This window comes from Candidatus Purcelliella pentastirinorum, from assembly GCF_003391335.1.
GTDB classification, from domain to species: domain Bacteria; phylum Pseudomonadota; class Gammaproteobacteria; order Enterobacterales; family Enterobacteriaceae; genus Purcelliella; species Purcelliella pentastirinorum.
The window spans coordinates 287,891-403,233 of record NZ_CP028374.1; the positions used below are offsets into that span (position 1 = coordinate 287,891).

104 protein-coding genes, 8 tRNA genes, 2 rRNA genes and 2 pseudogenes (2 of these 116 running past the window's edge) are annotated in these 115,343 nt (G+C 22.4%); 73 read left to right on the top strand and 43 right to left on the bottom strand.

The genetic code is table 11. The features are described 5' to 3' along the window. The 7 genes from atpA to C9I82_RS01430 all read right to left on the bottom strand — a co-directional run. Positions 1-485 carry the beginning of a F0F1 ATP synthase subunit alpha gene (gene atpA, locus C9I82_RS01400; RefSeq protein ID WP_115956073.1) on the bottom strand. The gene continues 1,054 nt to the left of window position 1, outside the view, so the window shows 485 of its 1,539 coding nt (coding positions 1-485); it begins with the start codon at positions 483-485; the stop codon falls past the left edge of the window. A 9-nt stretch (positions 486-494) separates the two neighbouring features. Continuing rightward, the gene (locus tag C9I82_RS01405; protein ID WP_162859729.1) at positions 495-1,025 is read right to left on the bottom strand and encodes a F0F1 ATP synthase subunit delta; all 531 of its coding nucleotides are present in this window, start codon (positions 1,023-1,025) and stop codon (positions 495-497) included. Then, positions 1,018-1,509, bottom strand: coding sequence for a F0F1 ATP synthase subunit B (gene atpF, locus C9I82_RS01410; protein ID WP_115956075.1), 492 nt, complete (start codon positions 1,507-1,509; stop codon positions 1,018-1,020). Before atpF ends, C9I82_RS01405 begins: the two co-directional genes overlap by 8 nt. A gap of 38 nt (positions 1,510-1,547) precedes the next feature. After that, positions 1,548-1,784: a F0F1 ATP synthase subunit C gene (gene atpE, locus C9I82_RS01415; protein WP_115956076.1), complete on the bottom strand. Its 237-nt coding sequence runs from the start codon at positions 1,782-1,784 to the stop codon at positions 1,548-1,550. A 36-nt stretch (positions 1,785-1,820) separates the two neighbouring features. Further along, positions 1,821-2,642, bottom strand: a complete 822-nt coding sequence (atpB, locus tag C9I82_RS01420) for a F0F1 ATP synthase subunit A (RefSeq protein ID WP_115956249.1) — start codon at positions 2,640-2,642, stop codon at positions 1,821-1,823. 162 nt (positions 2,643-2,804) lie between these two features. Further along, on the bottom strand, positions 2,805-4,667 hold the full coding sequence (mnmG, locus tag C9I82_RS01425) for a tRNA uridine-5-carboxymethylaminomethyl(34) synthesis enzyme MnmG (protein WP_115956077.1): 1,863 nt from the start codon (positions 4,665-4,667) through the stop codon (positions 2,805-2,807). A gap of 387 nt (positions 4,668-5,054) precedes the next feature. After that, positions 5,055-5,128: transfer RNA gene (locus C9I82_RS01430), tRNA-Pro, on the bottom strand. Positions 5,129-5,780: 652 nt separating this feature from the next. Here C9I82_RS01430 and C9I82_RS01435 point away from each other — a divergent pair. Further along, positions 5,781-6,383 carry a phosphatase PAP2 family protein gene (locus tag C9I82_RS01435; RefSeq protein ID WP_115956078.1) on the top strand — a complete coding sequence of 201 codons (603 nt, stop codon included), beginning with the start codon at positions 5,781-5,783 and terminating at the stop codon, positions 6,381-6,383. A 41-nt stretch (positions 6,384-6,424) separates the two neighbouring features. Beyond that, the gene (locus tag C9I82_RS01440; protein WP_115956079.1) at positions 6,425-7,321 is read left to right on the top strand and encodes an SPFH domain-containing protein; all 897 of its coding nucleotides are present in this window, start codon (positions 6,425-6,427) and stop codon (positions 7,319-7,321) included. Positions 7,322-7,405: 84 nt separating this feature from the next. Here the strand turns inward: C9I82_RS01440 and infA are convergent, their stop codons facing one another. Continuing rightward, entirely contained in the window at positions 7,406-7,624 is a 219-nt protein-coding gene (gene infA, locus C9I82_RS01445; protein WP_115956080.1) for a translation initiation factor IF-1, read from the bottom strand. 52 nt (positions 7,625-7,676) lie between these two features. Beyond that, positions 7,677-8,945 carry a serine--tRNA ligase gene (gene serS / locus C9I82_RS01450; protein ID WP_115956081.1) on the bottom strand — a complete coding sequence of 423 codons (1,269 nt, stop codon included), beginning with the start codon at positions 8,943-8,945 and terminating at the stop codon, positions 7,677-7,679. Positions 8,946-9,294: 349 nt separating this feature from the next. On the opposite strand from serS, the gene trxB reads away from it, so the two are divergent. The 4 genes from trxB (at position 9,295) to C9I82_RS01470 (ending at position 14,650) form a co-directional block, all read left to right on the top strand. Next, positions 9,295-10,239, top strand: coding sequence for a thioredoxin-disulfide reductase (gene trxB, locus C9I82_RS01455; protein WP_115956082.1), 945 nt, complete (start codon positions 9,295-9,297; stop codon positions 10,237-10,239). 1,195 nt (positions 10,240-11,434) lie between these two features. After that, positions 11,435-12,109: a (d)CMP kinase gene (cmk, locus tag C9I82_RS01460; RefSeq protein WP_115956083.1), complete on the top strand. Its 675-nt coding sequence runs from the start codon at positions 11,435-11,437 to the stop codon at positions 12,107-12,109. A gap of 140 nt (positions 12,110-12,249) precedes the next feature. After that, entirely contained in the window at positions 12,250-13,914 is a 1,665-nt protein-coding gene (gene rpsA, locus C9I82_RS01465) for a 30S ribosomal protein S1 (protein ID WP_115956084.1), read from the top strand. Positions 13,915-14,020: 106 nt separating this feature from the next. After that, positions 14,021-14,650: an MBL fold metallo-hydrolase gene (locus tag C9I82_RS01470; protein ID WP_115956250.1), complete on the top strand. Its 630-nt coding sequence runs from the start codon at positions 14,021-14,023 to the stop codon at positions 14,648-14,650. Between the two features lie 55 nt (positions 14,651-14,705). Here C9I82_RS01470 and rplY read toward each other — a convergent pair whose 3' ends face one another. Next, positions 14,706-14,993, bottom strand: a complete 288-nt coding sequence (gene rplY / locus C9I82_RS01475) for a 50S ribosomal protein L25 (protein WP_115956085.1) — start codon at positions 14,991-14,993, stop codon at positions 14,706-14,708. Positions 14,994-15,288: 295 nt separating this feature from the next. Here rplY and mutH point away from each other — a divergent pair, with 295 nt between their 5' ends. Together mutH and C9I82_RS01485 are read left to right on the top strand one after the other, a co-directional pair. Then, entirely contained in the window at positions 15,289-15,948 is a 660-nt protein-coding gene (gene mutH, locus C9I82_RS01480; protein ID WP_115956086.1) for a DNA mismatch repair endonuclease MutH, read from the top strand. Positions 15,949-15,990: 42 nt separating this feature from the next. Beyond that, the gene (locus tag C9I82_RS01485) at positions 15,991-16,713 is read left to right on the top strand and encodes a TerC family protein (RefSeq protein WP_115956087.1); all 723 of its coding nucleotides are present in this window, start codon (positions 15,991-15,993) and stop codon (positions 16,711-16,713) included. A 15-nt stretch (positions 16,714-16,728) separates the two neighbouring features. Here C9I82_RS01485 and thyA read toward each other — a convergent pair whose 3' ends face one another. Both thyA and lgt read right to left on the bottom strand, forming a co-directional pair. Then, a complete protein-coding gene (thyA, locus tag C9I82_RS01490; protein ID WP_115956088.1) occupies positions 16,729-17,523 on the bottom strand; it encodes a thymidylate synthase in 795 nt (264 codons plus the stop codon). Positions 17,524-17,529: 6 nt separating this feature from the next. Further along, positions 17,530-18,378, bottom strand: a complete 849-nt coding sequence (gene lgt / locus C9I82_RS01495; RefSeq protein WP_115956089.1) for a prolipoprotein diacylglyceryl transferase — start codon at positions 18,376-18,378, stop codon at positions 17,530-17,532. A 263-nt stretch (positions 18,379-18,641) separates the two neighbouring features. Here lgt and accD point away from each other — a divergent pair, with 263 nt between their 5' ends. The 7 genes from accD to fabB all read left to right on the top strand — a co-directional run bounded on the left by accD (position 18,642) and on the right by fabB (position 27,389). After that, the gene (accD, locus tag C9I82_RS01500) at positions 18,642-19,508 is read left to right on the top strand and encodes an acetyl-CoA carboxylase, carboxyltransferase subunit beta (RefSeq protein WP_115956251.1); all 867 of its coding nucleotides are present in this window, start codon (positions 18,642-18,644) and stop codon (positions 19,506-19,508) included. 96 nt (positions 19,509-19,604) lie between these two features. Beyond that, positions 19,605-20,138 carry a CvpA family protein gene (locus tag C9I82_RS01505; RefSeq protein ID WP_115956090.1) on the top strand — a complete coding sequence of 178 codons (534 nt, stop codon included), beginning with the start codon at positions 19,605-19,607 and terminating at the stop codon, positions 20,136-20,138. A gap of 848 nt (positions 20,139-20,986) precedes the next feature. Next, the gene (locus tag C9I82_RS01510; protein WP_162859730.1) at positions 20,987-21,556 is read left to right on the top strand and encodes a NifU family protein; all 570 of its coding nucleotides are present in this window, start codon (positions 20,987-20,989) and stop codon (positions 21,554-21,556) included. Positions 21,557-21,674: 118 nt separating this feature from the next. Then, a complete protein-coding gene (gene glpD, locus C9I82_RS01515) occupies positions 21,675-23,165 on the top strand; it encodes a glycerol-3-phosphate dehydrogenase (RefSeq protein WP_115956092.1) in 1,491 nt (496 codons plus the stop codon). A gap of 317 nt (positions 23,166-23,482) precedes the next feature. Then, a complete protein-coding gene (folD, locus tag C9I82_RS01520) occupies positions 23,483-24,343 on the top strand; it encodes a bifunctional methylenetetrahydrofolate dehydrogenase/methenyltetrahydrofolate cyclohydrolase FolD (protein ID WP_115956093.1) in 861 nt (286 codons plus the stop codon). A 153-nt stretch (positions 24,344-24,496) separates the two neighbouring features. Further along, positions 24,497-25,873, top strand: coding sequence for a cysteine--tRNA ligase (gene cysS / locus C9I82_RS01525; protein WP_115956094.1), 1,377 nt, complete (start codon positions 24,497-24,499; stop codon positions 25,871-25,873). A 298-nt stretch (positions 25,874-26,171) separates the two neighbouring features. Next, positions 26,172-27,389, top strand: a complete 1,218-nt coding sequence (gene fabB, locus C9I82_RS01530; RefSeq protein WP_115956095.1) for a beta-ketoacyl-ACP synthase I — start codon at positions 26,172-26,174, stop codon at positions 27,387-27,389. A gap of 1,113 nt (positions 27,390-28,502) precedes the next feature. On the opposite strand, the gene bioB is transcribed toward fabB, so the two are convergent. Then, positions 28,503-29,501 carry a biotin synthase BioB gene (gene bioB / locus C9I82_RS01535; protein ID WP_115956096.1) on the bottom strand — a complete coding sequence of 333 codons (999 nt, stop codon included), beginning with the start codon at positions 29,499-29,501 and terminating at the stop codon, positions 28,503-28,505. A gap of 730 nt (positions 29,502-30,231) precedes the next feature. Between bioB and C9I82_RS01540 the strand changes: the two genes are divergently transcribed. Further along, the gene (locus tag C9I82_RS01540; protein WP_115956097.1) at positions 30,232-30,447 is read left to right on the top strand and encodes an aminotransferase class III-fold pyridoxal phosphate-dependent enzyme; all 216 of its coding nucleotides are present in this window, start codon (positions 30,232-30,234) and stop codon (positions 30,445-30,447) included. A 376-nt stretch (positions 30,448-30,823) separates the two neighbouring features. Here the strand turns inward: C9I82_RS01540 and pgl are convergent, their stop codons facing one another. Both pgl and rsmD read right to left on the bottom strand, forming a co-directional pair. After that, complete coding sequence (pgl, locus tag C9I82_RS01545; protein ID WP_115956098.1) at positions 30,824-31,831, bottom strand: 6-phosphogluconolactonase; 1,008 nt, start codon at positions 31,829-31,831, stop codon at positions 30,824-30,826. Positions 31,832-31,864: 33 nt separating this feature from the next. Next, complete coding sequence (gene rsmD / locus C9I82_RS01550) at positions 31,865-32,425, bottom strand: 16S rRNA (guanine(966)-N(2))-methyltransferase RsmD (protein ID WP_115956099.1); 561 nt, start codon at positions 32,423-32,425, stop codon at positions 31,865-31,867. 152 nt (positions 32,426-32,577) lie between these two features. On the opposite strand from rsmD, the gene rpoH reads away from it, so the two are divergent. From rpoH to C9I82_RS01575, 5 genes are all read left to right on the top strand, one after another. Further along, the gene (gene rpoH / locus C9I82_RS01555) at positions 32,578-33,435 is read left to right on the top strand and encodes an RNA polymerase sigma factor RpoH (RefSeq protein WP_115956100.1); all 858 of its coding nucleotides are present in this window, start codon (positions 32,578-32,580) and stop codon (positions 33,433-33,435) included. A gap of 194 nt (positions 33,436-33,629) precedes the next feature. After that, complete coding sequence (gene fabA / locus C9I82_RS01560; protein WP_115956101.1) at positions 33,630-34,148, top strand: bifunctional 3-hydroxydecanoyl-ACP dehydratase/trans-2-decenoyl-ACP isomerase; 519 nt, start codon at positions 33,630-33,632, stop codon at positions 34,146-34,148. A gap of 195 nt (positions 34,149-34,343) precedes the next feature. After that, positions 34,344-34,874: a hypoxanthine phosphoribosyltransferase gene (gene hpt, locus C9I82_RS01565; protein ID WP_115956102.1), complete on the top strand. Its 531-nt coding sequence runs from the start codon at positions 34,344-34,346 to the stop codon at positions 34,872-34,874. 103 nt (positions 34,875-34,977) lie between these two features. Beyond that, positions 34,978-35,904 carry an ABC transporter ATP-binding protein gene (locus tag C9I82_RS01570; RefSeq protein ID WP_115956103.1) on the top strand — a complete coding sequence of 309 codons (927 nt, stop codon included), beginning with the start codon at positions 34,978-34,980 and terminating at the stop codon, positions 35,902-35,904. Next, positions 35,901-36,671, top strand: a complete 771-nt coding sequence (locus tag C9I82_RS01575; protein WP_115956104.1) for an ABC transporter permease — start codon at positions 35,901-35,903, stop codon at positions 36,669-36,671. The genes C9I82_RS01570 and C9I82_RS01575 overlap by 4 nt, the downstream gene beginning before the upstream one ends. 35 nt (positions 36,672-36,706) lie before the next feature. On the opposite strand, the gene dcd is transcribed toward C9I82_RS01575, so the two are convergent. The 3 genes from dcd to hemC are packed head-to-tail and all read right to left on the bottom strand — an operon-like array spanning position 36,707 to position 38,983. Beyond that, positions 36,707-37,264 (bottom strand): dCTP deaminase, encoded by a 558-nt coding sequence (gene dcd / locus C9I82_RS01580; RefSeq protein ID WP_115956105.1) that lies wholly within the window; start codon positions 37,262-37,264, stop codon positions 36,707-36,709. 29 nt (positions 37,265-37,293) lie between these two features. Continuing rightward, the gene (locus tag C9I82_RS01585) at positions 37,294-38,052 is read right to left on the bottom strand and encodes a uroporphyrinogen-III synthase (protein WP_115956106.1); all 759 of its coding nucleotides are present in this window, start codon (positions 38,050-38,052) and stop codon (positions 37,294-37,296) included. Then, positions 38,015-38,983, bottom strand: coding sequence for a hydroxymethylbilane synthase (gene hemC, locus C9I82_RS01590; RefSeq protein WP_115956107.1), 969 nt, complete (start codon positions 38,981-38,983; stop codon positions 38,015-38,017). Before hemC ends, C9I82_RS01585 begins: the two co-directional genes overlap by 38 nt. Before the next feature lie 397 nt (positions 38,984-39,380). Here hemC and corA point away from each other — a divergent pair, with 397 nt between their 5' ends. Continuing rightward, positions 39,381-40,340, top strand: a complete 960-nt coding sequence (corA, locus tag C9I82_RS01595; RefSeq protein WP_115956108.1) for a magnesium/cobalt transporter CorA — start codon at positions 39,381-39,383, stop codon at positions 40,338-40,340. A 45-nt stretch (positions 40,341-40,385) separates the two neighbouring features. Beyond that, positions 40,386-40,458, top strand: a tRNA-Ile gene (locus C9I82_RS01600). A gap of 12 nt (positions 40,459-40,470) precedes the next feature. On the opposite strand, the gene C9I82_RS01605 is transcribed toward C9I82_RS01600, so the two are convergent. Beyond that, positions 40,471-41,901, bottom strand: a complete 1,431-nt coding sequence (locus C9I82_RS01605; RefSeq protein ID WP_115956109.1) for an amino acid permease — start codon at positions 41,899-41,901, stop codon at positions 40,471-40,473. Positions 41,902-41,976: 75 nt separating this feature from the next. On the opposite strand from C9I82_RS01605, the gene ndk reads away from it, so the two are divergent. From ndk to guaA, 8 genes are all read left to right on the top strand, one after another. After that, on the top strand, positions 41,977-42,411 hold the full coding sequence (ndk, locus tag C9I82_RS01610) for a nucleoside-diphosphate kinase (RefSeq protein WP_115956110.1): 435 nt from the start codon (positions 41,977-41,979) through the stop codon (positions 42,409-42,411). Positions 42,412-42,436: 25 nt separating this feature from the next. Further along, a complete protein-coding gene (gene rlmN, locus C9I82_RS01615; protein ID WP_115956111.1) occupies positions 42,437-43,495 on the top strand; it encodes a 23S rRNA (adenine(2503)-C(2))-methyltransferase RlmN in 1,059 nt (352 codons plus the stop codon). A 926-nt stretch (positions 43,496-44,421) separates the two neighbouring features. Then, positions 44,422-45,711 (top strand): histidine--tRNA ligase, encoded by a 1,290-nt coding sequence (hisS, locus tag C9I82_RS01620; protein ID WP_115956112.1) that lies wholly within the window; start codon positions 44,422-44,424, stop codon positions 45,709-45,711. A gap of 39 nt (positions 45,712-45,750) precedes the next feature. Beyond that, the gene (locus C9I82_RS01625) at positions 45,751-46,317 is read left to right on the top strand and encodes a YfgM family protein (RefSeq protein ID WP_115956113.1); all 567 of its coding nucleotides are present in this window, start codon (positions 45,751-45,753) and stop codon (positions 46,315-46,317) included. A 17-nt stretch (positions 46,318-46,334) separates the two neighbouring features. Continuing rightward, a complete protein-coding gene (locus tag C9I82_RS01630; RefSeq protein WP_115956114.1) occupies positions 46,335-47,465 on the top strand; it encodes an outer membrane protein assembly factor BamB family protein in 1,131 nt (376 codons plus the stop codon). A gap of 25 nt (positions 47,466-47,490) precedes the next feature. Continuing rightward, on the top strand, positions 47,491-48,885 hold the full coding sequence (der, locus tag C9I82_RS01635; protein ID WP_115956115.1) for a ribosome biogenesis GTPase Der: 1,395 nt from the start codon (positions 47,491-47,493) through the stop codon (positions 48,883-48,885). Positions 48,886-48,968: 83 nt separating this feature from the next. Next, positions 48,969-50,438 carry an IMP dehydrogenase gene (gene guaB / locus C9I82_RS01640; protein WP_115956116.1) on the top strand — a complete coding sequence of 490 codons (1,470 nt, stop codon included), beginning with the start codon at positions 48,969-48,971 and terminating at the stop codon, positions 50,436-50,438. Positions 50,439-50,469: 31 nt separating this feature from the next. Continuing rightward, the gene (gene guaA / locus C9I82_RS01645; RefSeq protein WP_115956117.1) at positions 50,470-52,053 is read left to right on the top strand and encodes a glutamine-hydrolyzing GMP synthase; all 1,584 of its coding nucleotides are present in this window, start codon (positions 50,470-50,472) and stop codon (positions 52,051-52,053) included. 5 nt (positions 52,054-52,058) lie between these two features. On the opposite strand, the gene glpK is transcribed toward guaA, so the two are convergent. The 4 genes from glpK to hslV form a co-directional block, all read right to left on the bottom strand. Then, positions 52,059-53,564, bottom strand: a complete 1,506-nt coding sequence (glpK, locus tag C9I82_RS01650; RefSeq protein WP_115956118.1) for a glycerol kinase GlpK — start codon at positions 53,562-53,564, stop codon at positions 52,059-52,061. A 53-nt stretch (positions 53,565-53,617) separates the two neighbouring features. Further along, a complete protein-coding gene (locus C9I82_RS01655) occupies positions 53,618-54,406 on the bottom strand; it encodes an MIP/aquaporin family protein (protein ID WP_115956119.1) in 789 nt (262 codons plus the stop codon). A 185-nt stretch (positions 54,407-54,591) separates the two neighbouring features. Then, a complete protein-coding gene (gene hslU, locus C9I82_RS01660; RefSeq protein WP_115956120.1) occupies positions 54,592-55,926 on the bottom strand; it encodes an HslU--HslV peptidase ATPase subunit in 1,335 nt (444 codons plus the stop codon). Between the two features lie 33 nt (positions 55,927-55,959). Further along, complete coding sequence (gene hslV, locus C9I82_RS01665) at positions 55,960-56,484, bottom strand: ATP-dependent protease subunit HslV (protein WP_115956121.1); 525 nt, start codon at positions 56,482-56,484, stop codon at positions 55,960-55,962. Positions 56,485-56,766: 282 nt separating this feature from the next. On the opposite strand from hslV, the gene rpmE reads away from it, so the two are divergent. Beyond that, on the top strand, positions 56,767-56,976 hold the full coding sequence (rpmE, locus tag C9I82_RS01670; protein WP_115956122.1) for a 50S ribosomal protein L31: 210 nt from the start codon (positions 56,767-56,769) through the stop codon (positions 56,974-56,976). An 8-nt stretch (positions 56,977-56,984) separates the two neighbouring features. On the opposite strand, the gene bamD is transcribed toward rpmE, so the two are convergent. Next, on the bottom strand, positions 56,985-57,734 hold the full coding sequence (gene bamD / locus C9I82_RS01675; protein ID WP_115956123.1) for an outer membrane protein assembly factor BamD: 750 nt from the start codon (positions 57,732-57,734) through the stop codon (positions 56,985-56,987). Between the two features lie 27 nt (positions 57,735-57,761). Between bamD and C9I82_RS01680 the strand changes: the two genes are divergently transcribed. Next, a complete protein-coding gene (locus C9I82_RS01680) occupies positions 57,762-58,724 on the top strand; it encodes an RluA family pseudouridine synthase (protein WP_115956124.1) in 963 nt (320 codons plus the stop codon). Positions 58,725-58,752: 28 nt separating this feature from the next. Here the strand turns inward: C9I82_RS01680 and C9I82_RS01685 are convergent, their stop codons facing one another. Continuing rightward, entirely contained in the window at positions 58,753-59,961 is a 1,209-nt protein-coding gene (locus C9I82_RS01685; RefSeq protein WP_115956125.1) for a cupin domain-containing protein, read from the bottom strand. A gap of 160 nt (positions 59,962-60,121) precedes the next feature. Between C9I82_RS01685 and murI the strand changes: the two genes are divergently transcribed. The 18 genes from murI to C9I82_RS01780 all read left to right on the top strand — a co-directional run bounded on the left by murI (position 60,122) and on the right by C9I82_RS01780 (position 81,017). Continuing rightward, on the top strand, positions 60,122-60,925 hold the full coding sequence (gene murI, locus C9I82_RS01690) for a glutamate racemase (protein ID WP_115956126.1): 804 nt from the start codon (positions 60,122-60,124) through the stop codon (positions 60,923-60,925). Between the two features lie 203 nt (positions 60,926-61,128). Further along, a 16S ribosomal RNA gene (locus C9I82_RS01695) occupies positions 61,129-62,689 on the top strand. A 76-nt stretch (positions 62,690-62,765) separates the two neighbouring features. Further along, positions 62,766-62,838 (top strand) — tRNA-Glu (locus tag C9I82_RS01700). A gap of 61 nt (positions 62,839-62,899) precedes the next feature. Beyond that, positions 62,900-65,814, top strand: a 23S ribosomal RNA gene (locus tag C9I82_RS01705). Together the 16S and 23S rRNA genes with 1 tRNA gene alongside form the textbook arrangement of a ribosomal RNA operon. A 44-nt stretch (positions 65,815-65,858) precedes the next feature. After that, entirely contained in the window at positions 65,859-66,872 is a 1,014-nt protein-coding gene (gene murB / locus C9I82_RS01710; RefSeq protein WP_115956252.1) for a UDP-N-acetylmuramate dehydrogenase, read from the top strand. Positions 66,873-66,907: 35 nt separating this feature from the next. Next, positions 66,908-67,669: a biotin--[acetyl-CoA-carboxylase] ligase gene (locus C9I82_RS01715; protein ID WP_162859731.1), complete on the top strand. Its 762-nt coding sequence runs from the start codon at positions 66,908-66,910 to the stop codon at positions 67,667-67,669. A 904-nt stretch (positions 67,670-68,573) separates the two neighbouring features. Next, positions 68,574-68,646 (top strand) — tRNA-Thr (locus tag C9I82_RS01725). 19 nt (positions 68,647-68,665) lie between these two features. After that, a tRNA-Tyr gene (locus C9I82_RS01730) sits at positions 68,666-68,747 on the top strand. Between the two features lie 26 nt (positions 68,748-68,773). Next, positions 68,774-68,845: transfer RNA gene (locus C9I82_RS01735), tRNA-Gly, on the top strand. 138 nt (positions 68,846-68,983) lie between these two features. Further along, positions 68,984-69,367 carry a preprotein translocase subunit SecE gene (gene secE / locus C9I82_RS01740; protein WP_115956129.1) on the top strand — a complete coding sequence of 128 codons (384 nt, stop codon included), beginning with the start codon at positions 68,984-68,986 and terminating at the stop codon, positions 69,365-69,367. 1 nt (position 69,368) lies between these two features. Next, complete coding sequence (gene nusG, locus C9I82_RS01745) at positions 69,369-69,923, top strand: transcription termination/antitermination protein NusG (RefSeq protein ID WP_115956130.1); 555 nt, start codon at positions 69,369-69,371, stop codon at positions 69,921-69,923. 36 nt (positions 69,924-69,959) lie between these two features. Next, a complete protein-coding gene (gene rplK / locus C9I82_RS01750) occupies positions 69,960-70,388 on the top strand; it encodes a 50S ribosomal protein L11 (protein ID WP_115956131.1) in 429 nt (142 codons plus the stop codon). An 8-nt stretch (positions 70,389-70,396) separates the two neighbouring features. After that, positions 70,397-71,095, top strand: coding sequence for a 50S ribosomal protein L1 (rplA, locus tag C9I82_RS01755; RefSeq protein ID WP_115956132.1), 699 nt, complete (start codon positions 70,397-70,399; stop codon positions 71,093-71,095). A gap of 134 nt (positions 71,096-71,229) precedes the next feature. After that, the gene (gene rplJ / locus C9I82_RS01760; protein WP_115956133.1) at positions 71,230-71,733 is read left to right on the top strand and encodes a 50S ribosomal protein L10; all 504 of its coding nucleotides are present in this window, start codon (positions 71,230-71,232) and stop codon (positions 71,731-71,733) included. A gap of 86 nt (positions 71,734-71,819) precedes the next feature. Continuing rightward, positions 71,820-72,194, top strand: coding sequence for a 50S ribosomal protein L7/L12 (rplL, locus tag C9I82_RS01765; protein WP_115956134.1), 375 nt, complete (start codon positions 71,820-71,822; stop codon positions 72,192-72,194). A gap of 107 nt (positions 72,195-72,301) precedes the next feature. Further along, positions 72,302-76,333, top strand: coding sequence for a DNA-directed RNA polymerase subunit beta (gene rpoB, locus C9I82_RS01770; RefSeq protein WP_115956135.1), 4,032 nt, complete (start codon positions 72,302-72,304; stop codon positions 76,331-76,333). A 90-nt stretch (positions 76,334-76,423) separates the two neighbouring features. Continuing rightward, positions 76,424-80,626, top strand: a complete 4,203-nt coding sequence (rpoC, locus tag C9I82_RS01775; RefSeq protein ID WP_408607970.1) for a DNA-directed RNA polymerase subunit beta' — start codon at positions 76,424-76,426, stop codon at positions 80,624-80,626. A 118-nt stretch (positions 80,627-80,744) separates the two neighbouring features. Continuing rightward, positions 80,745-81,017 (top strand): HU family DNA-binding protein, encoded by a 273-nt coding sequence (locus tag C9I82_RS01780; protein ID WP_115956136.1) that lies wholly within the window; start codon positions 80,745-80,747, stop codon positions 81,015-81,017. Positions 81,018-81,070: 53 nt separating this feature from the next. Here the strand turns inward: C9I82_RS01780 and C9I82_RS01785 are convergent. Next, positions 81,071-81,162: transfer RNA gene (locus C9I82_RS01785), tRNA-Ser, on the bottom strand. A 133-nt stretch (positions 81,163-81,295) separates the two neighbouring features. On the opposite strand from C9I82_RS01785, the gene dut reads away from it, so the two are divergent. Next, on the top strand, positions 81,296-81,757 hold the full coding sequence (dut, locus tag C9I82_RS01790) for a dUTP diphosphatase (RefSeq protein ID WP_115956137.1): 462 nt from the start codon (positions 81,296-81,298) through the stop codon (positions 81,755-81,757). On the opposite strand, the gene pyrE is transcribed toward dut, so the two are convergent. Next, positions 81,739-82,428 (bottom strand): orotate phosphoribosyltransferase, encoded by a 690-nt coding sequence (gene pyrE, locus C9I82_RS01795; RefSeq protein ID WP_115956138.1) that lies wholly within the window; start codon positions 82,426-82,428, stop codon positions 81,739-81,741. The two genes, dut and pyrE, sit on opposite strands and share 19 nt — an antisense overlap. Before the next feature lie 185 nt (positions 82,429-82,613). Here pyrE and rpmB point away from each other — a divergent pair, with 185 nt between their 5' ends. The 6 genes from rpmB (at position 82,614) to gap (ending at position 86,629) form a co-directional block, all read left to right on the top strand. After that, positions 82,614-82,850, top strand: a complete 237-nt coding sequence (gene rpmB, locus C9I82_RS01800; RefSeq protein ID WP_115956139.1) for a 50S ribosomal protein L28 — start codon at positions 82,614-82,616, stop codon at positions 82,848-82,850. A 24-nt stretch (positions 82,851-82,874) separates the two neighbouring features. After that, on the top strand, positions 82,875-83,030 hold the full coding sequence (gene rpmG, locus C9I82_RS01805) for a 50S ribosomal protein L33 (protein ID WP_115956140.1): 156 nt from the start codon (positions 82,875-82,877) through the stop codon (positions 83,028-83,030). Positions 83,031-83,054: 24 nt separating this feature from the next. Continuing rightward, a complete protein-coding gene (gene mutM, locus C9I82_RS01810) occupies positions 83,055-83,864 on the top strand; it encodes a bifunctional DNA-formamidopyrimidine glycosylase/DNA-(apurinic or apyrimidinic site) lyase (RefSeq protein ID WP_115956141.1) in 810 nt (269 codons plus the stop codon). Between the two features lie 411 nt (positions 83,865-84,275). Beyond that, on the top strand, positions 84,276-84,692 hold the full coding sequence (locus C9I82_RS01815) for a rhodanese-like domain-containing protein (protein WP_162859732.1): 417 nt from the start codon (positions 84,276-84,278) through the stop codon (positions 84,690-84,692). Positions 84,693-84,735: 43 nt separating this feature from the next. After that, positions 84,736-85,494: a serine O-acetyltransferase gene (gene cysE / locus C9I82_RS01820; RefSeq protein ID WP_115956143.1), complete on the top strand. Its 759-nt coding sequence runs from the start codon at positions 84,736-84,738 to the stop codon at positions 85,492-85,494. 136 nt (positions 85,495-85,630) lie between these two features. Continuing rightward, complete coding sequence (gene gap, locus C9I82_RS01825; RefSeq protein ID WP_115956144.1) at positions 85,631-86,629, top strand: type I glyceraldehyde-3-phosphate dehydrogenase; 999 nt, start codon at positions 85,631-85,633, stop codon at positions 86,627-86,629. 14 nt (positions 86,630-86,643) lie between these two features. On the opposite strand, the gene C9I82_RS01830 is transcribed toward gap, so the two are convergent. Further along, positions 86,644-86,716 (bottom strand) — tRNA-Asn (locus C9I82_RS01830). 107 nt (positions 86,717-86,823) lie between these two features. Between C9I82_RS01830 and C9I82_RS01835 the strand changes: the two genes are divergently transcribed. Continuing rightward, positions 86,824-87,612 (top strand): enoyl-ACP reductase FabI, encoded by a 789-nt coding sequence (locus tag C9I82_RS01835; protein ID WP_115956145.1) that lies wholly within the window; start codon positions 86,824-86,826, stop codon positions 87,610-87,612. 150 nt (positions 87,613-87,762) lie between these two features. On the opposite strand, the gene tatC is transcribed toward C9I82_RS01835, so the two are convergent. From tatC to lepA, 9 genes and pseudogenes are all read right to left on the bottom strand, one after another. After that, positions 87,763-88,503, bottom strand: a complete 741-nt coding sequence (gene tatC, locus C9I82_RS01840) for a twin-arginine translocase subunit TatC (protein WP_115956146.1) — start codon at positions 88,501-88,503, stop codon at positions 87,763-87,765. A gap of 38 nt (positions 88,504-88,541) precedes the next feature. After that, positions 88,542-88,712, bottom strand: a complete 171-nt coding sequence (locus C9I82_RS02360) for a hypothetical protein (protein ID WP_162859733.1) — start codon at positions 88,710-88,712, stop codon at positions 88,542-88,544. Between the two features lie 21 nt (positions 88,713-88,733). Next, positions 88,734-88,889 (bottom strand): annotated as a pseudogene (gene tatA, locus C9I82_RS01845) (twin-arginine translocase TatA/TatE family subunit); the annotation flags it as partial. 131 nt (positions 88,890-89,020) lie between these two features. Next, positions 89,021-90,346 (bottom strand): CDP-diacylglycerol--serine O-phosphatidyltransferase, encoded by a 1,326-nt coding sequence (pssA, locus tag C9I82_RS01850; protein WP_115956148.1) that lies wholly within the window; start codon positions 90,344-90,346, stop codon positions 89,021-89,023. Positions 90,347-90,403: 57 nt separating this feature from the next. After that, complete coding sequence (acpS, locus tag C9I82_RS01855) at positions 90,404-90,784, bottom strand: holo-ACP synthase (protein WP_115956149.1); 381 nt, start codon at positions 90,782-90,784, stop codon at positions 90,404-90,406. A gap of 320 nt (positions 90,785-91,104) precedes the next feature. After that, complete coding sequence (gene era, locus C9I82_RS01860) at positions 91,105-91,998, bottom strand: GTPase Era (RefSeq protein WP_115956150.1); 894 nt, start codon at positions 91,996-91,998, stop codon at positions 91,105-91,107. Beyond that, entirely contained in the window at positions 91,995-92,675 is a 681-nt protein-coding gene (rnc, locus tag C9I82_RS01865) for a ribonuclease III (RefSeq protein ID WP_115956151.1), read from the bottom strand. The genes era and rnc overlap by 4 nt, the downstream gene beginning before the upstream one ends. An 80-nt stretch (positions 92,676-92,755) precedes the next feature. Then, complete coding sequence (gene lepB / locus C9I82_RS01870) at positions 92,756-93,586, bottom strand: signal peptidase I (protein ID WP_115956152.1); 831 nt, start codon at positions 93,584-93,586, stop codon at positions 92,756-92,758. Between the two features lie 22 nt (positions 93,587-93,608). After that, entirely contained in the window at positions 93,609-95,399 is a 1,791-nt protein-coding gene (lepA, locus tag C9I82_RS01875; RefSeq protein WP_115956153.1) for a translation elongation factor 4, read from the bottom strand. 253 nt (positions 95,400-95,652) lie between these two features. On the opposite strand from lepA, the gene ribA reads away from it, so the two are divergent. Beyond that, positions 95,653-96,237: a GTP cyclohydrolase II gene (ribA, locus tag C9I82_RS01880; RefSeq protein ID WP_115956154.1), complete on the top strand. Its 585-nt coding sequence runs from the start codon at positions 95,653-95,655 to the stop codon at positions 96,235-96,237. A 35-nt stretch (positions 96,238-96,272) separates the two neighbouring features. On the opposite strand, the gene cysB is transcribed toward ribA, so the two are convergent. Continuing rightward, positions 96,273-97,247 carry an HTH-type transcriptional regulator CysB gene (gene cysB, locus C9I82_RS01885; RefSeq protein WP_115956155.1) on the bottom strand — a complete coding sequence of 325 codons (975 nt, stop codon included), beginning with the start codon at positions 97,245-97,247 and terminating at the stop codon, positions 96,273-96,275. A gap of 322 nt (positions 97,248-97,569) precedes the next feature. Between cysB and C9I82_RS01890 the strand changes: the two genes are divergently transcribed. After that, on the top strand, positions 97,570-98,301 hold the full coding sequence (locus C9I82_RS01890) for a YciK family oxidoreductase (RefSeq protein ID WP_115956156.1): 732 nt from the start codon (positions 97,570-97,572) through the stop codon (positions 98,299-98,301). On the opposite strand, the gene C9I82_RS01895 is transcribed toward C9I82_RS01890, so the two are convergent. Next, a complete protein-coding gene (locus tag C9I82_RS01895) occupies positions 98,285-98,926 on the bottom strand; it encodes a transglycosylase SLT domain-containing protein (protein WP_115956157.1) in 642 nt (213 codons plus the stop codon). The genes C9I82_RS01890 and C9I82_RS01895 overlap by 17 nt on opposite strands. Positions 98,927-98,961: 35 nt before the next feature. Then, on the bottom strand, positions 98,962-99,279 hold the full coding sequence (locus C9I82_RS01900) for a DUF496 family protein (protein WP_115956158.1): 318 nt from the start codon (positions 99,277-99,279) through the stop codon (positions 98,962-98,964). 364 nt (positions 99,280-99,643) lie between these two features. Here C9I82_RS01900 and ssb point away from each other — a divergent pair, with 364 nt between their 5' ends. From ssb to pheT, 7 genes and pseudogenes are all read left to right on the top strand, one after another. Further along, positions 99,644-100,096, top strand: a complete 453-nt coding sequence (gene ssb, locus C9I82_RS01905) for a single-stranded DNA-binding protein (protein ID WP_115956159.1) — start codon at positions 99,644-99,646, stop codon at positions 100,094-100,096. Positions 100,097-100,134: 38 nt separating this feature from the next. Next, positions 100,135-101,343 (top strand): annotated as a pseudogene (thrS, locus tag C9I82_RS01910) (threonine--tRNA ligase); the annotation flags it as partial. Between the two features lie 6 nt (positions 101,344-101,349). Continuing rightward, positions 101,350-101,886, top strand: coding sequence for a translation initiation factor IF-3 (infC, locus tag C9I82_RS01915; protein ID WP_115956161.1), 537 nt, complete (start codon positions 101,350-101,352; stop codon positions 101,884-101,886). Positions 101,887-101,934: 48 nt separating this feature from the next. After that, positions 101,935-102,132: a 50S ribosomal protein L35 gene (gene rpmI / locus C9I82_RS01920; RefSeq protein WP_115956162.1), complete on the top strand. Its 198-nt coding sequence runs from the start codon at positions 101,935-101,937 to the stop codon at positions 102,130-102,132. A 29-nt stretch (positions 102,133-102,161) separates the two neighbouring features. After that, on the top strand, positions 102,162-102,506 hold the full coding sequence (gene rplT, locus C9I82_RS01925; RefSeq protein ID WP_115956163.1) for a 50S ribosomal protein L20: 345 nt from the start codon (positions 102,162-102,164) through the stop codon (positions 102,504-102,506). A 49-nt stretch (positions 102,507-102,555) separates the two neighbouring features. Next, a complete protein-coding gene (gene pheS / locus C9I82_RS01930; protein ID WP_115956164.1) occupies positions 102,556-103,545 on the top strand; it encodes a phenylalanine--tRNA ligase subunit alpha in 990 nt (329 codons plus the stop codon). 23 nt (positions 103,546-103,568) lie between these two features. Further along, the gene (pheT, locus tag C9I82_RS01935; RefSeq protein WP_115956165.1) at positions 103,569-105,959 is read left to right on the top strand and encodes a phenylalanine--tRNA ligase subunit beta; all 2,391 of its coding nucleotides are present in this window, start codon (positions 103,569-103,571) and stop codon (positions 105,957-105,959) included. Positions 105,960-105,981: 22 nt separating this feature from the next. Here pheT and metG read toward each other — a convergent pair whose 3' ends face one another. Then, positions 105,982-107,604, bottom strand: coding sequence for a methionine--tRNA ligase (metG, locus tag C9I82_RS01940; RefSeq protein ID WP_115956166.1), 1,623 nt, complete (start codon positions 107,602-107,604; stop codon positions 105,982-105,984). 181 nt (positions 107,605-107,785) lie between these two features. Here metG and sppA point away from each other — a divergent pair, with 181 nt between their 5' ends. Together sppA and pfkA are read left to right on the top strand one after the other, a co-directional pair. Continuing rightward, positions 107,786-109,633, top strand: coding sequence for a signal peptide peptidase SppA (gene sppA / locus C9I82_RS01945; protein WP_115956167.1), 1,848 nt, complete (start codon positions 107,786-107,788; stop codon positions 109,631-109,633). Positions 109,634-109,769: 136 nt separating this feature from the next. Continuing rightward, complete coding sequence (gene pfkA, locus C9I82_RS01950; protein WP_115956168.1) at positions 109,770-110,732, top strand: 6-phosphofructokinase; 963 nt, start codon at positions 109,770-109,772, stop codon at positions 110,730-110,732. Between the two features lie 23 nt (positions 110,733-110,755). On the opposite strand, the gene pth is transcribed toward pfkA, so the two are convergent. Beyond that, positions 110,756-111,325, bottom strand: coding sequence for an aminoacyl-tRNA hydrolase (gene pth, locus C9I82_RS01955; protein ID WP_115956169.1), 570 nt, complete (start codon positions 111,323-111,325; stop codon positions 110,756-110,758). A gap of 52 nt (positions 111,326-111,377) precedes the next feature. Then, positions 111,378-112,328 (bottom strand): ribose-phosphate pyrophosphokinase, encoded by a 951-nt coding sequence (locus C9I82_RS01960; RefSeq protein WP_115956170.1) that lies wholly within the window; start codon positions 112,326-112,328, stop codon positions 111,378-111,380. A 321-nt stretch (positions 112,329-112,649) separates the two neighbouring features. Here C9I82_RS01960 and prfA point away from each other — a divergent pair, with 321 nt between their 5' ends. From prfA to C9I82_RS01975, 3 genes are all read left to right on the top strand, one after another. Further along, positions 112,650-113,717, top strand: coding sequence for a peptide chain release factor 1 (prfA, locus tag C9I82_RS01965; protein ID WP_115956171.1), 1,068 nt, complete (start codon positions 112,650-112,652; stop codon positions 113,715-113,717). Positions 113,718-113,726: 9 nt separating this feature from the next. Then, positions 113,727-114,554 (top strand): peptide chain release factor N(5)-glutamine methyltransferase, encoded by an 828-nt coding sequence (prmC, locus tag C9I82_RS01970; protein ID WP_115956172.1) that lies wholly within the window; start codon positions 113,727-113,729, stop codon positions 114,552-114,554. Between the two features lie 483 nt (positions 114,555-115,037). Beyond that, positions 115,038-115,343, top strand: partial view of a transglutaminase family protein gene (locus C9I82_RS01975; protein WP_115956173.1) — the beginning only. It continues 510 nt past the right edge of the window; only the first 306 of its 816 coding nucleotides appear in the window; the start codon lies at positions 115,038-115,040; its stop codon lies off the right edge, out of view.

Genomic DNA, 115,343 nt, shown 5'->3' on the forward strand with positions numbered 1-115,343 from the left:
CCTTTTCCAATAGGTATCATTGAATCAATAGATTTATAACCAGTATGTAAAGATTCATTTATTTTATAACGATCAAAAATTCCAGGAGCTTGTTTTTCTACAGGTAAATATATATCACTTATAATAGAACCTTTACCATCTATAGCTTCTCCAAAACCATTTAACACTCTTCCTAGAAGATTATTACCAACTGGAACTTCTAAAAGTTTTCCAGTAGATTTAACTTTCATTCCTTCTTTTAAATGTTTATAATCTCCTATAACAACAGCATATACTGAATCAAATTCTAAACTTAAAATCATAGAATATGAATTATCTATTTCAAGAATTTCTCCATACATAACATTATACAAACCATGTATACGAATAATTCCATCATAAATAGATACAATAATACCTTTATCATATTCTTCATTATTAATATTTAAATTTGAAATACGTTTTTTTATTATTTCACTAATTTCTGTAAAATTTAATATCTGCATTTTTATTCTCTAAAGCATACCTTTTTTTAAGATATTTAATTTGTTTAATAAACTTCCATCTAATATTAAATTTTCAATATTTATAATTATTCCGGCAAATATAAACCTGTTAATTTTACAATTTATTTTAATATTACCAGTAATTTTTTTACTAATAATTTTCCTAATATTAAATAATTGAGATTTATTTAATTTATATGCTGATTCTATATTAACTATTATATTATTTTTATATTGATCGTGTAATTTTACAAATTGTTTAAATATATAAGGTATAATTATTAAACCACGATTATATAATACTATTTTAATAAAATTTTTAAAATCAAAACTAATATAATTATCTAATAAATTAATTAAAACATCAAATTGTTCTTTAGTAGAATGATGATTTAAAAAAAAACTATTCATTTTATTATTATTTATTATATTTGTTGTTAACTTTAACATATTATGCCAATATAATGTACATTTGTTTTTTAAAGAATATGAAAAAATTGCATTTGCATATATTTTAGATAAAGTAATATAATTACGCATAAATATCATATTTTTTTAAAGATGAAATAAATTTATTAACAATTTTTTTATTAATATTAGCATCCATAGATTGATTTAAAATTTTTTCTAAACAATATATTACTAATAATACAGTTTCTTTACGTAATTTTTCTTTTGTAATTTCATATTCATTTTCAATTTTTAAATATGATTCTTTAATTATTTTTTTTTGTTCTTTAATTATTTCTAATTTTGTTTCTTCTAAGATGTCTATTTTATCTTTATTTGTTTGATCAAGTATTAGTTTACAAGTTTTTTTAGTTTCATTTATTTCATTTATAGTTTGCATTTTAATTTTAGATAATTCAATTTTAGCTTTATCAACAGACAATATAGCGTTATATATTTTTTTTTCACGTTTATTTATAGAATCAATTATAGGAGGCCATATATATTTCATACAAAAAAAAATAAATAATAAAAAAGAAATTATTTCTCCAAATAATGTTGAATTAATATTCATATAATTTAACCTATTAATATTTTTTTAATAAATATTTGTTATTTAGAAGCTGAAAATATTAAATATAATGATAATCCTACAGAAATCATAGGTATCGCATCTATTAAACCCATAATTATAAAAAATTGATTACGTAATAAAGGAACTAGATCTGGTTGTCTAGCAGATCCTTCAAGAAATTTATTACCTAAAATAGCAATACCAATAGCAGCGCTTATAGAAGCGAATCCTATAATAATTGCTGCAGAAATATAATGTATAGTTAAATTTTCCATATTAATCCTTATTTATAAATTCAGTTTTTATAAAATTTAATTTTTTTTTAAAGACATCGATAAATAAACTATAGTTAGTATCATAAAAATAAAAGATTGCAAAAAAATTATTAAAATGTGAAAAATAGCCCAAGGTACACTTAATATCCATTGTATCCACCATGGAACAAATCCAGAAATTAAAATAAAAATTAATTCACCAGAATATATATTACCTAAAAGCCGCAAACTTAAAGACATTGGAATAGATAACAGAGTAGTAATTTCTAACAACAAATTAATCAATATAAATAAAGGATTATTAAATGGATGTAAAAATAATTGTTTAATAAAAAAAATAAATCCCTGATATTTTATTTTAGAATAAATTATTAATGAAAATACAACAAGAGAAATAGCTAAAGTTACATTAATATCACTTGTAGGAACAGCTCTTAAATAATTTATTTTAAAAAATAATTTAAAAAATAATGGTAATAAATCTACAGGTAACAAATCCATAAAATTCATTAAAAATATCCAACTTAATATAGTTAATGAAAGTGGAGCAATTAATTCTTTTTTACCAATATAAATAGAATTAATATTAGTTTGAATAAATTTAACAATAATTTCAATAATTATTTGTAACTTATTAGGAAATTTATTATTAAAACTATTATTTATAACAAATTTAAAAAATAATATAAATAAAATTCCTAAAAAAAAAGAAAAAAAATAACTATCAATGTTAAATATCCAAAAATTAGATGAATTTACACTAGAAGATATTAATTTAAATGAACGCAAATCAAGTTGAAGATATTTTAAATGATGATTTATATAATCTTGTGAAATTAATTTTTTTTTATCAATCATATTATAATACATTATTTCAATTTATGTAAAAAATATATAAATATTATTTATTTAATCTTAAAAAAATAAAAAAAAAATGCAAGATAATTTTTTCTAAAATGTTCAAATAAAATATATTTTAATGAAATATATTATAAATTATTATTTATATATTTTAAAATTTTAGATAAATTTAAATTTTTTAAGATAAATTAATAAGACAGATATTGCAGCTGGTGTTATACCAGAAATACGGGATGCTTGTCCTATTGAATAAGGTTTATATTTTTTAAATTTAAAAATTATTTCATTTGATAAACCCGGCATTTTATCATATTCAATATTATTAGGAATTAAAATTTTTTCACTATTTAATTGTCGTGCTATTTCTTTTTCCTGTCTAAGAAGATATCCTTTATATTTTATTTGAATTTCAACTTGTTCAGCTGCTTTTATATTATTTATCTTGAAGTTTATTTCTTTTAAATTGCATAATTGGTTAATAGTTATATTTGGTCTTTTTAATAATTTTTCTATAGTAGTGTTTTCTTTTATTTTAATTTTAAGTTGATTTTCAATATTTGAATTAAATGGAATTATTGTATTTTTAAATTTTTGTTTTTCTAATTCTATGTTTTTTAATTTCTTATTAAATTTAATCCATCTTTTTTCATTTATTAGACCAAATTTTTTACCAATATTAGTCAATCTTAAATCAGCATTATCTTCTCTTAAAAGAAGACGATATTCAGCACGAGAAGTAAACATTCTATATGGTTCAGTAATTCCACTTGTACATAAATCATCAACCATAACTCCTATATAAGATTGACTACGTTTAGGAATCCATGGTTTCATTTTTAATATATATAGTGCAGAATTAATTCCAGCTAATATACCTTGAGCAGCTGCTTCTTCATATCCAGTAGTTCCGTTTATCTGACCTGCTAAAAATAATCCTTTTATATTTTTATTTTCTAAATTTGGTTTTAAATCAATTGGATCAAAAAAATCATATTCAATTGCATATCCATCATAAATTATATTTGCTTTTTCCAAACCTTTTATAGAACGAATCATATCTAATTGAATGTTATTTGGTAAACTTGTTGATATCCCATTAGGATAAACAAGATTACTATCAAATCCTTCAAGTTCTAAATATATTTGATGAGATTTTTTATTATAGAATTTAATTACTTTATCTTCTATTGATGGACAATATCTAGGTCCTAAACTGTTAATATTTCCATTATAAATGGAACTTTTGTGTATATTATTTTTTATAATTTCATGTGTTTTTTCATTAGTTTTAGTTATATAACATGGAATTTGTTGGATTTCTTTTTTTTTGTCATTCATAAAGGAAAAAAATGGTATAGGAGAATCACCTTTTTCCATTTTTAATTTATTAAAATCAATTGATTTTTTTTCAATACGTGGTGGAGTACCTGTTTTTAATCTTTTAGTATTAAAGGATAAACTTTTTAAATATTTTGCTAAAAGAATAGATGATTTTTCTCCAAATCTACCTGCATTATAACTATAATTTCCTATATGAATTTTACCGTTTAAAAATGTTCCAGTTGTTATTATTACTGATTTAGAAAAAAATTTTGTATCATTTTCCATTATTATTCCCTTAACGGAATAATTTTTTATAATTAATTTTTTTACAATTCCTTTTATGATAGTTAGTTTTTTTTCTTTATTTAATTTTTTTATTATATTTTTTTTATATATATATCTATCTACTTGTGCTCTTGTTGCTCTTACAGCATAACCTTTGCTGGAATTTAAAGTTTTAAAATTTATTCCAGCATTATCAGTGGTATATCCCATTATACCTCCTAAAGCATCTATTTCTTTTACTAAATGTCCTTTTCCTATACCACCTATAGATGGATTACATGAAAGAGTTCCTATTTTATTTTTATTTATAGTTATTAATAATGTTAAACATTGCATTTTAGATGATGATAATGCAGCTTCTATTCCTGCATGTCCTCCTCCAATTACAATTATATCGAATTTATTTTTAATCATTTTTTATTTTTTTAATTTTAAATATATTTCTAATACTACATACATATTATTAATATATATATTATTATTATTATTATTATTATTATTATTATTATTATTATTATTATTATATATCATTTATTGTTAATAACTTTTGTTTTTGTTTAAGCTATATACTCTTGTTATTCATATTAATTGTTAATAACCTGTTAATAACTTGTTAATAACTTATCAATAATTGTTAATAACTTATCAATTATTGTTAATAACTTGTTAATAACTTATCAATAATTGTTAATAACTTATCAATAATTGTTAATAACTTGTTAATAACTTATCAATAATTGTTTAATAATTGTTAGTAATTTGTTGATAACTATTTTATATATTATGATAATATATTTTTTTTCGGCGAGGGAGGATTTGAACCTCCGACCCACTGGTCCCAAACCAGTTGCGCTACCAAGCTGCGCTACTCACCGTATCAGATTAATTTTATTATATCATATTTTATGATTAAATTTTTTTGTTATAATGTTTGTTTATTATTGTGATATTGTTAAATTTATAATTTTATTTTTGACGTTATATATCATTTTATAATGTATTTATATTTATTTTTTTATATATTTATAATTTATTTTTATATTAGTTCATTAATTGTTTTCCCTAATATGTAAAATTTATTTTTTTTTAAATTTAATATTAAATAAAATTATTTTAATAATTTTATATTTGATTATTACATATAATAGGTTATTATTTTTTTTATAAAATTTTTTTGTTAAAAATAAATTTTTAAGATATAATATATTATTGTTTTTATTTTTTAAAATTTTATAATTAAAATGTTTTTATTTTTAAATTTTATTTAATAATATTTATTTATTAAATTATATTTTTTTTTAGGTTTTTTGATGTAGTTAATATTTTTATTTATTTATGGTATTTTATTAAATTTTTTTATACATATTTAATTAATGTGATTATATAGTTAAAGATGATATTTTAATTATTTGTAATTATTTTGTTACATATTTTAATTTATTAAAAGGTATATTATGTTAGGTACTTTAATATAATTAAGTTTAAATTAATAAAATAGAATGTTTATGAGGTTTTAATTTATATTATATGTTCAGTTTTAATAAGGAAATATTTTTATATATTAATGCTACTCCTAGTTCTTCTTTTTTATTGATAAATTTGTCTATTTTTCTTGCAAAATATATAATATACTCTATACCTATATTTGTAATTTATAATTGGTTTTTTGTTAATGAATTTAATGTTTATTTTAAACATGAATTGGTTTTAAAGTCTATACTTGGGATAATTTATTCTTTATTTTATTCTTTGATTTTTGGTAAGATTTATCCATCTAATAGACCTGTTTTTGAAAATTTTGGGTATTGTTATTTTGTTGAACATGCATTCAATCAATCATATCCTAGTCATCATGGTTCTGTTGCATTTACTTTTTCTTTTATACTTATAAAATTACGGTTGTTTAAATGTGGTATATTATTTTTGTTAATGTCTTTTTTTATTTCTTGGTCTCGTATTTATTTAGGATTACATTGGCCTATTGATATATTAGGTAGTATTTTTATTGGTTTTTTAGTAATTATTTTTTCAGATTTTTTTTGGAAGTTTTATAAAAATTTTTTAATTTCTTTTTCTGTTAAGATTCACAATTTTTTGTTTTTTATATTTTTTAATAAGAATTTTTATTGATTCATTTTTTTTTTATTAAATATTTTAGGATGATATTATTTATGTTTATGTTTATATTTTTTTTATGTTTTTTTATATTAGTTATTTTTTGTTCTATTATTAAGATTACTCCTCAAGGGTTTAAATGGACTGTTGAGAGATTTGGTCGTTATATTAAAATTTTTAATCCTGGTTTAAATTTATTAATACCATTTGTAGATAGGATTGGCAGGAGAATTAATATGATGGAACAAGTATTAGATATACCATCACAGGAAATCATATCTAAGGATAATGCTAATGTTACAATAGATGCTATTTGTTTTATTCAAGTTATTGATGCTGCAAAAGCTGCATATGAGGTTAGTAATTTAGAACGTTCAATAATAAATCTTGCTATGACAAATATTAGAACTGTTTTAGGTTCAATGGAATTAGATGAAATGTTATCTCAAAGAGATAACATTAATACTAGGTTATTACATATAATTGATCAAGCTACAAATCCCTGGGGTGTAAAAATTACTCGTATAGAAATTAGAGATGTTAAACCTCCAGCAGAATTGGTTAAAGCTATGAATACACAAATGAAAGCTGAGAGGACTAAGCGAGCTGATATTTTAGCTGCTGAAGGAATTAGTCAAGCAGCTATTTTAAAGGCGGAAGGTAATAAACAATCTCAGATATTGAAAGCTGAAGGTGAAAAACAAGCTGCATTTTTGCAAGCTGAAGCTCGTGAAAGAGCAGCTTCAGCTGAAGCAACAGCTACTAAAATGGTATCTGAAGCAATCCTAAAGGGTGATTTACAGGCAATTAATTATTTCATCGCTCAAAAATATATAAGTGCCATTAAAAAAATTGGTGAATCTAATAATAGTAAAATAGTTATGATGCCATTAGATACCACAAATGTTTTAGGTTCCATTTATGGTATTAATGAATTAATTAAAAAAAAATGAATAATATATAAAATAAAAGATATTTATTTTTATATTTTTAATATAAGATTTTTTATTATAATTTATTTTAGTTTAATAAAATCTTTATCTATTTCTAAATATTATTCTACCTTTCGATAAATCATATGGTGTTAGTTCCACTATAACTTTGTCGCCTGTTAATATTCTTATATAATTTTTTCTCATTTTACCTGATATATGAGCTGTTATTATATGTTCATTTTCTAATTTTACTTTGAACATAGTATTAGGTAATGTATTAATTACTATACCTTGCATTTCAATGTTTTTTTCTTTTGACATTTTTTTTCCTAATTATATAAATAATTTATTTTTTATTTTGTTTAATTTGTTATTAATCAATAAAATTTATGTAATTCATATAAGGTTTAAGTACGTCAGGTATTTTAATACTTTTATCTTTTTGTTGATAATTTTCCATAATAGCCGCTAGTGTTCTTCCTATAGCTAAACCTGATGCATTTAGTGTATGAACAAATTCTATTTTTTTAAATTTATTTTTGTATCTAGTTTTTATTCTTCTTGCTTGAAAATCTAACATGTTAGAACATGATGAAACTTCGCAATAGGTATTATTACTTGGAAACCAAACTTCTAAATCATAGGTTTTTGTAGCACAGAAACCCATTTCTTTACTACATAATAGTACTTTTCTATATGGTAAAATCAACATTTTTAATATTTTTTCAGCATGTGAAGTTATTTCTTCTAGTGCTGAGTTAGATTTATTTGATTCTACAATTTGTACTAGTTCAACTTTATCAAATTGATGAGTTCTAATTAGTCCTTTATTTTTTTTTCCATATGATCCTGCTTCTAGACGAAAACAAGGTGTATGTGTTGTTAGTTTTATTGGTAGTTTTTTTTTTTCTAAGATAGTTTCTCTATATAAATTTGTTAATGGTACTTCACCTGTTGGTATTAAAGTATATTTTTTTGATATTTTTATTTCATTTATTTTTTTTATGTGAAATAAATCTTTATCGAATTTAGGTAGTTGTCCTGTTCCATATAAACAATTATTATTTGTTAAATATGGTACATATATTTCTTTATATCCATGTTCATTTATATGTAAATTTAACATAAATTGGCTTAATGCTCTATGTAATTTTGCTAGTTTACCTTTTATAATTACAAATCTAGATCCTGATATTTTATTTGCTTTTTTTATATCAAACCAATTATTAAATTCTCCTAATTTTATATGATCTAATATTTTATATTTTATTTTTGGTTTATTCCCCCATTTTGTTATTTCTTTGTTTAATTTTCCTATTGGGATATCATCTGCTGGTAAATTTGGTATTTTTATTAATAATTTTGTTATTTTATTTTTTATTTTATTTAATTTTATTTTATTTAATTTTATTTTTATATTATTTTTTTTAATTTTTTTAATATTAAATATAAATTTTTGATTAATTTTTTTTTTTTTTGATATTATATTATGTTCGTGTTGTAGATTTTCTGTTTCTTTTTGCAATTTTTTTCTTTTTTTTTCTAATGTAATTAATTTATTTACATCAAGTATAAACCCTCTTTTATTTAATTTCTTTTTGAATAATTCTTTATTTTTTTTTAGTTTTTTTAAATCTATCATATTTTTAATTATTTTTATATTTTGTTTGAAATAAATAATTTTATATTTATTATAAATTAATTTATTTCTTTATATTTATATATTTTTTAATTTTTTAATTTTTTATTTATTATTTTTTGTATATGAGGTTATTATATGGATATCTATTTATTGTTCAATAATAATTTTTTAAATTTTTTATTTTTTAATATTTATTTTTTACTGAAATAATATTTTATTTTAATTATAAATTTTAGTAATTTATTTAAAATTAAAAGTTTTATTTTTTAATGTTTTATTTATTTTTTTGATTTTTTGTATTTATTTTTTTATATTTTTATTTAGAGAAATATTTTATAGGATATATCTTATGTCAAAATATAGTAAATTAATAATTTTAGGGTCAGGACCGGCTGGATATACTGCTGCTTTATATTCATCTAGAGCAAATTTAAATCCTATAATTATTACTGGTTTAAATAAAGGTGGTCAATTGACAACAACAAATAATATTGAAAATTGGCCTGGTATAATTAATCCAATATCAGGAACTGATTTAATGAATAATATGCATGATCATGTAAAAAGATTTAATGTTGAAATTATTTATGATCATATAAGTTCAGTTGATTTTTCTTCTAAACCTTTTTTTTTGCAAGGAGATTACCAATCATATATTGCTGATTCTGTTATTGTAGCTACTGGAGCCAATCCTCGTTCTATAGGTATATCATCTGAAAAACGCTTTTTAGGTAAGGGTGTTTCTAGTTGTGCAACATGTGATGGTTTTTTTTATAAAGGAGAAAAAGTTGCTGTGATAGGTGGTGGTAATGTTGCTATAGAAGAGGTTTTATATTTATCAAATATATGTAATCATGTATATTTGATTCATCGTAGAAATTATTTTACTGCTGAAAAGATTTTATTAGATCGTTTAAATATTAAAATAAAAGAAGGTAAAGTTACGGTTTATTTTAATTATATTTTATATGAAATATTAGGTAATGACAATGGTGTTAATGGTATTTTAATCCATTCATCTAAAGAAAATAATAATGATTTAAAATTAGATATTTCTTGTGTATTTATAGCTATTGGATATATTCCTAATACTAAGATTTTTTCAAAACAATTAATTTTAGAAGATGGTTATATTAAGGTTAAATCTGGTTTATATGGTTTTTATACGGAAACTAGTATTAGTGGTGTTTTTGCTGCTGGTGATGTTATAGACAGGGTATATCGACAAGCAGTAACGTCAGCTGCAACTGGTTGTATGGCAGCATTAGATGCTGATAAGTATCTGAATATTTAAAAAGTTTGTTTATTTATATTAATTTTTTTTTATTTTATTATTTTTTAAAATCATTCGAAAATAAAAATAATAAAATATATAATTTTAGTTCTAATTATTCGATTTTACTAAAATAAGTATTATATTAGGTAAGATTAAATTTAGATAATTATAATAGTTTTGATTATTCTATTATATTAATCTTACATAGAAATAAATAATTTTATAATATGGCTAAAAAAAATTTGAATTTAATTTAATATGTTTATTTAATATATTATTTTACTATAAAATATTATTTTTATAATAGTGTTTTAAGTAGTTGTTTTATTGCTATAACTATGAATTTATTTAGTGATATATATTTATTGTTTATAGCAACAGTATTTATAATTCATATTTTGTTTTTTGTTAAGGTAAATACTTTATTTAGTTAAATTAATTAATGTTATATTTAATTTTAATAATATTTAGTTTATTATATTAATATGTGATTTAAAATTAAATAGATAATTTAGTTTTGTTTATTATTATCTTAATTAAAAATATATGCTATATCAATTAATTAATAATTTAATTTTTCAGATAAGTTTATTATATTTTATTATTTTTTTTTATGTACTTTCGAAAAAAAAATGAATATTTATAGTTATAGCTTAATTTATTTTAGTGCATAAAGAAGTTTGAGTATATTAAACTAATTTAGTTATTATACATAGTTATTTAATTAAAGATGTTAATTATTATATTTATTTTATATTCAATTATTATTTGTTACTAAAAAATAATTTTGTATTTAATGTACCTTCAGTTTTTTCTTAGTATATATTTGGATTAGTATTAAAGTGGTTTATTAATTAGAGTGGACATCATAAATATCAGAGATAAATTAAATTAAAGATAATTTATTATATAAAATTAAATGATATATTTACACTTTAATTTAAATTTTCAGGTTTGTATTTTTAAATGATTATAAATTAGTTGTTAATTTTAGATCATCTATATATAATATTATTTTTGATAATTATATAAAGAAATTAGACTAATTTCTTTATAAATTTTAAATAAAAAATTGGTAATTAATTAAATTTATTTAATATTTCATTTTTAAGATTGTTTAATTTATATTATTAATGAATACATTAAGATATTTTTATTTTTTTATTTTATTTTTATAATTATTAAATAATTATAATTTTTAATAGTATTTATAATGATAAATAAATTTGTTCCTGTAATAACAATTGATGGTCCGTCTGCATCTGGTAAAAGCACTATTTGTAAAATTGTTTCAAAAATATTAGGATGGAATATACTTAGTTCAGGATTAATTTATAGGAGTTTTGCTTTTTTTTTAAAAAAGAATAAAATAGAAAAATATATTTATCAAGATTATAATTTGTTGATAAGATATCTAAATATATTTATTTATAAGGATGTATTCTTTTATTTTTTAAAAGATAACAATATATTTAATCAAATTTATACATCTGAAATTGATAATATTGCTTCTAAGCTATCTGTTTATTATTTTGTTCGTAAGTTATTATTGCCTTATCATTATTTTTTTAGAAAGCTTCCAGGTTTAGTAGCTGATGGTCGTGATATGGGTACTATAGTATTTCCAGACGCTAATATAAAAATTTTTATTGATTCTAATATTAATATTCGTGTAAAACGTCGTATGCTACAATTGCAAAAAAATAATATTTATGTTAGTTTTAATAGTTTAAAGTATTTGATGAAAGATCGTGATGATCGTGATTGTAATCGTTTTTATGCTCCTTTGTATTGTTCTAATGATATGTTTATAATAGATTCAACGTTATTATCAATAGAACAAGTGATTGACAATGTAATGCAATATGTGTATAAAAAATTACACTAATGTAGTTTTGGATTTTATTAATTTTTTAGATTATTTGTTAATTCTTGTATTTATGGATAAGTATAAGGTATAAAAATTAATGGTTATTTTATAGGATATAAAATATTGTTATCATTTATGAATTAATAAGATGTATTTGTATGATTGAATCCTTTTCTGAACTTTTTGAAAAATCATTTAAGCAAATAAATATTCGTCCTGGTTCTATTATACAGGGAATTGTTATTTCTATAGAAAAAGATATTGTATTAGTTGATGCTGGATTGAAATCAGAATCTGCTATACCATTAGAACAATTTAAAAATTCTTCTGGTGATGTTAAAATAGAAATAGGAGAAAAAATTGATGTTGTATTGGATGCAATAGAAGATGGTTTTGGAGAAACTATATTATCTAGGGAAAAAGCTAAACGTCATGAAATTTGGTTAATGCTTGAAAAAATTTATAATAATTCTGAAATAGTTACTGGAATAATAAGTGGTAGAGTTAAAGGTGGTTTTACTGTTGAATTAGAAAATATACGTGCATTTTTACCTGGTTCTTTGGTAGATATTCGTCCTATAAGGGATACTACTTATTTAGAAGGTAAAACATTAGAATTTAAAGTAATTAAATTAGATAAGAAACGTAATAATGTAGTTGTTTCAAGAAAGGCTGTTATTGAATCTTTTAATATTATTGAAAGAAATAATTTATTAGAAAGTCTTTATGAAGGTATGGATATTAAAGGTATTGTAAAGAATTTGACTGATTATGGTGCTTTTATTGATTTAGGAGGTGTTGATGGTCTATTACATATTACTGATATGTCTTGGAGAAGAGTTAAACATCCAAGTGAAATAGTTAATATTGGTGATGAATTTATAGTAAAAATATTAAAATTTGATCGTAGTACTTCTAGAGTATCTTTAGGATTAAAACAATTAAGTCAGGATCCATGGATTTCTATATCTGAATTATATCCTGAGAAAACTAGATTGTATGGTAAAGTTACCAATATTACCGATTATGGATGTTTTGTTGAAATTAGAGAAGGTGTTGAAGGTTTAGTACATGTTTCTGAAATGGATTGGACAAATAGGAATTTTCATCCATCTAAACTTGTAAATGTTGGTGATGTTTTAGAAGTTATGGTTTTAAATATAGATCTTAAAAAAAGACGTATATCACTGGGATTAAAACAATGTAAAAATAATCCATGGGAGGCTTTTGCAAAAAAGTATAAAAAAGGTGAGGTAGTTAAAGGTAAAATAAAATCCATTACTGATTTTGGTATTTTTATAGGTTTAGAAAATAATATAGATGGTTTAATTCATTTATCTGATATATCATGGGATACATCAGGAAAGGATGATATTTTAAAATATAAAAAAGGAGAAGAAATTTCTTCAGTTTTATTACAAATAGATATTGAACGTGAACGTATTTCTTTAGGTATTAAACAATTTAAAGAAGACCCTATACATAATTATTTACTTATTAATAAAATAGGTTCTGTAGTACATGGAATTATTTTTTCTAAAAATAATAAAAATGTAATAGTCAATTTATCTCAGGGTGTTAATGGTTTATTGAATAATATTGATCTTTCAAATATAAATATTAATTTATTTGATACATTAAAGATTAATGATGTAATAAAAGTTAAAATTATTAGTTTTGATAAAAAATATCGTTTGATTAATTTATTTATTTTTATTGATGATAAAAAAGATATAGATGGTATTCATAATAAAAAACATGCTGGATCTTCTAATTTTTCAAATGTTATGACTGAAGCTTTTAAAGCTGCAAAAAATGATTAATAGTATTTTTATATTATTTAATTTTTTATTTTTTTATTTAATAATTAAAAATTAATTTAATTATTAAATTGGAATATATTTATTAATTTATTTTAATATGAATTATATGAGATATTCAATATTAACAACTACTGTTTTTTCTACAAATTGTGTTTTAATATGGTGTAGTAAAACTTTAGAAGCTGCTTTATTGGACCCTGGTGCTGAACTAGAAAAGATAAAAAATTTAATTAATAAATGTATGGTTAATATTACTAAGATATTTTTAACTCATGGTCATATAGATCATGTAGGTGTAGCAAAGCTTGCCTCTTCTTATTATTCTATACCTATATATGGTCCTAATATTAGTGATAAATTTTTATTTAATATGTTATCATTACAAAGTAAAATATTTAATTTTAATTTTTGTTCCTCTTTTTTGCCTAATTATTGGTTAAAAGATGGTGATATTATAAATTTAGGTAATATCTCTTTTGATGTATTACATTGTCCAGGACATACTCCAGGTCATATTGTTTTTTTTAATAAAATTAATAAATATTTATTTTCTGGTGATGTTATATTTAAAAATTCGATTGGACGTAGTGATTTTCCTGGAAGTAATTATCATAAATTAATATTTTCAATTAAAAATAAATTATTTTTATTGGGGGATGATGTTGTTTTTATTCCTGGTCATGGTAATTCTTCAACATTAGGTGAAGAAAAACTTAATAATCCTTATTTGAAATAAGTTTTTTTCTTTTTTTTATCTATTTTTGATTTTTAATTATTTTATATGAAATAGATTATTTCGTGTATAAAAAATCAATATGTATGATGTTTTCTTTATATGGGTGTTGTTGTATAGATTGTATACGAACTGTTTCTTCAATATCATTTATTTTTATAATTAATTGTTTTTTGTATATATTATTTTTATTTTTAATATTTTTTATTATATTTTCTTTGATATTAATATTTATATTTTTTTTATTTTTTCCATAAATAACAGCAGGTATTTTTTTTTTATTTCTTAGTTGTTTATTTTTGTTTTTATTTATTTTTTTTCTTATTTTAGCTTTTATAATTAACATAATGAAATTTTTAAAATTTATTAATTTTATTATTATTTATGGTTTATTATATTTTTATATAATAAAATTTTTTTGTAATTTATTAATTTTATGAGATATTTATATGTCTTTTCATATCTGGATATTAATTTAATAGATTATAAACTAATTGAAATTATATCATATTTTAATTTTATAATAAAATAATTATAGATTTTTGTTTATTTATAGATATATTTTTTTTATTATTTCATTTATTGAAATATATTTTATATATTTTATTATAAAATAGTATATTTTTTGTTATAATTTATATATGCATGAGGATGAGTTAATTGATAAATTGAAATCATTAGCTGGATTTACAATTAAAGAAATATTATTTAATAAAAATATATCCTTAGTAACTTCTTTAAAATTTGATAAAGGTTTAGTTGGTAAATTAATAGAATGTTTTTTAGGATTAATTAATAATAATTATGCTAAACAAGATTTTTTTGATATTGGTTTAGAATTAAAAACTATACCAGTAAATAATTTGGGTTTTCCTGTTGAAGATACTTTTGTTTGTTCTGCTAAATTAATTGGTAATTTTGATTATTCTTGGAAATCTAGTTATGTTAAGAATAAAATTTCTCGTGTATTGTGGATTCCCGTGGAAAATTGTAGAAGAATGTCTATTTTAGATAAGCGTATTGGTTTACCAATTATTTGGAGTCCTAATTGTGTTGAAAAAAAATTGCTTAAAATAGATTGGGAAGAAATTATGAATTTTATTATTTTAGGTGAAATAGAAAAATTAGATTCAATTTATGGGAATATCTTATATATTAAATCTAAAGCTAAGAATTCAAATTGTTTAACAAATGCTATTGGTAATGATGGTAAAATTATTATGGTTAATCCTAAAAGTTTTTATTTAAGAAAATCTTTTACAAAACAAATTTTATTTCGTAATTTTAATTATAAAATTTAAATATTTATTTGTAAAATAATTAATTTAAAGGTAATTCATAGGATGGTTTATTGGATTTTTGATTCTAATGCTTTAACAGATTTAGGAACATTAACTATTTTGGAAATTATTCTTAGTTTTGATAATATAATATTTTTATCTTTGTTGATTTCTAAGTTACCTAAAAATCAGCAAGGTAGTGCTAGATTATTAGGATTGATAGGTGGTTTATTTTTACGTATATTATTTTTAATTTCTATTATATGGATTATTAATTTTACAAATTCAATATTTTTTTTAATTAATCATCATTTTTCTATTTATGATTTATTTTTATTTTTTGGTGGATTTTTTTTATTATGGAAATCTTTAATGGAAATCTATGAATTTATCAATAGTAAAAATTTAAAGAATAAAATATGTTTTCCTTCTTTTGGTAATACTGTTTTACAAATTCTATTTTTAGATATTATTTTTAGTTTAGATTCTGTAATTGTAGCTATTGGTATTTCTAACTATTTATCTATTATAATAATATCTATTATTTTTTCAGTTTTTATTATTTTTATTTTTGTAGATACTATTAGTAAATTTATTAATTCTAATTCTTCTATTAAAATGTTATCTTTAGTTTTTGTTTTATTTATAAGTATTTCTTTAATATTAGAAAGTTTTTGTTTTTATATATCTAAGAAATATATTTATTTTTCTATGTTTTTTTCTATTATTGTTGAAATATTAAATATATTAAGATATAAGAGATCTATTAATAAAATTAATAATTAGTTTTATTTTTATTTATTAGATTGCTATCTTTGCATATATTGCTGGGTATGGATTATAATTTTTTATTTTGAAATCTTTATATTTATATTCAAATATCGAAAATGGTTTTCTTATTATTTCTAATTTTGGTAATTTTTTGGGATTTCTTTGTATTTGTAATTTTATTTGATTAATATGATTTAGATATATATGTGTATCACCTCCTATCCATATTAATTTATCAACTATTAAATCAGTCTGTTGTGCAAACATATGTATTAATAAAGCATAGCTTGCAATATTAAAAGGTAATCCTAGAAATACATCACATGATCTTTGATACAATTGGCAAGATAATTTTTTTTTATTTACGTATAATTGAAATAAAATATGACAAGGTTGCAAAGACATTTCTTTAAGTTCACCTACATTCCATGTTGATACTATTAGTCTTCTTGAATCTTTATTTGTTTTTAATTCTTTTATTATATTTTTTATTTGATCAATTTGTTCTCCATTATTGTTTATCCATTTTCTCCATTGCTTGCCGTATATAGGTCCAAGATTACCGTTTTTATCTGCCCAATTATCCCATATATGTATATTTTTTTTATTTAGTTTTTTAACATTTGTATTTCCAGTTAGAAACCATAATAATTCGTATATCACAGAACGAAAATTGCATTTTTTAGTAGTTATTAAAGGAAATCCTTTTTGTAGATTAAATATCATTTTATATCCAAAAATTGAGATTGTACCTACACCGGTACGATCATATTTTAATGATCCTTTATTTAGTATCTTTTTTATTAATTTTAAGTATTGTTCCATTTTTTTTTATTTATTATATTTATACAATATAATTATACCAGATAATAACATAGGTATTGATAATATTTGTCCTAGAGTAAAAGTATTATAGAAAAACCCAATTTGTATATCAGGTTGTCTAAATATTTCAACAATTATTCTAATAAGGCTGTAATTAATTAAAAATATTGCTGATATATTATTATTATTCTTTTTTTTAATACTATTTAATATAATAAATAGTATTATTCCTTCTAATATAAATTCATATATTTGTGATGGATGCCTAGGTAATGCTCCATAAGTATTAAATATTGTTTTCCATTTTGGATATGTTTCAATAAATAATTTATCTTCATCATAAGAATTTGGAAATATAACTGCCCATGGTATGTTATATGTTACTCTACCCCATAGTTCTCCGTTAATAAAATTACCGATTCTTCCTGCGCCTAATCCTATAGGAATTAAAGGTACTATTAAATTTGTTATAGAAAAAAAATTATAATTATTTTTTTTACTAAAATATAAAATATAAATTATTGCTCCTATCATTCCTCCATGAAATGACATTCCTCCTCTCCATATTTCAAATAAAATTAATGGATTTTTAAAAAATATTTTTGCATTATAAATAAATTCATATCCTAATCTTCCTCCAATAATTGTATTTATGAAACCGTAGTATAATAAATTTTCTAAGTTTTTTTTGTTTATTTTATGATAAAATAATATTTTATTATTTTTATTTATAATAATGTGATAGATAAATAAAAAACTTATGTAATACATTAAACCATACCAATATATTTTTATTGGTCCAAGATGTAGTATTATTGGGTTTATATTATCTGTATAAAAATATTTTTGATTCATTTTTTTTTTTTATATTGTTAATATTATATAATTATATATTTTTTTTTAGGTTACTTACTATTAAATATTTATAGATTAATTATTTTTTATTCTATTTAATAAAAATAAAATAATATTTTTTATTTATTAAAATTATATTTTTGGGTTTTAATTATCAATTATTATTTATTGATTTATTTTTTTTTATTTTTTAATTGATTTTTTTTATTTTATATATATGTTTGATTTATATATAAAATTATAATTAAATATATTAAATGTTTATGAGTTGGATTAGAAATATTCTTAAGAAAAAAAATTTAGTTTTATCAAATAAATCTAGTATACCTGAAGGTGTATGGACAAAATGTGCTAATTGTGAACATGTTTTATATGTTGCTGAATTACAAAGTAATTTAAGAGTATGTCCATATTGTGATTATCATATGAAAATAAGAGCAAGAGAGAGATTAAAAAATTTTTTGGATAATGATAGTTTTATTGAAATTGGTGATCATTTTTCTCCTAAGGATATATTACGTTTTCGTGATAGTAAAAGATATAGAGATCGTTTAATAGAAGCCAAAAAAAGTACTGGTGAAAAAGATGCTTTAATATCTGTTAAAGGTGTGCTTTGTGGTATTCCTGTTATATCTGTTGCTGGTGAATTTTCTTTTATGGGTGGTTCAATGGGATGTGTTGTTGGTAATCGTTTTCTTTATGCTGTACAGTATGCTATAAAATTATCTTGTCCCTTAATTTCTTTTTCTTCTAGCGGTGGAGCTAGAATGCAGGAAGCATTATTTTCTTTAATGCAAATGGCAAAGATTAGTGCTGTTTTAGGAAAGATGAAGAAAAGTAAACTTCCATATATTTCTGTTCTTACTGATCCTACTATGGGTGGGGTGTCTGCTAGTTTTGCTATGCTGGGTGATATTATTGTTGCGGAACCTAAAGCTTTAATTGGTTTTGCTGGGCCTAGGGTTATTGAGCAAACTTTAGGTAGTAAATTACCCAAGGGTTTTCAGCGTAGTGAATTTTTGATAGATAAGGGTGCCATAGATATGATTATTCGTCGTCAAGATATGAGATGTAAATTATCTAATTTATTAGCTAAAATTATGCATTTACCTAAGCCTATAAATTTATAGAGTAATTTCTTTATTTGTTTTAATTAAGTATTTTTTATATTTATATTTATTATATAAATTTAATTTTATTATTTATTAAGATAAGGATAATGATTTATGAATTTAATTGATTATTTTATATTTGTTATAATTTTATTATCTGCTTTTTTTAGTTTAATGAAAGGTTTTACAAATGAAATATTATCAATTTTTACTTATATTTTAGCTTTTTTTATTGTAAAGATGTATTATAAATTTATTGGTTCTTTGTTTATTGGTATAAAAGAAGAATTTTTTAGAAATATTATTTCAATTTTATTAATTTCAATTTTTATATTTATTTGTGGTTCTTTATTCAATTATTTTATATATTTTATTATAAAAAAAATTCATTTAGTAAAAATTGATAAAAAATTAGGTCTTATTTTTGGTATAATAAAGGGTATTTTAATTGTTACTGTAGGTATATATTTTATTAATACGTTTACTGAATTATTTAAATATTCATTATGGAAAAATTCTAAAATTATTCCTTTTTTTAAATGTATTATAAAATGGTTTTCTAATTATTTACATTATATTTCTTTTTTTAAAAAAATTATATTTGGTTATTTTATTTATGATATGTTATTTCTTGTGTTTTTTTTATAGATTTTTTAAATTTGATAATTTGTTTACAAGTTAGTTTATATTGTTAAATAAAAAGTGTATTTGCAGTATTAAGTATAATTATTGATATATTATTTAAATATAATTTATTTAATTTATGTGTAGATTTTTTTAAAATTATATTATTTTTTTTCTATATATATTTGTACTGTAATTTTAATTAATTCATGTTTTATATTTGTATTTTTTATACTTTTTGGTTTTAATTAAAGTATTCTTTTTATAAAAATATTATTTGTTTTTATTTTTTTATTTAAAAGTAATGAATTATGTAAAATATTTATCATTTTTTAATATTTTTTTTTAGATTAATTTTAAATAATTATAATGTTTTTAATTTGATTACAGACTATTTTTTTTTTTTTTTAGTAAAACATGGTGATATTGATGTTAAAATTAATTATTATAGAATTTTATAAATAAATTTTATTAGCTATAATTCTATCATAGATCATTCTACTATAATGGTGTTATTAGGTATACATAGAGATAATGTTATATATTATTTTTTCTATTTCATTTATATTTTTTAATTTTATATTTTTATCATGATTTGGTAAATCTATTAGATATAGTTTAAAATATTTTTTTAATTTTGATATTATTTTTTCATATTTTATAATTTGTTTTTCAATTATGTATTAATATTAAATTGGTATTATTTTTTTCAATTGTTTTAAAGTACAATGTTTCCATTTTTTTAAAATTATATTTTAATTATTAATATTAAGATATATTTTATAAAAATATTTATATTTGTATTTTATATCAAATATCATGATGATATGATGTTTTTACTGATGTTTATTTTAAATTTATATGGGTTTTATATGATTGATATTACTGGTTCCGCATTAAATCATTTTATAGAATTATTATCTATGCAAACGAAATATAATTATATTAGAATATTTATTTCTAATATAAACACTTTAGATGCTGAATGTTCTATTATTTTTTGTGATGCTAAGGGTTTAAAGAAAGATGATATTTTATTTACTTTTTCTAAATTATTGGTATATATTGATTATGCAAGCATACCTTATTTAAAAGATGCAAAAATAGATTTAGAAGTAAATGATATTGATTCTAAATTAATTATATATGCTCCATTTATTAAAGGTTTATTTGATGATTTATCATTAAAAGATAAGGTTAAATATTTTTTGATAAATAAAATAGTACCTCAACTTATTTTACATGGTGGTAATATAAAATTAGTTAGAATTACTAAGGATAAATATGTAGTTGTTAAATTTACTGGTGGTTGTAATGGTTGTTCTATGGTTAATTATACGTTAAAGGATAATATTGAATCAAAATTGTTAAAATATGTTCCTGAATTACGTGGTGTTTTGGACATTACAGATCATATAAGACATAAACGTTCTTTTTATTAATAATTAGAATTGATTATATTTTTTTATATAAAAAAAATAATTAATTTGTTATTATAAATTTTGATAGAATTTATTAAACTAAATAAAAATCTTTATTTTATGTATATTAAGGTATTTTGTGAAAACAAAAGATTTGATAGTTGTTGGTGGTGGAATAAATGGTGCTGGAATTGCTGCTGATGCTGCAGGTAGAGGGTTATCTGTTTTATTATTAGAAAAATTTGATTTAGCTTATGCTACTTCATCTGCCAGTTCTAAATTAATTCATGGTGGATTGAGATACCTTGAATATTATGAGTTTAGACTTGTTAGAGAAGCATTGGCTGAAAGGGAAGTTTTGTTAAAAATGGCTCCTCATATTATTTTTCCAATAAAATTTTTTTTACCTTATTTACCTAATTTTCGTTCTGCTTGGTTGATTCGTTTGGGTTTATTTATATACGATAGGTTAAGTAAGAGAAATAATTTACCTTCTAGTTCAAGTTTACGGTGTGATCCTAAATTAGGATTTATTTCTAAAATATATCGTGGTTTTGAGTATTTTGATTGTTGGGTTGATGATTCACGTTTAGTTGTTTTAAATGCTTTGGAGGTATTGAAACATGGTGGTGAAGTTTTAACAGGAGTTGAGGTAATAAAAGCTCGTCGTATATCAGGAATTTGGAAGGTTAAAGTTAAAGATAGTAATACAGGTGAAATTAATCATTATTATTGCAAAGGATTAGTCAATGCTACTGGCCCTTGGGTAAAGCAATGTTTTAATGATGTATTAAATTTAAAATCTCCTTATAATGTTCGTTTGATTAAGGGTAGTCATATAGTTATACCAATATTATCTAATCAAAAGCAAGCTTATATTTTACAAAATGATGACAATAGAATTGTATTTGTTATTCCTTGGTTAAATAAATTTTCTATAATTGGTACTACTGATGTAGAATATAAAGATGATCCTATTGGTGTAACTATTAATGATGATGAGATAAATTATTTATTAAATGTATATAATAAATATTTTTGTAAAACTTTAAAAAAAACTGATATAGTTTGGACTTATTCAGGGGTTAGACCATTATGGGGTAATAAAACATCTTCTCCTCAGTCTGTTACTCGTGATTATTTAATTGATGTACAGGATGATAATGGAACTGCTCCGTTATTATCTATTTTTGGTGGTAAATTGACTACATATCGTAAATTAGCAGAATTTTCTTTAAATAAATTATCTAAATATTATATAAATATGAAGCCATCTTGGACTAAAAATTGTATACTTTCTGGTGGTGATATAGGGGATTCAATCGAAGATTATTCTAATAAATTATGTATTATGTATCCATTTTTAACAAAAGATATTTCTTATCATTATTCTAGAACATATGGTACTTCTAGTAATGATATTTTAAAAGGTGTTAATAGTTTAGATGATTTAGGAGAACATTTTGGTAATGTTTTATATCAAGTTGAGTTAGATTACTTAATTAAATATGAATGGGCAAAAAAATTAGATGATGTAATTTGGAGACGTACAAAATTAGGTATATTTCTTAATGAAAAAGAAAAATTACTTATATCAAAATATTTAAGTAAATCTTTAAATGTTAAGTAAATATTTTTAATGGTTTTATTGAATATTTTATTTAATTTTTAGTAATTATTATTTTTTGATTTAAAATTTTTACATGTATTTTAAGGATTTAATGTTTTTTTTATTAAGATATTATTTATAAGATTTTTTTAATTTTAAGTTTTTTATTTTATTAAGTTTAATTTGATTAGTTATTTTTTTTAAATTATATATAATATTCTTTTTTTATATTTTATCCATTTAATTTTAACTAAATATATTATTTATATAATAGAAATTGTATTAAGTATTATTTTTTTTAAAAATTGTTTTTTACTAATATTGAAAGTATAATTTATATGATAGCAAAGATTATTAATTGTAAATTTATAGCTGATGATATTTTATCAAAGGTTATAAAAAAATTATCTTTTTATCAGGAAAATAAAATACGTTCTCCTCGTCTTGATGTAATTTTAGTTGGCGATGATATAGCTTCTAATTTATATGTAAAGAATAAATATTTGGTTTGTAAAGATATTGGTATTATTTGTAATATTCATAAATTTTCTAATTTTGTTAGTGAAAAAGAGTTATTATTTTTAATAGATAAGTTAAATAATAATATTAATGTAGATGGAATATTAATTCAATTACCTCTTCCTAAAATTATTAATACTGTTAAAATTTTAGAAAATATATCTATTTTTAAAGATGTTGATGGATTGAATCCTTATAATATTGGTTGTTTATATTTTAATAAATCAAAATTACGACCTTGTGCATCTAGTGGTGTTATTAGTATCATTAAATATTTAAATATTAATACATACGGTTTAAATGTTGTTATTGTAGGAGCTTCTGATATTGTTGGCAAACCTATAGGTATAGAATTATTATTAATTGGTTGTACTGTTACTATTACGAATCGTTATACCAATAATTTGCGTTTTTATTTAAAGAATGCAGATTTATTGATTGTTGCTATAGGAAAATCTTGTTTTATTCATGGTAGTTGGATTAAATCAGGAGCAATTGTTATTGATGTAGGTATTAATTTATTAGATAATGGTAAGATAGTAGGTGATGTTGATTTTATCTCTGCTTTATATAGAGCATCTCATATTACTCCTGTCCCAGGAGGTGTAGGCGTGATAACTGTTGCTACAGTAATGAAAAATACTTTAATAGCTAGTAAGTATAATTTAATAAATATGTGATTATTAATCTATTTTTTTATTTTATATCACATATAATTTGATTTTTTTAAATTTTAAAAAAAATACATATTTAATGTATAATTAATATGAATTTTACAATTTATTTATTATATAGGTTAATATTGTTTAATTAAGATAGTGATTTTATTGTTTATGTTAAAAATATATAATACATTAAGTAAAAAAAAAGAGAAATTTAAAGCCATTTGTAATGGTAATATAAATTTATATGTGTGTGGATCAACAGTATATGACTTATGTCATGTAGGTCATGCTCGTACTTTTGTATTTTTTGATATTATGGTTAGATATTTACGATTTATTGGTTATAATGTTAAATATGTTCGTAATATTACTGATATCGATAATAAAATTTTAAATAAAGCTAAGGAAAATGAAGAATCAGTATTTTCTTTGACTAATCGTATGATTTTAGAAATGAGTTATGATTTTTGTAATCTTAATATTTTATCTCCAGATTTGGAACCTAGAGTAACTGATAATATTAAATGTATAATTGATTTAATTATTATATTATTAAAGAAAAAATATGCTTATTTAGCTAAAAATGGTGATGTATTATTTTCTATAGATTCTTATTCTAGATATGGTTATTTATCTGGTCAAAATTTAAAATTGTTGAAAAATAGAATTAGATATAATTATTCAAAAAATAATTTTTCTGATTTTGTTTTATGGAAGAGAGTTGATTATGGTGAATGTATATGGAATTCCCCTTGGGGATTTGGTCGTCCAGGATGGCATATTGAATGTTCTGCAATTAGTCAAAAATATTTAGGTGTTCATTATGATATACATGGTGGAGGTAGTGATTTAATTTTTCCTCATCATGAAAATGAAATTGCACAATCGATTTGTGCATATAATAATGGTTATGTTAATTATTGGATGCATACAGGATTAGTTATTTTTGATAAAAAAAAAATTTCAAAATCTAATGGAAATTTTTTTAATTTGAAGTATATATTATCTAAATATAGTGTTGATTGTTTAAGATATTTTTTAATATCTTCTCATTATAGAAATATATTATATTATAATGATGATAATATATATAATGCTAAAAATTCTTTGAAAAAAATATATAATGCTTTATATGGTACTAATTATTTAGTGTCTACTTTTTCTGAAGATGATTTTAAAATTAGATTTTGTCAAGCAATGAATGATGATTTTAATATACCTAAAGTAATTTCTATATTATTTGAATTAGTTGATGAGATAAATATTTTTAAGAAAAAAAATAATTTTTTAATAGCTAATAAGTTATCAAGTCGTTTGATTGAATTATTTTCTATATTAGGTATTCGTTTTTTAAAATTAAATAAAAAAATAAATTTTAAAAATAATGATAAAAAATATAATTTAATTAAAAAATTAATTTTAAAGCGTGATAATGCTCGTAGATCTTGTAATTGGTCTATCGCTGATAAAATTAGAAATAAATTGTATTCTTTAGGTGTTGTTGTAGAAGATAGTTTACATCGTAGTATTTGGAAAATAAAATAAATATTTATATATATATTTAATAATTTTAATTTATAATTATTTTGAAGGATATTAATAAAATTAATTTATTTATGATATAAATAAATTTTAAATAAAAAAGTAAATATTATATATTTTATATATATAATAGTATATTATTTCTTATATAGATAATTTATTTTATTAATTTGATAAAATAACAATTTTAATAATATTTATAGTTTTCGTTAAATATCTATTTTATTTGAGGTGAAAGGTTTATATTTATGAGCACGTTGCTTTTTAAAAAAATTATTTTATATATAATGAGGTATTTTAAATGAAACGTGTGGTAATAACAGGTATAGGTATAGTTTCAAGTATTGGTAATAATAAAAATGATGTTTTATATTCATTAACAAATAGTTGTTCAGGAATTATTTATTCTCAAGTAATGAAAGATGTTGGTTTACGTAGTAATGTTTGGGGTTACATAGATTTAGATATTAAGGGATTAATTGAACGTAAAATATTAAGATTTATGAGTGATGCATCTATCTATGCATATTTATCTATGAAACAAGCTATATCTGATTCTTGTTTATCTGCTAATATGTATCAAAATAATCCTAGAGTTGGTATTATAGTAGGATCTGGTGGTGGATCTCCTAAGTCTCAAGTTTATAGTGCTGATGCTGTTCGTAGTCCTAGAGGTATAAAATCTTTAGGACCATATATGGTGACTAAAGCTATGGCATCCGGTGTTTCTGCTTGTCTGGCTACTCCTTTTAAAATATATGGTTTAAATTTTTCTATTAGTTCTGCTTGTGCAACTTCAGCACATTGTATTGGAAATGCTTATGAACAAATACAAAATGATAAGCAGGATATTATTTTTGCAGGTGGTGCAGAGGAATTGAGTTGGGAACTTGCTTGTGAATTTGATGCTATGGGAGCATTATCTACTAAATATAATCATAATCCTAGTATAGCTTCTAGAACATATGATAAAAATAGAGATGGTTTTGTTATCTCTGGTGGTGCTGGTATTGTAGTCATAGAAGAATTGCAACATGCTTTAAGTCGTGATTCTCATATATATGCTGAAATTATTGGTTATGGGGCTACATCTGATGGTTATGATATGGTAGTTCCATCAGGTGATGGTGCTGTTCGTTGCATGAATATGGCTATGAAAGATTTAGATGTTGGTGTTGATTATATAAATACTCATGGTACATCTACTATTATTGGTGATACTAAAGAATTATATTCTATTCGTACTGTTTTTGGTAAAAATATTCCTCCAATATCTTCTACAAAGTCTATGACTGGTCATTCATTAGGTGCTTCTGGCGTTCACGAAATTATTTATTCTATTTTAATGTTGGAAAATAATTTTATTGCTCCTAGTATTAATATTAAAAATATGGAAGATTTAGCTAAAGATATTGATGTTGTTTTAGAAACAAGACGTGTATTTTTAAATACAATTATGTCAAATAGTTTTGGTTTTGGTGGAACTAATGCTGTATTAGTTTTGAAAAAATATTATTGAAGTTTTATTTTTATATGGATAGTTTTAATTTTATTTCATTTATTTCTATTTTATTATGTATATAGAGTAACCTAGTAGTGATTTTTTATCATATTTTTCAGTGTATTAATATAATTTTTATTAAATTTATTTTTTATAAATATATTTTTATTATTTTTATTATATAAATAATTCGTTTCTATTTTTTTATAGATCTTGTTGCATTCATTATTTTTAGAAATATTAATGTTATTTTTTTGCTATATAATTTATTATTTTTTTTATTTTTTTTATTTTTATCTTTTTTTATATATTTTAACAATATTTTAAGGTATTTATTTTTGTTGTTTATATAGTTGTATTGTAAATAAAATTTTTAGAAAATTATTTTAAATATTCTCCTATATCTTTATTATTTAATACAGCAGTGTCATTGATATTAAAAGCCTTTATTGAATGTCATAGTTAATTTTCAGATTTTATATTATTTTCTCAACATGTATCTCTTTATTATAATTTATTAATTTCAATTACATGTATTTTATCAATCATAAGTAATATATTGTTTTTGTTAGTTTATGATAAAATTTTAATTTTGGAATAACATTATCTATATTAAATGTATCTTTTGTTATTGTTAATATTTTATTTTTTTAACTTGATGATAAAATTTTTTTAAGTTTTTTATTTTGTTATATTAAATATGCAAAGTTTTACTTTACTATTGATTGTTGTATTTATAATAGAAGTATTTATAATTTATCAGCGATTATTAAATCTTTTTTTTGTATAAGCGACATAATTACAGTTTATCTTGTTGCGTATCCTGAGGCGAATAATATAATTTTTTTATAATTTAACTATTTAGTTGTTTTTTTTAAATAATTTATTTTTTATGCTATGTTTATTAATATAATGAGATTATCTTTATCTAATTATATTTATTTCAACACCCTATCTTCATTTTTAAATGATTTTTTTCATGATTTAATACTAAATAATTTTTATTAGAAAAATTTATATATTTTTTTTCATAATTTGTATAAATCTTGAGTTGATATTTTATTTAGTAATATATGTGTGTAGATTTTTTTTATTATTTTATTTATTATTTTTATATATAAGTTCATAAATTTATAATGCAGCATTGTAATAAAGAGTTTTTGTTTTTTTTTCTATTTTTTTTATTTTTTGTTTTTTATATTTATTTATTCCTAATTTATTAAATAATTTATTATCTTTTTTTTGAGAATTGTTTTTTGTTGTTAGTAATTTACAACCATAAAATATTGAATTGGCACCTGCCATAAAACACATGGCTTGTGTTTGTTCGTTCATTTTTTCTCTTCCAGCAGATAATCTTACATATGATTTTTGCATCATTATTCTTGTTACTGCTATCATACGTATAAAATCAAATGGGTCTATTATTTTATTTTTTTCTAAGGGTGTTCCTTTAATATTTACCAGCATATTTATAGGTATGCTTGTTGGTTGTTTTTTAAGATTTGCTAATTGTATTAATAAATTAGCTCTATCTTCTATTGATTCTCCTAGCCCAATAATACCTCCTGAACATATTTTTATTCCAGCATTACTTATATTATTAATAGTATCTATTCGATCTTGATATTTTCTAGTGGTTATAATTTTTTTATAAAATTTTGGTGATGTGTCTAAATTATGGTTATAAAAATCTAATCCTGCTTTTGCTAATTTTTTAGCTTGTTTGTTGTTTACTCCTCCTAGTGTCATACAAGTTTCTATACCTATTTTTTTTATTTTTTTTATTATATTTTCTAAGTATGGAATATCTCTGTCATTAATATTACTCCATGCTGCCCCCATGCAAAAACGTTGTGATCCTGCTTTTTTTGCTTTTTTTGCTGCAATTAAAATTTTTTTTGTATCAATTAATTTATTTATTTTTGTATTTGTTTTATATCTTGAGCTTTGTGAACAATATTTACAGTCTTCCGGACATAATCCTGTTTTTATTGATAAGAGCATACTAATCTGTATTATATTAGGATCAAAATGTTTTCTATGTATTTTCTGAGCTTTATACATTAAATCTAAAAATGATTTATTAAATAATTTTTTAACTTTATCTATAGTCCATATATTGTGCATTATTATTCCTGTTTTGTTATATTATTAATAATATTTTATTTATAAAATAAAACTTTTTATTCTTTTTTGCAATATTAATTATAAAATAATTTTATTTAAATTTTGATAAAAAGTATATTTGTCATCTGTATACTTCAATGTTTACTACTTTACTTGTTATTTGATTGATTATGCATATGATATATATATAAAATTATATAAAGGTAATAAATTAATTTATGTAATTTTTTCTTGGTGAGGTTTTATTTATATATATAATAATAAATTTATTAATGATATTTTAAAATATTAGATAGATAAAATTACTTATTTTATGTTCAGTGGTATTAAATATATTTTTTTAATTAAATTTTGTGAAAAGTTATTAGAGTTTTTACTTTGTTAATTAGAATATATATTTTATCTGATATTGTTTTATTTAGCTTTAGGTTGTATTAAAGATGTTTTTATAATATTAGATCAAATTTTAGGTTAAGAACAATATAATTTTATTAGTATAAGACGATTTTATCATGTAGATACGATTTCTGTTATGTTTATTTCGTATTTAAGTAATTATATGTATAAAATTTATTTAAATTTTTTGTTTATTCAATTATTTATTAATAAGTTGAATGTGGATTTTATGATAAATAGAAAGAAAAATATTTTGATAGGATTGATATTTTTTTAAGTACGTATCATAATTTATTCAATAATATTAGAACTTATTATTTAGGCTATAGGTAGTATGAATTTTTATCATCCTAAATATTTGTACAAATTAAAATTATTATGTAATAAATATGAAATATTTTTGATTTATAATAAAATTTATACTGGTTTTAGTCGTACTAATAAATTTTTTGTTTTTGAATATTTTAATATTGTTTTTTTATGTATTGGAAAGGTTATTATTGCTGATATTATGATTTTAGCGGTTACAATTAATAGCAGCTATAATTGATAAGGTAAGTTATTTTATGCATGGATTATATCAATTATTTAGCATGTTTATTTGTTGTAGTTATTATATATAAATAATTGGAAATTGTAGTTTTTAACATTTATATTTGGATAAAAATAGGTTTATTTTCTTTAATTAACCATTATAATTCTAATATATTAGGTGTTCGTATGGAGTTTTAGAATTAGAATATAAAATAAATTTATTTCATGTACAAAAATTATTTTTAAAAAATGGTGTTTGGATAAGATTATTTGACAGAATAATATATCTTGTTCACCTAATATAATTAGTGAGTAATTTATAATAAAATTGTTTAATTCTATATATTTTATATTAAATAAATTTGACATATTTATTTATGATTAAAGTATAATTATTTTTTTATTAAATTTGTTATTATCCACATAGGATTATTGCCTGTATTATAGCAATTTATATAACTTAATCTGCCATTTTCTTTTTTTAAAATTTTATAAATGGTTAATGAATTACTTTTTTGTCCAACTGAAATTAGATATTTTCCATAATAATCAATGTTAAATGCTCTAGGACAGGTTTCTGTTTTAAAGTGTCCAGTTATTGATATTTTATTACCTTCTTTATTTATTTTAAATGATGTTATAATATTTAATGCTCTGTCAGAAGTATATAGATATTTATTGTTTGGTGTTATATGAATATCTGCACCCCATCTTTTTTTATTGTATTTATATGGCATAGTATCTATAGTTTGTATTATTTTTATTTTTTTTTTGTTTTTATTTTTAAGATTTAAAATATTTATTGTACTATCTAATTCATTTATACAATAAGCATATTCATTTTTATTATGAAAAGTCATGTGTCTAGGTCCTGATTTTTTTTTTGTTTTTATTTTTATTTGTTTATGATGTACTAATTTTTTATTTTTATTTAATTCATATATATATATGCAATCTTCTTTTAATGTTGGAATTAAAAATATATTTTTTTTTAGGTATAAATTTGTTGAATGACAACCATGTAATTTATTTATAGTTTGTTTATATTTTTTAGGTATTCCATATTTAGATATTTTATAGATATCAATACAATTATAATTATATGACGTTACAAATAACAAATTATTAATATAGTCTATTTCTAAATGGTTAGATGTTATTAATAATGGTGTTTGTTCTATTTCTTCTAATTTTCCATCTTTTTGAATTTTGTATGTTATAATTTTATTTTTAGATCTTACGCCTGCATATAATATTAATTTATTTTTATTAATTATTATCGGTTGTACGTACCCATTTGTGTATATATTTTGTATTTCATGTAATTTTCCTTCATTATCCAGTGTTAATATTATTATTTTTTTACTGTCATAATTAGATATATATATATTTTGTTTCATATATGTTTTTTTTAAGATTTAATTTATTTTTTTTTATTTTATTTTATATATGCTATAGGTTATATTTTTTGTGTATTTTGTCTTATATATTTCCCAATTTTTAGGAAGTTTAATATTTTTGTCTTTATTATTTTTTTCTATATAGATTAAAGATTTATTTTTCAGACATTTATTAATTTTTATTATTTTTACTATTTGTGTTATTAAGTTTGTTTTAAAGGGTGGATCTATAAATATTAAATTATATTTTTTTTTAGTTTTTTTTATCCATTTTAATGCATTTGTATTTATTATTTTTGTATTTAATATTTTTAATTTTTTAATATTCTTTTTTAATATTTTTATGATATATTTATTTTTTTCTAAAAATGTGACTGAAGATGCGTTTCTTGATAAAGCTTCTAGACCAAGTGACCCGCTCCCAGCAAAACAATCTAAACAGGATGATTTATAGATATATGGTTCAATCCAATTAAATAAAGTTTCTTTTATAATATCTTTTGTAGGTTTTAATTTTTTTATATTAGGTATTATTATTTTTTTACCTTTCCATTTACCACTTATTATACGTATTATTTTTATGTTTTTTTTCATTTTTTAGTTTTATTATTATTTTACGATTATTATATTTATATAGTAATATAATATCATTATTATTTAATTATTTATTTTTTTATTAAAAATATAAATTTTATTATTTTTGAATGTTTATATCAGCAAAATTTTATTTTATATGCGAGGTTTTAATGAATAGTGAATTACAAATTTCTTTTATTTCTCCTTTAGGAAATTTAGAGTCCTATATTAAAGCAGCTAATTCTTGGCCGATATTATCTGCAGGTAAAGAACAAGTATTAGCTAAAAAATTATATAATCATTGTGATTTAAATTCTGCAAAAATATTAATTTTATCACATTTACGATTTGTAATTCATATAGCGCGTAATTATTCTGGTTATGGTTTACAGCAAGCTGATTTAATTCAAGAAGGAAATATAGGATTAATGAAAGCCGTTAAAAGATTTAATCCTAATATTGGTGTACGTTTAGTGTCTTTTGCTGTACATTGGATTAAAGCTGAAATTCATGAATATGTTTTAAGGAATTGGCGTATTGTTAAGGTAGCTACCACTAAAGCACAACGTAAATTATTTTTTAATTTACGTAAGACTAAAAAAAGAATGGGTTGGTTTAATCAAGAAGAATTAAATAGAGTTGCTGAAGAATTAGGTGTAAGTAGAAAAGATGTTCGTGAGATGGAATCTAGGATGTCCGCACAAGATATTACGTTTGATATACCTATTGATGATGAGTTGATTAATAATAAGTCTTTAGCTCCTGTGTATTATTTAAGAGATAAAACATCTAATTTTGCTGATTATTTTGAAAAAAAAGATTGGGAAAATAGTACTACTAATAAATTAAACCATGCTATGAAAGTCTTGGATGATCGTAGTAAACATATTATTTTTTCTAGATGGTTGAATGATAACAAAAAGATTACATTACAAGAATTAGCTAATTTTTATGGTTTATCAGCTGAACGAGTTAGACAGCTTGAAAGGAGTGCGATGAAAAAATTACGTGCTGAAATTGAATCTTAATATTTTAATAGATATTTATTTTAGATTTTTGTTTTATATATTAAAATATACTTGTATTATATAAGTTATATTAATATATCATTGTTTTTTATTAATTTTTTTATTTTTATATATTAAGTAAATTTTGTTTTTATTAATAATATATTTAATTTTAATTTTTTTATTTTATTATTTATGGAATATTTAGATATTACATGTTTGATAGGCGTAGTTTTTATAATAAAGATGATTTAATTTCTTCCGGGTATGGTAGATTATTTGGATCTGATGGTCCATCTTTACCAATTGGTAAAATGTTAATGGTAGATCGTATTATCAAAATAAATAATAATGGTGGTTGTTATAAAAAAGGTTATGTAGAAGCTGAATTAGATATTTTTTCTAATTTATGGTTTTTTAATTATCATTTTGTTAATGATCCGGTTATGCCTGGTTGTTTAGGTTTAGATGCTATGTGGCAGTTAGTTGGTTTTTATTTAGGTTGGTTGGGATATAAAGGGAAAGGAAGAGCTTTAGGAGTTGGTGAAGTTAAATTCACTGGTCAAATTTTACCTAATACTAAAAAAGTTACATATTGTGTTCATTTTAGACGTATTATTAATAGAAGATTAGTTTTAGGAATTGCAAATGGTAAAGTTATTGTAGATGATAGAGTGATTTATATGGCATCAGATTTAAAAGTTGGTTTATTTAAAGATATTTTATTTTTTTAGTTTTATTTATAAGTTTTTTTTATTTTTATGTTATTTTAAGTATTAAAATTATTTTAAATAGATTATATATAAAATATATTTATTATAGTTTTATTTTTTTAAAATATTTTATAAAGTTAAGATTTTATTTTAATTTAAATAAATAGTAATTTCTTATAATAATATAAAGGATTATTAATTTTGCATTATTATTCTATGAAATACTATATTGAAAAGTTGATTTCTTCAAATGATATAAATTCAAAGGTTAATTATTTAGGTAAACGAATTACGCAAGATTATTATAATATAAGTAAAAAATTTATATTGATTGGTTTATTGAGAGGATCTTTTATTTTTGTATCTGATTTATGTAGAGTAATTAATATTCCTCATGAAGTAGATTTTATGACTGTATCAAGTTATGGTAGTAATATGTTTTCTTCTAGAGATGTTAAGATTATTAAAGATTTAGATGGAAATATTTATGATAAAGATGTATTAATTATTGAAGATATAATAGATTCTGGTTATACCATAAGTAAAGTTTATGAAATGTTATTATTACGTAAACCTAATTCATTATCTATTTGCACTTTATTAGATAAACCATCATGTAGAGAAGTCAATATATTTATTAAATATATTGGATTCACTATATCTAATGAATTTGTTATTGGTTATGGTATTGATTATAATCAAAATTATAGACATTTATCTTATATAGGAAAGGTTGTTGTTAATTAAAAATATTTTATTTATTATTTATAAATTTTTAAATTAATATTATAAATTTGGTTGATTTTAAAATTAATTTTATTTTATTTTTTTTTATTTAGGGTTTTTATTTATGAAGTATGCACTTGAATTAATAAATATTAGTAAAATATATTGTAATAAAATTTATGCTCTTAAAGATATATCTTTAAATGTAAAAATAGGTGATTTTTATGCGTTATTGGGTCCTAATGGTGCTGGTAAATCTACAGCTATTGGTATTGTTACTTCTTTAGTTAATAAAACTACTGGTAAAATATTTGTTTTTGGTCATGATTTAGAAGTTGATACTGTTAATGCAAAGCGTCATTTAGGGTTAGTACCTCAGGAATTTAATTTTAATCCATTTGAAACAGTTTTACAAATAGTAGTTAATCAAGCTGGTTATTACGGTGTTTGTAAATATGAAGCTCGTATTCGTGCTAAGAAGTATTTAGGTGAATTAAATTTATGGAATAGGAGAAATGAAGTAGCACGTATGTTATCTGGAGGTATGAAAAGGCGTTTAATGTTAGCTAGAACTTTAATGCATAATCCTAAATTATTAATTTTAGATGAACCTACAGCAGGTGTTGATATTGAATTACGTAGATTTATTTGGAAATATTTAAAAAATTTAAATTCTAATGGTGTAACTATAATTTTAACAACTCATTATTTAGAAGAAGCCGAAAATTTGTGTAAAAATATTGGTATATTTAATCGTGGTTTATTAATAGAAAATAGTTCAATGAAATTATTATTATCTAAATTAAAATATCAAACTTTTATATTTGATATTTTAATACAAAATAGAAATATAAATTTAAAAGGATTTAAGTATAAATTAATTGATCAATGTACATTGGAAGTTGAAGTTATGCGTAGTCAAGGTTTAAATTCTGTTTTTGATCAATTAAATTTACAAGGTATTCAAGTATTTAGTATGCGTAATAAATTTAATAGGTTGGAAGAATTATTTGTTAAACTTATTAAAAATAATAAAGGAGAAAATTTATGACCCAATTATATTGGGTGGCTTTAAAAAGTATATGGAGTAAGGAAATTAATAGATTTTCTAGAATATGGATTCAAACTATAATTCCTCCAGTTATTACCATGACTTTATATTTTATTATTTTTGGTAATCTAATTGGTGATCATATTGGAACTATGGATGGTTTTTGTTATATTAAATTTATTATGCCAGGTTTAATTATGATGTCGGTTATTACTAATTCTTATTCTAATGTTGCTTCATCATTTTTTAGTGCTAAATTTCAAAGGAATATTGAAGAATTATTAGTTGCTCCTGTTCCATCACATATAATAATTTTAGGATATGTTGGTGGTGGTGTCGCTAGAGGAATATGTGTTGGTTTTTTGGTTAATATGATTTTATTATTTTTTATTCCATTTAAAATGTATTCTTTTTTTATTATATTTTTAATAATTTTTTTAACTGCTTTTTTATTTTCATTAGCTGGTTTATTAAATGCAGTTTTTGCAAAGACATTTGATGATATTAGTTTAATACCTACTTTTGTTTTAACCCCATTGACTTATCTTGGTGGTGTATTTTATTCACTTAATTTATTACCTTCTTTTTGGAAAACTATTTCTAAATTTAATCCTATTGTATATATGATTAGTGGTTTTCGTTTTGGTTTTTTAGGAGTTCAGGATATTCCTATTATTTTTACTTTATTAGTATTATTTTTTTTTATTTTTCTATTTTATTTTTTTGTATGGATTTTGATTGAGAAAGGAATAGGATTAAGAAATTAATTTTATATTTTTTTAAAATTTTGTATTTTAATTATTTATGTGTTTTTTTGATTTTTATATTTTGAATTTTTTCTTGTGTTATATGATTTTTTTACATAGCCTGATAATGTTTCAAAACATAATGCTCCTATAATCATTCCAGGATATAATATTAATGGTAATTTATTAAAATTGTAAAATTCTAGTACAATATTGCCACACCATCCTGGATCTATACGATTTGCTGTTATGTGTATCATTAAACCTATTCTAGCCAATGATGAACGTCCATATAATGTTCCAATTAAATTATTTGGTAAATTAACATATTCTTTTGTAATTCCTAGTGCCATTTCCTTAGGGTATAAATAAAATTTTTTATTGTTAGAAATGTTTATTTCTTTGCTAATAATTTTGTTTATTTTATTATTTTTATTCATTTCATATTTTTTTAAATCAATATATCCATTATTATTTTTATTGAATATGCGAAATTTATTACCTAAATGTATATCTATACTAACTTCTTTAATATTATTATTTTTAGGTTTTGGTTTTATAAGTATTTTACCATCTTTGATCCATTTTTTTATATCTTTATCGTATAGTTTCATTTATCATTTTCCTGTTTATATAAAAAATATTATTTTATTATAATTATTTTTTTTAATATTTTTATTAACGAATTATTATTTGCTTTGTCTGATATATAAATTTTTTTCCAACCTAATTTATATGCTATTTTTGCCAATCTTTTACTTATTACTATAATTTTACAATTTAATAGCCATTTAATGCGATCTTTTGGTGGTATTAATTTATATAATTTTTTTAAAATTTTTTTACTTGTTGCTACTATTTCTTTGATTTTGTGTTTTTTTAATTTTTTTCTTTCTTTTTTTTTATTTATTTTATTTTTTATTTGTTTATAGCATTCTATAGATATTATTTTTGTACCATTTTTTTTTAATTTTTTTATTAATTTTTTTCTACTATTATTACTTTGGAGTATTAAGGCAGTTTTTTTTTTTATATCATGTAGTTTTAATAAATCAATTAATGTTTCCATGTTTTCTATATTTTTAGGATAATTAATTTTTTTATTTATTTTTTTTTTTAATTTTAATGCAGTATTTTTTCCTATTGCATAATAAGTTGGTTTCATAGGCCATGTTAAGTATAATTTTTTTAAAAAATTATTAACATATTTTATTGTTTGTTGTGATAATACAAATATCAGATCTTTATCTTTTAATGAAGTAAATATTTTGGGTAATAATTTTAGATTTTTTCCTTCTTTAAATTTTATTAATGGTAAATTATATGTATTAAATCCTAGGTCAGATAATTTTTTTGCTAATTTTTTACCGTATGGGTGTGGTCTTAATATTAATATTGTCATATTTTTTTTTTATAAAAGATTTTATTATTTTTTTACCTCCGTTTTTAATTATTTTTTTTGCTAATTTTTTTCCTATAATATTTGCTTGTTGTTTATTTCCTATTTGTTTACCCTTTATAAGGTATGTTCCATTTATTGATCCTATTATTCCTTTTAAGCATATTTTGTTATTTTTAAGTTTTGCGTAACTACCGATTGGTAATTGACATCCTGAATTTAATTCTTTATTAAATGATCGTTCTGCTTTAATTAATATTTCTGAATCTTTATGATTTATTTTTTTTAATAAAGAAATTATTTTATAATTATTAATTAAGCATTCTATTCCAATTGCTCCTTGTCCTCCTGAAGGTAAAGATATATTTGTTGATATTATTTGGTTTATTCTATTTTTTAAACCCAATCTTTTTAGTCCTGCAACAGCTAATATTATTGCGTCATATTTTCCTAAATCTAATAATTTTAATCTTGTTTCTATGTTTCCTCTTATTGGTTTTATAAAAATATTTTTTTTATAATTTAGTAGCTGTGATTTTCTTCTTGGACTTGATGTTCCTATTATTGATCCTTCAATTAATGATTCTATTGTTTTATAATTATTTGATATAAATGCATCTAATGGATTATCACGTTTGCAAATGGCTGTTAAAATTAGTCCATCTGGAAGTTTTGTTGATAAATCTTTGACTGAATGAACAGCTAAATCTGCATCTTTTTTTAATAGTGCTATTTCTAAATTTTTAACGAAAATTTCTTTATTTAATTGATTGTTTAAGATTTTTTTTGATATCTCATTACTTTTTGTAATTACAGGTAATAATTCTATATTTATTTTAGGGTATATATGTTGTATTTTTTTTCTTACATATTCTGCTTGTATTATAGCTAAAGGACTATTTCTTGTTGCTATTTTAATTTTTTTTTTAAACATTTTTATTTGTTTTATTTTATCTATTTTTTTGAAATTGAAAAATTTATTTTTATTATATTTTATTTAGATAAAAAAAATTATTAATTTTAATGATTATTTATTATTTAACTTAAATATTTATTATATTCAAAATATTTATTTTATAATTATTTTTTTATTTTTAAATTAATGAGTAAAGAATATATGTTATTCATATTTTTATAATAAAAATTTATAAATATTATTTTTTATTTTATATAAAATATAATTATTGTAGCATTTATATATTATTTAGATTAACATTATTATGTTATTCATATTTTTTTAATAATAAATTATTGTTTTGATCATTTAATATTTATTTATATTTTATTTGATTTAAAATAGTAAATTTGTTGTTTTGAATTAGGATTTTAACATGTTAGCCATATTCAAATTAGATAATAATCGTTTAAAAAAGATAGATATAGAATCTAATAATGATGTAGAAAATTTTGAATCTTCTATATGGGTGGATTTAATTGATCCTAAAGATGAGGAGAGGGAATTTATACGTAATAAGCTGGGTCAGATATTAGCTAGTCGTCCAGAATTAGAAGATATTGAAGCTTCCGCTCGTTTTTTTGAAAATGAAGATGGTTTACATATACATTCTTTTTTCTTTTTTCATAATTCCATAGAAAGATCTGGTAATTCTACTGTCGCTTTTACAATAGTTGATAATAGATTGTATACTTTGCGAGAAAAAGAATTATTAACTTTTAAGTTATATTTTATTAGAATAAGTAAACAAAAATTAATTAATGGTAATGTTTATGAGTTATTTTTAGATTTATTTGAAATTAAAGTTGAACAACTTGCTGATGAAATTGAACATATGTATAGTTCTTTAGAAAAATTAAGTAAAATTATAATGGAAGGGCAACAAGGTGATGAGTTTGATGAAGCATTATCTATATTAGCTGAATTGGAAGATATAGGATGGAAGGTTAGATTATGTTTAATGGATAGTCAACGTGCTATAAATTTTCTTGTTCGTAAAGCTAATTTACAAATTAAACAAAGAGAGCAATCTAGAGAAATATTAAGAGATATTGAATCTTTATTACCTCACAATGAATCTTTATTTCAGAAAGTAAATTTTTTGATGCAAGTTGCTATAGGTTTTATTAGTATAGAACAAAATAGGATTATTAAGATTTTTTCTGTTGTATCTGTTGTTTTTTTACCACCAACTTTGGTGGCTTCTAGTTATGGTATGAATTTTATTTTTATGCCTGAACTTAAGTGGATTTTTGGTTATCCATTTGCTATAATTTTAATGATAGTTGCTGGTTTAGCTCCGTATTTTTATTTTAAACAAAAAAATTGGTTATGATTTTTAATTTTGTTTGACATATTTTTAATTTTTTATTAAATTTATGGCCCCTTAGCTCAGTGGTCAGAGCAAGCGACTCATAATCGTTTGGTCCCCCGTTCAAATCGGGGAGGGGCCAATATTTACATATTTATTTTTTATTTATTTTTTTTTTATAATTAAAATTCATGTCATTATATTTTATTATTTTACTTTTAAATATTATTTTATAGCATAACCAATTAGTTAAAAATAATGGTATGCCCATATAAGTTGTTATAATTTCTTTTAATTGTAAATTATTTGAAGATAGTGTTATATATGTTTGTCCTAAAGTTATTATCATACATAGTATAAAAGAAAAAATTGATCCTATTGGAAAATATTTACATTTATATGTTTTTTTTTTATTTTTATTTTTTAATTTTTTATAACCTATTTTAAATCTATAATGAATGATTATTATTCCTAACCATGTAATAAATCCTGTTATACTTGAAATTTTTATTAGTTCAATATAAATTTTTTGAATATTTGTTTTATAATATATTAAATAACATCCTGATATTATTGTTGTTAAATATAATGCATATTTAGGCACTCCATTTTTTGAAAGGTTTGAAAATATTTTAGGAGCTTTGCCATCCATTGCCAATGTGTATAACATTCTACTTGATGCATATAGTCCAGCATTACTTGAAGATAAAATTGCAATTAATATAATAAAGTTTATTATTGAAGCTGTATTTATTAATTTTGAATTTTTAAAAATTAAAGTAAATGGACTAATTATGATATTTTCTATATTATTTTTTTCTATTAAAAAGTTTTTTTCATGATTTGTTACTATTATTATAGTTATTATTACTGATATATATAATATTTGTATTATCCAAAATATTTTATTTATTATTTTTTTAATATTTTTTTGAGGGTTTTTAATTTCTTTGGCTGTTATTGCAATTAATTCTATACCCTGGAAAGAAAATCCTATAATTGTAGTAATATTTATAAATGTATAGATGTTATTTTTATAAAAATTATTTTTAATTGTTATCCAGTCTATTAAAATTTCTTTTTTTTGTATAATATTTATTATAGTTATACTTCCTATTATTAAAAATGTAAAAATAGCTACAATTTTAATTAATGATAACCAGTATTCTATTTCTCCAAAGTTTTTTATTGAAAGAAAATTAATTGAAAAAATAATAGTTAAAAATATTATTCCCCAAATATAACTGGGTATTTGAGGATACCAATAACCCATTATTATTTGAGTAGATACTAAATTTATTGTTATAGTAAGGACCCAGTTATACCAATAGTTCCATCCTAATGAAAAACCAAAACCTTCTTCTACATATTTTGATCCGTAATTCGTAAATGATTCGTATTTGGGTATTAATGTTGTTAATTCTCCGATAATGTTCATTAAGAAATAGATCATTATACTTATTAGTATGTATGAAATTATTGTTAATATTGTTCCATATTTTACAATAGCATTTCCTAATGATATAAATAAACCTGTTCCTATTGAACTGCCTATGGTCATCATTATTATATGTTTTATTTTCATTATTTTCTTTTGACTAGTATATTTTTTTATTTTATTATTCTATCCAATGTTGTTAAATAAAATAATAAAATTATTATGAATATAGAACAGACTTTATTAATTATTAAACCTAATTCAGTTTTAAATAATGTTATTGGTGAAATTTATAGTCGTTTTGAGAGATCTGGATTTAGAATAATTGCGGCTAAAATGTTATTTTTAAATGAATATCAAGTAAAATCCTTTTATATTTTGCATAAAGGTAAATATTTCTTTGATGATTTAATTAGTTTTATGTCATCTGGTCCAATTATTGTATCTGTTTTGGAATGTAAAGATGCAGTAAAACGTAATCGTGAACTTATTGGTCATACTGATCCATCTTTAGCTATAACTGGTACTATTAGATCTGATTATTCTGATAATTTAACTAAAAATGCTGTTCATGGTTCTGATTCAATTCGTTCAGCATATCGTGAAATAAAGTTTTTTTTTAATAAGAATGAAATTTTTTCTAGATTTATTAAATAATTTTATTATATTTTATAAGGTTTAAATGTCTAAAAAAATAAATTTATTAAATTTAAATAGAGAGGAATTATGTAAGTTATTTTTATCTATTGGAGAATATTCTTTTCGTTCTAATCAATTAATGTCATGGATTTATCAAAAAGATTGTTTGGATTTTACAAAAATGACTAATTTTAGTTCTAATTTAATTAATAAATTAAAAAAAATATCTTATATTCTATTACCTAAATTATTTAAAGTTTTTCATTCTTCTGATGGCACTATTAAGATTTTAATCGAAGTTGGACATAAGCAATATATAGAAACTGTATATATTCCATATAAGAATCGTATTACTTTGTGTTTATCTTCTCAAGTAGGTTGTTTTTTAGATTGTAAATTTTGTTGTACAGGAAAACAAAAATTTGTCAGAAATCTTTTTGTATTTGAAATAATTGGTCAGATTATATTAGTAAAAAAAATGATTAGTGATTTGAAATTAAATAATGGTAAATCAATTACCAATATTGTATTTATGGGTATGGGAGAACCGTTATTAAATTTTAAAAATTTGGTTACTTCTATTAAAATTATTTTAGATAAATTTGGTTTAGGTTTTTCTAAACGTAAGATTGTTATTTCCACATCTGGTATTATTCCTGCTATACATGAATTATTCAAAAATATTGATGTTGTATTGGCAATTTCATTACATGCATCTAGTGATGTAGTTCGTGATAGTATAATGCCTATAAACAATAGATATAAGATTAAAAATTTAATAAGTACCGTTGCTAAATATATGATTTCTTCAAAGGCTAATTGTGGAATTGTTTCTATTGAATATGTAATGATAGATGGTATTAATGATACTAAAATAGATGCTTTAAATTTGGTTAATTTATTAAAGAATATTCCTAGTAAAATTAATTTAATTCCATTAAATGATTTTCCAGGTTTAAATTATAGTTGTAGTAATTATGTAAATATTAAATATTTTTTTAAAATTTTAACACAATATGGTTTTATTGTTACTATAAGAAAGAGTAGAGGCACAGATATATATGCATCATGTGGTCAATTGTCTGGTGTATTTTTAAAATAGTTTTTTTTTTAATGGTAGTAAGTAAAATCTAATAATATTTTATTTTTTATATTTATGAATAATTTTCTAAAAATTTTAAAAACATATATTTTTATATAGTTATGAATTTTTTATTTTATAAAAAAAATTATTATATTTATTTATATTGTTATATTTGTATAAAATTATTTTTTTAAGTATTATGTTTATAATTTATTTTTATTTAATTCATTTGTAATTTTATTTTAATGAATTAATAGATTTATAAGTTAGATATATAATGTAATCTTTTTATTTAATATGTATTTATATTTTATTAAATTTTTATAATTAATTTAATTTTGTATTAATATATTTTTTTTAGTTTTATTTGTATTATAATTATTTAATATTTTTAAATAATTAAATATAATTTTTAATTATTTTTTAATAAATTTTAATGATTTTTTGATAATTAAATATTGTTATATGTTAATAGTTATATTAAGTTTTTTTAAATATTTTTATTTTTATTTTAAATTAAAATTTATTAAGTTATGTTTTATTTAGTAATTAGAATATTATTTGAGATATTTTAAACTTATTAGATATGTTTTATGTGAATTGTTTTATAAATATAATTTTAGAATAAATATTGGATTTTATTAAATTATTTTTATAAATATATATTTTATTATATTTTAAGAGGTTAATCTATTTTAATATATTATAGTTATGTATATTTAAATTTTGTATTTAATTTTATATAATATATTTAATTTCATATAATATTAAATATATTATATATCATTTTATAATATTTATTTGTTTTTATAATAGAAAAAATAATATTTTTTTTTAATCTATTAAATTATATGTTGTATAAAAAATATGATAATATTAAAGTTTAAATAATATTATTTATATTAAATATTGAATTTATTTTTGTTATTATTTATTAAGAGAATATGATTTTGTCTAGAAGTATTAGATCAATTCGTGGAATGAATGATTATTTTTTTGTTGATACTTTGTATTTACGAAAAATTGAATGTATTTTGAATAAAATATTATGTTTATATAACTTTAGTGAAATAAAGTTACCCTTAATTGAATATTATGATTTATTTAAATGTGCTATTGGTTCTATTACAGATATTATAGAAAAGGAAATATATGTATTTAGTGATCGTAGCAATAATAATATAGCATTACGTCCTGAAGGTACTGTAGGATGTGTAAGAGCTATTATTGAAAATGGTTTATTTTATAGTTTACCCTGTCGTTTTTGGTATAATGGTCCTATGTTTAGATATGAACGTCCTCAAAAGGGTCGTTATCGTCAGTTTTATCAATTTGGAATGGAAGTAATAGGTATTTCTGGCCCAGAAGCTGAAGTTGAATTGATTTTAATTTGTGATAGGTTATGGAAAAAATTAGGTTTAAATAATAAATTATTTTTGGAAATTAATACTATTGGTTCTTTAATATCTAGAAGGACTTATTTGGGTGTTTTAAAAGATTTTTTATTAAATAAAAAATCTTTTTTTGATAATTTTTTATGGGAAAAAATTATCAGAAACCCTTTAATTGTATTTGATATTAAAGATTTAAGTATTGTTGAATTAATGAAAGATGCTCCAATTTTGAATGATTATATTGATGATGTTTCTATATCACATTTTAAAGAATTATGTTTGATACTAGATTCTTTTTGTATTAAATATACTATAAACTATAAATTAGTTCGAGGCTTAGATTATTATAATAATACAGTTTTTGAATGGTTTACTAACGATTTAGGTGCTCAAAATACTGTTTGTGCTGGAGGTCGTTATGATGGTTTATTTAAAAAATTAAGTAAATACGATTTTCCTGGAATAGGATGTGCTATTGGTTTAGATCGTTTATTATTATTATTTAAAGATATGGACATTATTTTTAATAAATTTAAATCTAAGTCTATTCGTATAATTGGTGTAAATGATATCCGTGTGTTTTGTATACATTTAGCAGAAAAATTACGTGATTTGTTTTTTGATTTAAAATTATCAATTTATATAAATAATAAAATAACAAAAATTAGTAAGTATTATACTCGTGCTAAAAAAAATAATATTGATATTATTTTATTTATTGATAAAAATTATTTAAAACAAAATACATTTTTTATGTGTGATTTAAAATTTGATATAAAGAGAATGTTGTCGTATGATGACTTTATACAATATTTAAAAAATGTATTTAAATATTATTAATAGATAAAAAATAATTTTAATTTTGTTGTGTAAATATAAATGTTTAGTTTTAGATCATATTATAAAAAAATAGGTTTATATATTTTTATTTTTTTTGTTTTTTTTTCTTTTATTTTATTTTTTTTTCATAAAAAAAATAATATTATTATGTTAAATAAAAATTGTAATTATATATTTGAATATATAAATAAAGATAATTTGATTAATGTTTTTAATTATATAGAAAATAATCATAATATTTATGGTTTTATAAATATACTAAAATTATCTAAGTATTATGTTGATATTAATGAATTAAAGAATGCTGAGTTTTGGTTAAAGTATGGTATTAGATATATTGAAGATGATAATTTGAAAGCAATTTTTTCTATTAGACTAGTACGTATTTTGTATCAGGAAAATAAATTCATTGAATCTTTATCTATTATTAAATATTTTGTTAATATTGATAGTTGGAAATATATTTTTTTAAATATTAAAGGTGATATATTGATGAGCATAGGGGATAGAGATAATGCTAAAAAAATTTGGTTATATATTTTAAATAATGATAATAATGATTTTTTGAAACATTTAATTAAATTAAAGATTAACAGTATTTATTAATGAGTTATTAGTATTTTATGAATGTTTTTCGTTTATATTTTTTAATATTGTTAATATTTTTTTTAGGTTGTACAGATAATGATTATATTCATTTTATGAATAAACCTTATTTAAAGAAAGTATGGCAAATTAATATTGGAAAATATAATAATGAATATTATAATTATTCATTTTCTTTTAATAAAGATATTATATTTATTTATAATTATTCTGGTATTATTAAGGCAATATCATTAAAAGATGGTAAACAAAAGTGGTTTGTAAATTTATCTTGTAAATATAAAAAATTTAGAAATGATGGAATTTTTTTATTAGGAAATATTTGTGTAGATATAAAAAATATATATTTTGGTACTGAAAATGCTAAATTATATTCTATTAATTTTAGTAATGGAGTTATTGATTGGTGTGTTGATGCTGCAGGGGAAATTTTATCTAAGCCATTTTTATTTAATGATTTAGTTTTAGTACATACTGTTAATGGTGTATTACAAGCTTTTAATAAAAATAATGGTGAAATTAAATGGAGTATTTTTTTAGGATATTCAAATTTTGGGGTTAGGGGTGAATCAGAACCTGTGATGTTTAATAATTTAATTATTATTGGTAGTGATAATGGTTTTATTAATGTAATTTCCCCTTATGATGGCAAATTAATATGGAAAAAATTTATTTCTTATCCATATAAAGATAATTTTAATAATATGATTGATGTAGATTATACTCCTATCATTTATCATGGTGTAATATATTCCTTATCTTCTAATGGTTGTTTTTTAGCTATTGATTTTATTTCTGGAGATATATTGTATAAATATGATAATAAATTTATTAAAAATATTTTTATTTATAATAATTGTATTTATTTATTAGATAATATGAATTATTTAATATCTTTAAATATAGATAATTATTATATTAAAAGTCAACGAATGTTACCATTTAAATATGATTCAATATCTTCTATTTTATATAAAAATTATATTATAATAGGTGATAATTTAGGTTATTTATATTTAATAGATATTAATAATTTTTCTGTTTTTTTTAGAAGTAAAATTAGTAATTTTGGTTTAAATATTATTTTTTACAAAAATAACAAGTTATTTATTTTAGATAACAATGGTTGTTTGTTTTTTTATAATTAATTAAAATTTTATATGATTAATATTTATGATTCCAATTATATCTTTAATAGGTAGAACTAATGTAGGTAAATCTACATTATTTAATATATTGACTGGTACTAAATCTGCCATAGTTAATAAATTAGATAATTTTACTCGTGATTGTAAATATGGGTATATAAAACGATTTGATAAAAATTTTATTATTATAGATACTCCAGCTATTCGTTCTATATTAGATAAAAATGATTATTGCATTTTAGAACAATCTATTTCAGCAATTAATAAATCTAATATTATTTTTTTTATTTTAAATGCAATTGATGGAGTTATGTCTGATGATTATTTAATATCAAATATATTAAGAACTAAAAATAAATTTGTTATATTAATAATTAATAAAGTAAATGATAAAAATTCTGTTTTTCAATTTTATTCTTTGGGTTTTAAAAATATTTATTTTATTGATTGTTTTAGTAAAAAAGATATTCTTTCTTTATTTTGTAAAGAAATATATCCAATTATATTTGATTATATTGGTAATAATTTTTATTCTGAAAAAATATTATTTGATAAATTAATTATTAATTCAAATTATTTTTTTTGTTCAAATAAATTTTCAAATAAAATGCAAAATAATATTAAATTGGCTTGTATTGGTCAGCCAAATGTAGGTAAATCTACATTAATTAATAATATTTTAGGAGAAAAAAGATTAACAGTTAATAGTTTGCCAGGTACGACACGTGATAGTATTTATGTATATATAAAAAGAGGTTTGTATAATTATATTTTAATTGATACTGCTGGTTTGAAAAAAAATAAAATAGGTAATAAATATAATAATTTAGATGAATATTCTATATATCAATCTATTAAATCAATAGATTATGCTGATATTATATTACTGATTATTGATGTTAATTTAGGATTTTTAGATCAAGATTTATATTTATTAAATTTAATAATATCGAAGGGTAAATCTTTTATAATTATAGTTAATAAGTGTGAAAATATTTCTTTATCATTGAAAAAAAATATAAAATTAAATATTTTAAATCGTATTAGTTTTATTAATAATTTTGAAATACATTTTATTTCAGCTTTATATGGTTATGGTATAAATAATATATTTAATTCTACTGAATTTATTTTTAGTTTATTTAAAAATAAATTTAGTTCTAAATATTTAACTAATATTCTTTTAGAAGCTATTAATAAGCATTGTTTACCTGTCGTTAATGGTCGTAGTACAAAATTAAAATATGCCCATTTTGGAGGATACAGTCCTTTTATGATTATTATTCATGGAAAGGTAATAAAAAATTTATCTCGTTCTTATAAACGTTATTTAATAAATTATTTTAGTAAATCATTAAAACTAGTTGGTATATCTCTTATTATTAAATTTAAAGAGGCTAATAATCCATATATTAATTAGTTTGTTTTAAAAAAGGTTAGAAAGATTTTTTCTAATATGTATAATATATTAATTAGTCTTTTTATTATGGATAATTATTATTAATGATTAAAATTATTAATGAAGCTTTTACTTTTGATGATGTACTTATAGTACCTGCATTTTCTGAAATTTTACCGGTTGATGTAAATATTAGTACTAAATTAACTAATAATATAAATTTAAATATACCTATAATCTCTGCGGCAATGGATACTGTTACAGAATCAAGATTAGCTATTGCTTTAGCTAAAGAAGGAGGTATTGGATTTATTCATAAGAATATGTCTATTATAAATCAGATCAATGAAGTAAATAAGGTAAAGAGGTATGAAAGTGGTATTATAGTTGATCCTAAAGTTGTTTATCCAGATACTACCCTAAAAGAAATTAATGATTTAACTAGAGCTAATGGTTTTGCTGGTTATCCAGTTGTTAGGTATGGTACTAATGAATTAATTGGTATTATTACTGGTAGAGATGTAAGATTTGTAAAAGATTTAAATAGTACTGTTTCTTCTTTTATGACTTCAAAGGATAATTTAATTACAATTAGTAAATATGATACTCATAAGGAAGTTTTAGAATTGATGCATAGATATCGTATAGAAAAGATATTAATGGTAGATAAAAATTTTTGTCTTACAGGCATGATAACTGTAAAAGATTTTATGAAGTCTAAAAAGAAACCTTATTCTTGTAAAGATAGTACAGGAAGATTAAGAGTTGGTGCTGCTGTAGGTATAGATAAAGATAGTGATGAACGTGTTTATTCATTAGTTAATGCTGGAATTGATGTTTTATTGATCGATTCTTCTCATGCTCATTCTAAAAAAGTATTAGATTTTATTAGTAAAATTCGTCGTGAATATATTGATATAGATATTATTGCTGGTAATGTTGTAACTTCTGATGGAGCTTTATCTTTATTAAAAATAGGTGTTAATGCAATAAAGGTTGGTATAGGTCCAGGATCTATTTGTACTACTCGTATAGTTACTGGTGTGGGTATACCTCAGATTACTGCTATTTTAAATGTAGTTAAAGTACTTAAAGATGTAGATATACCAGTAATTTCTGATGGAGGAATTCGTTTTTCTGGTGATATAGCTAAGGCTATTGTTGCTGGAGCATCTTGTGTTATGATTGGTTCTTTATTTGCAGGAGCTGAAGAATCTCCAGGAGAAATAGAATTTTATGAAGGTAGAGCTTTTAAAGTGTATCGTGGGATGGGTTCTCTTGGAGCAATGTCTAAAGGTTATTCTAATCGTTATTTTCAGGATTATAAATCTATTAGTAAATTAGTTCCTGAAGGTATAGAAGGAAGAGTATCATATAAAGGAACATTAAAGGAAATTTTATATCAGCAGATTGGAGGATTAAAATCTTGTATGGGATTAACAGGTTGTTCTACTATTTTTGAATTACAATCTAATGCTAATTTTGTTCGTATTACTAATGCTGGTATGGCTGAAAGTCATGTTCATGATGTTAATATTACTAAGGAATCTCCTAATTATCGTATAAATTATTGATTTTTTTATTTTATGTTACAAATTATGAGTTATGTCTTATAAAAATATTTATAAAAATTATATAATGGTTATTGATTTTGGATCACAATATTCTCAATTAATTGTTAAAAGAATTAGGGAAATAGGTGTTTATTGTGAATTATTTGCTAGTAAATATGCTAAAAAATTAATTAGTAAATTTAAACCATCTGGTATTATATTATCAGGTGGTCCTGATAGTGTTACTCGTTTTAATAGTGTTAAAATTCCTGATTTTATATTTTCAATTGATGTTCCTATATTAGGAATTTGCTATGGTATGCAAGCAATCGTGGTACAATTAGGAGGTACTGTAAATAGATCTATTAGAAGTGAATTTGGTTGTACAAAATTAAAAATATTATCAAAGAGTAAATTAATTAATGGTTTTAGGAATGATTCATTATTATATACTAATTATAATTTAGTAAATGTTTGGATGAGTCATACTGATCAAGTATCTAGTATTCCTCATGGATTTAAAAAAATAGCTAGTACAAAAAATTGTCCATATGCTGTTATAGAGAATATTAATAGAAAGATTTATGGATTACAATTTCATCCAGAGGTTACTCATACTATAAATGGTAATATTATATTTAAAAATTTTGTTGTTAATATTTGTAAATGTAAATTATTATGGTCTCCTTTTAAAATTATTGATCAGATTGTATCTGATATTCGGGATACTGTAGGTAATAATAAGGTTATTTTAGGTCTATCAGGAGGAGTAGATTCTTTGGTTACAGCTATTTTATTACAGAAAGCTTTGGGTAATAAGTTAATTTGTATATTTGTTGATAGTGGAATATTATGTATTAGAGATATTATTAGAATAATTTCTAAATTAAAAGAAAAGTATAAGTTAAATGTAATAAGTATTAATGCAGAAAAAAAATTTTTTAAATATTTATCTGGAGTAACTGATCCAGAATTAAAACGTAAGATTATAGGTCATGTTTTTGCTGAAATTTTCAACAATGAGTTAAAAAAAGACAAAGATATAAAATGGTTAGCTCAGGGTACTATTTATTCAGATGTAATTGAATCTATTTCTATACTTAATAATAATAATTATTTTATTAAATCTCATCATAATGTAGGTGGATTACCAAAAAATATGTTTTTTAATTTAATAGAACCATTAAAGTTATTTTTTAAAGATGAAGTACGTACAATTGGTTTAAAACTAAAAATACCGTATGATATGATTTATCGTCATCCTTTTCCAGGACCTGGTCTGGCTATTCGTATATTAGGTGAAGTAAAAAAATCTTATTGTTTATTATTATCTCAAGCTAATGATATTTTTATTGAAGAATTGCATAGATATGGTTTTTATAAAAAAGTCAGTCAAGCTTTTGTTGTATTTTTACCAATTCGCTCTGTAGGTATAATGGGAGATATACGTAAATATACATGGGTTGTTTCATTAAGAGCTGTTTTAACAAAAGATTTTATGACAGCTGAATATGTTAAATTACCATATTTTTTACTTGATTGTGTTTCTCGTAGAATTATAAACGAGGTAGATGGAATATCTCGTGTTGTTTATGATATAACAAGCAAACCTCCTGCTACTATTGAATGGGAATAATATTTTTATTTTGTCCATGCTCTAGAATATGCAATTGCTTTTTTCCAATTTTTGTACATATTTTTTCTTTTTTGTTTTTGCATTTTAGGATGAAATATATGTTCTATAATAACTTTAGATTTTAATTCTTCTAGATCATTCCAAAAACCAACTGCTAATCCTGCTAACCAAGATGCTCCAATAGATGTTACTTCTGTTGTTTTTAATCTTTCTACACAAGTTTCTAATATATCTGATTGAAATTGCATTAAAAAATTGTTATTTACTGCACCACCATCTACACGTAAAGATTTTAGTTTTGTTTTTGCATCATTTTGCATAGCTACGAGTACATCACATGTTTGCCACGCTATTGATTCTAATGTTGCTCTGATTATGTGATTTGCATTGACCCCTCTTGTTAATCCAAATATTGCTCCTCTTGCATATGGGTCCCAATATGGCGCCCCTAAACCAGTAAAGGCAGGAACTACATATACTCCATTATTATCTTTTACTTTCATAGCAAAATATTCAGAGTCAGATGAATCATGTATTAATTTTATTTCGTCTCTTAACCATTGTATAGCAGCTCCTCCTATAAATACTGCTCCTTCTAATGCATAATTTACTTCTCCTCTAGGTCCACATGCAATAGTCGTTAGTAAACCTTCATTTGATGTTACGGCTTCTTTTCCTGTGTTCATTAACATAAAGCATCCTGTTCCATATGTATTCTTAGCCATACCAGGGTATACGCAAAGTTGTCCATATAGTGCTGCTTGCTGATCTCCAGCTATTCCTGCTATAGGTATTGGATTATTATTATCACCATTTATATTCGTATATCCATATATTTCAGATGAAGATTTTAATTTTGGTAATATTTCTATAGGTATATCCAAAATATCTAATATATATTGATCCCATTCTAAAGTATGTATATTAAACATCATAGTACGTGATGCATTTGTATAATCAGTTACATGAACTTTACCATGTGTCATTTTCCAAATTAACCATGAATCTACAGTACCGAATAAAAGATCTCCATTTTTAGCTTTATTTTTTGCTTCTTTTACGTTATCTAAAATCCATTTTACTTTTGTGGCAGAAAAATAAGGATTTATTACTAAACCATGTGTTTTTTTAATGTATTTTTCTAATCCTTTTTCTTTTAGAATATTACAATAATTAGCTGTTCTTGGATCTTGCCATACAATTGCATTATATATTGGTTTACCAGTTTTTTTATCCCATATAATTGTGGTTTCTCTTTGATTACTTATTCCTATAGCTGCTATTTCTTCTGGTCTTATATTGTTATGGTTAAGAACTTCCATTAATGTATTATTTTGTGAATTCCATATATCCATGGGATCATGTTCTACCCATCCTGGTTTAGGATATATTTGTTTTATTTCACGCTGAGAAACTGCAACAATATTAGCATTATGATTAATGACTACTGATCTTGAGCTAGTTGTTCCTTGATCTAATGCTATAATATATTTCTTATTTGTTTTCATTATAATCCATTCCTAGTAGGATAGTTATTAGTTTTTTATTTTTAAAATAAAATCATTTATTCTTGTTTATGTAAATGAGGTTTTATATATTTTTTATAACTAAATACTCCTATATTGGCACCTAATATTGGTCCAAATATTGGTATTAAGAAATATGGTATTTTTCTTCCTCCTGTAAAAACAATATTCCCCCATCCTATTAGCCACGTGAATAATTTTGGTGCAAAATCTCTTGCTGGATTAAGAGCAAAACTAGTTAGTGTACCTACTGAACTTCCTATTACACCTATTAGTAATCCAATAATTAATGGAGATAAATTTTCATTATAATTATTGTCAGTTAATATCATTATTATAGTCATAAATATTATGGTTATTATTGTTTCTATTACAAATGCTTGATATATATTTATATAAGAGTTTGGGTATGTGGAAAATATACTAGCTAAATATATCCAATCTTTACTGCCCTTTATTAAGTGATGCTTGAGTTCAAAATTAATAAATAGATTATAATATAAACAATAAATTAATGCGGTTGCAAAAAATGCTCCACATATTTGTGATAAAATATAGGGAATTACATCTCTTTTTTTAAAATATGAATGCATCCATAATGCTATAGTAACTGCAGGATTTAAGTGAGATCCAGAAATAGTGTTGCTTATATATATAGCCATTGTTACACCCATTCCTGAAATTATACTAATTTCCCATTGACCAAAGTTTGCTCCAGTTAATTTTAATGCAGCACAGGATCCTGTAATAAAAAATATTATTAACCCGGTTCCTAAAAATTCTGCTATACATCTTCCTCTTAAGTTAGAATCTATTTTTTTGTTCATAAATATAATCCTTGAAAATATATTATAAATTATTGAAAAAATATTGTTTGTAGGTTATTTTTTTATTGGTATTTGAAACTTAAAATTATATTATTTTTTTTTATATAAAATAATTTATTTTATTTGAATTTTTTAAGTTAATTTTTATAAATATAAAATTTATATTTATATATATTTAATTATTATTAAAGTATAAATCTACTTATATCTTCATTTAAAATTAATTTATCTAAATGTGAAGAAACATATTTAGCATTTATTATTATAGTTTCACCTTTACTATCGTTTGCATTAAAAGAAATTTCTTCCATGAGTTTTTCTAATACAGTATGTAATCTACGTGCTCCAATATTTTCTGTTGATTCATTTACTTGCCATGCAGCTTCTGCAATTTTTTTAATACCCTTTTTTGTGAATTTGACATTAACTTCTTCAGTTTTCATTAATGCTATGTATTGCATTGTAATAGATGCACTAGGTTCAGTTAAAATTCTTTGAAAATCTTTTACTGTTAAAGCTTTTAATTCTACTCTTATAGGTAGTCTTCCTTGTAGTTCGGGAATTAGATCTGAAGGACTGACTGTTTGAAATGCTCCTGAAGTAATAAATAAAATATGATCTGTTTTTATCATACCATGTTTAGTTGCAACTGTACATCCTTCTACTAATGGTAATAAATCTCTTTGTACTCCTTCTCTTGAAACATCTGATGATGAGTGTTCACTTCTTCTGCATATTTTATCTATTTCGTCTATAAAAACGATACCGTTTTGTTCTACAGAATCTACGGCTAATTTTTTAATTTCTTCTGGATTTATTAATTTAGATGCTTCTTCTTCTATTAATAATTTCATTGCATCTTTTATTTTTATTTTTCTCGTTTTTTTCTTTTGTCCACTAATGTTTTGAAACATGGATTGTAATTGGTTTGTCATTTCTTCCATACCTGGAGGGGCCATTATTTCTATTCCCATTGTTGGTACTGTTAAATTTATTTCTATTTCTTCTTCATTTAGTTTTCCTTCTTTTAGTTGTTTGTAATAATTTCTTCTTTTTTCTATATTTGATTTTTGTTTTATATTTTCTTGATTCCAATTATTTTTATCTATTGGTGCTAGTACATCTAGTATTCTATTTTCAGCAAATGTTTCTACTCTGGATTTATTTTTATCTATTGCTTGTATTTTTATCATTTTAGCTGCTGTATCTGTTAAATCTCTAATAATTGAATCCACTTCTTTACCTACATAACCAACTTCTGTAAATTTTGTTGCTTCTACCTTTATAAAAGGTGCATCTGCTAGTTTTGCTAATCTTCTTGCAATTTCAGTTTTTCCAACTCCTGTTGGTCCTATCATTAATATATTTTTTGGTGTTACCTCTGTTCTAAGCTCTTCATTTAGTTGCATACGACGCCAACGATTGCGTAGTGCTATTGCTACAGCTCTTTTTGCATTTTTTTGTCCTATTATAAATTGATCTAATTTATTGACTATTTTCTTTGGGGTCATTTTAGACATAGAATGATCCTTTTTTGTTACTTGATTTTTATATTATAACATTTTAAAAGTAAATTTATTATTAGTATATATACATATTTCTGCAGCTATAGATAAAGATTTTTCTACAATTTCATATGCTGTTAAGGATGTGTATTCTAATAATACTTTTGCAGCAGCTTGTGCATATGGCCCACCTGAACCTATTGTAATTAATTTATTTTTATTTTCTGGTTTAATTATATCACCATGACCACTAACAATGAGTGAATTTTTTTTATCAGCCACTATTAGTTGAGCATCTAATTTTCTTAATAATTTGTCAGTTCTCCAATCTTTTGATAATTCAATTGCTGATTTTATTAATTTTCCTTGATATTTTTCTAATTTATGTTCAAATAATTCAAATAGTGTAAAAGCATCTGATGTACTTCCAGCAAAACCAACTAAAATTTTATTATGATATATTGTTCTTACTTTGTTTACATTGTTTTTCATAATAATATTACCTGTAGTTGCTTGGCCATCGCCTCCAATTACTACTTGACCTTGACGACTTACACTTATTATTGTTGTCAAAATGAAATCCTTGTTTTAAAATTTTAATATTCATTTTATGGTCAAATATAAGATAGTTTTTTTTAAATTTCAAGTATTAATACTTAAATAAGTTTGTTTTATACAAAATTATTAAATTTTCCTTATTTTTTTTCTATTTTATTTAATAATATTTATTTTATAATTTTATTATAGATTATAATTTTTTAATAAATTTTGATTTATTAATTTGCATAATTGTTTTTTTTGTTTTAATAATAGTATATTAATTTATTTTTTATATTATAAAATATAGGTTCATTTATGAATAAAAATATTCATCCTTCGTATAATAGTATAGTGGCTACTTGTTCATGTGGTAATATCATTAATATAAAGTCAACTATAAAAAAGGATATTTTTTTAGATGTTTGTTCTTTATGTCATCCTTTTTATACCGGACAACGTAAAATAATGGATACCAGAGGTAGAGTAGAAAAATTTAGTAAAAAGTTTAATAGAATTGGGTTTTAATTTTTATTTTATTTATTTATATCTATTATTTTTTTAATTAAATTTGTTTCTTTTAATAATTTTTTTTTTGTTAATGCATAATGCATTAATTTTAGTGCGTCTTTTGTGTATTTAGTATCAGGGTAATTATAGATCATATGTTTTATTCTATTAATTACAATTTTCCATTTTTTTTTTTTGAAATAAAATTTTGTAATTAATAATTCATTTTTTGATAATTGGTTTTTAATATAAATTAATCTTTTTTCTGAATCTTTTTTATATATACTATTTGGGTATTTTTTTATAATATTTAAAAAGTTTTTTTCAGATATTTTCATTAATGACATATCTTTTTCATCTGTATTTAATATAAAAAAATTATTGAATTTTTTATATGATATTTCCATATTTATTATTCCGTTCATATAGATCAGATAATCTTTATTTTCATATTTTGGGTATAATTTTAAAAATTTTTCTATAGTTGATTTTGCTTTATTTAATTTTTTATTTTTATAATATGCATAAATTAGATTTATTTTGATTTGTTTTGTGTATATTTCTTTATAATATCTTTGATCTATTTTTTTTAATTTATTTATAGCATTTTCATATTTTTTTTGTTTTAAAAGTTTTTGTGTTTTTATATATTCATTATAATAATATATATTATTTTTTATTTCTTTTTTTTGTGTTATATAAGAATACGCAATTGTTTTGTTTTGTATTAGATTTATTAATAGTAAAAATATTATTTTTATATATTTTTTTTTCATTTTAAATTTTATTTTGAGTTGTTTTTTATGTTTTATATTAAGCTTAAAGGAATAGTTTCAGAAAATCAATGCGGGAAAAGATTAGATTTAATTTTGGTTGATTTATTTCCTAATTATACACGTTCTTGTGTTAAGAAATGGATACTTAATGGTTATGTTTTTGTTGATAATATTTTAATTAATAAACCTAAAATGATTATTAAAAAATGTGTAAAAATTTTAGTTAATTTTAAATATATATCAAAAAGAATAGATTTACCTGAATATATTTTTTTAGATATTGTTTATGAAGATAATTTAATTATTGTTATAAATAAGCAATCTAATTTAATTGTTCATCCTAATCATAATAGTAATGGTGGTACTATTTTGAATGGTTTATTGTATTATTTTCCAGATATTAATGTTGTTCCTCGTTGTGGTATAATTCATAGATTGGATAAAAATACAACAGGTTTAATGGTAGTGGCTAAAACATTATATTCTTATTTAATGTTATCTAATGAGTTAAAAAATCGTAAATTTATTAAGGAATATGAGGCTATTGTTTTTGGTGATTTAATTAATGATGGAACAATTATTAAACCTATAAAACGTCATAAAATTAAAAGAGTTTGTATGATGGTTAGTGATGATGGTAAGGAAGCAATTACTCATTATAGTATAATATCAAAATATATTTATTGTACTCATGTAAGAATTTTATTAGAAACTGGTCGTACTCATCAAATTCGTGTACATATGTCTTATATTTCTCATCCATTGATAGGAGATATTTTATATGGAAAAAAAAAATATTTATCTGGTAAAAAACACATCATTATAAATAATGAATTACGTAGTTTTTCTAGGCAAGCTTTGCATGCTACTAGATTATTTTTTAAGCATCCTATTGGCAATATTTATATTAATTGTTTTTCTCCTTTACCTTCGGATATGAGTAGATTACTTTCTTTTTTATCTGATTATAAGATTACTAATGATTTTTAATTTTGTTTTTTATTTTTTTAAAATAATTTTATATAATTGGTGTTTTTTCTTTATTTAATGATTTTTTAAAATTTGAATTTAAATTTAAATGATCTTGTATCAGTTGTTCTGGTGTTAATGATAACCATTGTTTTAAAGATATATCTGCATAATATGAACTTTTAAATATTTCTAGAAATTTTAATGTTTCATTACCTATATTTTCTATATAATGTCCCATAGCAAATGGTATATATCCAACATCACCAGCTTTCATATCAAATGTTCTAGCTGTATCAGAAGATGCAAAAACTCCCATTTTTGCCTTTCCTATTATATAGTATTGCCATTCATCATTATTTGGATGCCAGTGTAATTCTCTTATTGCTCCTTTTTTTAATTCTACTAATGCAGCTGATATGTTTTTTGAAATTTTAAAATTAGATGTATCAGCTATTTTTATTTTTCCTTTTTTAAATTTTATTGCTTTTTTTACTGACATTTTATAGCTAAATTTTTTTTTGGAAATATATTTTTTGTTAATATTGTATTTGATTTTATTTTTTGTTCCTTGAAAAATATATTTTTCTTCTGGTTTTGGTAAAATATTAAAATTTTTTTTTGATATTTGAAAATTTTTAGATAATATATCTGTGGGTGTATGTTTAAACCAATCACTTAAGAGAAATGTACTATCTTCATCGAAATTACCATTATCAAAAGCTAGTATAAATTCACAACCATCTGGAATTAATCCTTGTATAGAATGTGGAATTCCTGGTGGAAAATACCATAAATCATCTGTTTTTATATTGTCTATAAAAAATTTTCCATTTGTATCCATTGCTGTTATCTGTGCATTTCCATATAACATATATGCCCATTCTGCTTCTTTATGCCAATGTAATTCTCTAATACCTCCTGTATTAAGACGCATATTTACACCTGATATTGTTTTTGATACAGTTAATTCTCTTTGTGTAATTTGTCTAGTCCATCCTCCACTTTCATTTCGAATGTGAGAATCGCTAAATGAAAATCTTAAATTTGGAAGAGTACCCTTGTCTGTTAATGGTGGATTTATAATATCTGGATTTTCTTGATCTCTTAACTCATTATGTGGACCAGGGTCACTTCCTCCTCTTGGTGTATTTAGATCAGATAATAACGATTTAGCATTTATTTTATTTGTTGTTGATATAGCTATTGCTCCGCTTGCAGCTAATTTCATAAAATTTCTTCTAGATATTAATTTCATAATTAATTTTATTTTCCTTATTATTTAGTTTTTAATATTAAAATATTATTTAAATAGTAAGATTTAATTTTGTATAATTAAATATTATTTTTTTTTTAAATATAATTATAAATTATATGTTTTTTTTTTATTTATTTTAAATATGATTTTATAAAAGAATATGAAAAATATACAATATATTTTAATTTTTGATTCTGGAATTGGTGGTTTGTATATTTATAAAAAAGTTAGTGAAAAATTACCTAATTATAATTATCTTTATTTTTTTGATAATATATTTTTTCCTTACAGTGAAAAATCAGAAGGATTTATTATTTTTAATACATTAAGAATAATAAGATCTATTATGAAAAGTTATTTATTATCTTTGATTGTTATAGCATGTAATACTGTTAGTACAATGATGTTATCATTATTACGTTCTTTAATAGATATTCCAATAGTTGGTGTAGTTCCTTCTATTGAACTTGCTGTTTCATTGACTAATAATGGTATAATAGGTTTAATTGCTACAAAAAATACTGTATCATGTTTATATATTAAAAAATTAGTTAAGAAATTTTCTAATAGATATAAGTTTTATTTATTGGGTTCTACTGAATTAGTACATATTGCTCAGAATAAGATATATGGGTTTGATATATCATTTGATAAAATTGTTTTTATTTTAAAATTTTTTACAGACATGTTGAAATTACCTGATGTAATAATTTTAGGTTGTACTCATTATTCTTTTTTATTATTGGAATTGGGTGAAATATTTGGTCCTAAAATTAAATTAATAGATTCCAGTTTAGTTTTTGTGAATCGTGTTTGTTCAGTAATAAAAAATAATAGTTATTTTTGTTCATATTTATATCCATTTAATAAAGTATTATGTTTAAAAATAGATAGTTCTTTATTAAATATATTTACTTTATTAAAAAAATATGGATTTATTGAGTTAGAACAGTTATATTTTTAATACAAAATTAAAATTTTTATAATTTTATTGACTTATTATTAAGTTAAAGTTATATTTTAGTTTCTGTTTTTTTTTATAGTTCTTTTAAAATTTTATTTTTTATTGTGTGAGTGTTTTTAAAAGCAAATTAAATATTTAATATATATAATTCACTTTGAATTTTATTTAGGGTTATAATTTAATTTTGTTTTTTTAGTCAGTATTAATTGAAGAGTTTGATCATAGCTCAGATTGAACGCTGGCGGCAAGCTTAACACATGCAAGTCGAGCGGCAACATAATTAAAGGCAACTTTAATTGATGGCGAGCGGCGGACGGGTGAGTAATATTTGGGGATCTACCTTAAGAAGGGGGATAACTATTGGAAACGATAGCTAATACCGCGTAATGTTTAACAACCAAAGTGGGGGATTTATATTTATATATAAACCTCATGTCTTTAGATGAACCCAAATGAGATTAGCTAGTAGGTAAGGTAATGGCTTACCTAGGCAACGATCTCTAGCTGGTCTGAGAGGATGTCCAGCCACACTGGAACTGAGAACGGTCCAGACTCCTACGGGAGGCAGCAGTGGGGAATATTGCACAATGGGCGAAAGCCTGATGCAGCTATGCCGCGTGTATGAAGAAGGCTTTTGGGTTGTAAAGTACTTTCAGTAGGGAAGAAGTCATATATACTAATAATATTAATGATTGACGTTACTTACAGAAGAAGCACCGGCAAACTCCGTGCCAGCAGCCGCGGTAATACGGGGGGTGCTAGCGTTAATCGGAATTACTGGGCGTAAAGAGCACGTAGGTGGTTTATTAAGTCAGATGTGAAATCCCTGAGCTTAACTTAGGAAGTGCATTTGAAACTGATAATGCTAGAGTTTCAGAGAGGGAGGTAGAATTCCAAGTGTAGCGGTGAAATGCGTAGATATTTGGAGGAATACCAGTGGCGAAGGCGGCCTCCTGGTTGAAAACTGACACTGAGGTGCGAAAGCATGGGGAGCAAACAGGATTAGATACCCTGGTAGTCCATGCTGTAAACGATGTCGACTTAAAGGATGTAGTTTTTAGCTATGTTCTTTGTAGCAAACGCGTTAAGTTGACCGCCTGGGGACTACGGCCGCAAGGCTAAAACTCAAATGAATTGACGGGGGCCCGCACAAGCGGTGGAGCATGTGGTTTAATTCGATGCAACGCGAATAACCTTACCTGGTCTTGACATCCACAGAAGTTTTTAGAGATAGAAATGTGCCTTTGGGAACTGTGAGACAGGTGCTGCATGGCTGTCGTCAGCTCGTGTTGTGAAATGTTGGGTTAAGTCCCGCAACGAGCGTAACCCCTGTTCTCTGTTGCCAACAGTTTAGCTGGGAACTCAGAGAAGACTGCCGGTGAAAAACCGGAGGAAGGTGGGGATGACGTCAAGTCATCATGGCCCTTACGACCAGGGCTACACACGTGCTACAATGGCGTATACAAAGGGAAGCGAACTCGCGAGTGTAAGCAGAACCCATAAAGTGCGTCTCAGTTCGGACTAGAGTCTGCAACTCGACTCTATGAAGTCGGAATCGCTAGTAATCGTAGATCATCATGCTACGGTGAATACGTTCTCGGGCCTTGTACACACCGCCCGTCACACCATGGAAGTGCTCTGCAAAAGAAGTGAGTAGTTTAACTTATATTATGTAAGAGGACGCTTACCACTTTGTGGCTCATGACTGGGGTGAAGTCGTAACAAGGTAACCGTAGGGGAATCTGCGGTTGGATCACCTCCTTAAATATATTATATTTTATTTTAATTTTTTTTGTTTTTAATATGCTCACACAGTTTTTTTTATTTTTTAATTTTATTAGTCCCTTTCGTCTAGAGGGTTAGGACCTCGCCCTTTCACGGCGGTAACGGGGGTTCAAATCCCCCAGGGGACAAATAATGTTCTTTTAAAATTTGGTTATTTATAGATTTGTTTTAAACATTTATGGGTTGCAAGGTTAAGTTAATTAAGCGTATACGGTGGATGCCTAGGCAATCAGAGGCGATGAAGGACGTGTTAATCTGCGATAAGCATCGGTAAGGTGATATGAACCGTTATAACCGGTGATTTCCGAATGGGGAAACCTGATATATATAATTGTATATCACTTTAATGTAAATTATAAGTGTCAACTAAGAGAACTGAAACATCTAAGTATCTTAAGGAAAAGAAATCAATTGAGATTCCCTTAGTAGTGGCGAGCGAAAGGGGATTAGCTCTGAATTATAATTTAGTAATATATATTAGTAGAATAAATTGGAAAATTTAGCTATAAAGGGTGATAGTCCCGTATATGAAAATATTGTTATTAAAGATTCTAAGAGTAGAACGAGACACGAGAAATCTTGTTTGAAGATAGGGGGACCATCCTCTAAGGCTAAATACTCCTGATTGACCGATAGTGAACTAGTACCGTGAGGGAAAGGTGAAAAGAACCCCGGTTAGGGGAGTGAAATAGAACCTGAAATCGTATACGTACAAGCAGTAGGAGCTTCGTATTTAAGAAGTGACTGCGTACCTTTTGTATAATGGGTCAGCGAGTTGTATTTTGTAGCAAGGTTAACAGTATATGGGAGCCGTAGGGAAACCGAGTCTTAATTGGGCGTTAAGTTTCAAAATACAGACCCGAAACCCGGTGATCTAGCCATGAGCAGGTTGAAGGTTAGTTAATTCTAATTGGAGGACCGAACCGACTGATGTTGAAAAATCAGCGGATGACTTGTGGCTAGGGGTGAAAGGCCAATCAAACCGGGAGATAGCTGGTTCTCCTCGAAAGCTATTTAGGTAGCGCCTTATAAATTCATCTTTAGGGGTAGAGCACTGTTTCGGTCAGGGGATTTACCGATCTACTAACCCGTTGCAAACTTCGAATACTAAAGAATGTTATTATAGGAGACACACAGCGGGTGCTAAGATCCGTTGTGGAAAGGGAAACAGCCCAGATCGCCAGCTAAGGTCCCTAAGTTATAGTTAAGTGGGAAACGATGTAAGAAGTCTTAAACAACCAGGATGTTGGCTTAGAAGCAGTCATCATTTAAAGAAAGCGTAATAGCTCACTGGTCTAGTCATTTTGCGCGGAAGATTTAACGGGGCTAAATTATACACCGAAGCTGCGACAGCAATATTTTTATTTTATTGTTGGGTAGAGGAGCGTTCTGTAAGCTGATGAAGATGTATTGAAAAATATGTTGGAGGTATCAGAAGTGCGAATGCTGACATGAGTAACGATAAAGCAGGTGTAAAACCTGCTCGCCGAAAAACTAAGGTTTCCTGTCCTACGTTAATCGTGGCAGGGTTAGTCGAAACCTAAGGCGAGGCCGAAAGGCGTAGTCGATGGACAACAGGTTAATATTCCTGTACTTGATTTTATTAATGATGGGGGGACGGAGAAGGTTATATCATCCAAATATTGGATTATTTGGTTTAAGCGTGTAGATGAGATTTATAGGAAAATCCGTAAATCTATAAACATTAAGGCGTTATGACGAGATTCATTATCGAATTTAAGTGATAAATACCATGCTTCCTAGAAAAGCCTCTAATTTTTTTAGAAATAATATCAATTCGTACTACAAACCGACACAGGTAGTTAGGTAGAGAATACTAAGGCGCTTGAGAGAACCCAGGTGAAGGAACTAGGCAAAATAGTGCCGTAACTTTGGGAGAAGGCACGCTGATATTAGGTGAAAACAATTTACTTGTTCAGCTGAAATCAGTCGCAGAGAATAGCTGGCTGCAACTGTTTATTAAAAACATAGCACTGTGCAAACATGTAAGTGGAAGTATACGGTGTGACGCCTGCCCGGTGCCGGAAGGTTAATTGAAGGGGTTAAAGAGAAATCTTGAAGCTCTAGATTGAAGCCCCGGTAAACGGCGGCCGTAACTATAACGGTCCTAAGGTAGCGAAATTCCTTGTCGGGTAAGTTCCGACCTGCACGAATGGCGTAATGATGGCCAGACTGTCTCCACCTGGGACTCAGTGAAATTGAATTCGCTGTGAAGATGCAGCGTAACTACGGCAAGACGGAAAGACCCCGTGAACCTTTACTATAGCTTGACACTGGATTTGAAATATTAATGTGCAGGATAGGTGGGAGTTAGTGAAGTATAGATGTAAGTTTATATGGAAACGTCCTTGAGATACCACCCTTTGATGTTTTAAATTCTAACCTAGTAGGATACAACTACAGAGACAGTGTCTGGTGGGTAGTTTGACTGGGGCGGTCTCCTCCTAAAGAGTAACGGAGGAGCACAAAGATCGGCTAATCACGGTCGGATATCGTGAGTTTAGTGTAAAGGCAAAAGCCGGTTTAACTGGGAGCGTGACGGCGCGACCAGATGCGAAAGCAGGTCTTAGTGATCCGGTGGTTCTGAATGGAAAGGCCATCGCTCAACGGATAAAAGGTACTCCGGGGATAACAGGCTAATACCGCCCAAGAGTTCATATCGACGGCGGTGTTTGGCACCTCGATGTCGGCTCATCACATCCTGGGGCTGAAGCAGGTCCCAAGGGTATGGCTGTTCGCCATTTAAAGTGGTACGCGAGCTGGGTTTAGAACGTCGTGAGACAGTTCGGTCCCTATCTGTCGTGGTCGATGGAAGATTGAGGAGAGCTGCTTTTAGTACGAGAGGATCGAAGTGGACGCATCCCTGGTGTTCGGGTTGTTACGCCAGTAGCAATGCCCGGTAGCTATATGCGGAAAGGATAAGAGCTGAAAGCATCTAAGCACGAAACCTACTCCAAGATTAATCTTCCCAGAGATTAAATCTCCTAAAGGGATGTTGAAGATAACAACGTTGATAGGCTGAATGTGTAAGCATAGTAATATGTTTAGCTAATCAGTACTAATATCCCGTGAGTCTTAACCTTGCAACACCATAAATGTTTTTTTAATATATTTTAATTTTTATTCTATGATTTCTTTAAAATTTTTTCATACTTTGGGTATAGATTTATATTCTAGGGGTATTTTTTTTGCTAAAACTATTGGTATTATTAGTAAATATTGGTTTATTTGTCGTAAATTAAATATACCATTTATTTTATTAGGTTGTGGTAGTAATGTATTTTTTTTAAATAATTATTCTGGATTAGTAATAATAAATTTAATTAAGGGAATTTTTATTGAAGAAAAATTAGATGTATGGTTGTTACATGTAAAATCTGGTGAAATTTGGCATGATTTAGTTAAATATACTATGAATATTGGTATTTTTGGATTAGAAAATTTAGCTTTTATTCCTGGTTCTGTAGGATCGGCAGCTGTTCAAAATATTGGTGCATATGGATTAGAATTTAAAGATATATGTGAATATGTAGAAATTACTAATTTAAATAATCTTAAAGTTTATAGATTTAAAGTTAAAGATTGCTTATTTGGTTATCGTAGTAGTATTTTTATGTATGGTTTAAAAAGAAAATATATAGTAACTGCTGTTGGTATCAGATTAAATAAAAAATGGTGTTCTATTACTAATTATATTAATTTTAATATTAAGTTTTTTACTCCAATAAAAATATATAATGTTATATATAATATACGTAAAAGTAAAATTCCAGATCCTAAATTAATTGGAAATGTTGGTAGTTTTTTTAAGAATCCTATTATACATTTAAAGTTATTTAAAAAAATATTATTTAAATATAAGAATATACCTTATTATAAAATGTTAAATGGAACTATAAAATTATCTGGTGGATGGTTAATTGATAAATGTGGATTAAAAGGATATTCTATAGGTGGAGCTTCTATTAATACAAAACAATCGTTGGTAATTTTAAATATTAATAATGCTACATCTGATGATATTATATGTTTAGCACGCAAAATTCGTATTGATGTAAATAATAAATTTAATGTTTGTCTTATCCCTGAAGTAAGATTTATTGGTAAATATGGAGAAATCAATCCGTTAAGTATAATTTAATGAATAATTTTATTATTTTATTTAGAATATTATATATGTTAAATAAATATAGATTATGTTCTTTAAATATGTTTGTTAATTATTTGGGATTGAGTGATATTTTAATTAAGAGATTTATTAAAAAGTTAAAATTTATGGGAGTATATATATTAAAATTTAATACTTTTGATACCGTTATTTATTTTTCTTTAAATATTTTTGAATTTTTAGATCAGATTAAAATTTTAAATAAATTAAAATTTAATAATCGTGTTTTTTTTATTCCTATAGTTGATTCTACTAATAATTTTTTATTAAGGCGTATGAATATTTTAAGATTGGGTGATGTTTGTATTTCTGAGCATCAAACAAATGGTAGAGGACGTTTTAATAAAATTTGGTTTTCTCCGTTAATTGGAAATATATATTTTTCTATGTTTTGGAATATTTGTGATAGTTCGATTTCTATTACTAATTTAAGTATAATAGTAAGTAAAATGATTATAAAAATTTTGTCTAAGTTTGGTGTTGCGAATGTTACATTTAAATTACCTAATGATATTTATTTAAATAATAAAAAAATATCTGGTGTTTTAATTGATGTTGTTTATAAATCTAATGGGTATAGAAAGATAGTTATTGGTATTGGATTGAATTTGTCTCCAATTTATGATATTTTTTATAATTTTCATTATATAAATTTAAAAATATGTAACACTTTTATTGATAGGAATTTATTAATTTCTAATTTAATTAATAATTTATTTATTGTTATGTATAAATCGAATTTTAATAAATTTTATAGATTATTTAATTAATTTTTTATTAATAAATTATATTATTTGGTTTTTATATTTTTTATTATTTATTTTATAATTATAAGTTTTATTTAATATTAATTTTGTTCTCTTTTTAGTAGGTAATATATTTTTTATTAAATTTATTTTATTTGTAATATTACATATTAAATTTAGTTAATTAAATAATTCTTTTTTAGTTAAATTATTAATTTTTTTATTAAAAATATTCTTTGTATTTATCTCTATTTTTATATAGATTTAATAATCTATCTTTATATCATATTTTAAAAATTTTTCTGAGGTATGAACATATATACTAAAATCAATTAAATCTGATAAAATTTTTTTATTTATTTTTTTTTTATTTATAAGTTTTTATTTGTGAAATATTTATTTCTTCTAATATTAGAATATTAATTTTATTAGTTTTAATGTATTTATTTTTTATAATATCGTAGTTTAAATGTGAATATTTAGGTATTTTTATTTTATTTTTTTCTGATTTTACTTTTTGTAAAAATTTTTTTAAATTTTTGAAATTATATTATTCAGGAAAATCTTTTTTATTGATTATTTTTTTTCAGGTTTTTATTTTAATATAATAAATTATCTGTACTTACATTAGTGATCTTTATTTTCAAATATTCTTTTAAAAGTTTTTTTATTATTTGTGCTAAAGTTATTTTTCCTTATGTTACAGTACCAGTTATTCCTATTATATATGGTGTATTATTTTCAATTTTTTTTATTTTTTTTATTCATTTTTGGGTTTTAAATCATTCAAATTTATTATTAAATATATTTTATATATTAAAGGGCTATTGTTAAATAGTATATTGTCTTATTTAATTTTATTGTTTAAATTTTTCTTGCATAAAAAATATTATTTCGTACAATTGTAACAAAATTAATTTTATTAATTGCCGGCTTAGCTCAGCAGGTAGAGCAACTGACTTGTAATCAGTAGGTCACCAGTTCGATTCCGGTAGCCGGCATTGATAAATATTAGTTAATGGTGGGGTTCCCGAGCGGTTAAAGGGAGCAGACTGTAAATCTGCCGTCATTGACTTCGAAGGTTCGAATCCTTCCCCCACCAATTTGTACATAAATATTTCTTATAATGCGAGTATCGTATAACGGCTATTACCTTAGCCTTCCAAGCTAATGATACGGGTTCAATTCCCGTTACTCGCTCATTTTTTATAGATTTATTATTGTGATTGTTATAATTTTATAATATTTTTTATTGTAATAATTATCAAGAATTTAAATATAATATTATTTACTTAATATTAATATAATTTTTGTATTATTTTTGATTAGGAATATTTTATGAATGTTAAATTAGGAGTAAAAAAAAAAAAAAGAATATTAGAATATATTAAATGGTTTTCTATATTTTTATTAATTTTTTTCTTAATTATAGAGAATTATTTTTTCAACGTACATATTTGGTATGTACGTATTTTATTTTTGTTATTTACAATTTTTATGTTAAGTTTATTATTTATTTGTACTGATAAGGGTAAAAGAGCTATTTCTTTTTTTTACGAATCTAAGTTAGAAATGTATAAAGTTGTTTGGCCTACATTAAAGAAAACTTTTTATACAACATTGATTGTTTTAGTAGTAACTTTATTACTTTCTTTAATTTTATGGTGTTTAGATACTATTTTTATTTATTTTGTTTCTTTTTTTACTAGATTGAGATTTTAAAATGTTAGATAATTTTAAAAAACGATGGTATGTTGTTCAAGTATATTCTGGTTTTGAATCCCGGGCGGTTGATGCTTTGAAGAAACATATAAAAATGTATAAAATGGAAAATTTATTTAGTAAAATTTTAGTTCCTACGGAAGAAGTTGTAGAAATTAGAGGAGGTCATCGTCGAAAAAGTGAACGTAGATTTTTTCCGGGATATGTTTTGGTTAAGATGTCAATGACTAATGAAAGTTGGCATTTAGTTAAAGGAGTTCCTCGTATTATGGGGTTTATAGGTGGTACTTCTGATTCACCATCACCAATTAGTGACAAAGAAGTTATTCTTATTTTTGATAAACTTAAACAAATAGGTGATAAACCTAGACCTAAAGTTTTATTTGAAATTGGTGAACTTGTTAGAATTAATGATGGTCCATTTATAGATTTTAATGGTATTGTAGAGAAAGTTGATTATGATAAAAGCCGTTTAACTGTATCAGTCTCTATTTTTGGGAGATCTACTCCTGTAGAATTAGATTTTAATAAAGTTGAAAAGGATAATTATAAATAATTTTTTAATTTTATATTTAAATTTGGAATTTATTATATGGTAAAGAAAATTAAGATATTTATTAAGTTACAAGTACCAGCTGGTAGTGCTACACCAGCTCCTCCTGTCGGCCCTTCTTTAGGACAACATGGTATTAATATAATGGAGTTTTGTAATGATTTTAATAATAGAACTATAAATATTGAAAAAGGTGTTCCTATACCTGTAATTATTACAGTATATGTTGATCGATCTTTTACCTTTATAATAAAGAGTCCACCTGTATCTGTATTAATTAAAAAAGCTATTAATATTAAATTAGGTTCTAGTAATTGTAAAAATAATAAGGTTGGTAAAATTACGATTAATCAACTGGAAGATATTGCTAATATTAAAAGATTAGATATGACAGGTTCAGATATTAATAAATTGATTTCATCCATTAAAGGTACTGCCATTTCTATGGGTGTAGATATAGAGGAATAAATAAAGTTATGATAATTATTTCTAAGCGAAGAAAATATATGTTAAAGGATAATTTTTTAAAATTTAAATTACATAGTTTTGATAAAGTAATTATATCTATTCAGAAATATCAGAGTTTGAATTTTATTGAAAGTGTAGATGTTTCCGTTAATTTAGGTATTAATATTAATAAACCCGATCAACATGTTAGTGGTATGGTTGTTTTACCTTATGGTACAGGTAGAAATGTCAAAATTATTGTTTTTACTAAAGATATTGACAATTTATTATTAAAAGAATTAAGTGTTGATATGATTGGTATGGAAGATTTAGTATATAAAATTAAAAATGGTTTTAAGGATTTTAATTTAGTTATTGCAACACCTGAATCTATGTCTATGGTAGGTACATTAGGTAGTATTTTAGGTCCTAAAGGATTGATGCCTAATCCTAAGTTAGGTACTGTTACCAATAATATTGTCAAAGCTGTTAAGGATGCAAAATCTGGTCAGATACGTTTTTGTAATGATAAAAATGGTATCATTCATTCTATGATTGGTAAGGTAAATTTTGATGTATTTAAAATAAAGGAAAATTTAAGAATATTTTTACTTTCCTTAATAAAATTTAAACCTATTTCTTTTAAAGGTCTATATATAAAAAAAATTACTATTTCTAGTACAATGGGTTTAGGTTATCCGATTAAGTATAATGATTTTTTATCTTAAAATAAAATTATTGTTTTATATTTTTTGAATAATTGTTAATATAATTTATTTTATTATTGTAATTTTAATTAAATAATAGTAAAATCATCTATTAGTTTGTCATATTAAAATATTATTGTTCATGTGGATATATTATGCGGTTAAGTATTTTTGATAAAAAATCAATAATTTTGGAAATAAAAAAAATAATTGATTGTTCTTTATCCATAGTAGTTGCAGATATATCTGGTATTAAGGTTAATGTTATGACTTATTGGCGTAAATTAGCTCGTGAAAATAATATTTATTTACGTGTTTTACGTAATAATTTATTATTTAGAATCGTACAGGGTACAAAATATGAATGTCTAAAAAAAAAATTTATTGGACCTACTATTGTTGCTTTTTCTTTAAAGTGCCCTTTAGATTCAATTAAGTTGTTTAAGAAATTTTTAGATGAAGAAAAGAAATTGAAAATAAAATGTTTATTTTATGATGATAAGTATTTACCTTCAAAAGAAATTTATAGTTTATCTAAATTTCCTTCATACAATGAAGCTATTATATTAATTTTATTTATTTTAAAAGAAATTAGTATTTTTAGTTTTATTAAGGTTTTATTAAATATTTATTATGTTAAAAATAATAATATTAATTAATTTTATTTTTAGATTTTAAATATTAATATTTTATTTTTAAATATATTAGTTTTTTTAGGGTTTTATAAATTTTGGAATTTTAAATTATGTCTATTAATCAAGATCAAATTATAGATGCAGTATCTAAAATGTCTGTAATGGATATTATGAAATTAGTTTCAGCTATGGAAAAAAAATTTGGTGTTTCTTCTTCTTCATTAGTTGCTAATAAAGATACTCAATTAATTAAACAAGTTGAAGTTGAGGAAAAAACTGAATTTGATATTTATTTAAAAGATTTTGGTAGTAATAAAATTTCCGTGATAAAAGCTATTCGTAGTACCATAAGTTTGGGATTAAAAGAAGCTAAGGATTTGGTGGAATCAGCTCCAGTTCTTATAAAAGGATCTATTTCTAAAATTGAAGTAGATAAAATTAAAGATATATTAGAAAAGGCTGGTGCTCAAATAGAAATTAAATAAGTTATTGATTTGTATTAATTATATTTTATTTTTAGATTTTTAATTTAATATATTAGAATTTTTATATTTAATTAGTTTATATTAGTTATTTTTTTATTGGTGATTACATGGTATATTCTTATACCGAAAAAAAAAGAATTCGTAAAAGTTTTGGTAAACGACCACAAGTTTTAAATATACCTAATTTACTTTCTATACAACTTGATTCTTTTGATAAATTTATTAAACAAGATTTAACAGGTAAATATGGTTTAGAGTCTTCTTTTCGTTCTATTTTTCCTATAAAAAGTTATGATAATAATGTTGAGTTACAATATATAACTTATAGTTTAGGTGAACCAGGTTTTGATGTTCAAGAATGTAAAATAAGAGGAGTAACATATTCTTCCCCTTTACGTGTTAAATTACGTTTATTATTATATGTGTTTGAAAATTCAAAAAAGATATTAAAAAGTGATAAAGAACAAGAAGTATATATGGGAGAAATACCATTAATGACATTTAATGGTACTTTTATAGTTAATGGTACTGAAAGAGTGGTTGTTTCTCAATTACATCGTAGTCCTGGTGTATTTTTTGATAGTGATAAGGGGAAAACTCATTCTTCTGGTAAAGTTTTATATCATGCACGTATTATTCCATACAGAGGATCTTGGTTAGATTTTGAATTTGATCCAAAGGATAATTTATTTGTTCGTATTGATCGTAGACGTAAATTACCTGTGACTATTATACTTAGAGCTATGGGTTATTCTGTTGAAGATATTTTGGGTATATTTTTTGATAGTGTTATATATAAGTTAAATAATAATGGTACATTTAGAATGGAATTGATTCCTTCTCGTTTAAGAGGTGAGATAGTTTGTTTTGATGTTATTGTTAATAATTTTTTATATGTTGAAAAAGGTCGTAGAATATCTGCTAAACATATTAATAAATTAATTAGTGATAATATTAAATATATTGATGTACCTTTTGATTATTTGATAGGTAAAGTATTGATTAAAAATCATTATAGTTTTATTACTGGTGAATTAATATTATCTGCTAATGATAAGTTGACATTAAATAATCTAAATAAATTGAAAGAATCTAATTGTTTTTCAATTCATACTATTTTTACTAATGATTTAGATCATGGTTCTTATATTTCTGAAACTATACGTATTGATCCTACTATTGATAATTTAACTGCATTATTAGAAATTTATAGAATGATGAGACCAGGTGAACCACCAACACGTGAAACAGCGGAAATTTTATTTGAAAATTTATTTTTTTCTGAAGAACGTTATGATCTTTCATCAGTCGGTAGAATGAAATTTAATCGTTCTTTAAGGCGTAATGTTGTAAATGGTAGTAGTATTTTAGATAAAAGTGATATTGTAGATGTGATTAAGAAATTGATTGCTATTAGAAATGGTAAAGGTGAAATTGATGATATAGATCATTTAGGTAATAGGCGTGTTAGATCTGTAGGTGAAATGATAGAAAATCAATTTCGTATAGGTTTGGTTAGAGTTGAGAGAGCTGTTAAAGAGCGTATTTCAGCAAGTGAATTAAGTTCTTTAATGCCTCAGGATATTGTAAATGCAAAACCAATATCTGCTTCTATAAAGGAATTTTTTTGTTCTAGTCAGTTATCACAATTTATGGATCAAAATAATCCTTTATCAGAAATTACTCATAAAAGACGTATTTCAGCGTTAGGACCTGGTGGTTTAACTAGAGAACGAGCTGGTTTTGAAGTTCGTGATGTTCATCCTACTCATTATGGTAGAGTTTGTCCTATAGAAACTCCTGAAGGGCCTAATATAGGATTAATTAATTCTCTTTCGGTTTATGCAAGGACAAATGAATATGGTTTTTTAGAAACACCATATCGTTTAGTTAAAAAAGGTTTATTAACTGATGAGATTCATTATTTATCTGCAATTGAAGAAGGGATGTATATTATAGCTCAAGCTAGTACTAATTTTGATCATTTTGGAAAATTTTTGGATGATTTTATTATTTGTCGTCATAAAGGGGAAGCGAGTTTATTTCATATTAAACAAATTCATTATATGGATGTTTCTACACAACAAATAGTTTCGGTTGGTGCTTCTCTTATTCCTTTTTTAGAACATGATGATGCTAATCGTGCATTAATGGGTGCTAATATGCAAAGACAAGCTATTCCTACTTTAATATCTGAAAAACCTTTAGTGGGTACGGGAATGGAACGTGTTGTTGCAGTTGATTCTGGTGTTACTATTATCGCTAAGAGAAGCGGTGTAGTTCAACATGTGGATGCAGATCGTATTGTTATTAAAGTAAATGAATGGGAAATTATTTCTGAAAATTATGGTATTGATATATATAATTTAATCAAATATGCTCGTTCTAATCAGAATACATGTATCAATCAGAGCCCATGTGTTTTTTTAGGTGATGTTATAAGTGCAGGTGATGTTTTAGCTGATGGATCAGCTACAGATTTAGGGGAATTAGCTTTAGGTCAGAATATGAGAGTTGCATTTATGCCATGGAATGGATATAACTTTGAAGATTCTATTTTAATATCTGAGCGTGTAGCTCAAAAAGATAGATTTACTACTATTCATATACAAGAACTATCTTGTATATCTAGAGATACAAAATTAGGACAAGAAGAAGTTACATCTGATATTCCTAATGTTGGTGAATCTGCTTTATCTAAATTAGACGAATCTGGAATAGTTTATATTGGTGCTGAAGTTAAGGGTGGTGATATTTTAGTCGGTAAAGTTACACCTAAAGGTGAAACACAATTGACTCCAGAAGAAAAATTATTAAGAGCAATTTTTGGTGAAAAAGCATCAGATGTTAAAGATTCATCACTAAGAGTTCCTAATGGTGTATTTGGAACTGTAATTGGTGTTCAAATCTTTACTAGAGATGGTGTTTCTAAAGATAAAAGAGCATTAGAGATTGAAAATATGGAATTGGATCAGGTTGAAAAGGATCTTAAATATGAGTTGAAAATTATTCAAAATGATTTATTTATTAGAATAAGAAAATTTTTATTGTCTTTGTATTTATGTAATATTGATGTTAATAAATTAAATAATGATAAATTATTTGATATTAAATTAGATAGTAAAAAAGATCAGACTATATTAGATGATTTTTATAAAAAATATAAGATATTAAATAATAATTTTTTAAAAAAATTTGATGATAAAAAACGTAAAGTCGTACAAGGTGATGAATTACCTCCTGGAATATTAAAAATAGTTAAGGTTTATTTAGCCATTAGACGTCATATTCAATTAGGAGATAAAATGGCCGGTCGTCATGGTAATAAAGGTGTAATTTCTAAAATTAATCCTATTGAAGATATGCCTTATGATGAGAATGGTGTGCCAGTTGATATAGTACTTAATCCATTAGGAGTACCATCTCGTATGAATATTGGTCAAATTTTAGAAACACATTTAGGTATGGCTGCAAAAGGTATAGGTGAAAAGATTGATTTGATGTTAAAAAATTCCGTTAATGTGTCAAATATTCGTAAATTTATAAAGAAGATTTATGGTTTAGGTGGTTTTAAGTACCAAAATTTTGATTTTGATAGTTTTACTGAGAAAGAAATATTAGATTTGGCATTAAATTTAAAAGATGGTTTTCCTGTATCTAGTCCTGTTTTTGATGGTGCTGATGAAGAAGAGATTAAAAAAATGTTATCTTTAGGTGGTTTTCCTTCTTCTGGACAAATTGTTTTATTTGATGGACGTACTGGTGAAAAATTTGAACAATCTGTTACAGTGGGTTATATGTATATGATGAAACTTAATCATTTAGTTGATGATAAAGTTCATGCTCGTTCTACAGGTTCTTATAGTCTTGTTACTCAACAACCCTTAGGTGGTAAAGCTCAATTTGGTGGTCAAAGATTTGGTGAGATGGAGGTTTGGGCACTTGAAGCATATGGTGCTGCTTACACTCTGCAAGAAATGTTAACTGTTAAATCTGATGATGTTATAGGTCGTACTAAAATGTATAAAAATATTGTTGATGGTAATCATCAAATGGAACCTGGTATGCCTGAATCTTTTAATGTTTTATTAAAGGAAATTCGTTCTTTAGGTATAAATATTGAATTAGAAGAAGAATAATTTTAATTGTATGTTTTTTATATATATAATAATTTATTTATTTTTTTAAAAATTTTATCTTATATTTTAGGGTTTTTAGTGAAAAATTTAATTAATATTTTTAAATCGCAAAGTAAAATAGAAGAATTTAATGCAATTAAGATATCGTTAGCTTCTCCAGATGTTATTCGTTCTTGGTCATATGGTGAAGTTAAAAAACCAGAAACTATAAATTATCGTACTTTTAAACCTGAAAGGGATGGTTTATTTTGCGCAAGAATTTTTGGTCCAATAAAAGATTATGAATGTTTGTGTGGAAAATATAAAAGATTAAAACATCGTGGGGTAGTTTGTGAAAAATGTGGTGTTGAGGTAACTCAAAGTAAAGTACGTCGTGATCGTATGGGTCATATTGAATTAGCTGCTCCTATAGCTCATATTTGGTTTTTAAAATCTTTACCTTCTCGTATTGGTTTATTATTAGATATGCCTTTGAAAGATATTGAACGTGTTTTATATTTTGAGTCTTATGTTGTTGTTGAATCTGGTGACACTTCTTTAAAAAGATATCAAATTTTATCTGAGGAACAATATTTAAATTATTTAGAAGAGTATGATGATAATTTTGATGCACAAATAGGTGCTGAAGCTATACAGAATTTATTAAAATTAATAGATATTAAACAAGAATGTATAAATTTACGTATTATATTAGATGAAATTAGTTCTGATACCAAACGTAAAAAAATTACTAAACGTATTAAATTATTGGAATCATTTATATCTTCTGGTAATAAACCTGAATGGATGATTTTCACTGTACTTCCAATTTTACCACCTGATTTAAGACCTTTAGTACCATTAGATGGTGGCAGATTTGCTACATCTGATCTTAACGATTTATATAGAAGAGTTATTAATCGTAATAACAGATTAAAAAGACTTTTAGATTTATCTGCTCCTGATATTATTGTTCGTAATGAAAAACGTATGCTGCAAGAAGCAGTTGATGCATTATTAGATAATGGTCGTAGAGGTAGAGCTATTACTGGTTCTAATAAGAGGCCGTTAAAATCTTTGGCTGATATGATAAAAGGTAAACAAGGTAGATTTCGTCAAAACTTATTAGGAAAACGCGTTGATTATTCTGGTAGATCAGTAATAACTGTTGGTCCATATCTTCATTTAAATCAATGTGGCTTGCCTAAAAAAATGGCATTAGAATTATTTAAGCCATTTATATATGGTAAATTAGAACTAAATGGATTTGCAACAACTATAAAATCTGCTAAAAAAATGGTTGAACGCGAGGAATCTATAGTATGGGATATTTTAGATGAAGTAATAAAAGAACATCCTGTGTTATTAAATCGTGCACCTACTTTACATCGTTTAGGTATACAAGCATTTGAACCAATTTTAATTGAAGGAAAAGCAATTCAATTACATCCATTGGTTTGTGCTGCGTATAATGCTGATTTTGATGGTGATCAAATGGCTGTACATGTTCCTTTAACTTTAGAAGCGCAGTTGGAAGCTAGGTCCTTAATGATGTCTACTAATAATATTTTATCTCCTGCTAATGGTGAACCTATAATTGTTCCATCTCAAGATGTTGTTTTAGGTTTATATTATATGACAAAGAGTAAAATAAATGCTCGTGGTGAAGGTATGTATTTTAAAGATCCTAAGGAAGTTGAACGTGTCTATTGTATGGGTATTATTGAATTACATGCTTTTATTAAAGTTCGTATTACTGAATATGAAAAAGATTCAAATGGCATATTGATTAAAAAAATAATTTTGGTAGATACTACAGTTGGTCGTGCTATTTTGTGGATAATTGTACCTAAAGGTTTGTCTTATTCTATAGTTAATCTTACTTTAGGTAAAAAATCTATATCTAAAATGTTAAATATTTGTTATAGAATATTAGGTTTAAAATATACTGTTATTTTTGCTGATCAAATTATGTATACTGGTTTTGCTTATGCTGCTAAATCTGGTGTATCTGTAGGTATTAATAATATTGTTATTCCTATTGAAAAAGCCGCTATCATTTCTGAAGCTGAGGTTGAAGTTGCAGAGATTCAGGAACAATTTCAGTCAGGTTTAGTTACATCAAGTGAAAGGTATAATAAAGTTATAGATATTTGGGCTTCAGCTAATGAACGTGTTGCTCAAGCTATGATGAAAAATTTATCAGTTGAGTTCGTTTTAAATATTAATAATAAAAGAGTAAAGCAATCTTCTTTTAATAGTATATTTATGATGGCAGATTCTGGAGCTAGAGGTTCAGCTGCTCAAATTAGACAATTAGCGGGTATGCGAGGTTTAATGGCTAAACCAGATGGATCAATTATAGAAACTCCTATTACTGCTAATTTTCGTGAAGGGTTAAATGTATTACAATATTTTATATCTACACATGGTGCTAGAAAAGGACTTGCAGATACAGCTTTGAAGACAGCTAATTCCGGTTATTTAACTAGACGTTTGGTTGATGTAGCACAAGATTTGGTAGTTACTGAATTAGATTGTGGCACTCTTGATGGTATTTTTATGACCCCATTAATTGAGGGTGGTGATATTAAAGAATCTTTACGAGAAAGAGTTTTAGGTAGAGTTGTTGCCGAAGATTTATTATATCATGATATGTCAAAGGTATTAGTTAAACGTAATATTTTATTAGATGAGTATTGGTGTAATATTTTAGAAGATCATTCAATTGATGTAATAAAAGTGCGTTCTGTTGTTTCATGTGAAACTAATTTTGGTGTTTGTTCTTATTGTTATGGTCGTGATTTGGCTAGAGGACATATTATTAATAAAGGAGAAGCGATTGGTGTTATCGCAGCTCAATCTATAGGTGAACCTGGAACTCAGTTAACTATGCGTACTTTTCATATTGGTGGAGCTGCTTCAAGAGCAGCTTTATCTTCTAATATACAAGTTAAAAATAATGGTAGAATAAAATTAATTAATGCAAAGACAGTATTAAATTCTGATAATATGTTAGTTGTTATTTCTAGAAATGTAGAACTAAAAGTGATAGATGAATTTGGACGCATTAAGGAAAGTTATAAGGTACCATATGGGGCTGTTATAGTTAAAGGTGATGGTGAATATGTAAATTCTGGTGAAATTATTGCTAATTGGGATCCACATACTATGCCTGTTATATCTGAAATTAATGGTTATTTAAAATTTGTTGATATGATTGATGGTCAAACAATTACAAGACAAACTGATGAATTAACTGGATTATCTTCTGTAGTTATTATGGATACTACTGAACGTATGTTAGGTGGTAAAGATTTACGTCCTTCTTTAAAAATTGTTAATGATATTGGTGGTGATATATTTATTTCAGGATTAGATACACCTGTTCAATATTTTTTGCCTAATAGAGCTATTTTACAATTAAGTGATGGTATTTATGTTAATGCTGGAGATATCCTAGCACGTGTACCTCAAGAATCTGGAGGTACTAAGGATATTACAGGTGGTTTACCTCGTGTTGCTGATTTATTTGAAGCTAGAAGACCTAAAGAATCTGCTATTTTAGCTGAAATAAGTGGTGTTATATCTTTTGGTAAAGAAACTAAAGGTAAACGTAGATTATTAATTACTCCAAATAATAATGATGAACATGTATATGAAGAGATGATTCCTAAATGGCGTCAATTAAATGTTTTAGAAGGTGAAAATGTTAATAAGGGGGATATTATTTCAGATGGTTCTGAAGCATCTCAAGATATATTAAGATTGAGAGGGGTTAATGCAGTTACAGATTATATAGTAAATGAAGTTCAAGATGTTTATCGTTTACAAGGGGTTAAAATAAATGATAAACATATAGAAATAATTGTTCGTCAGATGTTACGTAAAGCTACTATATTGAATCCAGGTGATTCAAAATTTTTAAGTGGTGAACAATTAGAATATTCGCTTATTAAGATTGAAAATCTTAAATTAAAATCTAAAGGTAAAAAGCTTATAGTTTTTATGAGAGATTTATTGGGTATTACTAAGGCTTCTTTATCAACTGAATCTTTTATTTCTGCAGCTTCTTTCCAAGAAACTACTAGAGTTTTGACAGAATCAGCAGTAGCTGGTAAATATGATAAATTACGTGGATTAAAAGAAAATGTTATTGTTGGTCGTTTAATTCCAGCAGGTAGTGGTTATTCGTATCATGTTGATCGTATACGTAAACGTACTAAATTACTTAAATTTAATAATATACAACAGAATATAACTGTTGAAGAGGCATCAGCTAATTTAACAGAATTATTGAATGCAGATATTTAATATTTAATAAATTTATTTAATAAATTATATTGTAATATGTTTTTTAAACTTGTATAATAAAATTAGGTTATTCATTAATAATTTTATTATAAAATATTATATGTGTTAAGGATATTATATGAATAAAACTCAATTAATTGATGTAGTTGCAAATCAAACTAATTTACCTAAAATTCAAGTAAAGTCAACTTTAAACAGTGTGTTAGAAACTATAACAAATTCCTTAAGAAAAGGAGATATAGTACAATTAGTTGGTTTTGGTACTTTTAAAGTAAATTATCGTTCTGCACGTCCAGGAAGAAATCCTCAAACTGGTGAGGAAATTTATATATCAGCTTCTAAAGTTCCATCATTTATTTCAGGAAAAACCTTTAAAAATGCAATTAAATAATATTAGATAATAATATTTGTTAATTTTATATATGTAATTAAATTATTATTTTTTGGCGGTGAAGGAGGGATTCGAACCCTCGATACGCTGTTTAACGTATTCATGCTTTCCAAGCATGTACTTTCAACCTCTCAGACACTTCACCAGATATCTTTTTGTTTATATTTTATATTATTTAATTTATATATCAATTATAATATTGTTTGATTTTTGTATTTTTTTTTTATTTTTAATATTTTTTATCATTTTATTAATATATTTAATGTTTAGCAGGTGTTATTTTGAAAATTATAGATATAAAAATTATTGATGAAAGAATTGGTCATTTGTATCCATTACCTGAATATATTACTTTAGGATCAGCTGGTTTAGATCTAAGAGCATGTGTTTTTAATTCAATTAAATTATTTCCTGGTATGTCAAAGTTAATATCTGCTGGTTTTGCTATCCATATAAATGATTCTTCTGTAGTTGGTTTAATTATGCCTAGATCAGGTTTAGGGCATAAATATGGTATTGTTTTAGGTAATTCTGTTGGTGTAATAGATTCTGATTATCAAGGTGAATTATTTATGTCTATATTAAATAGAAGTGAAAAAGAATTTGTTATTAATCCTGGTGATCGTGTTGCTCAAATTGTTTTTTTTTCTATTAATCAAGTTAAATTAAATTTAGTTAAATCATTTAATTCTAAAACTTCTAGAGGTGATGGTAATTTTGGTCATTCTGGTTTTTTTTGATATTTATTCAATTTAAAAATTTTATTTTTTAGTCCATATTGTTTTTGATAAGAATAAATTTTATTTAATTCATTTTTCATTTTTGGTTTAGTTTTAATATATTTTATCAAATTATTTAAAGTTATTATTTTATTTATTTTACAAGAATATTTTTTTTCTATTATTTGAACAGCAGACATATTATTACATTTATTTTCTTGACGATCAAAAAAAACAAATATTCCAGTTAATATAGTTTTATATTGTGATAAAATACTTATTGATTCTTTTATTGCTGTACCGATAGTAATTACATCATCGATTATGATTACTTTTCCTTTTAATTTACACCCTATTATTTTGCCCTGTTCACCATATTTTTTTATTTCTTTACGATTGAAACAATATGGTTTATTTATATTGTAATTTTTAGATAACGCAATAGCTGTTGCTATTACAATTGGTATTCCTTTGTATGCTGTTCCAAATAGTACATCGAAAGTTATATTAGTTTTTTTTATTTCTTTTGCGTATAAATTACCTATTTGTATTAAATCATTACCAGTGTTTAATATACCTGAGTTAAAAAAATAAGGACTTATTCTACCTGATTTTAAAATAAATTTTTTAAATTTAAATACTTTTTTATTTATCAATGATTTAATTATTTTTTTTTTAGATGATTTATTCATTTTATTCTTTATTTTTTATAATTTTAGTTAAGATTATTTATTTAAATTTGTTTATTTTAATATATTTTATGTATATTATTATTTTAATATATTATGTTTTTATTTTTTAATGTGATTATATCATCAAAAATTTTATTTTTTTATATTATTTTATTTTAAATAAATATTAAATTTATGGAGTTTTTATGTCTAGATTATGTTGTATTACTGGTAAACGACCTATTGTAGGTAATCATCGTTCTCATGCTATGAATGCAATTAAAAGGCGATTTTATCCTAATCTTCATTTTTGTAAATTTTGGTCTGAAAGTAAAAATTGTTTTATTAAATTACGTGTATCAATTAGAGGTATGCGTATTATTAATAAATTAGGTATTGATGCAGTATTTACTAAATATAATATTCGTGATATAAAATATTAGTTTATATTTTATTTAGGATTTTAGATGAGTGAAAAAATAAAACTTTTATCATCAGCTGGTACTGGTCATTTTTATATTTCTACTAAAGGTAAGCGTATGAAATTAATTAAGTTAAAATTAATGAAATATGATCCAGTCATTCGCAAACATGTATTATATGTTGAAGATAAAATAAAGTAATTTTTTTATATTTAATTTTTTATTATGCCTGAATTACCTGAAGTAGAGAATATTGTATCTTGTATAAGGAATATTTTAGTAAATAGAATAATTTTGTATACTATTATAAAGAATGATAGGTTGCGTTGGTGTATACCATTTGAAATAAAACAATTATTTAATGTTCGAGTTTTTAATGTATATAGACGTGGTAAATATATAATATTAAAATTGTATAGTGGTTATATTATTATTCATTTAGGAATGACAGGTGTTTTTAGTTTATTATTTAATAAATTAAATTTTGGTAAACATGATTGTTTAGATTTGATTCTTGATAATAATATGATTATTCGTTATTCTGATTGTAGAAAGTTTGGATTTTGGTTATGGTTTAATAAAGAAGATAAAAATTTTTTTTTAGATAAATTAGGTCCTGAGCCATTAAGTGAAAATTTTAATTGTAATTATTTATATAATTTAACTAGATTAAGGAAAATATCTATTAAAAGTTTTTTGATGAATAGTAAGTTTGTTGCTGGTATAGGAAATATATATGCTAATGAATCTTTATTTCAATCTGGTATTATTCCTACCAGGTTATCTATGAATATAAATTTTAATGAATGTGTAAATCTTGTTAATTCTATTAAAAAAATATTATCAATTGCTATTAAACATAATGGTACTACAATAAAGAATTTTAAACAAATAAATGGTAAATTAGGAGAATTTAGTAAATATTTAAAAGTTTATGGTAGAAAAAATAAATTGTGTAAAAAATGTAATAATTTATTAATTTATATTAGGCAAAATCAAAGATCTAGTTTTTTTTGTAAATTTTGTCAAAGTTAATTTCATAATTTATTTTTTAGTTTGTCTATAATATCTTTATATATTATTTTTGGTATAAAGTCTTTATATTACTTTTTAGCTTTGTTATTTTTTTTATTAATGAAGATGAGATATAATTAAATTTTTTTTCTGATATTAAAAAATATATTTTTTAATTTTGGTGATAAATTTTTGTCTAAGTATACCATTTGTTGTTCTTTAATAAAATTATTTATATTAAGTGATCTCTAATTAATATATTTATTTTTTATTTTTTTTATAATTTAATTGAATATCTTTTAATTTTAAAGTTATTTATTTTTTATTTTTTTTATTTAAAATTAAATTTATTTTAAATATATTATTATTTCTTTATATCTTATATTATATTTTTAATATAAATTATTTTATTTTAATTTTATGAAAGATTTTATGAATTTTATAAATAATCATTTTTTATTTATATTAATTTGGTTATTAATTTTATTTTATATCTTAATAGTTTTTTTTATTAATTTATTTAATAAAATATTGTTTGTAAATTGTAACAAGGTTGTATATTTATTAAACAAGCATGATGCTGTTATTTTTGATGTTAGATCATTTGATGAATATGTATTGGAACATTTTCCTCAATCTATTCATATTAATATTAATGATTTAAATGATAATAATTTTAATATTTTAAGAAAACATCAATCTAAACCAATAATATTGGTCTGTAATACTGGTAGTTTGTCTTTTAATTTAGCTAAAAGGTTTAAGAAAAATGGTTTTTTAAATATTTATATCCTTGATGGTGGTATATCAGCATGGAAAAATGAAAATTTGCCTTTAATAAATAGATAATTTTTTATATTTTATTTGATTATTTTTTTTAGGTGTGTAATTTATGTTTTATGATAAGATTTATAATTTATGGAATAAAATTAAAAAAGAAATTAAATTTCTTTGTAAGACTGAACCTATTTTAGTAAATTTTTATAATAAAAATTTATTAAAACGTAAAGATTTTGCTGATGCTTTAAATTATTTATTATCAAATAAATTTGCTGATTATTTTATATCATTTTCTACTATTTATAGCTTAATAAAAGAAATTTATATAGATAGTCCTTTTATTGTTGATTTTGCTTTATATGATATAAAAGCTATATATCATAAAGATCCTATAGTGGATAAGTATTCTACTCCATTTTTATATTTTAAAGGTTATCATGCTTTACAAGCTTATCGTATAACTCATTGGTTGTGGGATAAACATAGATATTCTTTAGCTTTGTATTTGCAAAATAAAATTTCTTCTTTGTATGCGGTGGATATACACCCAGCTGCTTGTATTGGTTATGGTGTTATGTTTGATCATGCTACTGGTATAGTTGTTGGTGAAACTACTGTAATAGAAAATAATGTTTCTATTTTGCAATCTGTTACTTTAGGTGGTACTGGTAAGGATAATTTTGGTAATCGTCATCCTAAGGTACGTGAAGGTGTTTATATAGGGGCTGGTGCAAAGATATTAGGTAATATAGAAATAGGCAAAGAATCTAAAATTGGTGCTGGTTCTGTTGTTTTAAAATCTATACCTCCTAATTCTACAGCTGCTGGAGTACCCGCTAATATAATTAATAGATCTAATTTTTCTGATTAAATTTGAATAAATAATACTTTTAATAATTAATTTATTAATATGATATATTTATAGTATACTTTTTAATAGAATTTATTTAGATGATATTTAAATTTATTTTATATTTTTTTATTTAAATATTTTTTGGTGGTTAAATATGACAGTAAAAATAGGTATTAATGGATTTGGTAGGATTGGTCGTATTGTTTTTAGAGAATCTCAAAAAAGATCAGATATTAAAGTTGTAGCTATTAATGATTTATTGAATATTGAATATATGGTTTATTTATTAAAATATGATTCAACTCATGGTTATTTTAAAGGTGATATTACATATGATGAAAATTTTATTAATGTAAATAATAATAAGGTATTTATTACATCTGAAAGTGATCCTTGCAAGATAAATTGGAATATGTTAGATATTGATGTTGTTGTTGAATCAACAGGTGTTTTTTTGAATTATAAAGATTCTTATAAACATATTTTATCTGGTGCTAAAAAAGTGGTTATAACAGCTCCAGCTAAGGATAATATTCCAATGTTTGTTAGAGGTGTAAATTTTGATAAGTATTCTGGTCAAAATATAGTTTCTAATGCTTCATGTACAACTAATTGTCTTGCCCCATTAGCTAAAGTTATTAATGATAATTTTACTATTATTGAGGGTTTAATGACAACTGTACATTCTGTAACTTCTACTCAAAAAACTGTTGATTCTCCTTCCAACAGAGATTGGAGAGGTGGTAGAGGTGTATTACAAAATATAATTCCTTCATCTACTGGTGCAGCTATAGCTGTAGGAAAAGTAATTCCTGAATTATATGGTAAATTAACAGGTATGGCTTTTAGAGTTCCAACGGCTAATGTTTCAGTTGTTGATTTAACAGTTAGATTTAAAAAAGCTGCTTCTTATCAAAATGTATGTGATGCTATTAAAATAGCTTCAAATAGTTATTTGAAAAATGTTATGGGTTATACTGAAGATGAAGTTGTTTCTACAGATTTTAATGGTAATTTACTAACTTCTATATTTGATATTAATGCTGGTATTTCTTTAAATAATAATTTTATGAAATTGATATCTTGGTATGATAATGAAACAGGTTATTCTAGTAAAGTATTAGATTTAGCTGTTATGATTAATGAATTTTAATTATTTTAGTTTTTCTCCCCCGACTGGATTCGAACCAGTGACATACGGATTAACAGTCCGCCGTTCTACCAACTGAACTACAGGGGATAATTTTGTTTACATGCGGATTATTACTACGATATTTTATATTATACGATTTTATTAGTCAAATTGAATTTTTTTGATTTTTTGATTTTTATTTAGGATGAATATATATGAATATGTTGCAAAATAAAAAGATTCTTATTTTTGGTATTTCAAGTAAATTATCTATAGCTTATGGTATTGCAAAAGCTATGCACTTTCATGGAGCAAAATTAGCTTTTACATATCAAAATGAAAAATTAAAGAATAGAGTTATAAAATATGCTTCAGAATTTGATTCAAATAAAGTTTTTTTTTGTGATGTTCAAGATGATTATAGTTTGAGTAAATTATTTGATGATTTATCTGTCGTATGGGATAAATTTGATGGTTTTGTTCATTCTATAGCTTTTGCTCCTAGAGATCAATTATCTGGAGATTATATTGATGTTATTAATCGTAAGGGTTTTGAAGTTTCTCATGATGTTAGTTCTTATAGTTTTGTTAATTTAGCTAAAATTTTTCGTAGTATTTTAAAAGAAGGTTCTTCTTTGTTAACCTTAACATATCTTGGGTCTCAATATGTAGTTCCCAATTATAATGTTATGGGTTTAGCAAAAGCTTCATTAGAAGCAAATGTTAAATATATGGCTTATTCTCTTGGCAAAAATAATATACGTGTTAATGCTATATCTGCTGGTCCTATTAAAACTTTAGCATCTTCTGCAATTGCTGGTTTTAAAAAGATGCTTGTTTTTTTTAAAAATTTTAATTTTTTAAAACGTTTAATTAGTATAGATGAAATTGGCAATGTTGCTGCTTTTTTGTGTTCTGATTTGTCTAGTGGTATTACTGGAGAAGTAATTCATGTTGATGGAGGTTATAATGTGAATGGTATTGATTCAGATGTATTTATTTGAAATTGATTTTGGTAATTTTATATTTTAAAAATTATTATTTTTTATTTAAATATATTAGATATATTTTTTTTTATGTTTATAATTTTATTATATTTATTAATTTTTTTTTTTTATGTTTATAATTAAATTTTATTAGTTATGTTTTTTTATTTATTTTTCTTTTACTTTTTGTATAGTATTTTCGTATATTGTTGAAAAAAGTATACCAATTTCAAATAGTATATACATAGGTAATGCCAATATAATTTGTGATAATATGTCTGGAGGAGTTACTAACATACTTATAATAAATGTTATAATTAATATATATGATCTATTATTTTTAAGAGTTTTTGTATTAATAATTTTTATTATACATAATAGTAAAATTAAAATAGGGATTTCAAATGATATTCCAAAAGTTATGAATAGTTTCATTATGAAATCTAGATAATTAGATATATCTGCAGTTATTAAAATTTCATTTGGTACTGTTTTTGTTAAAAAAATAAATAAAACCGGCATTATTATATAATATGTGAATATTATACCTGAATAAAATAATATGAAACTAAAAAATATTAGTGGTTTTATTATTTTTTTTTCTTTTTTATATAATGCTGGTGAAATAAATTTCCATATTTGATATATATTAAAAGGCATTGTTATTAATATTGATAAAATGAATGTTAATTTTATTGGTGTAAATAATGGTGATGATATATTTATAGCTATCATCTTTGTTCCATATGGTAATAGTTTAATTAGAGGAATAGCTATAATGTGATAAATATAATTTGAAAAATAAGATAATATTAAAAATGTAGTAATTATTATTACTATACAATTAATTATTCTTTTCCTTAATTCTATTAAATGATTAATGATAGATAATTTAATTTCATTACTCATATTTTATTTTTTTTTTTTTAAATTACGAGTTATTATTTTTAATATTTAATTGTTTTGATTAATTCTTTTTTAATATTTGATATTATTTTTTTTATTTTTTTAGTTGTTTTTCTTGTCTGATTTATTAATTTTGGTATTTTTGAAGGTTTTGTGCTTATCAATGTAATTATTAATATTAGTAATATTTTATTAAAATTTAAATCTATCATTTTTACCTCATTTATTTATTTATTTTTTTTATTTTTTTCATTTTCATTCATTGCTTTTTTAAATCCTTTAATGGATTCTCCTAAATCTGCTCCTAAATTACGTAATTTATTTGTACCAAATAATACTGTTACTATTATTGCAATGATAAGTAATTGACCTATGCTAATATTTCCCATGTTATTTTCCTTATTTTTTTATAATATTTTACATCCAAATAGATATTTTGTTAGAATAACTTGATATTAAGTATTAGTATTTTGAATATTTTATTTTTTATATAATAAATGTTATTTTATTAGTAATTTTATTATATGATTTTGTTTATTATTTTATCTATATGTATTCTTCTTATTCTTCTTATTAATTTACAAATATTTTTAGGATATTCTGATATTGTTTCTAATTCTGAGTAATTTTTTATTGTTTTTGTATTATTTATTATATTTTTTAGTTCTAAATTAGTTTTTTTTCTTAATTTTTTTTTAGGATCATGAATTAGTAATGCATTTTCTAAATCTAGATTCCATGATCTGGGATTTAAATTACTACCAGTTAAAAAAATCCATTTATTATCCGACCAAATTCCTTTTACATGATAAGAATTATTTTCATTTTTCCATATTCTTATAGTTAATAATTTTTTGTTTATATAATTTTGCATAAATTTTATAAATTTTCTTAAGTTTATTTCATATAAATATGGTAGTATTCCAATTATGTTARWTTTTTTWTTTTTATCTATATAAAAATCATTTGCTTTTTTATCACTTACGATTATTTCTATTTTTTTTTTTTTTTTTAGTAAATATTTAATTTTATATTTAATGAATATTGGTAGATTAAAATATGGTGTGCATATTATTAATTTTTTTTTAGTCGATGATATTATATTAATTATAGTTTGATTTACTGAATTTTTTTTACCTATACCTACTATAGGAGCTATTGATAATTCATTATTTTTTGCTTTATTTTTATAAGAATAGTTTATATTTTTTATTTTATTTTTTGTTTTTTTGTTTTTTGTTTTTTTGTTTATACAATTTTTATTTGATTTATTGATAAGATTTTTATTTATCCATGTATACATTATATTTGTTAAATATTTATTTTTTATAATTTGATATCTATCGTGTCTATATTTTTTTTTTTGTTGTAAATATAAGTTATTCATATTAGCGCCGCTGTAAATTAAATAATTATCTATTATAATTCCTTTTAGATGTAAAACCCCCATTGTTTCTCTATTTGCTATTGATATTCCATGTATTGGAATAAAATTTTTATTTTTTTTTGCTATTTTTATATACCAATCCATATTTGTAATTTTTTTTTTTGATCCTATAAGATTACGTCTTGCCCTAAACCAATCAACTAAAATATTTATTTTTATTTTTGGGTTCTTTTTTTTAATAGAATATAATTCTTTTAATATATTATATCCACTTTCGTCATTTTCTAAATATAAGGTTACTATGCATATTCTATTTTTTGCATTTTTTATTTTTTTTATTAATGTTTTACGAAATTTTTTTGGTGATATTAAAAATGTTATGTCTTTTTTTAATAATGGTATTTTTGGAATAGATTTTAGATATTTTTTATTTTTATATAATTTTTTTTTTTGCAACATATATTTTATTTTTTTTTAATATTTTTATATTAATTTTATTTTTATTATTTTAATTAATTAGTTTTCTGCAATTGCAACTGCACATGCATATTTTTTTTCATCAGAAATCGTTAAATGAAATGTTTTTATTCCTATATTTTTAGTTATATTTTTTATTTTTTTTGAAAGAAATATTTTAGGTTTGCCGAAATTATTATTGTAAATTTCCAGTTGATTGAATGATAGTCCACATCTCATTCCCATCCCAAATGATTTAACTATAGCTTCTTTTGCGGCAAATCTTTTTGCTAAAAAATGTATTGGTTTTTTGTTTTTTAAATATTGTTGAAATTCATTTTTATTTAATATTTTTATTGCTAATGTATTTCCTGATTTTTTTACTATTTTTTTTATTCTTATTATTTCAACAATATCTATACCTATTCCTATAATTGTCATTTATTAAATGGTTATTTTATTAGTTGTTTTATTTCTTGCATTGTTTTTTAAATCCTACAAATATTGTTTTATTAAAAATTGTATGTTTAATATTTAATATTTTTATTTTTTATATGTTTTTTATCCTCTCTTAAGTTGATATTTATATAATTTTTATTGTTTTTTTAGTTATTAATATTATTTTTAACAAATTTTTACATTTTATATTTCTAGTATTTTTATTGTTGTAAAGTGATCTATATTTATTCCTAATTTTGTTTTTTTCATATTTACTTTTATTTATTATTATTTTATAAGTTTTTTTAAATAAATAAATTTTGTTAGTTTAAATTTATTTTGTTTATTAATTTATATTTATTTTTCCATTTTTTTTTTACATTTACTGTTAGATTTAAATTTATTTCTTTATTTAAAAAAATATTAATTTGTTTTTTTGCTTCTATTTTTATTTTTTTTATTAAATTACCATTTCTTCCTATTATTATTTTTTTTTGGCTTTTTTTTTCCACCCATATTGAACATTTTATATAATAAATATTATTTTTTTTTATTATATGTTTTAATTCTACATGTATAGAATATGGTAATTCTTTAAATAAATTAAATATTATTTTTTTACGGATGATTTCTGATATTAAAAAATTTTTTGATTGATTTGTTATATATTTATATGAAAAAAAATGTTTTTTTTTAGATAGATTATTATTAATAATTTTTTTTAATTTGTTTATATTTTCTCCCGTTTTTACAGATACTGGTATTATATCTTGAAAATTGACATGTTGACTAATTTTTTTTATATATGGTAATAATTTTCTTTTATCTTTTATTTTGTCAATTTTGTTTATTATTATTATTATAGGTTTTTTTATTTTTTTTAATTTATTTATAATAAAAAGATCATTTTTATCTAATTGTGTCTTGTTTAATAAAAAAATAATTATATCAGTATTATTTATTGTTTTAATGGAATTTTTGTTCATTATTTTATCTATCATTTTTTTTTGTTCTGAATTTATACCAGGTGTATCAATAAAAATTTTTTGTTTATTTTTTTTAGTCTTAACTCCTATTATGGTATTTCTAGTTGTATGTTTTTTATTTGACACCATTGAAATATTTTTTTTAACTAGTTTATTTAATAATGTTGATTTTCCTGTATTTGTTTTCCCTATAATTGTAAAATATCCACAGTAATTTTTTTTTATTTTCATAATATTTTCAATTTGATAAGTGCTTGTTTTGCAGCTTCTTGTTCAGCTTTTTTTTTACTTAACCCTATACCTAAAATTAAATCAGTTTTATTATTTATTTTACATTGTATTGTAAATTTTTGTTCGTGTGTTATTCCTTCCATTTTTATTAATGAATATGATGGTAATGGTAAATTCATTTTTTGCAGATATTCTTGTAATCTTGTTTTTGGATCCTTGAAAATTTTATTTGGATAGATATTTTGTAGTTTTTTTTTATACCATTTGAGGATTATTTTTTCAATGGTTATTATATTACTATCTAAAAATATTCCACCTATCAATGCTTCTATTGAATTTGCTAAAATAGATTTTTTTTTAAATCCTTTATTTTTTATTTCTCCAGGACCTAAATTTAGGTATTGACCTAATGTGAATTCTTTAGCTATTATTGTTAGTGTATTTCCGTTTACTAGATTTGATCTTATTCTACTCATATTACCTTCTCTAATTGTTGGAAAATTTTTGTATAGTGTGCTACTTATTACATAATTTAAAATTGCATCTCCTAAAAATTCCATTCTTTCATTATGTTGTTTGTTTGCACTTCTATGAGTTAATGTTTGTTTTAATATTTTTTGATTACTAAAAGTATATCCTATTTTTTTTTGTAATGATGTTAATATAATATTATCCATGATTTTATAAATATTAATTATTTAATTTATTTATTTTATATAATATATATTATATATTTATTTTTTTTATATTATTTATTCTATTGAATTTTACCAATTCTATTTAATCTAATTCCAGTAGGCCATTTACCATCTTCTTGTTTTAAGTTCATCCATATAAATTTTGCTTTACCTACGATATTTATTTTTGGAACAAATCCCCAAAATCTGCTATCGTAACTATTATCTCTATTATCTCCTAATACAAAATAATTATTTTTTGGTATTTTCCATGTTTTTATATATTTATTTGATGGATATATTAATAAGTTATTTTTTTTTTTTGTATTATTTATTAAAATATAATGTTTTTTATTTTCTATTTTTTCTTCTATTAATATTTTATTGTTTTCATTTTTTTTAGTGTGATAAATTACTGATATATTTTTTTGTTTTCTATATATTTTAATTGTTTTTTTCAAATTATTATATGATATTACATCGCCTGGTATGCCTATTATTCTTTTTATATAATATAATTTTGTATTTTGAGGGTATTTGAATACTATAACGTCCCCTCTTTTTGGGTTTTTTAATTTTATTAGTGTTCTTTGTGTTATTGGATCTTTTAATCCGTAGGAGAATTTTTCTACTAAAATAAAATCTCTTACTATAAGATTAGGTAGCATTGATTTTGATGGTATTTGAAATGGTTCGTAAATGAATGATCTTATTATAAATACAAATAATAAAGTAGGAAATATTGATGCAATATTTTTTATTAAGTATTCTTTTTTTGTAAATCTTATTTTTTCTTTTTTTTTTTTAGTTTTTTTTTGTATATATGATATTAATTTTAATTTTTCTGCAATCCATATAGTTGCTGTAAATATTGTAATTATTTCTAGTATTATGGAAAAATAATTGTTCATAATTATTCCTAAATATATTATTTTATTTTTGGTTTATATTTAAAATCGATAAAAATACATTTTTTGGTATATTTATATTTCCTATTTGTTTCATTTTTTTTTTTCCTTTTTTTTGTTTTTTTAGTAATTTTTTTTTTCTTGTTATATCTCCACCATAGCATTTTGCTATTACATTTTTACGTAATTGTTTTATTTTTCTACTAATAATTATTTTTTTGTTGCATTGTGCTTGAATTATTATATCAAATTGTGTTCTTGAAATTAATGGTATTATTTTATCTATCATTTTTTTTGATATAATTTGCGCGTTTGATTTATGTGTAATTGTTGATAATATATCTATATTAATTTTATTAATTAATATTTCTATATATACCATATTTGAATTTTTAAATTCCTTAAAAGAATATTGCACAGAAGCATATCCATTTGATATAGATTTTATATTATTATAGAAATCGAAAATTATCTCTACCATAGGTATTTCATATTTTAAAATTATATAGTCATCATTATGATAAGATATATTTTTTTGTATACCTCTTTTTTTATTACATAATTTTATTATTTTTCCTAAATATTTTTTATTTAGTAAAATAATACATTTTGCAAATGGTTCTTGAAAATCTTTTATATTTTTTATTGAATAAAATTTTTTAGGATTATTTAAATATATTATTTTATTACAAAATGTTTTTACTCTATATACAACTGAAGGTAAAGTATTTATAATATTTATATTATATTCTCTTTTTATTCTTTCTTTTATTATTTCCATATGTAATAACCCTAAAAATCCACATTTGAAACCAGGTCCTAATGTTGAAGAATTTTCAATTTCATAGATTAATGCAGAATCGTTTAGTTTTAGTTTTTTTAATGCTATTTCTAGATTTTTGTGATATTTTTGTTCAATTGGGAATATTCTTGCATATACTTGTGGTTTTATTTTTTTAAAATTTTTTAAATTTTTTTTCGCTGGGTTTATTTTTTTTGTTATTGTATCTCCTACCGGAACCGATTCAATATCTTTAGTTCCACAAAAAATCCATCCTACTTCACCACAGTGAAGTTTTTTTTTTTTTATTTCTTTAGGATTAAATTTTATAATTTTATTTATTTTATATTTTTTTTTTGTACTCATTACTAGAATAATATCTCCTATTTTTAGGTATCCATTTTTGATCTTTATTAGTGATATTATTCCTTGATATTTATCAAATTTTGAATCAATTACTAGTGCTTGTAATGGTTTATTTTTATTACCGTTTGGTTTTGGTATTTTTTTAATTATTTTTTTAATTATTTTTTTAACTCCATATCCTGTTTTTGCAGAGCAAAAAAATATTTTTTTATCTTTTATATTAAAGGTATTTTTTATTTGTTTTGTTACTTTTTTTATATTTGCTGTTTTTAGATCTATTTTATTTATTACAGTTATTATTTTTAATTTCATTTTAGTTGCTATTTGATAATTAGCAATTGTTTGTGCTTCTATACCCTGAGATGCATCTATTAACAATATTGCTCCTTCACAAGCTGATATTGAACGTGATACTTCATATGAAAAGTCTACATGTCCTGGAGTATCTATTAAATTTAATTTATATTTATTTTTGTTTTTATCTATATAATTTAAATTTATACAATTTGCTTTTATTGTAATTCCTCTTTCTTTTTCTAGTTCCATTGAGTGTAATATTTTATTTTTTATTGATATATTTTTGTTACAAATTTGAATTAATTTATTAGATAATGTTGATTTTCCGTGATCAATATGTGCTATTATAGAAAAATTTCTTATATATTTCATGATTTTATATTTTATAGTTTTAATTATTATTTTTTATATTTTAAAATGATTATTATATTTATTTATTATTAATTTTAACTAATTTTGTATTTTTTTATTCTCTATTTTTAAAATTATATAATTAATATATTTTTATGTAAAAATATTATTTTTTATATTTTAATAATTTAATTAATTTTTTATATTTTAGAATATTATAAATGTTTAATAAAATTAATATATTATTATATTATATAAAATTTTGGGGAATAAGATGTATCTTAAAAAGGTTGCAAGGGCAAAATTACCTACTAAATGGGGTAATTTTTTAATATTCGGTTTTGAAGAATTATTAACTAAGAATAATCATGTTGCTATTGTATATGGTAAAATAAATTCTGATTCTCCAATTCTTGTTAGAATTCATTCTGAATGTTTAACTGGTGATGCTTTATATAGTTTAAGATGTGATTGTGGTTTTCAATTGGAAGCTTCTTTATCTATAATATCTAAAGTTGGTAATGGAATTTTATTATATCATCGTCAGGAAGGTAGGAATATAGGTTTATTAAATAAGATTAAAGCGTATTGTTTGCAGGATCAAGGTCATGACACAGTTGATGCTAATCGTATTTTAGGTTTTTCTGAAGATGAACGTGATTTTAAAATTTGTGTTGATATGTTAAATATTTTAGGTGTAAAAAAGATACGTTTATTAACAAATAATCCCTGTAAAGTTTTATTTTTATCACAAGCTGGTATTAATGTTGTTGAACGTATACCATTAGTTGTTGGTAATAATCCTAAGAATTATGATTATTTACATACTAAATTTAATAAAATGGGTCATTTAATATGATGTTTTTTATATTATTAAATTATAAATTAACATTTTTATTTAATTGGTAATTTTATATTTTTGAACATTATTTCTATTTCTTTATTTGATTTTAAAGATATAGCGTTATCTATCATATCTCTAGTTAAGTGTGGTGCAAAACGATAGATAAAATCGTACATATATCCTCTTAAAAATGTACTGCGTTTAAATCCTATTTTAGTTATTCCATTAGCAAATATGTTATTGCAATTAATGCATTTTAGATCAGAATCAGAAATTGGATCTATTGCCATATTAGCTATAATACCGATACCTAATCCTAGTCTTACATATGTTTTTATTATATCTGCATCTGTTGCAGTAAATACAATTTTGGGTTTTAAGCCAGCTTTATTAAATGTTTTTTCTAATTCTGAACATGCAGAAAAACTGAAAGTGTATGTTACTAATGGATATTTTGCTAATTCATTTATTTTTATATTTTTTTGATTAGCTAATGGATGTGTAGGCATTATTATTATTACACGATTCCAATTATGACATGGTAACATGATTAAATCATCATATAAATGTAATGTTTCTGTTGCAATTGCAAAATCTGCATTTCCTCTAGAAACAGCATCTGATATTTGTTTTGGTGATCCTTGTTGCATATGTAATGATACTTTGGGATACTTGTTTATAAATCCTTTTATTACATCTGGCAGCGCATATCTAGCTTGAGTGTGTGTTGTTGCAACAAATAATGATCCTCTATCTGGCCATGTGTGTTCTTCGGCTATAGATTTAATGGATTCTACTTTAGATAAAATTTCTCTTGCAATATGAATTATTTTTTTTCCTGCAGATGTTATTTCTGTTAAATGTTTTCCACTTCGTATAAAAACCTGTATACCTAATTCATCTTCTAACATTCTTACTTGTTTACTAATTCCTGGTTGTGATGTGTACAGTCCTTCTGCAGTTGATGATACATTTAGATTATGATTGACTACTTCTACAATGTAACGCAATTGTTGTAATTTCATATATTTTATCCAAAAAAATATTTATTTTTACTTAATGTCAATATAAATTTAATTTTATAATTTGTATATTTTATTTATTTTCATTAAGAATTGTTATTAATATAACATTTTATTATATATATTAATATTAGAATATTTTTTAATTTTTTAATTTATTTTTGATTTTTTTAATATTAAATATATAATTTATATTTTATTTATTTAAATAAAATTATTTTATTATATTAGATGATTAGAATATAATATTTTTAATTTTAATTAATTTAATTTATTATATTTTTTGAATTTTCCATTAAAATAATTATTTTTTATGTAGCAATTTATGAATTATATTTTTGATGTCAATTTATTGAAAGATCGTGTTATATTAATAACAGGCGCTACTGGTGATATTGGTAAATGTGTCGCTATTACTTATGCTAAATGTGGAGCTAAAGTTATTTTATTAGGTCGTAATTTTTATAAATTAAGGAATGTAAAAAATTATATTAATTCTATAAGAAAATTTAGTGCTAGTAGTTATGTAATTGATATGAATAAATTAACATATAATAATGCTAAAAAATTTGTTAGTAAGGTGAAAAATAAATATGTAAAATTAGATGGAGTTTTACATAATTCAGGAGATTTAGGTTTATTATTATCTATAAATAAATATCCTATTTATTTATGGAAACGTGTTATTAGAGTTAATTTAGATTCTGTGTTTATTTTAACAAGGGTATTATTGCCTTTATTGTTAAAATCATCTTCTTCATCATTATTATTTACCACTTCTAGTGTTGGTAGAATAGGCAGATCCAAATGGGGTGCTTATTCTATTTCTAAATTTGCTATTGAGGGTATGATGCAAATTTTATCATTAGAATATAAGGATACGTCTTTACGTGTAAATTGTGTTAATCCAGGACAAATAAGAACTAAAATGCGTACTTTGGCATATCCAAATGAAGATGTCTCATTATTAAATGATCCTATAGATATAATGCCTATGTATTTATATTTAATGAGTAACGATAGTATTAAAAAAACAGGTTTTAGTTTTGATGTTTAATATTATTATTTATATTATTATATAAATAATTTACTTTAATTAAATATTTGTATATTTGTTTATATGGATGTTTTGTTTTTATATACCATAAAAATTTGTTTGGTGATATTTTATTTATTATTTTCATAGATATTTCTTGTTTTTTTGAAAAAATTTTTAATAATGCACCTATACCACCTACATATGAAACTATTATAGCATATCGTAATATTTTTTTATTTTTAATTTTATTCAACATTTTATATTGTAATAAATATATATAATTTGTACCTATATCAATGTTTATTTTAGGGTTTTTTAATTTTTTTTTAGATGGTTGTCCTTCTATTTTTCTATATTTATATACTTCTTTACCTGCTGTAGAAGGTTTAATTTGCATTAAACCTATTGCATTTGATTTGCTTATAGCGCAAGGATTACCATTAGATTCTATTTTAATTAGAGATATTATTAATTTTATATTTATTTTATATTTTTTAGATGCATCAAGTATTAATTTATTCCATTTTTCTACTGTTTTTAAATCTTTATAAAATATTTTATTGTTTATTTGTTTATTATGATTTTGGTTATGTATACAACTTATTATCATGAATATTATTGGTATTATTTTTTTTATTTTCATTTTATAAAAAAAATTGATTTTTATATTTTTTTTAATTATATTTTATTTTTTCCTATGATTTTTAATTTTTTTGATATATCTCTACGTTCTTTTGATAATTCTGCATTTTTTATTATATATTCATCAATTCTTTCTTCATAATCATTACTCATTGTTTTTATTATTTTTTTTATTGCATCTGTTGTTATGTTTGGTTTTATATATTCATTTAAATTTTTTAATAATAATATTCTATTTTTATCATCTTGTATTTTGTTTTCTATTTCTTTGATTTCTCTTTTTAATTTATTTTTTTTTCTAAATGTTTTTACGAATTCTAATAAATTTTTGAATGTTTGTTTTGAATTTTCCATATTATCCTTATTAATTTTTTATTAATATTATATAGTTTTTAAAATTATTATTTTATTTATTATATATTTGATTTTAATTTAATTTAAATTAAGCATCATATTTTTATTATCTTAATTATTATTTATATATATTTTATTATTTTTTAAAATATTATTTTTAATATTTAATATTAAATATTAGTATTTTATTTTTATTTAATATTTTGTATTAATTTTTTTATTATTGATGATATAATAAATTTTATTTAATAATTTTTTTACTAATGTATATTATATAACAATAATAATAATTTAGATTTATTTTTTAATAATTAATATTTTTTTATACAATGTAATTATATTTTTTATATATTCAGGATAATATATGGTTAGCAGAGGTGTTAATAAAGTAATTCTAATTGGTAATTTAGGTCAAGATCCTGAAATACGTTATATGCAAAATGGTAATGCTGTTACAAATATTACTTTAGCAACATCTGAAAGTTGGCGTGATAAACAAACTGGTGAAAATAAAGAAAGAACTGAATGGCATAGAGTTGTTTTATTTGGTAAATTAGCAGAAATTGCTAATGAATATTTACGTAAAGGATCACAAGTTTATGTCGAAGGTTCCTTGCAAAAAAGAAAATGGCAGGATAAAAATAATCAGGAGCATTATATTACAGAAATTATTGTTAATCTTAATGGTACTATGCATATGTTAGGTAATAAAAAAAATTTTACTATTACTTCTTCATTAAAAGACAAGGATAATTGGGATCAGAAAAAAACAAATATTAGTGAAGATACAATTTTGGATGACGACATTCCTTTTTAATTTAATATATTATATAGATTATTATGAATCTACTTAAAGAAAGAGATCATCGTAAAATTAATAAATATCTTGATTTTTATCATATTGAAGATATTTCTTCTGGTATTGTTTTTTGGCATAATAATGGATGGATAGTATTTAAGGAATTAGAAAGTCTAATACGTTTGAAATTAAAAGAATATGATTATCAAGAAGTAAAGACACCAATGATTTTAAGTAAAAAAATTTGGGATATGACTGGTCATTTAGATAATTTTAAAGAATTAATATTTACCACGTATTTTGAAGATACTGAATATTGTATAAAACCTATGAATTGTCCTTGTCATATTCAAATTTTTAAGTATGGAATTAAATCTTATCGGGATTTACCTATAAGAATTTCTGAATTTGGTAGTTGTCATCGTAAAGAATTTTCAGGTTCTTTATATGGTTTGATGCGATTGAGACATTTTACTCAGGATGATGCTCATATATTTTGTAGTTTTGATCAAGTTCGTTCTGAAGTAAATAGTTGTATTAAAATGATTTATGATATTTATAATATTTTTGGTTTTAAAAATATTTTAGTAAAATTATCTACAAGACCTGATAAAAGATTAGGAGAAGATAGTTTATGGGATTTAGCTGAAAAGGATTTATTATCTGTATTAGAAAGTAATAACATAAATTTTAGTTATCAATATGGTGAAGGTGCTTTTTATGGTCCTAAAATTGAATTTATTTTGAATGATTGCTTAAATCGTTCTTGGCAATGTGGTACAATTCAATTAGATTTTATATTATCTAATAAATTAAATGTATTTTATATTAATAAGGATAATGAACGTATTTCCCCTGTTATCATACATAGAGCAGTGCTTGGTTCTATAGAAAGATTTATAGGTATATTGATAGAAGAAACTTATGGTCATTTACCAACTTGGTTATCTCCAATTCAAGTTGTTGTATTATATATAACTGATAGTCAAAAATTTTATGCTAATGAAGTAAAAAATTTATTAGAAATTGAAGATATTCGTGTTAAATTAGATACTAGAAATGAAAAAATTGGTTTCAAAATACGTGAATATACTTTAAAAAGAATTCCTTATTTGTTAATTTGTGGAAATAATGAAGTTAAAAATAATACTGTTTCTATACGTACTTGTTTAGGTAAAAAGATTAACAATATTTTTCTTTGTGTATTTATTAATAGACTAAAGAAAGAAATTGATAATTATAGTATTAATAAAATGGAAAATTAAGACGTTATGATTTTAAAAAAAATGTATTCTATGATATCTAATAAAATAAATAGAGAAATAAATGTTGATAAAGTTCGTTTAATAGGTGTAAATGGTGAAAAAATAGGTATTGTTACTTTAAATGATGCTTTATTTATGGCAGAAAGAGCTGGTGTTGATTTGGTAGAAATTAATGCTAATACAAATCCTCATGTATGTCGTATTATAGATTATGGTAAATTAATTTATGAACGAGGTAAATCATTAAAAAATAATAAAAAAAAACAAAAAGTTATACAAACAAAAGAGGTAAAATTTAGACCTGCAACAGATAAGGGTGATTATAACGTTAAATTACGTAATTTGCTTCGTTTTCTATTAAACGGATGTAGAGTTAAGGTTACTTTACGGTTTAGGGGTAGAGAAATATCTCATCAACAATTAGGTATAGATATGTTAAATCGTATTAAATTAGATTTGATGGATTGTGCTAATGTTGAGTCTTTTCCTTTAAAAATAGAAGGTAGACAGATGATTATGTTATTAATTCCTAAAAAAAAATGATAAGAAAATAATTATTTTTTTATTTAATTATAATATTGAGAGAAGCTTATGTCTAAAATAAAAACAATACGATCTGTTTATAAGAGATTTAAGAAAAATCCTTCAGGATTAGTGAAACGTAAAAGAGCTAATTTGCGTCATTTATTATTTAAAAAAAGTAGTAAACGTAAAAGACATTTAAGACAAAAAGCTGTTGTTTTAAGATGTGATTTAGTTCATATATTACCTTGTCTACCATATGTTTGATTTATTGTTATATTTTGAAGGATTATATTATGGTTAGAATTAAAAGGGGTGTTGTATCTCATGCACGTCATAAAAAAATTTTAAGTAGTGCTAAGGGTTATTATGGTTCTCGTTCTAGAGTATATAGAGTAGCTGTACAAGCTGTTATAAAAGCAGGACAGTATTCTTATCGTGATCGTAAACAACGTAAAAGACAATTTAGGCGTTTATGGATTATTAGAATAAATGCTTTTGTTAGAAATTATGGAATTAATTATAGTAATTTTGTATATCTTATGAAAAAAGCTTCTATTTCTTTGAATAGAAAAATATTAGCAGATATGGCTATTAATGATAGTAAAAGTTTTATTATTTTAATGAAGAAATTAATTTAATTTATTTATATTTTTTTAAAATTTACTATTAAAATTTTAAGATATGATCATGTTTAATTTTTCAAAATTTTTGTTAAAAGCTTGTGATGAAATAAATAGTATTAAAGATTATGTGGAATTAGATAGTTTACGTATTAAGTATTTAGGTAAAAATAGTTTTTTAAATTTTCAATTTAAAGAAATGATTAAATTAGATAAGCAAGATAGAATAAAATTAGGTTCTATTTTGAATAGAGTAAAAAATAGTTTATTGAAAATTATTAGTCGTCGTAAATCTAAGTTAGATTATTTATTTTGTAAAAATGATTTATTTTTAAAAAACAAAATTGATATATCTTTGCCTGGAAGACAGATAAGAAATGGTTCTTTACATCCTATAAATATAATTATCAATTTATCAAAAATCTTTTTTTCTTCTTTAGGTTTTTCTTACGTTTTTGGTCCTGAAATTGAAGATTATTATCATAATTTTGATGCTTTAAATATACCTTATGGTCATCCTTCCAGGAGTAAAAAAGATACTTTTTGGTTTAATAATAAATATTTATTACGTACTCAGACCTCATCTGTACAAATAAGATTTATGAAGAAAACCTCCCCTCCAATTCGTTTTATTAGCTTAGGTCGTGTATATAGAAATGATTGTGATAGATTACATACACCTATGTTTCATCAAATTGAAGGTGTTATGGTTGATAAAAATATTAGTATTTCTAATTTAAAATGGATAATTATTAATTTTTTACGTGCTTTATTTATTAATAAAAAATATTATATTCGTTTTCGTCCGTCTTATTTTCCTTTTACAGAACCATCTATTGAAGTAGATATTAAAATAAATAATAGTAAATGGTTAGAAATATTAGGTTGTGGGATGATACATACCAATGTATTGAGTAATGTTAATATAGATTCAAATATTTATTCTGGATTTGCTTTTGGTATAGGTGTAGAAAGATTAACTATGTTGTATTATAATATTAAAGATTTACGTGTTTTATTTGAAAATGATATAAGATTTTTAAAACAATTTAAATAATTTAAGATTTATAGGTTTGATTAATGAGATTTAGTAGAAATTGGTTAAATGAATTTATTGATATTTCTGAAAATAGTAAATTATTATATAAACAATTTACTATGTTAGGGATGGAAGTAAATAGTATTACATCAATTTATTGTATGTTTAGTAATATTATAGTCGGAGAGATCTTTAATGTTTGTTGTTTATCTAATAAAGATGGTATATATCTTGTTAAAGTGTTTGTAGGTAACGATTTTTTTTTAAATGTTATTAGTAAAAAATTTAGTTTTGTTATTGGAATGAAGGTTGCTATTGCTACAATAGAATCAATTTTACCTAATAGTTTGTATATTAAAAGACAAGTATTTAAAAATTTTATTTCTGATGGTATTATATGTTCATATCACGTACTAGGTATTGAATGTAATAATTTTAATATAATTATTTTACCAAATTATGTTAAGGCAGGTAAAGATATATTAAATTATTTTGATTTTAAAGATAAAATTATAGATATTTCTATAAATTATAATCGATCTGATTGTCAAAATATGTTAGGTTTAGCCAGAGAATTATCTGTTTTAAGTTTTAGAAATATTAAAGAATTTGATATCCTTACTAAAATAAATATTAACAACAGTAATTATTTACCTATTACTGTTGAAGATAATTGTTTATCTCCAATTTATTTAGGTAGAATAATAAAAAATATTAATATTAATAATATTATTCCTATATGGATGAGTGAAAGACTACGTCGTAGTGATATTGTTTTAGTTAATTCTGTTGTGGATATTATAAATTATGTTTTTTTAGAATTTGGTTTATTTGTGAATGTATTTGATTTAGATTTTATCGATGGAAGAATAAATATTAGATTAAATAAATTAGGTGAAAAAATAATTTTAATTGATAATTCTGATTTTATATTAAATGATACTAATATTTTAGTAGTTGGGGATAATAATAAAATTATAGAAATTGCTGGTTTTTCAAATAGTAAGTATTGTGTTCTGGGTAAGAAAACAAAAAATTTATTTTTAGAATGTGCTTTGTTTTCTTCTAAAATTATTAATAATTTTATTATTAATAATAAAATTAAAACAAATTTTATTCGTTTTAATTCTAAGAACACAGATTTTTCTTTTTTTCGTAGAGTTATAGATAGAGTTACTTATTTTATTTTAAGTATATGCGGTGGGGAAGCTGGGTCTATTATTGATGTTTCAGATTTGAATTTTTTACCTAAAAAATATTATATAAAATTGAATTATAAGAAGATTAATTTATTTATAGGCCATAAAATAAGTTATAAGTTTATAATAAAAACTTTAGAATTTATTGGTTGTATATTAGATATTAATGATGATATTTTAAATGTTTATCCTCCATATTGGCGTTCAGATCTCTTAACTGAAGAGGATTTAATTGAAGAAATAATTCGTTTTTATGGTTATGATAAGATCCCTGATATTCCTATATTAGGTAATAATATACTAAAGACATTTAGTTCAAATTTATCTATTGATCGTGTTAAGACTCTTTTAGTTGATAAGGGATATCATGAAGTAATTACTTATGGTTTTGTTGATAATGATTTACAAACTTTATTGTATCCTAAAATTAATGGTTTATCTGTTCTAAATCCATTTTCATTAGAAAAATCTGTTATGCGTTTATCTTTATTTACTGGTTTATTAACTGTATTACAATATAATGTTAATCGTCAACAAAATGATATTTCTATATTTGAATTTGGTGTTTGTTTTTTACCTAAATTAACAACTGATTTTATAGTAAAGGAGAGATTGTTATTGAGTGCTTTATTAAGTGGAACAAAGTATAATGAATATTGGGATATGTTATCTGTAAATGTTGATTTTTATGATTTAAAAGGTACTATAGAATCTGTTTTGAGTTTATTTTATGATTTAAATTTAATTAATTTTAAAGCTAAAGAATATTCTTTTTTACATCCTGGTAAAAGTGCATCTATTTATTATAAAAATATATATATTGGTTGTATTGGTGTTATTCATCCTTTAATTGCAAAATATTTAGTTTTTGATAAACCTGTTATTTTATTTGAATTAATTTGGAATAGATTATTGGCCGCTTCTTTTTTTAATTTTAATGAAATATCTGTTTTTCCTGTTAATAGAAGAGATATTTCTTTGCTAGTTGATGATAATATATATGTCATGGATATTATAAATATTTGTAAAAAAGTTATTGGTAAATTATTAGTAAATATATATTTATTTGATGTTTATTATGGAAATTCTATACCTAAAGGGTATAAGAGTATTAGTATTGCTATTTTTTTACAGAGTTTTAATAAAACTTTAGAAGATTATGAAATATCTATAATTATAGATAAATGTGTGTGTTATTTACAAAATAGATTTAATATTAAATTGAGATATTAATTTTTATTTTTTTTTATTTTTTTTATTTTTTTAATAAATTTTTTATTTGGGTTTTTTTAATTCTATTAAATAATTTTTTAGGTTTTTTAATTTTGTGATTTAGTAGTGGTTTATCAATATTTTTTAATATTAAATTTGTATTGAGAAGTTTTTCTATTTTATTTGATAATTTAGGTAATATTGGTTTTAATAAAGTCATTAATATTTTAAATAGATTTATCCCTGTTGTGCATATTTCATGTATTTTATTTTTATTTTTTGATATTTTTATTAGTTTCCATGGGCTTTTTTGATCTATGTAGTAATTAGCGTTTTTTGTAAGTTCCATTATTTTTTTTATTATTTGTGAAAAATTACAATTATTAAAATATTTTAAAATATTTTTAGATTTTTTTACAAAAGTTTTATATAAATCATAATTATCCAATTTTTTAGATAATTTATTATTGTATAGTTTATTAATAAAGCTTAGGTTTCTATAGGCTAAATTTACTAATTTATTAACAATATCGTTATTTATTTTTTTTTTAAAATCTATTAAATTTAGATCAATATCTTCTAATTTATGTGATAATTTACTTGCAAAATAATATCTTAAACTATCAGAATTAAAGTATTTTAACCATGTTTTTGCTTTTATATATGTTTTTTTTGATTTAGACATTTTTATTTTATTGATAGTTAAATGTCCATGTATAAATATTTTATTTGGTTTTCTTAATTTACATCCTTCTAGTATTGCTATCCAAAACAAACTATGGAAATAAATGATATCTTTTCCTATAAAATGATATAGTTTTGTTTTTGTATTTTTATTCCAGAATTCATTAAAATTTATTTTTTTTTTTTTATTACATAAATTTTTAAATGTACTAATGTATCCAATTGTTGCATCTAACCATACATAAAAATATTTATTTGTTTTTGGTATTTTAAATCCAAAATAAGGTGCATCTCTTGAAATATTCCATTTTTTTAGTCCAATTTTAAACCATTCTATAATTTTATTTGATACATTTTTATTTAGTGTTCCTGAAGATATCCAGTTTTTTAACATTTTTGTAAATTTTGGCAAATTAAAGAAATAATGTATTGAATTTTTTAATATTGGTATACTATTTGAAATAGTTGATTTTGGGTTTATTATTTCTTTGTATGAGTAAGTTGATCCACATATTTCACAATTATCACTATATTGATTTTTTGTTTTACATTTAGGACAAGTACCTATTACTAATCTATCAGGTAAAAACATTTTTTCTTTTATATCGTAAAATTGTAAAGTTTTCTTTTTTTTAATAAGTTTTCTTTTTTTTAATATATTATATATTTTTACCAATATTTTTTTATTTTCTGAGCTGTGTGTTGAATGGTAATTATCATGAATAATATTAAAATTTTTAAAATCTGTTTTATGTTCTTTATATATTTTTTTTATTAATTGTTCTGGTGTTGATTTTATTTTTTTAGCTTTCAGCATGATTGGTGTTCCATGAGCGTCATCTGCACATATAAACCAAACTTCGTTATTTATCATTCTTTGATATCTTACCCATATATCAGCTTGTATGTGTTCTAATATATGTCCTAAATGTAATGATCCATTTGCATAAGGTAGAGCACAAGTTACTATAATTTTTTCCATTATTTATATAATATAAATTTTTTATTTCATTTATAATATTTAAGTTTTAATGTTTTAATTGTTTTTTATTATATTAATATATTTATGTTAAAATTAAAATTAAATTATTAGATAATAATTTTAAAATTAAATTTTATTTAATTAAAAATTCTAAAATAAAAATAGTAATTTTGGAGATTATATGTTTGTTTTTTTTATACAAAATGTTGTGTATTTTTTTAAAAAATTATTAAAATTTTTATCTTTTATTCGTATTTGTATTTTTAATTTTTTATTTATTTCAGTTATTTTATTAGTATTTATGTTTTTTTTTCATGTTAATTTTTTTAATATGTCTGCTACGAGTAGATTTAAAGCGTTAAGAATAAATTTAGTAGGTAATTTAATTGATAAACCTATAAATGATAATAATTTTAATAAATTTTTTCATACATTTTTTAAAAATAATGATATTGTTTTAAAAGAAAATTCTTTATTTGATATTATTAATCGTATTCGTTTAGCTAAAGAAGATTGTTCTATTAGTGGTATTGTTCTTGATTTAAAAGATTTTTTGAGTTCTGATTTATCTTCTTTAATTTATTTAGGAAAAGTTTTAATGGAATTTAGATCATCGGGTAAATATATATATGCTTTAGGAGATAATTATACTCAAACGCAATATTTTTTAGCTAGTTTTTCAAATAAAATATATTTATCTCCTGAAGGTGTTGTGGATTTACATGGGTTTTCTATTTATAATTTATATTATAAAGATTTTTTAAATAAATTAAGAGTTAATACTCACGTTTTTCGTGCCGGTATTTATAAATCAGCAGTTGAACCATTTATTTTTAATAAAATGAGTACTTCTTCTAAGAAAATATATAATAATTTAACAAATAATTTATGGAAAAATTATTTGTTAACTATATCTAGAAATAGACACATTAATATACATAGAGTATTTCCTGATATAGATAATATGTTACTTAAATTAAAAATAGTAAATGGTGATTATTCAAAATATGCTAAATATTTAGGATTAATAGATATCATAAAACCCAGAACATTAGTTGAAAAAGATTTTGAAAAAATTTTTGGTATTAACAAAGAAAGTAAAACTTATAATTTTATTGATATTTATGATTATTATCCTAAAAGTAATAAATCTAGTGTTTCCTTTAATGTAGCTGTTATTGTTATTAATGGAATAATTTCTGATATTAAATCACCACTAGGGATATCTAATAGTGATTTGATTATTAATCAAATACGTTATGCTAGATTAACAAATAGTATAAAAGCAATAATATTGAGGATTAATAGTCCTGGTGGAAGTGTTTCTGCTTCAGAGAAAATATATAATGAATTATTGACATTAAAATATACAGGTAAACCATTAATTGTATCAATGGGTGGTATGGCTGCTTCTGGAGGATATTGGATTACAACTACATCTAATTATATTATTGGTGATTGTAATACCATTACTGGATCTATTGGTGTTTTTGGTATCTTAAATACTTTAGATAGATCATTACATTCTATTGGTATAAATAGTGATGGTGTTTCTACATCTGTATTGTCTGATATTTCTATTTTTCGTTCTTTGCCTGTTAAAGTAAAACAAATTATTCAGTTAAATATATTACATAAATATAATAATTTTATTAAATTAGTTTCACTATCTAGAAATAAAACTATTTGTCAAATTGATAAAATTGCTAAAGGACATATTTGGTTAGGTAAAGAAGCAAAATCTAACGGATTGATTGATGAATTAGGAGATTTTGATAGTGCTGTAAGTAAAGCTATAGAATTAGCAAATTTAAAGTATGTGAATTTATATTGGTTTAATAATAGTGAGAATATTTTATCTTTTGTAATTGATCAATTAAAAATTTTTGTTAATGATATTTTTTTAAATAAAGTAAATAATTCTTTTAGTGTTCAATTAGTTAATAATTATATTAATAATAGTTATTATTTTTTTAATAAAAAGAATACTATTTATTCTTTTTGTTTTTTTAATTTATGTTTGATTTAATTTTATTTTTTTTTTTATATATTATTAAATTAATATTTTATCAAATATAATTGTTATATATTTTAAATATGATAAATTAAGTTGTTTTTTTTAATAAAATATTAAAGTATAATTATTTTATTTTTATGAGGTTTTAATGATAAATAAAATTGCTATATTAACTAGTGGTGGAGATGCTCCAGGAATGAATGCTGCAATAAGAAGTGTTGTTTATGCGGCTTTTAGAGCTAAATGTGATGTTTTTGGAGTTTATGATGGTTTTTTAGGATTATATGAAAATCGTATGATCAATTTAAATTTAGATCATGTATCTGATATTATTAGTAAAGGTGGAACTATATTAGGTTCAACTAGATATTCTGGTTTTTTTAATAAAAGTATACGTAAAATAGCTATAAATAATATGAAAAATATTGGTATTAATGCTTTAATAGTTATAGGAGGAGATGGTTCATATTCTGGAGCAATGAGTATATTTAAAATGGGTTTTCCTTGTGTATGTTTGCCGGGAACAATAGATAATGATGTTGCAGGTACTGATTATACTATAGGTTATTTTACAGCTTTAGAAACAATAGTTGAAGCTATAGATAAATTAAGGGATACTTCTATTTCTCATCAACGTATATTTATAGTAGAGGTTATGGGTCGTTATTGTGGTGATTTGACTTTAGCAGCTTCTGTAGCCGGAGGTTGTGAATTTGTTATTTTACCTGAAGTAGATTATTTACCTGAAGAATTAGTTAATAGAATTAAATTAAGTATAATTCATGGTAGGAAACATGCTATTGTTTTAATAACGGAACGAGTTTGTGATATTAATGAATTAGCTGTATTTCTTGGTAATGAAATTAAATGTGAAACTAGAACTACTGTTTTGGGACATATTCAACGTGGCGGTAGTCCTGTTGCTTATGATCGTATTTTAGCTTCTCGTATGGGAGTTTATTCTATTGAATTATTATTAAATGGTTATAGTGGCAAATGTATTGCAGTAAAAAATGATAAAATAATACATTATGATATTATTGATACCATAAAAAATATGAAACGTGTTATTAAAACTGATTTATTAGAAATAGCTAAAAATATTTATTAATCATTTTTTTAATTATATTTTATTTATTTATAATTGTGTAATTTATTCATAGCTATTATTATATTTTTTTTTATTAATATTTTTATAGATTTTATTGCTTTTTTTATTGCATTATTTATTAATTTTTTTTCATTTTTTTTGGGTTTGTTTAATACAAATTTATTTATATTATTATTTTTTACCGGATGTCCTATACCTATTCTTAATCTATAAAATTTATCATATTTTATTTTTTTTGCTATATGTTTTATTCCGTTATGACCACAACAATTTATACCTCTTTTAAATTTAGCAATTCCTGGAATTAAATCTAATTCATCATGTACAATTATTATATTTTTTTTTTTAATTTTATAATATTTTATAAATAGTAATACTGAATTTCCACTTAAATTTATATAAGTGTTTGGAATTAATAAATATACTTTTTTTTTATTTATTTCTATTTTACTTATTTTACCCAAAAATATTTTTTTTATTTTAAATTTTTTTTTATATGTTTTTGCTAATGTTTCAACAAACCATGATCCAATATTATGTCTTGTATTTTTATATTTTAAATTATTATTATTTAATCCTACTATAAGTTTCATATGTATTATTTATTAATTTTTTATGTAATTTATTTTGTTAAATGTTATTTTTTTAATATTCAAACATAGCTGATATGGATTCATTATTATTTATTCTTCTTATAGCTTCTGCAAGCATTCCTGATAAAGTTAATGTGCGTATTTTTGATATTTTTTTTATATTTTTATTTAATGGTATAGTATCGCATACTATTATTTCATCTATAGATGAATGCATAATATTTTTTTTAGCATTTCCTGAAAAAATAGGATGTGTTGCATATGCATATACTTGTTTTGCACCTCTTTTTTTTAATGCATTAGCAGCTTTACATAATGTACTTCCTGTGTCTATCATATCATCTATTAATATGCAATTTCGTTGATTTACATCACCTATAACATTCATAACTTGTGATATATTTTTTGACTTTGGTCTTCTTTTGTCAATTATTGCCATATTTGTTTCATTGAGTAATTTAGCAATTGCTCTTGCACGTATAACACCTCCTATATCCGGTGATACTACTATTGGATTCTCTAAATTTATTTGTAATATATCTTCTATTAAAATAGGACTACCGAATACATTATCAACTGGTATATCAAAAAATCCTTGAATTTGTTCTGCATGTAAATCCACTGTTAATACTCTGTCTACACCTACTATTGATAGAAAATCTGCTATAACTTTTGCTGTTATTGGTACTCTAGCAGATCTAACTCTTCTATCTTGTCTTGCATATCCAAAATATGGTATAACTGCTGTTATTCTTCCTGCAGATGCTCTTCTTAAAGCATCTACAATTACTACTAATTCCATGATATTATCATTTGTAGGTGCACAAGTTGATTGTATAATGAATATATCATCTCCTCTTACATTTTCATTTATTTGTACGCTTATTTCTCCATCACTAAAACGACTTACTATTGCGTTTCCTAAATTTGTATTTAACCTTTTAGCTATTAGATTAGCTAATTTAGGAATAGCGTTTCCTGAAAAAAGTTTCATATTAGGCACAAATAAATTACCTCATTTTTTTATTTATTTTTTTTTTTGTAAAATTGATTAATTTTGTAATTTTTTTGATTTATTAAGTATATCATGTAAAATTTTATAGTTAATAATTTATTAATGAATTTATTTATAAAATATTTAATTTGTTTTTATTTTCATGTTTTTAAAATATATATAAATATTTTATTTAAGTTTAACAAATAAATTAATTAATTTTAATTAATTTAATTTTATTTAATCTAATTTTTATTTAATAGTTGTATATTTTAATATATAATTTTAATTTAAAATTATTATTTTTAAAATTAAATATAAAATTTATTCATGAAAAATTCCATCATTTCTAAATTAGTTTTTATAAAAAATCGTTATAAAGAAATTGAAAATGATTTAAATAAAATTAAAATAATAAATAATAAAAATATATACAAAAAATTATCTAAGGAATATTCTAAATTAGGTGAAATAGTAAATTATTTTTTGATTTGGAAAAAATTACAAAAAGATATAAAAATTATTAAATCATTTTTAAGTGATGATGAGATGTTTGATTTAGCTGAAGATGAACTTAAAAAAAATTATTCTTATATTAAAATTATTGAAAATAAAATTAAATTATTACTTATTCCTAGTTGTCAAGAAGATACATTTAATTGTTTTATTGAAATTAGAGCGGCTACTGGTGGTAATGAAGCAGCTATTTTTGCAAAGGAATTATTTAAAATGTATTATAAATATATTGAATTATATAATTGGAATATTGAATTTATTAGTATATGTAATTCTGATTTAAATGGTTATAAGGAAATAATTTTTAAAGTTATTGGTAAAGGTGCTTATGGTAGATTAAAATTTGAATCTGGAGGTCATAGGGTTCAAAGAGTTCCAGCAACTGAATCTCAAGGAAGGGTACATACTTCAACTTGTACTGTAGCAGTAATGTCAGAATCTTCTAATAATGAAATTTTAAAAATTAATTCTAATGATATTAAAGTAGATAGTTATCGATCTTCTGGTGCTGGTGGACAACATGTAAATACAACGGATTCAGCTATTAGAGTTACACATTTACCTACTGGTATTACTGTAGAGTGTCAAGATGAACGTTCTCAGCATAAAAATAAAGCTAAGGCATTATCTGTTTTGTATGCTAGGATTAATGCTATTAGACTTGCTAAGTTACGTGCTAATAGAGATGCTACAAGACGTTCTTTATTAGGTACTGGAGATAGATCTGATAGAAATAGAACTTATAATTTTCATCAGGGTAGAGTTACTGATCATCGTATTAATTTAACTTTATATCAATTGAATGAAATTATGTCTGGTAAATTAGATTTATTAATTGAACCTATATTACTTAAATATAATTCTAATAAATTTATTGATTGAATACTATTGATGAAAATTAGTTCATGGATTTCTAGTATAATTCCGCTAATATCATATTGTAATCCTAAATTATATGCAGAAATATTTCTTATTTATGTAACTGGTAGATCAAAAAAATGGTTATTATTGCATGATGATTATTTGTTGAATTCATATCAAATTATAAGTTTGAAAAAATGTGTTGATAGGTTATGTATGGGTGAACCTGTTTGTTATATAGTTAAAGAATGTGAATTTTGGTCTTTACCCTTAATACTAAATAATGATGTATTTATACCTCGTCCTGAAACTGAAATTTTAGTTGAAAAATTATTAGATAAATTGTCAATTAATTGTAATAGTAAAATATTAGAATTAGGTACCGGTTCTGGTGCTATTAGTTTAGCTATAGCTAAAGAAAGACCTTTTAGTAAAATTATAGCAGTGGATTATTCTATTAATTCAATTAGATTAGCTAAATATAATGCAATGATGTTAAAATTAAATAATGTTTCTTTTTTTTTAAGTGATTGGTATGTTATATTTGATTCTATTAAATTTGAATATATTATAAGTAACCCTCCTTATTTATCCATTCATGATATTAATTGTAATAATAGTTTAAAGTTTGAACCATATGGTGCTTTGTTTTCTAAATATGATGGTATATATGATATAGAATTTATAATTAATAATTCTAGTAAATATTTATATAATAATGGTTGGTTATTATTAGAACATAGTTATAATCAAAAAAATATTGTACAAGATATTTTTTATAATAATAATTTTGTAAATATTTTTACTTTTAAAGATTATCATGGTCATGATCGTGTTACTTTGGGTATGAAATATTAATATTTTTAAAATTTTTAATTTATTAAAATAAAAATTTTGGTTTTATTATTTTTATAAAATTTAATTGTTTTCATATGTTTTTTATTTTATGTAATTGTGATATAAATATGATTTTAAATATAATATATTTTTTGAGTATTTTATTTTAAATTATAAGGTATTTTGTTTAATGATTTTAAAAAAATATTTTTCATTTTATCAATTTAAATAATTTATATAAATTATTTATTTTTTATTATAAATATTTTTATTATATTTTATTTGGATATATTATAAATATAATTTTATATTCTTATTATTTATAATATTAATTAATTAATATTATATTATTAATAAAATTATTGTTTTATATTTATAAATAAAATGAATTAATTATTTTTATTTTTATTCCATTTTTTTTTATTTTTTTAAAGTATTTTCCTTGTATTTGCTATTTTTATTTATAATTATTATTTAATATAATAGCATTATGGGAGTTGATGTATGAAATCTGCGTTTGATTTTGATTTTTCTAAAATATCAATTTGTGAAGCTTTAGTAAAAATTCTATGTGTTGTTTGCACAGATTGTTTTATTAATGATGTTTTTGATAAGTTAAATATTTTAGAAAATGAAGCTAATATCTATTTTAATAATTATATTGTAAAAAATGAATATGATAAATTAAAAATTTTACTTAGATTGTTTTATAAAGAATGGAACTTTAGAAGTGCTGATGGTATATATAAACTTTCAGAAGTTTTATTAATAGATAAAGTAATTTTTTATCGTAAGGGGACAGCAATTTCT

What these genes read in the sequence shown, in the direction of transcription:
- rplJ (WP_115956133.1), top strand. Translation starts at nt 71,230, where the DNA reads ATGCGGTTAAGTATTTTTGATAAAAAATCAATAATTTTGGAAATAAAA.
- rplA (WP_115956132.1), top strand. Translation starts at nt 70,397, where the DNA reads ATGATAATTATTTCTAAGCGAAGAAAATATATGTTAAAGGATAATTTT.
- rplL (WP_115956134.1), top strand. Translation starts at nt 71,820, where the DNA reads ATGTCTATTAATCAAGATCAAATTATAGATGCAGTATCTAAAATGTCT.
- C9I82_RS01890 (WP_115956156.1), top strand. Translation starts at nt 97,570, where the DNA reads ATGAATTATATTTTTGATGTCAATTTATTGAAAGATCGTGTTATATTA.
- C9I82_RS01655 (WP_115956119.1), bottom strand. Translation starts at nt 54,406, where the DNA reads ATGAACAAAAAAATAGATTCTAACTTAAGAGGAAGATGTATAGCAGAA.
- prfA (WP_115956171.1), top strand. Translation starts at nt 112,650, where the DNA reads ATGAAAAATTCCATCATTTCTAAATTAGTTTTTATAAAAAATCGTTAT.
- nusG (WP_115956130.1), top strand. Translation starts at nt 69,369, where the DNA reads ATGTTAGATAATTTTAAAAAACGATGGTATGTTGTTCAAGTATATTCT.
- C9I82_RS01900 (WP_115956158.1), bottom strand. Translation starts at nt 99,279, where the DNA reads ATGGAAAATTCAAAACAAACATTCAAAAATTTATTAGAATTCGTAAAA.
- cysS (WP_115956094.1), top strand. Translation starts at nt 24,497, where the DNA reads ATGTTAAAAATATATAATACATTAAGTAAAAAAAAAGAGAAATTTAAA.
- cysB (WP_115956155.1), bottom strand. Translation starts at nt 97,247, where the DNA reads ATGAAATTACAACAATTGCGTTACATTGTAGAAGTAGTCAATCATAAT.
- lepA (WP_115956153.1), bottom strand. Translation starts at nt 95,399, where the DNA reads ATGAAATATATAAGAAATTTTTCTATAATAGCACATATTGATCACGGA.
- C9I82_RS01510 (WP_162859730.1), top strand. Translation starts at nt 20,987, where the DNA reads ATGATTGATATTACTGGTTCCGCATTAAATCATTTTATAGAATTATTA.
- serS (WP_115956081.1), bottom strand. Translation starts at nt 8,945, where the DNA reads ATGATAGATTTAAAAAAACTAAAAAAAAATAAAGAATTATTCAAAAAG.
- infA (WP_115956080.1), bottom strand. Translation starts at nt 7,624, where the DNA reads ATGTCAAAAGAAAAAAACATTGAAATGCAAGGTATAGTAATTAATACA.
- C9I82_RS02360 (WP_162859733.1), bottom strand. Translation starts at nt 88,712, where the DNA reads ATGATAGATTTAAATTTTAATAAAATATTACTAATATTAATAATTACA.
- gap (WP_115956144.1), top strand. Translation starts at nt 85,631, where the DNA reads ATGACAGTAAAAATAGGTATTAATGGATTTGGTAGGATTGGTCGTATT.
- C9I82_RS01485 (WP_115956087.1), top strand. Translation starts at nt 15,991, where the DNA reads ATGGTTTATTGGATTTTTGATTCTAATGCTTTAACAGATTTAGGAACA.
- acpS (WP_115956149.1), bottom strand. Translation starts at nt 90,784, where the DNA reads ATGACAATTATAGGAATAGGTATAGATATTGTTGAAATAATAAGAATA.
- C9I82_RS01435 (WP_115956078.1), top strand. Translation starts at nt 5,781, where the DNA reads ATGTTCAGTTTTAATAAGGAAATATTTTTATATATTAATGCTACTCCT.
- rsmD (WP_115956099.1), bottom strand. Translation starts at nt 32,425, where the DNA reads ATGAAAAAAAACATAAAAATAATACGTATAATAAGTGGTAAATGGAAA.
- C9I82_RS01680 (WP_115956124.1), top strand. Translation starts at nt 57,762, where the DNA reads ATGTTTTATATTAAGCTTAAAGGAATAGTTTCAGAAAATCAATGCGGG.
- dcd (WP_115956105.1), bottom strand. Translation starts at nt 37,264, where the DNA reads ATGAAACTATACGATAAAGATATAAAAAAATGGATCAAAGATGGTAAA.
- mutH (WP_115956086.1), top strand. Translation starts at nt 15,289, where the DNA reads ATGCATGAGGATGAGTTAATTGATAAATTGAAATCATTAGCTGGATTT.
- C9I82_RS01895 (WP_115956157.1), bottom strand. Translation starts at nt 98,926, where the DNA reads ATGAAAATAAAAAAAATAATACCAATAATATTCATGATAATAAGTTGT.
- rplY (WP_115956085.1), bottom strand. Translation starts at nt 14,993, where the DNA reads ATGTTAATTATAAAAGCTAAAATAAGAAAAAAAATAAATAAAAACAAA.
- fabA (WP_115956101.1), top strand. Translation starts at nt 33,630, where the DNA reads ATGTTTGATAGGCGTAGTTTTTATAATAAAGATGATTTAATTTCTTCC.
- C9I82_RS01605 (WP_115956109.1), bottom strand. Translation starts at nt 41,901, where the DNA reads ATGAAAATAAAACATATAATAATGATGACCATAGGCAGTTCAATAGGA.
- tatC (WP_115956146.1), bottom strand. Translation starts at nt 88,503, where the DNA reads ATGAGTAATGAAATTAAATTATCTATCATTAATCATTTAATAGAATTA.
- pgl (WP_115956098.1), bottom strand. Translation starts at nt 31,831, where the DNA reads ATGAAACAAAATATATATATATCTAATTATGACAGTAAAAAAATAATA.
- pfkA (WP_115956168.1), top strand. Translation starts at nt 109,770, where the DNA reads ATGATAAATAAAATTGCTATATTAACTAGTGGTGGAGATGCTCCAGGA.
- pth (WP_115956169.1), bottom strand. Translation starts at nt 111,325, where the DNA reads ATGAAACTTATAGTAGGATTAAATAATAATAATTTAAAATATAAAAAT.
- murB (WP_115956252.1), top strand. Translation starts at nt 65,859, where the DNA reads ATGATTTCTTTAAAATTTTTTCATACTTTGGGTATAGATTTATATTCT.
- rpmB (WP_115956139.1), top strand. Translation starts at nt 82,614, where the DNA reads ATGTCTAGATTATGTTGTATTACTGGTAAACGACCTATTGTAGGTAAT.
- corA (WP_115956108.1), top strand. Translation starts at nt 39,381, where the DNA reads ATGTTAGCCATATTCAAATTAGATAATAATCGTTTAAAAAAGATAGAT.
- C9I82_RS01835 (WP_115956145.1), top strand. Translation starts at nt 86,824, where the DNA reads ATGAATATGTTGCAAAATAAAAAGATTCTTATTTTTGGTATTTCAAGT.
- secE (WP_115956129.1), top strand. Translation starts at nt 68,984, where the DNA reads ATGAATGTTAAATTAGGAGTAAAAAAAAAAAAAAGAATATTAGAATAT.
- C9I82_RS01575 (WP_115956104.1), top strand. Translation starts at nt 35,901, where the DNA reads ATGACCCAATTATATTGGGTGGCTTTAAAAAGTATATGGAGTAAGGAA.
- rplT (WP_115956163.1), top strand. Translation starts at nt 102,162, where the DNA reads ATGGTTAGAATTAAAAGGGGTGTTGTATCTCATGCACGTCATAAAAAA.
- rlmN (WP_115956111.1), top strand. Translation starts at nt 42,437, where the DNA reads ATGTCTAAAAAAATAAATTTATTAAATTTAAATAGAGAGGAATTATGT.
- hemC (WP_115956107.1), bottom strand. Translation starts at nt 38,983, where the DNA reads ATGTTTAAAAAAAAAATTAAAATAGCAACAAGAAATAGTCCTTTAGCT.
- atpF (WP_115956075.1), bottom strand. Translation starts at nt 1,509, where the DNA reads ATGAATATTAATTCAACATTATTTGGAGAAATAATTTCTTTTTTATTA.
- atpB (WP_115956249.1), bottom strand. Translation starts at nt 2,642, where the DNA reads ATGATTGATAAAAAAAAATTAATTTCACAAGATTATATAAATCATCAT.
- C9I82_RS01585 (WP_115956106.1), bottom strand. Translation starts at nt 38,052, where the DNA reads ATGACAATATTAATATTAAGACCACACCCATACGGTAAAAAATTAGCA.
- rpmI (WP_115956162.1), top strand. Translation starts at nt 101,935, where the DNA reads ATGTCTAAAATAAAAACAATACGATCTGTTTATAAGAGATTTAAGAAA.
- C9I82_RS01630 (WP_115956114.1), top strand. Translation starts at nt 46,335, where the DNA reads ATGAATGTTTTTCGTTTATATTTTTTAATATTGTTAATATTTTTTTTA.
- era (WP_115956150.1), bottom strand. Translation starts at nt 91,998, where the DNA reads ATGAAAATAAAAAAAAATTACTGTGGATATTTTACAATTATAGGGAAA.
- rplK (WP_115956131.1), top strand. Translation starts at nt 69,960, where the DNA reads ATGGTAAAGAAAATTAAGATATTTATTAAGTTACAAGTACCAGCTGGT.
- ndk (WP_115956110.1), top strand. Translation starts at nt 41,977, where the DNA reads ATGAATATAGAACAGACTTTATTAATTATTAAACCTAATTCAGTTTTA.
- rpoH (WP_115956100.1), top strand. Translation starts at nt 32,578, where the DNA reads ATGAATAGTGAATTACAAATTTCTTTTATTTCTCCTTTAGGAAATTTA.
- sppA (WP_115956167.1), top strand. Translation starts at nt 107,786, where the DNA reads ATGTTTGTTTTTTTTATACAAAATGTTGTGTATTTTTTTAAAAAATTA.
- cmk (WP_115956083.1), top strand. Translation starts at nt 11,435, where the DNA reads ATGATAAATAAATTTGTTCCTGTAATAACAATTGATGGTCCGTCTGCA.
- metG (WP_115956166.1), bottom strand. Translation starts at nt 107,604, where the DNA reads ATGGAAAAAATTATAGTAACTTGTGCTCTACCTTATGCAAATGGATCA.
- lgt (WP_115956089.1), bottom strand. Translation starts at nt 18,378, where the DNA reads ATGAATCAAAAATATTTTTATACAGATAATATAAACCCAATAATACTA.
- guaB (WP_115956116.1), top strand. Translation starts at nt 48,969, where the DNA reads ATGATTAAAATTATTAATGAAGCTTTTACTTTTGATGATGTACTTATA.
- C9I82_RS01470 (WP_115956250.1), top strand. Translation starts at nt 14,021, where the DNA reads ATGAGATATTCAATATTAACAACTACTGTTTTTTCTACAAATTGTGTT.
- C9I82_RS01540 (WP_115956097.1), top strand. Translation starts at nt 30,232, where the DNA reads ATGAATTTTTATCATCCTAAATATTTGTACAAATTAAAATTATTATGT.
- bioB (WP_115956096.1), bottom strand. Translation starts at nt 29,501, where the DNA reads ATGCACAATATATGGACTATAGATAAAGTTAAAAAATTATTTAATAAA.
- der (WP_115956115.1), top strand. Translation starts at nt 47,491, where the DNA reads ATGATTCCAATTATATCTTTAATAGGTAGAACTAATGTAGGTAAATCT.
- prmC (WP_115956172.1), top strand. Translation starts at nt 113,727, where the DNA reads ATGAAAATTAGTTCATGGATTTCTAGTATAATTCCGCTAATATCATAT.
- accD (WP_115956251.1), top strand. Translation starts at nt 18,642, where the DNA reads ATGAGTTGGATTAGAAATATTCTTAAGAAAAAAAATTTAGTTTTATCA.
- atpE (WP_115956076.1), bottom strand. Translation starts at nt 1,784, where the DNA reads ATGGAAAATTTAACTATACATTATATTTCTGCAGCAATTATTATAGGA.
- C9I82_RS01780 (WP_115956136.1), top strand. Translation starts at nt 80,745, where the DNA reads ATGAATAAAACTCAATTAATTGATGTAGTTGCAAATCAAACTAATTTA.
- mnmG (WP_115956077.1), bottom strand. Translation starts at nt 4,667, where the DNA reads ATGATTAAAAATAAATTCGATATAATTGTAATTGGAGGAGGACATGCA.
- C9I82_RS01505 (WP_115956090.1), top strand. Translation starts at nt 19,605, where the DNA reads ATGAATTTAATTGATTATTTTATATTTGTTATAATTTTATTATCTGCT.
- C9I82_RS01815 (WP_162859732.1), top strand. Translation starts at nt 84,276, where the DNA reads ATGAATTTTATAAATAATCATTTTTTATTTATATTAATTTGGTTATTA.
- pheT (WP_115956165.1), top strand. Translation starts at nt 103,569, where the DNA reads ATGAGATTTAGTAGAAATTGGTTAAATGAATTTATTGATATTTCTGAA.
- mutM (WP_115956141.1), top strand. Translation starts at nt 83,055, where the DNA reads ATGCCTGAATTACCTGAAGTAGAGAATATTGTATCTTGTATAAGGAAT.
- cysE (WP_115956143.1), top strand. Translation starts at nt 84,736, where the DNA reads ATGTTTTATGATAAGATTTATAATTTATGGAATAAAATTAAAAAAGAA.
- C9I82_RS01405 (WP_162859729.1), bottom strand. Translation starts at nt 1,025, where the DNA reads ATGCGTAATTATATTACTTTATCTAAAATATATGCAAATGCAATTTTT.
- thyA (WP_115956088.1), bottom strand. Translation starts at nt 17,523, where the DNA reads ATGGAACAATACTTAAAATTAATAAAAAAGATACTAAATAAAGGATCA.
- C9I82_RS01715 (WP_162859731.1), top strand. Translation starts at nt 66,908, where the DNA reads ATGTTAAATAAATATAGATTATGTTCTTTAAATATGTTTGTTAATTAT.
- ribA (WP_115956154.1), top strand. Translation starts at nt 95,653, where the DNA reads ATGTATCTTAAAAAGGTTGCAAGGGCAAAATTACCTACTAAATGGGGT.
- folD (WP_115956093.1), top strand. Translation starts at nt 23,483, where the DNA reads ATGATAGCAAAGATTATTAATTGTAAATTTATAGCTGATGATATTTTA.
- pheS (WP_115956164.1), top strand. Translation starts at nt 102,556, where the DNA reads ATGTTTAATTTTTCAAAATTTTTGTTAAAAGCTTGTGATGAAATAAAT.
- C9I82_RS01440 (WP_115956079.1), top strand. Translation starts at nt 6,425, where the DNA reads ATGTTTATGTTTATATTTTTTTTATGTTTTTTTATATTAGTTATTTTT.
- trxB (WP_115956082.1), top strand. Translation starts at nt 9,295, where the DNA reads ATGTCAAAATATAGTAAATTAATAATTTTAGGGTCAGGACCGGCTGGA.
- lepB (WP_115956152.1), bottom strand. Translation starts at nt 93,586, where the DNA reads ATGAACAATTATTTTTCCATAATACTAGAAATAATTACAATATTTACA.
- murI (WP_115956126.1), top strand. Translation starts at nt 60,122, where the DNA reads ATGAAAAATATACAATATATTTTAATTTTTGATTCTGGAATTGGTGGT.
- hpt (WP_115956102.1), top strand. Translation starts at nt 34,344, where the DNA reads ATGAAATACTATATTGAAAAGTTGATTTCTTCAAATGATATAAATTCA.
- C9I82_RS01625 (WP_115956113.1), top strand. Translation starts at nt 45,751, where the DNA reads ATGTTTAGTTTTAGATCATATTATAAAAAAATAGGTTTATATATTTTT.
- ssb (WP_115956159.1), top strand. Translation starts at nt 99,644, where the DNA reads ATGGTTAGCAGAGGTGTTAATAAAGTAATTCTAATTGGTAATTTAGGT.
- rpsA (WP_115956084.1), top strand. Translation starts at nt 12,250, where the DNA reads ATGATTGAATCCTTTTCTGAACTTTTTGAAAAATCATTTAAGCAAATA.
- pyrE (WP_115956138.1), bottom strand. Translation starts at nt 82,428, where the DNA reads ATGAATAAATCATCTAAAAAAAAAATAATTAAATCATTGATAAATAAA.
- infC (WP_115956161.1), top strand. Translation starts at nt 101,350, where the DNA reads ATGATTTTAAAAAAAATGTATTCTATGATATCTAATAAAATAAATAGA.
- rpmG (WP_115956140.1), top strand. Translation starts at nt 82,875, where the DNA reads ATGAGTGAAAAAATAAAACTTTTATCATCAGCTGGTACTGGTCATTTT.
- rpmE (WP_115956122.1), top strand. Translation starts at nt 56,767, where the DNA reads ATGAATAAAAATATTCATCCTTCGTATAATAGTATAGTGGCTACTTGT.
- fabB (WP_115956095.1), top strand. Translation starts at nt 26,172, where the DNA reads ATGAAACGTGTGGTAATAACAGGTATAGGTATAGTTTCAAGTATTGGT.
- guaA (WP_115956117.1), top strand. Translation starts at nt 50,470, where the DNA reads ATGTCTTATAAAAATATTTATAAAAATTATATAATGGTTATTGATTTT.
- C9I82_RS01685 (WP_115956125.1), bottom strand. Translation starts at nt 59,961, where the DNA reads ATGAAATTAATATCTAGAAGAAATTTTATGAAATTAGCTGCAAGCGGA.
- C9I82_RS01570 (WP_115956103.1), top strand. Translation starts at nt 34,978, where the DNA reads ATGAAGTATGCACTTGAATTAATAAATATTAGTAAAATATATTGTAAT.
- hisS (WP_115956112.1), top strand. Translation starts at nt 44,422, where the DNA reads ATGATTTTGTCTAGAAGTATTAGATCAATTCGTGGAATGAATGATTAT.
- rnc (WP_115956151.1), bottom strand. Translation starts at nt 92,675, where the DNA reads ATGGATAATATTATATTAACATCATTACAAAAAAAAATAGGATATACT.
- hslU (WP_115956120.1), bottom strand. Translation starts at nt 55,926, where the DNA reads ATGTCTAAAATGACCCCAAAGAAAATAGTCAATAAATTAGATCAATTT.
- bamD (WP_115956123.1), bottom strand. Translation starts at nt 57,734, where the DNA reads ATGAAAAAAAAATATATAAAAATAATATTTTTACTATTAATAAATCTA.
- rpoB (WP_115956135.1), top strand. Translation starts at nt 72,302, where the DNA reads ATGGTATATTCTTATACCGAAAAAAAAAGAATTCGTAAAAGTTTTGGT.